The following is a 111,021-nucleotide window of genomic DNA, read 5'->3' as shown; positions in this document are numbered from 1 at the left end:
TGCTGCTCCAGACGCTATCCTTCAACACGGAATGGAGATTAAACCCGGGAAAGACGGAAGCAAATCTCGCAAAAAACCGGACATTTCTATTGAGCCGGAGACCGGACATCTGTATCTGGCCATGACATTTATGGGGAGCGACGCTATAATAAAAACAGGCCGCCCGTGCGGATCCACGTCCGCCGCCAGGAGCCCACAGGCGTACAGGAACCGCGGAACCTGGGAGGCATCGGCACGCCAGCGAGTGCATAACAGACTGCGTCCAAGTCTTTCTTTATCGTCTCGCAGCAGGTCAAGCCATGGAAAATCCGCGTCAGCTACGAACACAGTCTCGCCTCTGCACCAGAAGAATTTATCGTGCTCGTGCCATCGCAGGTCATCGCCGATGTGCCGGCCAACCTCCCGCGCGCGCTGCTGCCGGAATACCTGGTCAATCTGATCGTTGAGCGCTCGCCGTCGATCGGAAAAATCCGGAATCTGAAAATCCTTTGAAACCAGGGACGACCGTCCAGTCCGACGCCTTTGCGGCACCCGGATGCGGGCGCCGGGACAAGCAGCCTCACCAGATCCGCGCGTCGTAGGTCCAGCGGCGAATTTTCATCGCTTTCACGCGCGCGCAGTCTTTGTGCGACGGATTGATCAGAACATTGAACTCCTCCGGCACAACTGCGGAAGGAACGAGCAGCAGCGCGCCCGAATTCGCCGTGAGCCACGCGTCACCGTAGTCGAGGCTTGTCTTGCCCCTAGGAATGGCGTCCCACCCGACTGGCGCCGCCGTATGGTCGAGCCTCCGCGCCCGCCGCCAGACCGCATCCGGAACGTCGATGCGCACCAGATAACGGTTCAGCGGCAGCATGCCACCCAGGTGCACGAGCGTCTCGAGACAGGCGAGCGACCGGCTCTCCGCGGTGTAGAGAACTGGCTTGCCGGGCCGGTTCCACCGGCCTCCGGTGCGTTTCGCGCCCTCTCCAGTCATATCGTCCGCGGTGTAATCGGGCGTGTCCGTCGCGATCCGCCAAACGTGGACCGTCATGCGTACGCCCCGCTCTGCATCTGGGCGATTAGCGTGCCCAACAGTTCCTGTCCCTCAATCGTGTCGAGAAAGTCCGCGGGCAGCGCGCCGCCCAGAGCGGGGTTGGGGTGTGACAGCCAGTGTTCCAGCCACTCGGCCGCGTCAAAGCCCTTCGGCTCGCCGGACTGCTCAACGATCGTCTGCACCTGGCCGATCAGCTTGGACAGACCGACCATGCGCTCGCTCTGTTCAGAAGAGAGTTTGCTGGCCGACTGCGACTTTCGCGCGACCGTTGTGCGCTTCAGGCCCAGCCGCCGGATCAGCTCGTCCTGAGACGTCTTCATCCGTGCGGCCATTTCGCCCACATCGCGCGCGGACACGCCATGCCGGATGACGGATATGCGCTCCATGCCTGACGCCTGGTAGACGCGCGGAAAATCGAAGAGATGAATCGTCGAAGCCGCCGGAGCGGGCGCTGCCCGCCGGGCCGGCTTCGCGGCGGCCCGGGAGCCAGCGCGGGCTCTGAGTGCCTGCGGCGCCTTGCGTGCGGTGGCTGAGTGCTTTTCCATGGCCGGCATGACTTCCCTCCTGTTCCATTTGAAACTTTATTTTATCCCAAATGGACAAAAGATCGATAACCTCGCAGTCTTGCGGCTGACTGTTGGAAGTAGTTCCAGTTGCCCTGCCCGCGGTCAATGAACCCATCCGGCATGCGGTCGTTGTGGTGCCACTCGATTCGTCCACGGACCGTCGTCCCGGCAACTCGCCGGAAACGTCTTGCGCTGCGTAAGCGTGGGGAGGAATAATGCGCCGTCGCAAGCTACTTTTTTGGGCCCAGAGGCCGGGGCCAGGCCGGTGTTCTACAGTTGCAGGCGACCTGCCGGAGCCGACGATGTCAGCCCGTACGACTATCAGGCCGACGTGCTCTGGCGAATCAACGACCAGTGGACCGACCGGATCGAGGAATTGCCCCCGCTACAACTGGAAGCCCTCCGGAGCGGCCGGATCGACATTGACCGTGCCCTCGACGTCGTCCTTGCCGGTCGGGCGCTCGGCGACCCGGCACTGAACTGCGCTCGCACATCAACGGGAACGAAGCGATGAACAAGGCAAGCACGGGCAAGACCGAACGCAAAATCTCAGAAACGATTCTGGACTTCGGTGAACCGCTTCTGTCCGAGGCCATTACCGAAGACACGCCGATCGCCGCGGTGCGTGAGATATACAAGCTCGTGGTGCTTGTCTGGAACGCGCATGTCGCAGCCAGCCCGCGCTGGGGAGATTCCGGCCATCTGCAGATGCTGCAGAAGATGGCGGTCTCGCCGCAGATGCCATCGCAAGCGCGTGCCTGGATCGGCAAGCTCTCACACCGATGGCAGGAGAAGTTCTCCGACGCCAAATACTGTGTTGGAGAGTGGCACGTCAAAATCAAGGATGACGATACCCTGAGCTTTTTCTGCGACGCCCGGGACGCGCCGCGGCGATAGGAGTCCGTCTTCGCGCCCACTGTTCTTTCAAAAGTGGCGATGTCGGCGCGTATCCGCAAAATCGGCACTGCCGCCGACCACTCTCCCCGACGGTAGCTGAGTTCCGCTAAATCGGTGCACTCTCGCTACTACGGGGACCCTCGGGCGGATACGGCGCGGCGGTGACGAAATCGGTGCTCTACACCGTCGTGATTTCGCTCGGCGGCGTGCCCGGCTTCCTGGGCGCCGCCTGACTGGTGGAGAGCATTGCCGAAAGCCAGCCTGCGGCGGCCCGCTCGTGGGCGCGGGCGAAGACTCTTCCGTGGCTTACAGCGTTCGCATTCGATCCTCACTGGTCCGACTGGATAGCAAGCGCGCCAGCCCAGGTTGCCGCCGCCGGCGGCATCGCGGCGGCGCTTGCCGACGTATGGCGCCATCTCGGCTGGCCGGCGTGCGCGGCCTCATCCTTTACCGCCGATTGGCCCCTTCGACACGGCTCATGCCCGACAGCGCCGCCGTCGGCTCGTGGGCCGCGTCTGATGCGCACGAGATAAAGTCATCGGCGTTTGCGCCTGACCGCTGCTCGGCAGCCGCTTGGTGAGCGTCATATTTCCGCCGCATTCGATATTGGGTTCGACATCCGGCGTGTAGCCGATTTCCTAAGGGTTACGGATAAATTTTCGGCCAATTCTATTTATGAAAAAATTTCCTATTCCGGGCGGCAAACCGCCAATCGTAGTACGCACATCAGCGCTTTAGACTAGGTATCACACATGATCCTCCTGCGTAACGCGACAAAGCGCTCCAGCACATTGTCGCCGAAAAGCGGGTCACCAATAGCCGGCACCGCCGCAGCAACTGCAGCCCAGTCTTCTTCAGTCAGCGCCTGCTCTGCGCGGGCCATCACATCCCGCTCCTCAGTGGAGAGGTGGTGACGGTAGTACACAAGATACGTAGCGGTGGCCGCCTCAAGAGCCGCCCGCGGTGCTAGTACATCTCCCGCTGCGTCATTCAGGCGGTTAAAGAGTTCTTCTCCTGCCGTGGCAATCACGCGATGCTCTTGCAGAAGCCGGTTTACCACCAATTGAGTTCCCGGATTCCGTTTGACAAGCCGCGCATATGCAACGTCCTCAGGGGGATGATGAAAACGATCCGAGTAATCCCGCAAGTAGTAGAGGATATCGCCCATAAGGGCGTAATCCGGACTCTCTCCCCGGTGGAAGGCAGCTACCTGTTCGTCCAGGAGATCAAGTAGTCGAGCAAAATTGACGTGATCAGTATGCCAATTGGCTAGTGGGTTGGCCATGGTGAGTCTCTTCGAAGCGAAAACATGTGCGTGACCGGCAATTGCTCGTGTTGGCGTGCTCTCAAGCGCTCACGGCGATCCGTGAGATTCGAATATGTTGGCGCCGACCCGAATAGGGGCTGATGCGGCTCAATGCGGGACTCTGCAGCCTTCGTGTTTTCAGCGGAACGAGAACCGTGTCATCAAACCACCGGCATGCGAGCTCGTTGATTCTTGCGGCCTGCACTACAGGGCATACTGCATCGCAAGATCGAACGCAATCACAACAATCGAACAACTGAGGCCAGCCAGAAGATTCGAAACACGGTGCTCGAAGTCGTGATGTCGGCCGATCGACGCTCCAATCAGGAAAATGGCTGCGACAATGGTCTGGACTCCAACGAACGCGAGCATGAGCAGGAACTCATAACCCATGAACCTGAAATTCGAGAAATGGAGTCCGTAGTCGTAGATCCATCTGCCCACTCGATGAATCTCATACAGCAACAGGAGGATCGGAAACAGGTAGCTGATGACGTAGGTCGGCACCGTCGCATGCCGCAGTTCGACATTGAAATGATGTGTGGCTTGCATGGTCACTCTCCCCTACACGTCTCGCGGTCACGAATGCCGTCCCGGCTGCTTTCGCGACCGACGCATCCACAATTCGCAACTCCATGCGAGTTGACCTTGAATACACCATGTTCCCGTTTGCGGGTCCATACATTGATTTAGATCAAAGCGGGACAAGGTCCGAGATCCATGAGTCAGCCGGCATCCGCGCAGGTCCCGGTATTCGACATTTCCCTCTCGGTCTATCTACGTCACCTTGGACGACGCGCTGCTTTCGTGCAATTTCTGGCGCTTGCGACCTCTGACGCCCCACACGACGGGGCTTTACTGGCAAGTCAGCTACGCACGACAAGAAGGAATTCAGGCACTGATTTAGAAGGATTTTTTCGACGGGACCGCCAGAAATTGCACGAAGGTACGAATACCACTCCAGCGCGGGGAGCTCAGCGAGGCGCATCTCGAAACCGCCGGGTTCACGATCTTCCTTTATCCGTGCATGCTCGGGTGCGCGGCGGCAATTGACGATCATCTGAACCGCGGACGCAATATGGACACGCGCACGGCACCTCCCAGTGTCGCTCGTGGCCTGACCGCTGAAATCCAAGGGCTAGGCCGGCAATGTTCGTCGCCCTTGGCGGCGACAGGCAGCCCGACGATCCCGCAATGGTGCGCGTAGGACCGGCGAACGGATACCGATATTTTGACCGAAACTGCGAGCGTCTGCTGTGCTTCAGGGGCGAGCAGCGCCAGACTAACGTCAAGCGTCTTCCGCAGCGTGACCTGGAAGACGACACGCATCCACGATCGACGCGTTCGATGAGATCACGACATCCGCACACGAAAGCGGAACGTCCTTGGGCGGAACCTCACCACGTACCTATGCACCGCTGCGCGCTTGCGCAGCATCAATCACACACCCTTGCTGCGCCTGGCCAACATGCTCATAAGATATTCGCGCTCGCTTCCATCAGATGCGCTACAGGCTTCATCTGTCCAGAGCTTCGTAGCGGGCACCGCCATGGTCTAACAACGAAGGAATGCGAATTAAAATTCGATCATACTATTTATGTCAAATACAATTAGGTATGCACACCTTGTGGATTGCCCTAGTTCAGTTGCACGGCACCATCCTTCGCCTGTCTGCGCATCGCTTCGTTCCTCGTAATGGACTCCGGGCTATCGTGCTCCGTCCACGAACGCCAGCGATGTTGGAATCAACGTAAGATCATCCATGAAGCAAACGACGAACTGCGGTTCGGCGGTGTCAGGCCAAGCTGAATAGGCGTCTATCGTGTCATCTGACAGTTGGTGCGGCTTACAAAGAGCTTTGACGCGTTATAGCGCGGGCGGGTAGACCACAACCAACCATTTTTGCACATTTTTTATTTGGTGGCCCAAAGGCAATCCCACGACTGGCTTGGGATGCATCTAGCCGGAAAATTGTACGGAAATCAAAGTCACCCCGGTGCAACCGTGGCCCGAAGCAGATTGAATATTGCATTTGCGTATTACCTTCTGGCACGTGACTTGCGCGTCAGGTTGCTTTCTCCCCCGGAGTCAATCATGACTACGCCTGACGCGCAGATGCCCCCGCCTGACACTGGCGCGAAAATCGTTGGCAGCACCCCCGGCATGGGGCCCGGACCGGAGGTAATGGCAGCGACGACGCTCATTGGCGACAAGGTGATGTCCTCCGACGGCGAACATGTAGGCAAAATATCCGACATCATGATGGACGTGCGCAGCGGACGGATTGCCTACGCAGTCCTTTCGACCGGCGGATTCCTCGGCATCGGCGATACGCTGCACGCAATGCCATGGAGCGCCCTGACCCTGGATGCAATCGACCGGTGTTTCGTCGTCGACATCCCGGCCCAGCGACTCAAGGATGAGCCCGGGTTCGACAAGGACCACTGGCCTTCGATGGCGGACGAAAAGTGGGGCGCCACGGTCCATCACTATTACAACCGCGAACCGTATTGGAGCGCTACCCGTGATGTCAGCGAGGGACGTACGGCCGACATTTAGTCCTGTCAGTTGGTTACCTACTGTCTGAGTCATGCCGCTTTTGAACCGGCTGGCTATGCGGTTGCCATGAATTATCCTTGCCAGGACGATTTGGGGTAACGGGGAGAAGAAAGCAAATGTCCGAAGACCCTGGCGGGAACAAGTGCGAGCGGCTCGAACTACTGCCTCAACGCTTCAGCCAGGTCATCGGGCGACGCTGGTTTCAGGAGATAACAGTCGAATCCGGCCGGCGCACCATGAGCGCCGGTCACGGGGCGGTGACCAGTCAATGCGACGAGTCGGGTCGACGCACATCGCGCCAGCTGCCTGAGCCGAGCCGCTAGTTGATAGCCATCCATTCCAGGCATGTTAACGTCAATCAACGCGATGTCAGGTGTGAAAGACTCCACGACTGCCAATGCTTCTGGACCATCGTGCGCCTGCCTAACATTGTGACCATCGAGTGTCAGCAACATCGCGAGCGCCTCGGTTGCATCCGCGTTGTCGTCAACCAGCAGGATGCGGGCGGGAGGTATCCGGTGGGTTGGAGCAAAGCGCGCGAAGGGGCTGCGATGGACGACCGGCAGCCGCAGGGTAACCTCGGTTCCTTTGCCTTCGCCGTCGCTCCACACGGATACGTCGCCCCGATGCGCGTGAACCAGAGACTTCACGACTGACAGACCGAGTCCAAGACCCCCCTCGGCCCGCATCCTGGCCGAATCGGCCTGGAAGAAGATGTCAAAGACGTGCGGCAGCAGCTCTCGCGAAATGCCAATGCCGTTGTCGCGTATCCTGATGACCAGGTCCCTTGGGGTTGCGTCATCTTCGGGAATCGTGCCAGGGTCCGGCGCGTTCGCCTCCAGGGTGACTTCGCCTCCTGGCGGCGTATATTTGACGGCGTTCATCAGGACGTTTGAGACGACCTGAGTCAGCCGCCCAGCGTCCGCAAGAACCGTCACAGGATACGGTGGCAGCATGACGCGAAGCTGGTGCCGGTGGTGCAACGCCACCTCGTTCACCTCACCGACTGCGTCTTTCACGATGTCGCCAAGCAGTGCGCTCGCGAGACGCACCGAGAGCTTCCCATGGCGGCATCTTTCGGCGTCGAGCAGGTCACTGATGATTCGCTTCAATTGCTGCATCTGTCGATTCGCGAGCGCCAGCGCGGACAGCACTGCCGGACTGCCGGACGCCAGCTTCTCTGCCGCCTGCAGTGCGCTATCGATCGGAGCCAGTGGCCCGCGCAGCTCGTGACCGAGCGCGGCGATGAACTTGTCCCTGGCACTTTCGGCTTTGGACAACGCATTCCTCGCTGTCTCCGCCTCAACGGCCCGCGCTTCGGCATCTGCCTTCGATCGTGCGATCGTCAACGCTGCGCAGGTGAAGTTCGCGAGGCTCGTCAGGATGCGGCGATGTTCGCTATCGAAACGATGACTGTCATGGGACATCACCCACAACACGCCGAGAGCCTCGGGCGTCCCAGGTACAGGCACGACCAGTTCTTCAGTCACTTCAGGAACGATTCTCGCCAGGCAGTCGAAGTACCGCTTCGGAAAAGCAAAGAGCTGCGGCGAATTCAACGCGATAGCGACACCAGCGGGGCTTTCGTCAGTCGCCACGAGGTGCCCTTTCACAGCCGCACAGCGCCCAGCCACGGCAATCCATCGGAAAGACGACTCCTGCCCGGCCCCTCGTACGCGCAACGTGATGCCAGCGCTGCCAGCCCCACATAATGTCAGGGCGGCGTCGACCAGCTTTTGTAGCATCGCCAGATGGGATGTGGTCAGTGCCTGGGCCAGCGCATGCAGGGCTTCGTTTTCCGCAGCGTAATCGGGTGACCGGCGCGCGCGGACGTCAAGCTGTGCGGTGATGAGTGCACCCGCGGTCCGGACGCGATTTACCGGAGATGACGGCCCTGACATCGCCATTTCGCTCCCGAACGTCCTTTGGCCAAAGGAACTGCTCAATACCGAACTCAACCGCAAAGCTCTTGCGTTAACCGTTCAACTCGAACTCTTTGACGGCAACCCTGACGGCTGGAACGCCTACGTCGCTCATATCCAGAAGAAGGAAAAGTGGTTCGGGACGGGGCTCCCCGAGATGAAACCGAACGTCCTGGACGAACGGGGGCACGATACCGCGGAGGACGTCATTCCGGTTGGGGCCACGCCGTCCGCCGGGCGGAACGCGCCCGGGGCGCGAAAGGGTTGGCCTTGGCCCGACCCAAAGACGACACGCTAACTGCTGCCGTCGCGGCCTTCTGGGCCGGGTTCAAGGTCGTCAGCGCGCCCAAGCCTTGGCGACAGCATCGTCAACGGCACAGCTGTCTCGTGAAATGGACCCGCGACCAACTTCGCGGCCGCCACACGAAACCTTCGACGCTGGTCTATGCGTTCACCCAAGCCCCAAGGGCAGGCGGTTAGTGGTGACGCGTCGTGCGGTCCTTCGCCGCTTCCCTGGCATCACCGACATCTTTCCTGGCTTGCCCCGCGGCTTGCTCGACATCGCCTTTCAGTTCCCGGGACGGTCTGCCCGTGACCTTGCCCATTGCCTCGTTGACCTTGCCCTTCATCTTTTGAGCAACGCCTTTGACCTGGTCCTTGTTCATGATGCAGTCCTCCGAAGATACGGCCCTGTCGCGCTATTCAGATTGCGACACAATCAGTATAGGAAAAGCGCTCCGGTTAGCGAAGTAGAACGCCTGGAGCGACACGCGTCCTGTGGACGCGGTACGGCAGAAGCGCTGTGACGCTGACGGTGCGCCAGAACGGCGCGAGAGTCGCCAGCTCCTGACTGACGCGTGGCGCGCAGCCCGCGAGGCCCGTCGGAACACGTGGCGTCGCGCAGCGCCTGCTAGACCATCAGAACGGCTGCGCTGTGTTCTGGCAACGCTTGGCCCTTGGCACGTCCGTCGCTCATTCATTGCGGCAGCGAATCGCTAGTCGAAAGGCGGCGGTGTCGCGTCGACGTGAGCCTGTAGCGGTGTTGACGCCGCGTGCAACCCGCTGCTACTGGTACTGGCCGTCTTGCCTGGGGCCGTTCCGTGGTCCGTTGACGTCGCTGTTCGCGCCACTCCGGGTACGCGCTTTGTACTGGCATCGACAAGCTTCGATTCTCGCTGGGCCTCACGAACCCGCTCGTCCGCTTTCATGATGGAATCTCCTTTGAATCAAGCATGCGTGTCGACATGATGGCCGCGCGGGAATGGCCTTTGCGCATTCCAGAAGCACCATTTTTCAAGGAGGGGAATCATGGGCTCAATCAATCCGCGAGGTGGCACCCAAGGCGGAGCGAATATCGTGGGCGGTGGTGTTGGCGAAGGCCCGGGGCCGGAGGTCATGGCTGCAGCGACGCTCGACGGGACCAAGGTGATGTCTTCAGACGGCGAACACGTCGGGAAGATTTCAAACATCATGCTCGATGTGCGCAATGGTCGCATCGCCTACGCAGTGCTCTCCGAGGGCGGCTTCCTTGGCATGGGTTCCAACCTGCACGCCATCCCGTGGAGCGCGCTCACTCTCGATACGGACCAGAAGTGTTTTTTTGTTGATATTGCGGCGCAGCGCCTCAAGGACGACCCGGGCTTCGACAAGGACCACTGGCCGGCGATGGCAGATGCGAAGTGGGGAGAGACAACGTACAGCTACTACAACAGGAAGCCGTACTGGTCCGCAACCCGGGAGGCAGTAGAAAGCGACCCAACGTTCCGGCCGAGCGAGCATTAAAAAACTATTCGGTAAGCCGTCCGCGGGATGCCATATCTGCCGCTCAGCGCGTATGCCACCGTAACCTGCTTTGGTGGCTTACGCGCATTGCTTGAGCCACCAGACGCGCGGGAATACTCGCCACTGCAGGCTGCATTGCGCCCACCGCGAAGACGGCAAAGGCGCCATGGCGATGCGAGCAGGCTTGGAGCCCGTGAGGCGCAACAGCCTGCGCACGCGACATCCGATGTATTGAAATGAATAAAACCTACTGGGGGGTGAGTTCCGCCAGTGCGACCCGTTGTCGCTCGACACCTAAAGCCGGCGAGTCCCTCGCCCCTTTTTCTGCATCTGAGTTTTCGACTTGCTGCCAGTGACCATCGTGTTCGCGCCGGACGCGCCAGACATTGTGGCCGTCGCGCCACTCGCGTTCGGCGTGCCCGTTCCGGGCTTCGCAAGCGTCGTGATGAACACTGGATGGCGCAGCGCAGTTCTTTTTCGAGAGAAGCTGCAATACGTACGCTGCGGTGCCGCCCCGGCCGGCGCTGCCCGCACCACCCTCACCGCCACCGTCGGCCCCCTCGCATATGCAGCACCCGACACCGATTACGGCGCTACGATATTTGATGCCTATGCATCCGCGGGCGAGCGGCGTCGACCTGCCGCAGTCCCCACCCGACTTCGGCTACTATCGGTACTGCATCAGTCAGGGTTGGCCCTCCGCCTTGTTTTCCAGGCCGCCTCCATTCCGCGCGTCGACACTGAACGCCTCCTGAACGGCCAAGGGGAGCACCTTGTGCGCAACGGTTGAGGCGCAATTCAGGCAGCGACAGCAAGACGCGCAACCGTTTGTCGACACGGTCGCAAACAATGCACCGACGGGAAGCGAGGCCGCTGTGAGCGCGTCGCAATCCGCTGTGACGGCCGCCGGTGAGGCGACGAGTGTGACGATTGACGCCAGCAAAAAGGCCGCCGAACAGGCGCGGGAGATTGCCGAAACTAACGTGATTGCCGCAGCATCCGCCCCAAACAGGGCGACCAGACAAGCAGTGGAACAAGTCCAACCCGCCACGAAAAAATAACTGTTCATCGCTCGCCGTGTCGATGCCGGAAAGTGCGCGACTCTCATGCCTTCGTCGCCGTGGTCGCATCGATAAAGGCATGCGCAGCTTGCCCGGTCCTCTTCGAACTGAAGCAGGGCGTAGGGCAAGCAGGCGTCGACCGTTCACCACGACCTCCTTGACGGCAACCCTGACGGCTGGAACGCGCACATCGCCCATATGCAGAAGAAGGTGACATGGTTTGGGACCGGGCTTCGCGGCATGAGGAAGGAAGCGGTGGCCGAACCGTTGCACGATGCCGCGGAGGAAGTAACTCCAGTCGGCGGCGCGCCGTCCCCGGAGCGGGACGCGCCTGGCGAGCAAAGGGGTTGGCCGTGCCCCGGGCCCAAGACGACGACCTGAACCCTGGACGTCGTGGCACCCATCCGGGATTCAAGGTCCCCAAGCCGCTCCAGCCATTGGCGACAGCGGCGTTACCCTCCCGCTAAAGCGCAAAATGCACCGGCGATAGCGTACCGCTTCCAGCGCAACGCCGTCGATACGACGAACAACAAAGCGTCTTCGAGGACGCAAGCCGGCGATTGTGCAAAGCGGCATGCTTCATGCGCAGAATCGATGTGTCGCGGTTGCTGGGTTGCTGCGCTATGGCTCTCATTCTGCTGGTCGACGATGAAGATGAATCACTGTTGATGCTTCAGCTTGTTTTCGAGCGAAGTGGTCATCGGGTGCTGCTCGCCGATGGCGGTGAACCGGCGCTGGCGTTGGCGGGGCGTCATCTGCCTGATTTGATTGTCACCGACTGGCACATGCCGGGAATGGACGGCCTCGGGCTCTGCCAGAGGCTGAAGTCCTATCCCACACTTGCGACGATTCCGGTGGTGATGACATCTGGCGAGTTGCCGCCGAAAGATACACCAGCGCTGTGGAACGTGTTTTTCTCCAAGCCCGTCGACCTGAAGGCCCTTGAGTCTGCCGTCGACTCGCTCCTGGCCAGGCGTTTGTGCTGCTCCGAAAACCGCGTCAATGTGCCGGCTCCGGCGCCCTCGCGCTGGGCCCCGATGCCATCGAGGTATTGGATGTAACCGGCCGGTGCGCGCGCCCCGAAGAGGCCGTGGAAGTGGCGCCGACAGCACGACCACCCGATGTAGCCATGGCAGCGCCACTTTCACGCGGCTGCAGACACCTGAAGAGGCTGGCACCATGCGTGCTGGTTTTGTCGCGATAAGGAAGTCGAGTCAAAAAAATCCGAGATGATGAGGAATACTTATGCAGCCAACGAGTAGAACTGCTGGGCGGGAGTTAGCGCGATGCCGCCGTCTTTCATCTGGCCTTTGACGATCATGTGCATGAACTCGATGCCGCCGACTATGATGCGTGCACATCGAAAACTCTTGAACCCCAGCATCGGCCGGGTGCGACGCTTGATGGCACGGTGATCCTGCTCGATGACATTGTTCAGGAACTTCTTCTGGCGGATCCTGATCGGCGTCTCACGTTCAACATTGAGCGCCTGTAGCGCCGCCAGATTTGATCCGCTCTTATCAATCGTCACGGTCTCCGGCTCGCCGTTCTGCGCGATCGCCTTTTCGAAGTAGCGCCGGGCCGCAACCTTGTCACGATGGGCTCGCAGCAGGAAATCGATCGTGTTGCCAGTCTTGTCCACGGCGCGATACAGATATTTCCATTCGCCCCTGACCCGAATGTACGTTTCGTCCAAACGCCAACTCTTGCCGACTGCCCGCTTGCAGCGCCGGAACGCTTTCTCCAGCACCGGCAACAGTTTGAGCGCCCAGCGATGCACTGTCGAATGGTCAACCGAATTTCCCCGCTCGGCCATCATCTGCTCGAGGTGGCGCAGACTTAACGGATACGCAACGTACCAGCGCACGCACAGAAGGATTACATCAAGCGGATAGTGCAGGCGCTTGAGCACCTTCGCTACAGCCGGATTCAGGCTCTGCGTTACAAGTTGCGTGTGTTCGCTGGGCCACGTGTCCGCGGCCCAGCGATTTACGTCCTTTTCTTGGCGACAACTTCGTTCGCAGCCCGCGAATGAACCGTGCTGAACGGCTTTGCCGGCACTGACGGCTTCTTGGGCTGCTTGGGTTTTTTCGCTTCGCGAGTGCTGCGTAATTGACTCTTGGCCATCGTATTGCTCCTGGTGCGTTACGTGACAAGTTGGCATTCCCAGCATACGCGCTTAGCTTGGTCCCGGCGTGAAAATCAACTGATGTGGAGTGTCGCTACGCGGAAAGCTGACAGAGTTGGCCGGTTGGGAGTGGCAGCTACAGGAGAAATGTGAAATTCCCTTTCGGGTCGCGCGCTGCCGATGGCTCCCTCGTGAGGCGGGGAAAGCATACGCTCATTGCTAAGGCAGTAACCGGCCACTTGCGGAGGTTCGGCACATTCGCCTGGATCACCGACAATCGGGGCGCATTGATTGACCATATTGGTAGTTGCGGTCCTGATCGTTCCGGTAAGCAGATTTTGACGAGCGTATGGTGGCGCATGCGTGACTACCTAGCCCAATAGTTGCGTAAGCCGTCCAATGCTGACTCATGTTAGGCTCCGATGACGAAAGGGAGGCTTTCATGCACCGAACGATCGCGTACCGCGGCTTCGAGATTCAGGTCGAACTGACTCCGGCTGCTGATGAGGACACCTTTGACGTGACCTTTCAGATAAAAGGGGCCACAAACCTCGAAGTGCTCGGCGTGCGGGGAGGCCGCATCCCGTTGCGCAATGGCCCTTTTACTGAGCGATGGGCCTATCTGGTAGCCGAAATCGCCGGTCAAGCTGCAATCGACGTGTTACTCGGTCCCGTGGACTGATTCCATATTTGTTTCCCGACCCAATGCACTCAGTGATCGCATAGGGGGACGGCCCCTAGCGACTTGCTGCAGGGGACCTGTTGCATTCGGTGACGACGGGCGCAAGCGGAGCAGCCGGGCGAGTGCAGCAAGCCTTGATGCAGAGGTCGGTCAATCTACGGACCGTCTTGCAGGACGTACGGAACGAGTTCAATCAGTTGCGTCTGGCCATCAGTGAAATCGCCGCTGGCAACAGCGATCTTTCGGCGCGCACGGAATCACAGGCCGCGAGTCTGGAAGAGACCGCCACCTCGATGGAGCAGATCAACGGCACGGTGAAACAGAGCGCCGATGCTGCCGAGCGCGGCGCAAGGCTGGCGCATGAAACGTCACAGGTGACACTGCTGGGTACCAGGCGCGCGAAACGCGAGCCGCGCGGCGAACAAAGACAACAGACGCGGTGCCTGTTGCCGGGGACGTCTTGCCCGGCGACGAACGCAGGCCGGATTGGTGGAACGGAACGCGTTTTGGCACCCTGCAATCAGTGGCTGGCGAGTTGGAGGTAACGGTCAAAACAGGAACGTCCGCCTCGGGCGGCACGCAGCATTACGTAGGACGTTGAACCGTCGCAATACGCAATCTGGGAGCGGAGTCTGGGACCTTGGCGAAAGCGTGGGCAACGATGGTCCGCCTGCCAGTGCTGCCCCAGCTTTGGCACCACATTCAAGTGCTGCCTGAATGCAATCTGAAACGCGATTAGATTGCGGACGTGTTGGCCTGAGGGAGGCGGCGGAGTTTGCCGTCCCAATCAATTCCGGAATTTGCCTGCAACTTCAACGATGGTAGCGCGTTCGCTTGCTGCCGGGCAGGATTGAGCACATCATGTGCTTGGGAGGGGGCTTTCGACTGCGCGCCGGCCTTCCCGACTGCCTGCGGGAGGCCTTATGGAAACGCGCCTTGATACCTTCCACGGGTCGCAAATGAAGGCAATCGTCGAAATCCGCCCCACAATTATGGCTGGTCCGAAATACTACATTGTCCAGCCCACTACATACAAAGAATTCTCGGCGGCTGAGCCCCTACGCCCCGCCATGAAGGGGCAGGTGGACTTCCCTTTTGACACCGCAGACGCGGCTTTTTATTCAGCATTCTCGGATTGCAGGCGTGCCATCAGGAATGCGATCAGATTTCGTGGTCTGCAAGAAATCAGCTAGTGCCAGTGTTCCGTGGTCGACATCGGAGGGGGGCCGGACATGAACAAGCGCATCTCAATCTGGTTTTCGTGCTCGCGAGGACATACACAATGACCGCCGGTGAGGATTTGGTGGCGATCGCGAGCGTTGGCGCGTTGCTACGGTCCGCAGAGTTGAAGCGAATCGATATTGGGGGCGGCCTTAAGAATTGCACGCAGGCTGCCGAACCTCTCATGGAGAGAACGACGATGACCCCAGATGATGTGATCTCTGTCTTCGAGCAACTGAATCGCGAAGGTCGCGCCGCGGTCGATCTGGATCATGCCTGCGCGAGCTTTGCAAGATGGCTGGCCAGTGCATGGGATGATCTGGACGCAGCTGACGCTGCGTTGCTGACGTCCGTGGGTGCTGCCCTGTGGCGCGAAGGGTATGCAAGGAAGTACTGAGATGGGCTTGCTTGTGATACAGCCATGACGGCACGCCGCTGACGGCTATGTGACAGGTCGATGGAAATTGGCCACCGCATTCGCCGACAGAGTGAAGGTAGTGGCCGCTCCTGGTCAGAAACGTTATCTGTTATCTGGTGGAGATCTTCTGCAGACTGGCTGGGTTAGACGTGAATCCCGAACTCGCGATACCCGATCGTCCGAGACATCGGGCGCTCCATTGGGTTGATGGTTCTTCATGCTGAAAGATCATCAGCAAATGTGCGCACGAATGGATGTGCTTGCCGTCCACAACGAATGCGCACGTTGGTGCAATCAGAGCGCGGCCAGCAACCGGAGTTGATGTTCGCTTTCGGTCCCGCGAACCAGTGCGTAGGCCCGCATCTGCGCACGCTCAATGAGCAAAATGGCTTCCGAGCCGGAAAAGGCGTTCCACGCGTCGTCCTCGATTGAGGTCGGCAGACCCTGCGCTCTTGCGAACGCCCGCAGAAGAAGGCTTGCCTCCCGGCGCACGACGTGGCGGTCAGCGTTCAGAACGTATGGCAGACAGCCGGCGCGTAAAACGAGGTAGTACGGAATTTCGATGCGATCACTTTGCATGAAGGTGACACCGGTCTGGAACGGGTGTGTACGGTCAGGTTCCCGGTTCGCCACGGGCATCCGCCGCGTTTGCACGAACGAAGGAAATGCGCCTAAGGATGCACAGCGCCAGTGGCCGCATTGTAGAAGCAGCTACGGTCAAGGCGGCATCCAGGAAACGCAATTCGCCGCCAGGCCAAATCGGCTGATGTCACACGCCAGCTGCGCTTTCACATATCGACGACCGAAGAACCGCTCACCTTTCCGTCGATGATGTCCTTTCCGTGCTGCCGGGCGGCACGCCTCGCCATACCGAAGTCGGAGAATGCATTCGCCTGGTTCGGCCTGAAAACACGGCTTGCCCCAGAGGTCGCTATCGCGCCCGGGCGACATATCCGTACTGCAATATCATACCCTTCGGCGTAGCGGGAATGTCCGTCAAAGCGACTGAATGTGCGAGCGAAGACGAGGGGATGAAGTTCGTACCCCCTGTAGAGAAGAAGCGGTTGTGTCGGCATGTTGGTCACTCCAGGGGGAAGGCCCACTATACCTTGATAAGGGAACCGCAGGGCGGCGCCGATACGGTTACCAGAATTGAATTGACCGACGGTGCCGGCGCGCGTATGGTGGTTCACGAGGTCTGCAAAGCAGATCACTGCCTGCATGGTCGTTAATCCTGTTTCGGATGACCTGGCGACGGCTATCAGCATCATTCCTCCTCCACTGCATGTGGCCCCCTTTCGATAACGCTCACCGACGACTGCACGGTCGGGTTGCTTCGCCTCGCTGGTACGGCTCGTCAGGCGCTCCGGATATCGCCTTCGGCCAGGCCGCACAACGATCAAAGAACCGGCTGCGTGCTGCGGCCAAAATGGAGTTACCTGATGACAACCATTCGCCGTTATCGAGGTCTCGATATTTCCCTGCTCGTATATCCCCATCGCGCGACCCAGGCAGGATTTGGCCACAATTACGAGGACGGATTCGATGCGTCGATCCGTATCAGCGAACCCGATTCCGGGATTGACAACTCCCGTAGTCGCCTCTTCCGTGTGCCCGGCAAGCATCCTTTCGCAAATACCGGCGACGCGAGGCGCGCGTGCGTGGCCTATGCCGAAATGTTGATTGACGGTCACGGGTTTGATCGCACGATAGGTGTGCCCGCCTGAGTGGCCCAGCCAAGCAGGCCATGCGCCGGAACGCGCTCGCGGACTTCCGAACAGGACGTCCTTGCGCAATTCGGTCTCAGTCGTGATTCGCGACGCCACCACGCCTTGAGATCACGATCGAGTCAGGAGTGACCATGGATTCTCGCTTCACCGGGATGAAAGACAGCGCTGGAAAGAGTGACGATGCGCTCGAATTCCATCGTAGTTCTAACGGTGATAGATGGCTTTTGTGCCGCCGCGAGCCGAAGGCTCCCATCGTGCGCCATGTGTCGAACGCGGCTTCGGGGGGCACCGTATCGGAGTTGGCGGTTGGCGCGTTTCTGTCGTCGGAGAGCTACGGCCCCGAGCACGAAGCGCTGCTTGAACTCGTCGCCGGGTCGATTCTGCCCGCGAGTGGGCCGGCTCAACCAGACAGCGGGCCTGTTGCCTTGGTGCCAGACCCTGGCGATCGTCCGGAATCGCACACGCAGGTCGGCGCGGATGCGCTGCTGCTCGCCGTGACGCGTGTATGTACGTTTGCGCAGGAACGTCGGTTGACCAATGCCAGTGGCTTCTTTTTCCAGCAGGGAACACGTCTCTTTCTCGTCACCAGTCGGCACGTCATGATCGACGTGTCCGGTGAACATTTCCCCGACCGGCTCGAGATCGAGTTTCATGTCGACGCGCAGAACCTGGCCGCCGCGACGTGGATGTCCATTCCGTTGTACACCGCGGGACATCCTCTCTGGCGTCAGGGAACGGATGACGGCGGCGAGATCGACGTAGCGGTAATCGAACTCGACAGGGGCGCGTTGCCTGCCGGCGCAAAGTTCCAGGCCTTCGGCCCCGGTCATCTGCCGCGCCCAGGTGATGCAATGCCGATTGGGGCATCGCTGCTGATCGTCGGCTTCCCGCTCGGGTTCCACGATTCGCTGCACCACCTGCCTGTCGTTCGGCAAGGCGTTCTGGCTTCGGCGTTCGGCCTGCGCTTTCAGGGCAAGGGCTGCTTCGTCACCGATGCAAGAACTCACCGCGGCACCAGTGGCGCACCGGTCGTCCTGAAAGCGCCATCGGAAGGCAGAAGAACGCCTGACGAACTGCCGTGGCTGCTTTTAGGCGTTCATTCTTCGAGCATTGACATGGGCGGCCGGGATGAGCAGATGGACGAAACGCTCGGACTGAACAGCGCATGGTATGCAGATATTTTGATGGTGTTGACGGCTCACTAGCACGCCATCTTGCCCGTCTGCCGCCGTAAGGCCCGCCGCCCGTTCACTTTTTCCAGCAGGCGCAACGGCCGCATCGAATTCCGCGCCTTATGCATCGTTGCGGCGATTGCCACCACAGATTCCTTTGCCCACTTCGAACGCGGAGCAGGCTGCCCCACTGAAACGCCAGAGGCTATATGTCCCCACTCCTGGAATTCCTTGCAACGCTGCCACAATTTCATGCCGACCGCCTGGCTTGCAGAGTTATCCATATTGGTACGGGATGTGTGCTTTCCATCGTCGATGACAACCTGTCGCCTCCTGCCTCGATGTTGAGCGCCAGTTGGCCTGGGCAACCGGAGAACCAAGCCCACAGGCTCGAAGGCCTCGATGCAATAAATTTCTACATGCGGGAAGCAAGAGTGTACGGGGCAGAATCTGCGTCGATAAATCGTGCTGTTGCCACCCTTGATCACGCAATGGGCGGATCGACCGCGTTTTCTGCGGCAGTCAAGTCACGGGATAGTTTTATGGGTGTCCCGCGCAACAAATAGATGGAGATTCGCTTCTCATGTCGCAACGGTGACAGATCCATCGCGGTCTACATCGACCGGCTCTCAATTCGATGACCTTTGTGACCATACGGGCGCTCACCGGGAGGCCGACGCTGCGACTGGTTGAGAAGGGATCGTCTGCTGCCGGCTGCCGCTTGCAAGCGGTGCCGACCCGCGGGTAGTAGAAGCCGGGGCCGCCATGGGTGCGGTGCGAGTGCGCGAATCCCAATGGAACTGATAACTTTTCTTATCGGTCCATCGGCAAAACTCGACTAAACTGGCGTGCATGAAAACACGCGAGACCAAACCCGCCAGTTTCCCCGACGACGCCGAACTGGCCGCGCTGCGCGCGTGTTTCCAACTTTACTTCGCAAAACGGAACATCTTCCGCACACGTGGCCGGCGTTGGTGAAGATGGGCATTCGATCATCCACGCTCCGCCCGAGAATGTTGCCCTGTACCTGAAAAACATCGACATGCTGTGGCAACTCGGCGTGGGACCCAGATCGCAAACAAGCTAGATCGGGCGCAACACGACGGTCGTCGTAGATCGCTCTTGGTGAGCACCGTGTTGCGTCGTCTGGTAATGCTCGACGCAACAAACTTCCGGTTGGGGATGCGCAACGGGGAACTCGTTAAAAAGGCCATATCCTGTGGATAACTCGGCCGCCTTCCCCGTTGAAATATAACAAAACCTGAAAAACCAAACCCACGCAACACCCTGCCGTAGGTACCAAGATTCGTTTTTTTTGTGTTGTAGTGGCTAAGTTGAAATGTCCGCTTTTAGCCAAGTTCAAATGTCCGCTTTCGAGTTGCCCGTAGGCTGAGCGGCCGCTGGAGGTCCAGCGCCGGAGCTGCGATGGCTGCAACGTTGCGACAATAAATGTGTCACTCCACGACCTCCTGACTCGTTGAGGGCCGCAAAGCCCTGCAGGGCGAGGGTTCAGCCATCGCGAAATAATTCTGCCACCGAAAAGCGGCAGTACGCCCTGTGCCACCACATCTTTTGCCCCACTTTCTGGCTCGCCTGCCGTTGGACACATTTTCAATGTCAAACCGGCATAAAGTCGAAGTCTGGGGCAACGCTCACGAGCTTGCAGCGCTTCAGCCAGAGCTTCAGATTCTTGAGATCTTCCAATGCGAGGAGATCTTGCTCAAGGGTTTGGATGTTCAGTTGAAGCGCCTTGAGATCGCCCGCGAGGTTGCGCAGGACCGTATCCGGAGAAACAGGTTCGAACGGATCGATTCCGTTGGCGTGACGAAAGGCCGACTCGACATGAAGGATCTCCTGGTCGAGTTCACGGATCTGTTCCTTCAGGACCACGTTGTAATGTTTCAGCCGCTCCTCGCTCATGCTGTTCAGGGCGTGCTGATCGATATGCTCGAGCTCCAGTTGCAATTCCAGCAACTGCAGCAGGTTGTTCTTCTGGTAGGCCTCGTTGACGCGCTGCATCAGCTGGGTTTTCCGCTCCCGCTCCTGCGGATCGGTTTCGCGATCCGGATGCAGCTCGCTGGCGAGTTTGCGGTAGACCTCGCGAATGGACAGGTTGATCTTCGACTGCTGCTCCTGTACCCGCGCTTCGGCGGCCTGTTGCCGGGATGATTTCTTCCGCTTTGCGCGCCGGGCATCCCGTTCTGCATTCTGGGCATCCCACTCCGTCTGCGCTTGCTGGAAATGAGCTCCAGCACGTTCCAGCAGGTCTTCCGGCGAACTCAGGTCGAGATCGTCCCCCAGATCGACACCGAAGACCGTCTCGAACATGAATTTCATTTCACCGACCTCAGTGGCCACCTCGCTGTCGTAGCTGGTGGGGCTGTATTTGTCGTAGATGGCTTTGAGACCTTCTCCTTCGTCATCGCCTTCGCCGATCAGGTCTCCTGCCAGATCAACGATCACAAGTGCAACCTTTCGGCGTTCGGCTTTGGTCAATCGATCGTAGGCACGGTCCAGGCAATGCACCATCCGGATCTGCAGCGCAGACGATTTCTGTTCAAGCGGGAGAAGTTCGTTGACGTACTGCTGCTGGAAGACGGGCGTAACCGATTCCCAGGCGCGAAGCCGCTTGCGTCGTTTCTCGATCTGCCTGATTGCCGAGTTGAACGCTTTTTGCCCTTTCGACAGGGCTGCCTTGTTGTGATCGTGAGCAACGGCGACGGACCGTGATGTCCTGATCATGGGAAATTTCCACAGAAGGCGAGTGAAGGCAATGAGTGCACGCATTTTACCCCGACGGCCCGACGTGCGAATCGATCCGTCGATCGGCACGGACACGAACTTACATGCGGCCCTCTCGCTACCCCCTATTAGCGAGATAGCCGCGTTTCCTGTCCAAACATGCCGCCGGAGAAACAAGTCACTCCGACCGACACGTCGTTGCCTATACTGAAGAGATGCCCGAATGCTTCCAGGCCATCGTTGTTTCCCGGCCACCTTCCTCTGAAGTTTTCTCCAGAAATGCGACGCACAACACGACCATAAAGATAAGTTTTCTTATCCTAATGCATTCATTGATGCGCTAAACTCTTCGGGCGACGAGTCTGGCGACATAGTCACTATCGTCCGGCGCCAGTGCCCCCGCGCCAGAGAGACCGTTGAGAAAGATTCGCGCGATCTCCTGCTTCTGCTCGACCCTCGCGCACGCCGCTCCGGCATCCTGATCATCTGCCAGACTGGCTCCAGCCGGCGGACGCAGCATTCCGTCAATCAGATACGCTATCGGCCACGTCCGGTAAGCAGCAAGCCCATCCCCACGCGAGAGCGTGCCAATGCCCGGCGCTGTCGGCACGCCCGTGGCTGCATCGGCATTCTCCCGGTCCTTGCGTCGCGTCGTGAAGCCCGTTCGCCAGTGCGCGATCACCTCTCAACAAGGGTTTCTCCGGGGGCGTCAGAGCAGTTTCATTCAAGGCATTGCGCACGTCCTGCCACACAATCGATAACAAACTTTCCTCTGGCGCCCACGCAGGCCTCTGCTGTGCTCTGCGCTGCCTGTCGCGCCCGGGCGGGACGGCATGGTGGCGATGAATGTGACTCCTGTCATCCGGGAGCAGCAACAATATTTTGATACGTAGCTCACTCGCACGGAGATGTAGGATGACTAATCGAATTGCAATTGTAACTGGCGGATTGGGTGGCCTCGGAGAGGCGATCAGCGTCAGGCTCCATGCCGCGGGATACCGGGTGGTGGTTACGCACTCACCAAACAACTCCGGAGTCGATGACTGGCTGACTCGAATGAAGGCCGATGGTCGTGTGTTCCAGGTCTATCCGGTCGACGTTGCCGATTACGATTCCTGCCAGCATTGCGTCGCGAGAATCCAGCACGAGGTCGGTCCGATCGATATTCTCGTGAACAATGCCGGGATCACGCGTGACATGACACTCAGGAAACTCGACAAGGTGAACTGGGACGCGGTCATCAGCACCAACCTCAATTCCGTCTTCAACATGGTAAAGCCAGTATGCGACGGCATGGTCGAGCGGGGGTGGGGACGAATCATCAATATTTCATCGGTGAATGGCTCGAAGGGCTCCGTGGGGCAGACCAACTATGCAGCGGCCAAGGCAGGCATGCACGGCTTCACCAAGTCACTCGCGCTTGAAGTTGCCCGTAAGGGCGTGACTGTCAACACGATTTCACCCGGATACCTGGCGACGAAAATGGTGACTGCAATCCCGCAAGAGATCCTCGATACGAAGATCCTGCCGCAGATACCGGCGGGCCGCCTCGGCAAACCCGAGGAAGTGGCGGGCCTTGTTGCCTATCTGTGCTCCGAAGAGGCCGGTTTCGTGACCGGCGCGAACATCGCCATCAATGGCGGTCAACATATGCAATAACAACGGGCGCTGGCCTCGATGTCACGCCAGACATCCAGGTCGCCTTTCCAATGTCGCGCACGCCCGTACGGCGTCGCGCCATTCCAGTACGCCCAGCGTACGGGCACAGTCACGTTTGTTCATTTTGGGGTTGAGATCGATGAAACATGGATGGGTCTTGCGATCGGGGTATCGATACTCGCCGTTGCTTTGCCCATGGCGCTTGGCCGCCTACTGGCGCGAAAAGGATCGTGCGAAGACACTTTGCAATCTCGGGCAGGAGCATATGGTTGATCCGGGCGACGGCCAGAACGTCGTCTCCCGCACCGGTCAGCACGCAACGGCACGCTCCTGACGATGTGTGGAACGTGCCCGCGGCCTTGCGCACGGAGGCTCTGGCTGGCAAACGCGCCAGAGGGGCGGGGAATGCGCAGTTCAAACGACTCAAAAATCACGCAGGCCCGCAGGCCCCTATACCGGGTGGTGCATTTCGGCAACTGTCTCGGGGCGGTAGGTTGCCCGGGGTACCCATGGGACAACGCGCGCCCATTCTGGGCAATCTCGCATAAGAAATAGCATGACAGCTCACTTTCAGGAAACGCTGGCAGTCGGCCAGCGGGAACTCAGCGTCCGCGCCGAGATTAACAACATGCGCGTTGCGGCGCTCTGGCAGGTGCTCCTGCCGATCGCTGGGGAGATCAGGAGCGTGAAGATATCGACTGCACAGACTCAGGATTTGGTCGACTTCGCCATTTCGATTGACTGTATGCCGTTTTCGGCACTGTGCACGATAGTGGACAGGCTCGGAAGCATGACGTGGGTGACGAGCGCCAAGGTGACGCCGGACTGATAAGGCGATTGGCCAAATGGACGAAGTGACGCAACAGACCGCCGCGCTCGTGGAACAGGCCGCTGCGGCAGCGGGCAGCATGCAGGACCAGGCGCGCCGGCTGGTCGACGAACACTTCGAGACGACGCTGCAATCGATTAACAGTTCCAATCCTTTGCGCGCCGGCTGCCGGTCGGCGCAACGAAGGCACCCCCTCTCGCTATCTGGACCGGTCTCGAATACATGCTCAACGTGAAAGCCATTGAACGCATCGGGGACCAGGTGCGACCGACGTCGCTGGCACGCTTCGCGCCGCACGCGTGAGCGTGCGGCGAGCTAGCCGAAGGGCTCAGACCGCTGAGCGCGTGAGTTGCTCCAGCGTAGCGAGATCGGTCTTCATGCCCGACGTCTCGCGAATGCGTGCCAGTATCTCACGTTTGAGCGCGGTGAATTCGGGCGCGAGCTTCATCTCCGGATTGCGCACGGCGGGCAACGGCACGTCGTAGATCGTGTCGATGCGCCCCGGCCGCGGCGCCATCAGCACGACTCGATGGCCTAGATAGATGGCCTCTTCCACGTCGTGCGTGACGAACACGATGGTGGTCTTCTCAAGTGCGTGAACATGCAGGATCAGGTCGTGCATCACTTCGCGGGTCTGGGCGTCGAGCGCGCCGAACGGCTCGTCCATCAGCAGGATCGACGGTTTTCCCTGCAATGCACGGGCAATTGCCACTCGCTGCTGCATGCCACCCGACAACTGGTTCGGATACGCGTCGGCGACATGCGTGAGCCCCATCAAGCTCAGCAGCGCGTCCGCGCGCCCGCTCGCCACTTCCACCGCACTCGAAGTGAGATCGCGCCGGTTGGTCTTGAGCCGCCGCGAGAACTGGATGTTCTGGCGAACCGTCAGCCATGGGTACAGGCTGTAGTGCTGGAACACCATTGCGCGGTCCACGCCGGGGCCGTCGATCGCCTGACCACCGACGCGTATCGTGCCATCGTCGATCGTTTCGAGCCCGCTGAGGATGCGCAGCAAGGTGGATTTGCCGCAGCCCGACGCGCCCACCAGCGTGACGAACTCGTTCTCCCTCACGTTCAGTTCGATGTTGGCAAGCGCGCGCACCTGGTCGCTGCCGCCGCCAAAGTACTTCGATACCCGCTCGATGGAGATTTTCGGGGAAGCGTTCATCATCGTTTGGCCATCCATTTTCCAAAGCAAAGACGGTGTACGAGCCGGAATGCCTGATCGATCAGAAGGCCGATAAGGCCGATCAGCAGGATCCCACCGAAAATGCGGTCCGTCTGCAAATAGCGTTGTGCCTTGAGAATCGCGTAGCCGAGGCCCGAGTTGGCCGCCACGAGTTCCGCGACCACGAGGTAGGTCCAGGCCCATCCCATGGTGATGCGCAGCGTGTCCAGGATGGCCGGACGTGACGACGGGAAGATCACGAGACGGATCATTTCCTCGCGCGTCGCACCCATCGTCAGTGCGGCTTCGATCTGCGCGATGGGCACCGCGCGCACGTTCTCGGCGATCATCAGCACCATCTGGAAGAACGTGCCGATGAAGATGATCGCGATCTTCGAGCCTTCGTCGATGCCGATCCACAACATCACGAGCGGAATGAACGCAACCGCGGGCATGTAGCGGATGAAGTCGGTGAGCGGTTCGAGCAGCGCCTGCACTGGGCGAAACGTGCCGATCAGCAGGCCGAGCGGCAGCGCGAACACTACCGAAAGCGCCCAGCCGCCCACCACGCGGTAGACGCTGATGCAGATGTCGTCGGCGAGCCCGTCGTCGGTCCACCAGCTCGCGAGCCGGTGCAAGACGGCGCCCGGGCCCGGCATGAAGGTCGGATCGACGAGCCCGGAGAGCGACAGCGCCCACCAGGCGAGGAGCGGCACGATCAGCCCAGTCGAGGCGAAGCCGATATAGGCGCGGCTACTGATTTCGCCGCGCACGGCCCATAGCGGCGCACACCGGGTTTTGGTCTCGGCTCGTGGGGCCAGCATGTTGCCAGCGCTCGCGCGTTCAGTCGTCGACATGGTTGCTCCTTGAGTTACTGACCCGATAGGGTTCGGCAATTTCGATATCGGCGTCGAGCCGGAAGGGCAAGGTGCCCCCCTCGCGCCACGGGTGCGTCGACAAGGCAATGACGGGAAGCGCGCCAGCGGATGCCGCAACGTGCGCGAGCGATATTTCAAAATCGAGAAGCGCGCGGGCTTGTTCGAGCGAAACGGACGGATCGCCGACAACCTGCGCCAGCGTACGTCCGCGATGCGGTGCAAGCCACGCCGTCGCGCGGGAAGTCCGGCCGCGCGCAAACATGAAGAAGCGCCCGGCGCGGGCCAGAAAGCTCATGGGCCTGTCATCGGGCCCGTACTCCGCTGCCGCTCCGTGCACTGCGCCCGCAGCGAGCACTGCCTCGTGCGGGAGGCGCGCCGCCCACGTCGGGCCAACGGAAGCCGGCTCGCGTTCCCAGCGCTCGTGATAAGGCGCGTCCGCACCGCTTTCGAGCAGTATGTCGGGCGACTCGAATTGCATCGTGCCGATATCGCGCGTGCCCGCCGGCGGGCTGAAGTCGATCTGCCGATGCCATGTGCAAACCTCGGGCGTACCTGCCTGAACCTCGGTGAAACCGGCGAAGCCTTGCTGTCGCGCCAGTTCGACCAGCCCGTCTCGCGGCATGGCATCGAGGCTGCTCACGTCATCGAAAGCGGTTCGGTCCGCACTCACGCGCAGGTCCACATGCACACGCGCCGTCTGCAGCCAGAAGACGCGCGTCGTACGGTCCTCGTGCCCCGCTGCGTTGCGCAACAGCGTGCGCCGCCATACGCCATGATAGGGCTGTGGCACGCGCTCGGCTTCGGCGGGCCGGTCGAGCCACGCACCGGCGTCGACGCCCTCCAGTTCCGCCTGATTCGTCAGCAATGCCATGCGCTTGCTCCAGCTACGCTGTGCCAAAAAGCAATATCGTGATTGGGCCACACCGCCGCGCCAGTCTCGCGCGCCAGCGTCTTGAGCTTGCGGATGCTTTCGAGCGCAAGGTCTTCGCGTTCCATCCAGCACAAACCGGGTGCAATCTCTTCGTCGAGGTTCTCGGTCAGGTCAGCGGCATCACCGGCCAGAATCACCGGCCGCCCCTGTGGCAGCTCGATCCAGAGCGACATGTGCCCGGCCGTGTGCCCGGGCGTGTTGATCGCGCGCACGCCGGGGGCGAGGTCATACTCTTCGCGCTGGATACGCCAGCGATAATCGCCGGCAAAATCGGCCTGAAAGTAGCCGTGGTCAGCCTGCTCGCGCGCTGCCGCCAGTTCATCCGCATGCACGTGGATATCGCACCCGCAAACATCGCAGAGCCCGCCCGCATGGTCGAAATGCAGATGGCCGACCACCACGACATCCACGTCGGCAGGCTGCAAGCCCAGCCGCGCGAGATGGCCAGGAATGCGCTGCTCCTCCGACATTTGCGGCACCGGCAGCGGCGCGTCGTCAGTCTCGTAATAGCGCGCGCGCAACTCGGGATTCGCGATCTTGTTGTAATCGCACCCGACGTCATAGAGGATGCGCCCATTGCGCGTCTCGATGAGGTACGCAAGGATAGGTGCCTCGATCTCGACGCCCACGCCACGATTGCGCGTCGATACCGACTTGTCGTAACGGTGCATCGCGGTCAGCAAGGGCCACATTCGCAGTACCTGCGTCATGTTCGGTTGGCTCCGTTTCAGTTCAGGAAAGATCGGAAAATTCCGCTCGCAGCGCGCGGGCCACCCGCGCGGCCACTTCTTGCGCGAGCAGCGCGCCCTTCCCGGCGCTCGCGCCACGCGCCGACGAAAGCACACCGGAGAGCGGCACCCAGCCAGAGCGTGTCGGGTAGGTGTCGTAGGCCGGGAAGTCCGCAGGGCCGTCGTCGGGAATCTTGTCGGTCGACACGAGGTCCGGGTGGTAGTGGAGCATCATCGACGTCTCCATTACGGCCGCATGTTCGAGCGCGAAGCCCGGGAAACCTTCGGGGAACACTTTGGCGAGTGTGGGTTCGGTCAAAAAATCCCAGTACTCCAGCCGCACGACACGCAGCGGCGGCGTGCGCGTGCCCTGGAGAGAGAGGTCGCGCATCGCCAGCTCGATGCCTTCGGTGAGGAACCACTGGTTTTCATAGTGTCCATCGATCAACGCGAGCCGGCGTACGCCGTGACGCGCGAATTCGCGGATTACATCGCGCGTCATCTGGCTCAGGTTGTTGCCGTCGAGGCTCGTCGTGCCGCAAAAGTGCTGGCCGCCACCGCACCTGGGCTGCGAGCGGTATCCGTAGTTGAACGCCGGGGCAACGATCCCGCCAACCTCGCGCGCGACGTCGAGCGCCACCGCGCTTGCCAGGAGCGCATCGGTGCCGAGCGGTAGATGCGGGCCGTGCTGCTCCAGCGCGCCGCAGGGCAGCAGCACGATGGCCTTGTCGTCGAGTACGCGTTGGCGGTAGTCAACCCAACTCAAATGCTGCATCAGGTGAGAATGCATTGAGCAATCCTGTAGCGGGGTAACGCGTTCGTCGTCATCGAATGGGGCACCGGTTCAACGAAACGCGCCCTGGCCGGGTATTCAGACAGCAGTAAGAAACGACACGCCCACTGCGCCGTAGAAGTCATCCACCTGCTTGCGCGTGACATCCATCGACCCATAGTCGGCCGACAGCAGCCGCTTCACGCGATGCCGGTGAAATCCGCATAGCAGCCGCGACATGGGAATCACCTGGCTGTCGTCGTCGCCGTACAACTGACGATGCGCGCGCGGCAAGCGGTACCACGGCTCGATGGGCCGGTCGTGGTGCGCGTTGTGATACGAGAAGTTCAGCAGCAGCAGGTTCAGCGCCGGAAACTTCACCGAAACGAGATTCGAGTAAGTGTTGCGTTGCTCGTAGGCGCGGTCGCGCACCTTGCCGTCGGGAATCGCGACGTTGCCTTCCAGCACGGCGAACGCGTCGTACGTATGCTGATACGCGTCCGCGAAACGCAGGACAGTGAGGCAGATGAACCACGCCACCATGTACAGGAGCAACGCCTTCGGCGACGCCCAGCCGAGTGCGCCGAACAGTGCGATGCGAATGAGCGCGACAAGCACGACGCGCCGCCGTTGGGCGCGATGCTCAGGGTGCAGAAACGGCATGATCATCACATAGCCGTGCATCACGAGTTCGATAGCCGGCACATAGAGCCATTCGAGCAACACAATCACGCGGCGCAGGCTGACGGGCACCTTCAGCAGGAACGCCTTGGCATCGAACGTCACGATGTCCGCGCGGTCCACGTGATGACGCATATGCTTGTGGCGCAGAGCGCTGAACGGCGCGTAGCAGGCACCGGTCAGCCACGCCATGACCGTGCCCAGACGCGCGTTGGCTTCGGGGGTGCGAAAGATGGCGAGGTGAGCGGCGTCGTGCAGCAGATAGGCGCCGATGATCATTGCGTGCGCCAATACCGCGACGCCAGCGGCCGCGATCCATCCAGTGTGGGAGCACAGCAGGACGACGCCGAGTGCATAACCGCCAACCGCATAGGCAATGGCAGCGCTATTGGGCAGCAGCGCGTCCCGATATCGGTAGATCGCGGCCATGGCTCTTACCTCGCGATCTGGTTGACGAACTGCGCGTCGATCGTCTTCTCGGTGGGCGGCAAGGTGCTGATCTGCCCTTTCTTGAGCAGAAGATTGCCGATCACCGCGCCACTCGTGTAATAGGACCGCGTGGTCGGCCCCTTCACGAAGCTCTGGGGCATCTCCGCGACAGGGATGTTGTACACGCCGGCCATTTGCGCCTTGACTTCCGCGGGCGCGACGCCGAGCACCTTGGCGATGATCTTGTTGGCGTCGTCGGGATGGCTCTTCATATAGGCGAGGCCGTCCGCGTAGGCTTGCAAAATCCCTTTCACTTCGCCCGGATGAGCGTCGATGAACGACTGGTCGAACACGAGCACGTCCGCAATCAGGCCCGGCGCATTGCGCGACGAGTAGACGACATGGAACTTGCCCTTGCCCGAATTGACGATCTGCGAGACGTTCGGCTCGTAGGTCACGCCGACCGGCAGGCTACCAGAGAGCATCGCGCCCGGAATGCCTTCGGGCGTCATGTTCACGGCGTGAATTTCCTTGTCGCTCAGGCCGTTCGTTTGCAGTGCGTAGCTGAGCAGGAAATCAGATGGAGAGAGCGGATTGAAGGCGACCTTCTTGCCCTTGAAATCCGCCACCGACTTGATGTCTCCGGAGGCGACGATTGCGTCGGCGCCCGCGGAAAAGTCGATGGGCATCACGACCTTCTCTGATAGACCCTTCGCGACCGAGCCGACGACCTGGTCATAAGTGAGCATCACGCCGTTGACCGAATGACTGGTCAGCGCCGCGGGCAGCAGTCCAGGATCGGTGAAGTACTGGAGCTTGACCGAGAGGCCATACTTCTTGTAGAGATCGAGGGCTTCGGCAACATAGAACGGACCATAGCCTATCCACACGACGGTGCCGATCTTGAGCGCTTCGGCTGCGTGGGCTGCCGGCGAACCGAACAGTGCGGAAGCGACCAGAGTGCTGGCGACGGAGAGCGTGCGCAACGCTTTCTTCAAAACGAACGGCATACGTGAGGCTCCTGATCATGAAGGGAATGGGCACGGGAGGCGCATTGTCTAGCGCATCTCCCGGGCTTTTATCCCTCCGTGGAGCCCCTTGAAGCCGGAGCCGGAAAACTCTCGGACCAGTCATCCGCGCCGTGCATCCGCGGACCGGAACCCTAGTTCTCCTGTCAATAGCTGAACTCTATGCTCATCCCGTGACGCCTGTTACCAAGCAGGAAGCTTGCCAGTCCATCGAAAATCCTTTGCCCACGGGTTCTTTCGCCCGAAAACGCTGCATGCAGCCATGCGCGCAGCTTAACCAGGATTAAGCACGGCCGCCCTACGTCGGTGCAGCATTGCCCTTTCGATGGGATTGCACATGCGTGCGCCGCTGGCTGCGGTGCATGGCTCGCGCAACACCGCGCCAAAGCTGGCCGATAAAAATAATCGGAATTAGAATCGCCGGCATCGCAATATTTCTTTATCCGTTGATGACGCAACGAACTGATTTCGGCGCGACGCGGGAACAGACCACGACCTGTCTCGTAACGGGCGCTGGCAGCGGCATTGGACGAGCCATCGCCCTTGCGTTCGCTCGGGAGCGCGCTCATGTGATTGTCAACGACCTGCCCTTCAGCCCTTCGCTCGCCGCCCTCTGCGAGGAGATTGAAGCGCTTGGCGCGCGCTGCACGGTGGCCGCTGGCGACGTTTCCGATCCTGCACGCGTACGGGGCATATTTTCGAACATCGAGCAGCTCGACGTGCTGGTCAACAACGCGGGGATACTGCAGGAATCGCCGGTAACGGAACTCACCGACGCCGCGTGGGACAGCATGATCAAGGTGCATCTTTACGGCGCGTTCCACTTCTCGCGTGAAGCCGCGCGTTTGATGAAACAGCAGCACAGCGGATCGATCGTCAATATCGCATCCGACCTGGGCCAGATCGGCTGCGAGAATCTCAGTCACTACAGCGCCGCGAAAGGCGGCATCATTGCGTTCACCAAGAGCCTCGCACGCGAACTCGCACCGTATGGCGTGCGCGTGAATGCGGTCGCGCCCGGCGGCGTAATTACACCGATGGTTGAAGCGCTCGGCGAGCGTTATATCGACGAGGAAGCCGCACGCTACCCGCTCAAGCGTCTCGGCACGCCTGATGAGATCGCGCAGGTCGTGCGGTTCCTGAACTCAGGCGCAGCGAGCTTCATGACCGGCCAGATCGTCGGCGTGAACGGCGGTGGCGTGATGAACGGTTGATCGCATGGCAACGCAAGGCGCGCTGGAATTCATCCGTAGACCAGGAAAAGGGCATGGCAATACTCGTTACAGGCGGCTGCGGTTTCCTCGGCAGCACGCTGATTCAAATGATCGCGGACAACCAGCAGATCGCGGTCAGCTATGATCGTCGAGCGGCTGAGAGCGACGCGACGCGCGGTGTCCATTATGTGCAAGGCGATCTGAACGACCTGCCGCATCTTCTGGAGACGATCGACCGCTTCGCAATTGACGCAGTCATTCATGCGGCGGCGGTTTCGCATCCGTTTTTTTCTCGCGAGATTCCTTATCAGACTGTCGTGACCAACGCACTTGGTACGACGAACGTTTTCGAGGCCGCACGATTGAAATCGGTAAGGCGCGTCGTGAACTTCAGCTCTGAATGTGTATACGGCGACAACGAAGACCTTGAGGCGACGCATGAAGACGCGCCTTTGAATCCGACCACGCCATACGGCGCGACCAAGGTCTTTACCGAGAAGCTGGCGTCGGTCTACAGCCGCCTGTACGGCATGCATATCGTGTCGCTGCGCCCAGGCTGGATTTATGGTCCCGGGCAATACATGCAGTGCTATCTGCACACCCTGCTGCGCAACGCAATCGACGGCCGGCCGACGAACGAGCCGGCCGGCGCGGACTACCGTTTCCAGTACGTCCACGTGACAGACGTAGCCAGAGCGAGCCTGCTGGCACTCGGTGCGCCACATGCCGCCGGCCGGGCTTTCAATATTACGGGCGGGGATCAGCGCACTTACGGCGAGGTGGCCGCACTGGTGCGCAGTCGCTTTCCCGGGGCTGACATTGAAATCGGACCGGGCACGCTGGAGGTACTCGATCGCAATGCGCCGTTCGATCTCTCGCTCGCGAAACGCGAGCCAGGTTATGTGCCGCAGATCAGCTTCGAGGAAGGTCTCGATTCGTACGCGAAGTGGTTGTACACGCATGCATACTGATCAAGCGCACGGAGTGGTGTAACGGCTGCTGGCAAGCCCGGACATGACGCCCGGTGCGGGCGTGGTGGCAACGTTGATTGGCTGTCGTTCTTGAGACGGATAGTCGCATCAGGAAGCGGTGCGCCATGCGCCCTCGTCGCAGGGACTCAGTTAGTTCGGCCGCTTTGCGTTATCAAGGCCCGGGCAGGAACTCGACGTCTCCGTACCAGGCGCGCGTAGTGGTACCGGTATTATCGGTATCGGTCAGCAGCCCGTAGCCGGTGATTCGTCCAGGCGGTTCGTGAAAGACCCGCTCGTAGTCTTGCACGATATTGCGGCGCAGGCTTTGCCAGTGACCCGCATCGCCGGACAGACCAGAGACCACGATCATCTGTACGCGGTTCGTGTGAGGATTGGCAATGACGGTGCCTGGCGCAGCGGTGGTTGACCAGATATACATCAGCGTGGCATAGGGCAGCTCTTCGCCACCCAGGCGCTTTGCCAGGTCCATCTTGGCCCTGTCAAAGAACGATAGCTTGCTTTTGTCGCCGTCAAACAAGAACACCAGTCGCGCTGGCGCGTCTTCCTTTGATCCGACGCGGTTGTCGGCGCCCTCGATCGGTCCTTTTGCTTTCCATCGCCACGCCACGACGGGTGTGCGGACGAGGTCGATATTACCCTCGTGCATGAGCGCCGAAGCAGAGCGGTCCCCGTCCGCCTGCAGGACGGTGGTGTTGCCGTCGTGAACAAGCGTGTATTGCGTCAAGGGCTTGCCGTGCGCAACCGGCAGGTTCTTCCAGCCTGCGGGCAGTGGTCCGCCGGGCTCGATCGTGGAAAAGGCAATACCCGGTTTCTCGTTCTGGGCAACGAGGGCCGCCGGCAACAGTAGGAGCGCGACGCACACGGCGGGCCAGACTGGCCGGGCTGTTCGTTTCCGCGCTGGATAGATCGAGTTAAGTGGCATGGCTGGTCGTATTCGTTTTTTTTGACCAGGATCCATTGTAGACGTTTCAGCCGACGGCATTTCGGCGGAGCCTTTACGCCGGCGCTTAATCGAGCAACCAGGAGACGAAGATGCGACATTCACCGTCGTGTGTGGAGCGGCCGCTCACCAATGCGCAGCCGCCGCTCGGATGGGCACATGCGGGCGATTTCGGAACGGCTGCGGCCCCGTTTGCGCGTTTCGACGTCTTCCATCGGTTACCCACGTTGTGACGCCCTCAATCCGGTAGCCTGCGCGGTCACAACCCGGGTCGTAGCCGACGATGAGGTTGAATGCAATTCCGACCTGCCGCAGGGCGCCGGGTAGACTCATCGGCTCGCGCAATCAAAGTCGGGCTAGCTGACCTGCCTTCGGATGATGGGCGCACAGACCGCGCGGATGTGTGGGTCCTTCAGTGCTTCGCGCTCTCAATGGAGGCGAGTGAGGTGACGAAGGAGCGAATCGCCGTCCTCCGTCACACGCGCCCGCACAGCACCGCCGGCAAGCCTCTCCATGGTGACGAGCTGACGTTCAAGCAACGTATCCAGTTCTTGCCGTTCGGCAATGTGGTCGGCTGAATCCCTCACCAGCATCAAAGTCGCAAATTCATGAGCGCTGAGCATGCTTGCCTCCTGATAGCTCGAGTAGTGCTGTATGGACTGCGTCGGCTAAGGCGTTCGCTTTAAGCGTCGCTTGCCGGTGGCGCACTCGCTGCAATGGCGAGGGAGTTGATAGTAGGGACAACGCAGCGACGCGGCAATCCAGGGGCGTCCCGCATAGTGGGCCGATCGGTGCGTGCCGCGCTGCAACAGATGCGGTGGCGATCACGCTGGACGTACCGTATCACTGGCGGGACCAAAAATCAGACCATTTCGCGGGTGCTGCGGAACGGGCGCCCTCATCCACCGAATACGGCACGCCGGAGATTCGGCAGATCGTTGTTCGAGTCAGGGAAGCGTTCGGGTCGTAACCCATTTACGCAAGCCGAGCGAGCGCGGTCGCCACTGACTAGAATTCATGCATGGTCGCATTCTCCGAGGAGGCTGCCATGGCTCAGTCAATGATCAGTGTTTGGGTTGGTCTTGTGGTTCTCGTTGTCGTTGCATGGGCCCTGTCGAGGCGCTACAGGCACGAACACCCTGGAGAGGGTCTGAACCAGTGGCTCGACACGCACCACATGAGCTGGTTGCATCGCAAGCACTAGCTCGCAGCGCTGGCTGACGCCGAGGAGCACATCATGGCCTTCACTCTCACCTCGCAAGCTTTCCATGAAGGGGGCGAAATTCCTCGGCGCTACACCTGCAAGGGTGCGGACGTCTCGCCGCCGCTCGCATGGTCCGGGGTGCCCGCCGATGCGAAAAGCCTCGTGCTGATCGTCGACGACCCCGACGCGCCTGACCCGGCCGCACCACGCATGACATGGGTCCACTGGGTGCTTTACAACATTCCGGCGACGGCGCCTGGTGTTCAGGAAGGCGTCACTGCGGACGCGCTTCCGGCAGGCACGCTTGAAGGCACCAACGATTTTCAACGCACCACGTATGGCGGCCCATGCCCGCCCGCTGGCCGTCACCGGTATTTCCACAAGCTCTACGCGCTCGACACCGTGCTGCCCGATCTTCACGAGCCCACAAAGGCCGTGCTGGAAAAGGCGATGGAAGGCCATGTAATGGCACGCACCCAACTGCTCGGCACATTCCAGAAGTAACACACGGGACACCTCATCTCGACAGAAGCGATCGTCCCGATACCTCACTGCACGCTCCGTATCGGGTTCGATCGTAATCAGGCAAGCGGAACCGTCAGTTGGTCGATGACAGCGCTGGTTGCCGGGCGCACGCCACGCCACCACAAGAATGCCTCTGCTGCCTGCTCGACCAGCATGCCAACGCCGTCTGCGACGCCGCGTACCCCGGCGTTTCGTGCAAGGCGGAGAAACGGAGTCAACCCTTTACCGTACGCAAGCTCGTACGCTGTGCCTTGCCCACTGAAAACGCTCGGGGGAACGGGAGGCAAATCGCCGGTAAGGCTCGCCGAAGTTGCGTTGACTACGAGATCGAATCGACCGAGCCTCTGCAGATCAGCGTATCCGCACGCGACGAGAGGGCCACGCCCCGACACCTGTGCCGCCAGTGCAAGGCCTTTAGTCACATCGCGGTTCACCATGACCATCTCTGCCGGCCTGGCTGCGAGAAAAGGCAGCAACGCGCCGCGCACCGCACCGCCCGCACCGAGCAGCAATACTCGCCTGCCCTCCATCCGCAAGCCAAGATTCACTTCGATGTCGCGAACGAGGCCGATTCCATCGAAGTTCTCGGCGAGAACACGCCCGTTCTCGAACTTGAGCGCATTGGCCGCACCAGCCAGTTCGGCACGCTCGCTACGCTCGTCCGACATCGCGAATGCCTTGAGCTTGAAAGGCGCCGTGATGTTGATGCCCTTACCACCCGAGGCGGCGAAGGCGCGCACGACATCGGCGAATGCACCCGCCGGCTCGAGGGGACCCTCGATGGCCGTGTAGCTCATGTCCTGCGCTGTCTCCCTGGCGAAAATTCCATGGATCAGCGGGGACTTCGTGTGGCCTATCGGGTTGCCAATAACCGCGTACTGGTCTGTCATCATTGGCTCGCTTTTGAAAAGAGAACCCCATCGGTCTGCATCGCGACAATTTCGGCGGGTTCAAAACCCAGCGAGCGCGCAACTTCGGCGTTGTGCTGCCCCAGATCGGGCGCGACCTCGCGAATCGTCGTGTCGCAATCGGAGAAGCGGAACGGCAGGTTGGGCAAGCGCAAGGTCCCATAGCGCGGATGTTGCTGCTCGACGACCATGCCTCTGGCCTGAATCTGCGGATCAGCCAGCACTTCATCGATGCGCTGCACTTTCGCGCACGGAACGTCGATGCCGTCCAGCAGATCGAGAACAGACGCCGCCGAGCGCGCGGCTACCCACGGTTCGACCACCGAGAGAATCTCGGCGCGCAGTGTGTTGCGACCTGTGACGCTATGAAAGCGGGCATCGGCACCGAAGCCCACGGGGCCGCCGTTTGCCTCGATCATCGAGGCAAGGCGCTTCCAGGCGTCATCGACTTGCGCTGCGATTACGAGGTCGCCATCTGCCGCACGGAATACGCCATACAGCGTCGACGTAGGCATATCGTGGCCGGTTTGCTCGGGAAGTACGCCCTGTAGCGTGAAGCACTGAACGGCGTATTCGTGCATCGAGACGAGCGTGTCGTACAGCGCCATATCGATGTGTTGCCCGCGCCCGCTTCTGACTCTTCCCAGCAACGCGGCATTGATGGCAGCGACGGCATGGATGCCCGTGTACATGTCGCCCAGAGAGATGCGCAACAGCGGCGGGCGTTCACCCGGTGTGCCGACCATTTGCATGATTCCGCTCCTGGCCTCCGCAATCAGCCCGAAACCGGCGCGGTGCGCGTCGGGACCCGTGTGGCCATATGCAGATATCGAGCAGTAAACGAGACCCGGGTTGCGTGCCGAGAGTTCGGCGTAGCCAAGCCCGAGCTTGTCGAGCGCGCCCGGCCGGTAGTTCTCGATGAACACGTCTGCCGAATCGCACAGGCGCTGCATGAAGGCCTTGCCGCGCGGGTCTTTCATGTTGACGCTCACGCCACGCTTGCCCATGTTGAGCTGGAGAAAGTAGCCGCTCTGTTGATCGTCGAGCACCGTTGCATGCTGGCGTCCAGCATCGCCCGAGCCGGGGCGCTCGACCTTGATGACTTCGGCACCGAGCGCCGCAAGGCAGCGACCAACATAAGGACCGGCAAGGAAATGGCTGTAGTCGACGACGCGAATGCCTTCGAGAGGACGTGCCTGCATCAGAACGCTCCCGGGCGGCGGGGGATCATCAGACGATGCTCGCCGCGTTGAACGACCTCGCCACTCTGGTTGATCAGTTCCGAGGGCAGCACAACAATGCCCCAGCCCGGACGGCTCTTGCTTGCCCGCATTTCGCCAACGCGAAACTTCACGTGCAGCACGTCGTTGACCCGGATTGGCCGAAGGAAGTCCCAGGTCCAGCCGAGCGACATCCCGGGAAGGAATCGGTAGTCGCTTTTCGTCTTCAGGCCATCTGCCACAGACAGACCGAACAAGCCGTGAGCGACGATGCAGCCGAAGTGGCTCGCGTTCGCATATTCCTCATCGACATGGACAGGCGTGTGGTCACCGGTAAGATCGGCGTAGGCGAGAATGCGCTCCTTCGTCACCGTGTAGGTGGGGCTCACGCACTCGTCGCCTTCGCGGGCGTCGTCCCAGTATTTCTCGACAATCGTCATGTTCATGCCTCCGCGCGCGGATTGATCGCCAGTGCCTGCGAAACGCAGGAGGCGGGTTTTGCCTGAATCAGTTCGAGCGCAAGACCATCCGGCAAGCGAAGCCAGTTACGACCTTGCGGCATTTCGGTGGCGCCGGATCGCTGGGCTGCGCGCAGCGCCGCCTCGAGGTCTTCGCACATGACGCCCAGGTGAGCGAGGCGGCCTTCGGGACCGTCATGCTCCGGGGCATGGATGAACTGCATGCCGCCAAGCGTCCAAAACTGCCGTGGCGCGTCCTGCGTTCCGTCCACCTCGCGCATCGTCATGCCGAGCACTTCTTCGAAAAAGCGAATGTGCCAATGGATGTCCTTCACCCAGATGGCAACGTGCTCCAGGTAGGCTTTTGGCGTGCTCATGCCGCTGCTCCCTCGCGTTGGCGGTCCGTCATGGCTCGCTCGATCCCCTTGATACAGGCGACGAGCGTCGCATTGACCGGGGTCGGCACGCCGTGCTGCTGTCCCCAGCGCACCACGGAGCCGTTGATGAAATCGACTTCCGTCACAGAACCCTTCTCGAGGCTCTGGAGCATGGAGGTCTTGAACGCGGTGGGGAGTCCCTCGGCGGCCAGCGTCCATGCCTGCTCAGGATCCGTCATCGAAAGCCTGACCCCGGCCGCCCGTGCAGCGGCGATCGCTTCGGCCACGGCTGCGAGAGCAGTCGCCTTGAGTAGCGGCTGGTCGTAAAGCTGTCCGTAGGTCAGGCCGGTAATGCCGGTGAGCGCACCCGTTGCGACATTGACCAGCAGCTTGTCCCACATCGTTCCGACGATGTTGTCGCTGACGGTCGTTGCCAGCCCGGCTGCATTCAATGCCTCGGCGATGGCTTGGACACGGGCCGTGATTCGCCCGTCGAGTTCGCCGATATAGGTGTATTTGCCAACGACGCCGGACTCGATGTGCCCTGCACCGCGAAGGACGCCGCCGACATAGGTTTTCCCCGCGAGCACGCGCTCGCGGCCGACAGCATCGGCGAGAATGTCTTCATGCCCGAGGCCGTTCTGCAACGACAGCACAAGCGTCTCTGGCCCCACCAGATCGCCCGCACCGCGGATTGCCGAATCCGTGTGGAAGGATTTGACCAGAACGATGACGACATCCGCAGCGCCCGCTTCACTTGCCTGCGTTGTCGCTAGAACGCGAACCTGACGCGATCCGCTAGCGTCGTCGACGCGCAGCCCATCGCGGCGCATGGCGTCAACGTGCGCCGCCGACCGGTCGACCAGCCAGGTCTCGTGCCCGCCTTCAGTGAGCGTGGCGCCAATAGCGCAACCCAGCGCGCCGGCACCCAAAATTGCAATCTTCAATGACGTCTCCTTGAGTCCTGCCATACGATAGAAGTCGCCATTCATTCCGGCAATACAATGGCTACAATGACGTCATTGCGAAACACAATATTGCTATGTTCCCCGTCGAGCTACCCGACCTGAAGCTGCTTCAGCTCTTCGACCTCCTTTATGATGTGCGCAGTGTCACGCGGGTCGCCGAACAGCTCGGCCAGAGCCAGCCCACCATCAGCATCTGGCTCGGGCGGCTGAGGGAATACCTTCATGACCCGCTGTTCATCCGGACACCGGGTGGGATGGCACCCACGCCCCAGGCCGATGCCCTTATCGGGCCCTGCCGCGAGATACTCGAATCACTGCGCCGCTTTGGCGCGTGGGAGATAGCGTTCGACCCGGCGACCGCGCAAAGGCGGTTTCGAATCTGCATGACTGACGCGAGCCACGTCACACTGCTGCCCCGGATGCTCGCGCATATCCGGGCGCTGGCGCCCGGTGTCCGTCTCGAAGCCGCGCGTATCGACGGCAATACGGAACGTGCGCTCGAGTCGGGCGAAGCCGACCTTGCGATTGGTTATGTGCCCTGGCTCGGAGGCGGCATCTATCAGCAGAAGCTGTACGATCAGGACTGGGTGTGTCTCGCCAATCGTCATCACGCAAGGATTCGGTCCCGCCTGGGAGTCAAACAGTTTCGCAATGAGGGGCACGTTGCCATAACGGCGGGGACTGGCGCTCAACTGCTGGAACAGGCGCTCTCTCGGGAACGCGTTGAACGTCAGGTCATTCTTGAGTTGCCGGGTTTTCTGGGTCTCGGAGCGATCATTCAAAGCACGGACCTGATCACCACACTGCCCCGACATATTGGAGAGACACTGGCGCAGGCGAACGATCTGGCCGTTCATCCATGCCCCATTCCCGTCGAGAGCTTCGCAGTCCGGCAGCACTGGCACGCACGCTATCACCACGAAGCAGGGAACCGATGGCTACGCAGTCTCGTTAATCAGTTGTTTGGAGGCTTACATTGACCGGCAAACAATCAGAGACTTGAAGGGGTTTTCCTCTTCGAGCTGCCGTCCGCTGGAGTGCCTGTTGCTGTCATTGGATCGATGGGCTATGGAATGGCCGAGTCGGGTCGGTTTGGCGCGTTCCCCGGTAACGCGGGCGGCCGATAGCCAGTGCTCGCCAGCAAGCAGGAGCCGGCCGAGGCAGTGTGGAAACCGTTTTTCCTTGTCCCGGAGTCGAGCTCGCCAGCTCGACCAATCAAACTTGTGAACGCTATGCGTATTCCACCTCTCAAGGCAATCATCGCCTTCGAATGCATCGCTCGAACCAAGAGCGTAAACCGTGCGGCAGAAGAACTGGGCCTCACCGCCTCGGCAGTGAGCCATCAGCTGAGCAACCTCGAATCGATAATCGGGCAACCCTTGTTCCAGAGGACAGGGCGCGGTCTTGTGCTCACGCCCACCGGCGAGCGCTATCTGTCTGACGTAACGGGTTCGCTGGCCGACTTGAGCCGTGCAACCGAGCGGGCGTCCAGTCGCAAGGAGGTCGATATTCTGCGCGTGCATTCCAGCCCCAGCTTTGGCTTGATGTGGCTCCTCCCACGCCTGGCCTCCTTTCAGGAGGCGAACGGCGACATCCAGCTGAATCTTGCCTGTTCCTATGAGAACGTCTCGTTCTCCAATGGCTACTACGACATTGATATTCGCCACGGATACGGGGAATGGAACAATGTGGAGGTCAAGACTGTCCGGGGCGAGTTCATCGCCCCGTTGGCGTCGCCGAAGTATCTGGAGCAACACCCGGTAAAGACGCCCGAAGATCTGCTCGGACACAGGCTGATTTATTCCGAAACGCCACTCGTGCAGTGGCGGCAATGGTTTGGCCGGGCTGGTGTGCCCGGCGCCCAAAAGACCTTCGACTTCTCCTTCGATCGCTCGTACATGTCGCTCGAGACGGCGGCGCTTGGCCTCGGAATCGCGCTCGAAAGCCTCATGCTCGCGTCAGTGAAGATACGCGAGGGAGCGCTGGTGCCGGTCTTTGATGAGACTCAGTCTGTCGAGGTCGGTGCTCACCATCTGGTGTACCCCAGCCAGAATACGGATTTGCCGCGGGTCGCCCGGTTCCTTGCGTGGATTGAGCAGGAGATCGAGCGGAGCACACCCCGGTCACCAGGGAAATCCCGAGGGACCTGAAATTTTCTCAGCACCGGTTGAGGGAAACTGCGTTGATGGTCAGGTCGTAGCCGGAGAAACTTCGCCTACAGCTAGTTCATCAACGGAGACATCAACATGTTGCTCGAGAATCAAGTGGTCGTCATCACCGGTGCAGCGTCGGCGCGCGGAATCGGGAAAGCAACGGCCAGGGCGATGGCGGCGCAGGGTGCTCACGTCGCGATCCTTGACCTGGTCCAGGCCGACGCCGAGAGCGCTGCGCGCGACCTCGGCGAAGGCCATCTTGGTCTGGCGTGCGACGTCACCAACAAGGAAGCATGCGTGGCCGCCGCCAATGCCGTCGTACAGAAATACGGCCGCATTGATGCATTGGTCAACAACGCCGGCATCACACAGCCCATCAAAACGCTGGAAATCGCGAAGCAGAATTTCGACGCCGTGATCGGCGTGAGCCTGCTCGGCACCCTGTACATGTCGCAAGCGGTGATTCCTCAGATGAAGCAGCAGCAAAGTGGCAGTATCGTCTGCATGTCTTCGGTCTCCGCGCAGCGCGGCGGCGGCATCTTTGGCGGTCCGCACTACAGCGCCGCCAAGGCGGGCGTCCTCGGCCTTGCCAAGGCGATGGCGCGTGAATTCGGTGCCGACCACATCCGTGTGAATTCGATCACCCCCGGCCTTATCCAGACAGACATCACGGGGGACAAGCTTACGTCCGAAATGCGTGCGGAAATCATCAAGGGAATTCCGCTCGGACGCCTTGGCGAAGCCAACGATATCGCCAACGCCTGCCTCTTTCTGGCGAGCAACCTCTCCACCTATCTGACGGGCATCACGCTCGATGTCAACGGCGGGATGCTGATTCACTGACATCACTTCTGGCGTGCGCTTTGCAACGATGCGCATGTTCATGACGCACCCGGAATAACCGGGGCGTCGCGCCGCTCGAACGGCTACCCAGTTTGCGACCAGACGAATCACCCACGCGATGAATCTGGCCCATAGGAGACGATCATGAAACAAAGAATGGCCGCGCCGGCTATCGGTGCCGAGCTGACGGCTTCCCAGGAAACGGTCAGCTTCGAAGCAAGGACCTACGCCAGGGTCGCCCGGCGTCTTATTCCTTTTCTGATGCTCTGCTATCTCGGCGCATATCTTGACCGCGTCAACGTCGGCTTCGCAAAGCTGCAGATGCTCAGCGATCTGAATTTTTCCGAAACGGTATATGGCATCGGCGCAGGCATTTTCTTCCTCGGCTATTTTTTGTTCGAAGTGCCGAGCAACATGATTCTCCACCGGGTTGGAGCCCGCAACTGGCTTGCTCGCATCATGCTGACCTGGGCAGTGATTTCGGCGAGCTTCGTATTCGTCAAGTCGCCGACAGTGTTCTACGTCCTGCGCTTCCTGCTCGGTGTCGCTGAGGCCGGCTTTGCGCCTGGCGTGATTCTCTATCTGACATACTGGTTTCCTGCGGCACGACGCGCCAAAGCTTTATCGATGTTCTTTATGGCGATTCCTCTCGCGGGAATCCTCGGCGGTCCGTTGTCGGGCTGGATCATGCATTCATTCCAGGGCGTGCAGGGACTGACAGGATGGAAGTGGCTTTTCATGCTCGAGGCACTCCCGTCGCTCGTCCTCGGCATTGCCATCATCCTCTACCTCGACAACGGTATTGCTGGCGCGAAGTGGCTCAATGACGACGAAAAGGCGCTGCTCAAGCGCAACGTCGAGAATGACCGTACCAGGACGACCGAGCACCACTCGATCCGTTCGTTCATCGGCGATCGGCGTCTGTGGCTCATGGCCGCTATTTACTTCTGCGTCGTGTTGGGTCAGTACGGTCTCACGTTCTGGCTCCCAACCATCGTTCGACGCACCGGAGTCGCTGACCCGCTTTGGGTGGGTATCCTGACCGCGATTCCCTATGTCTGCGCAATCATCGCACTGCCACTGCTCGGAAGCAGCGCCGACAAGCGCCGCGAGCGTCGCCTGCATCTCGCCATTCCGATGCTTGTCTCCGCGGCTGGCTTCGCCACCCTGCCGATGCTTGGCAGCGTGGGGCCCTCGATCATTTGCGTGAGCGTCGCCGCGGCCGGCATTCTCGCCTCCTCATCGTTGTTCTGGGCGTTGCCGACCGCAGTACTTGGCGGCATGTCCGCAGCGGCCGGCATCGCAGCAGTCAACTGCTTTGCAAATCTCGCAGGTTTCTTCTCGCCTGCCATTGTCGGCTGGTTGAACGATCTCACGGGCAAGCCAACCGCGGGCCTCATCTTCATCTCGTCGGCAGTGGTAGTGGGTGCGGTCCTGGTGTTCCTCGTCCCCGCCCGCACCGTCAACCGCTGAATCTACTTTTTCATGGAGACACGCAAATGAGTACTCCCGTAATCGAGGATGCGACGCTCGCCGAGCGCGCCTGGCGCATCCGGCGCAACGCCCTCTTGATGGGCGAGGTGCAAGGCCAGGGCTACATCGGACAGGCGCTCGATATTGCCGACGTACTGGCCGTCTCGTACTTCGGCGCGATGAACTACCGCCCCGCCGAACCCGAATGGGAAGAACGCGATCGCTTCCTGCTCTCAAACGGCCACTACGCTATCGCGCTTTACGCTGCATTGTTCGAAGCGGGCATCCTTCCGGAGGAAGAGCTCGAAACGTACGGCAGCGACGACAGTCGCCTTCCGATGTCGGGTATGGCGAGCTACACACCCGGGATGGAAATGTCAGGCGGCTCACTGGGCCAGGGACTGACGATCGCGGTGGGTCGTTGTCTGGGCTTGAAGCGCAAGGCCTCGAAGTCCTTTGTCTACACCCTGTTTTCCGATGGCGAACTCGATGAAGGCGCGATCTGGGAAGGCCTCATGTCGGCGGCCCACTGGAAGCTCGACAACCTGATTGCAATGATCGACGTGAACAACCAGCAGGCCGATGGTCCATCGACGCAAATTATGGCCTTCGAGCCGCTGGTACCGAAGCTCGAGGCATTCGGCTGGTACGTACAGCGCGTCGACGGCAATGATATCGATGCCGTGAAACGGGCATTCGACAATGCGCGCAATCTGAGAGAGGCAAAGCCGCGCATCATCGTTTGCGACACGAAGATGGGACGCGGCGTCCCGTTTCTCGAACAGCGTGAGAAGAATCACTTCATCCGCGTGGACGAGCATGAATGGAAGCTGGCACTCGAAGCACTTGATGAAACTTACGCAGGGAGAAAAGCATGACCTCGGTCGTCGATACAAAACCTCGCCTGAAGACCTCGGCGATGATTGCGTCCATCGCTGGCGAAGGACAGGTTACCCGTTCCGCGCCGTTTGGCCATGCCCTCGTTGAGCTCGCTCGCGAGAAGACCAACGTCATTGGCATGACTGCGGACCTCGGCAAGTACACCGATCTTCACATCTTCGCGAAGGCATTTCCCGAGCGCTATTACCAGATGGGAATGGCCGAGCAATTGCTGATGGGCGCAGCGGCAGGTTTCGCTCACGAAGGCGCGCAACCGTTCGTGACCACCTATGCCGTGTTTGCAACGCGCCGTGCCTATGACTTCATTCACCAGACCATCGCGGAAGACAACCTCGATGTCAAAATCGTTTGTGCGCTGCCAGGGTTGACGACCGGCTACGGCCCTAGCCACCAGGCCGCCGAAGACCTCGCACTGATGCGCGCGATGCCGAACATGACGGTGATTGACCCGTGCGATGCCCTCGACATCGAGCAGATGGTACCGGCCATCGCAGCGCACAAGGGGCCGGTTTATGCGCGACTCTTGCGCGGCAATGTGCCCGCGGTACTCGACGAGTACGACTACCAGTTCGAACTCGGCAAGGCCAAGCTAGTGAGGGATGGCGCCGACGTGCTTATCATTTCGTCCGGCATGATGACCATGCGCGCGCTGGAGACCGCCAAGGCTCTCGAAGCGGACAAGGTGGACGTTGCGGTGTTGCACGCACCCACCATCAAGCCACTCGACACCGAGACCATCGTTCGCGAAGCGAAGCGTACCGGGCGAATGGTCGTGGTTGCCGAGAATCACACCGTCATTGGTGGACTAGGCGAAGCCGTTGCCACGGCCTTGTTGAGCGCAGGTGTCGCCTGTTGCTTCAAGCAAATTGCGCTTCCCGATGCCTTCCTCGACGCGGGTGCACTGCCAACGTTGCATGACCGCTACGGTATCTCCACGAAACTGATGGCCAGCAACATCAAGAAGTGGCTGGCTTAGCCAGGCAACCTGGGCGTCTTCGCCAAATCTCATATCCGGGGCCGTTTGAACCGCGCCGGCTTTGTCGGAGACACCGAGTTCGGCGCTGCAGTGCGCGAGCGGATAGCATCGGATTCCGATTGTGAGCTTCCTCTGCCTCCGCCGGCGACACGTTCCCGAGCGGGCCTGAGAAACCGATGGTGGTTGTACCGGCGCCACCCACGTCGCTATTTAGATAGCCTAAAGCATACGCCATGAACGCCGGTGCACAACCTCGACCTTGTACAGTCCGTTGATCGTCTCGGACAGCGCATTCGCCAGCCGCGCCCGGCCCCGGGCTCTCCGCCGAAGTCGTGCACGGCGCGCGCGCGTTCGAGGCGGTGGGTCGCCGCCTCGCCACGCGTCTTCACAGACAAAAGCCATAAAAGCACTGACTGAGTCCCGAAGCGGTAGTAGTTCATGGATTGGCAGGTCGAGCGTTTCCTGCTCCCGCGCTGCGCGCACGCGAACTGCCCAACGGACGCCTGCCGTTGGCCGCGATCTCTGCGGAGGACGCATTCGCAATCACCGAATGAAGCCTGATCGGGCCGTCCGTGGCTGCGGCATATCCGTCGTTATATTCCATCAGAGCATATGCATAGCGAATGTGTCTGTTTTGCGGCTCGACTCGCCGACAGTAGAATCCGTCGACGCACCCCTTTGATGCTATTGACGAAACTCTCTCATCGCGATTATTTCAATCATGAAAGCCATCCGCTCCGCTCTTTTCGCCGCCCTCCTGTCGGTCGTTGCCGCGGCGCCTGCCCTCGCTGCTGACAGTCTCGCGCAGATCAAGTCGTCCGGCCTGTTCCGTGTCGGGACCGAAGGCACCTACGCGCCGTTCACTTACCACGACGAAACAGGCAAGCTGACCGGCTTCGACGTCGATATCGCAACCGCAATCGCACAGCGGCTCGGCGTCAAGCCGCAGTTCATCGAAGGCAAGTGGGATGGCCTGATCGCGGGCCTCGACGTCAACCGCTACGACGCCGTGATCAACGAAGTTTCGATCACCGACGCACGCAAGGCCAAATACGATTTTTCGACCCCGTATATTTCGACGCACGCCGTGCTGATCGTGCGCTCGGACAACACGAACATCCATTCCTTCGACGACCTGAAGGGCAAGAAGTCGGCCAACACGCTCACCAGCAACTTTGGCAAGCTCGCCGCGTCGCACGGTGCGGACGTCGTGCCGGTTCAGGGCTTCAACGAATCGATCGATCTGCTGATTTCGGGCCGCGTGGACGCAACCGTCAACGACTCGCTTTCGTTCCTCGACTTTCAGAAGCACAAGCCCGACGCGAAGCTCAAGATCGCTTCCATCGACACGTCTTCCGCGGACGATCAGTCGGGCGTGCTGCTGCGTAAGGGCAACCCCGAACTGGTCGCGGCGGTCAACAAGGCGCTTGCCGACATCAAGGCAGACGGCACCTACGCGAAGATCTCGCAGAAATATTTCGGCAAAGACGTTTCGCAATAAGGCGGACTGAGCGATGCCGGCATGGCTGCATTTGATGGCGCAATCGTTGTGGCCACTGCTTTATGCGGGACTGGTCTTCACCGTCCCGCTCACGCTGGCTTCGTTTGCGATCGGCATGGCGCTCGCGTTCTTCGCGGCGCTCATTCGCCTCTTCGGGCAACGCTGGGCCGTCGCGGCCGTGCGTTTCTATATCTGGCTCTTTCGCGGCTCGCCGCTGCTCGTGCAACTGTTCGTCATCTTCTATGGATTGCCGAACGTGGGCATCGTGCTCGATCCTTTGACCGCAGCCATCATCGGCTTTTCGCTCAATGTGGGCGCCTATAACGCGGAAGTCATTCGCGGCGTGATCGAATCGATCCCGCGCGGTCAGTGGGAAGCCGCCTACTCGATGAACATGACGCGCGCGCAGGCACTGCGCCGCGCCATCCTTCCGCAAGCGATTCGCGTCGCGCTGCCCGCGCTCTCGAATTCGTTCATCTCACTCGTGAAGGACACGTCCCTCGCGGCCGTGCTGACCGTGCCGGAAATCTTCCAGGCTGCACAACGGATCGCCGCCGTGACCTACGAACCCCTGATTCTCTACACCGAGGCCGCTCTGATCTATCTCGTGTTCAGCTCCGTGCTTTCGCAGGCACAAGGCCGGCTCGAAGCGCGCTATGGCCGCCATGCCCTGTTCCAGGCGGGGCGCTGATGATCCGCATCGAGCAACTCCACAAGTCGTTCGGCAACCACGAGGTGCTTGCGGCCATCGACCTTACGCTCAAAGCGGGCAGCGTCACGGCTCTGATCGGACCGTCTGGCAGCGGCAAGAGCACGCTGCTACGCTGCATCAATCTGCTCGAAGTGCCAGACTCCGGGAGCCTGAGCGTGGGCGATGCCCGCCTCGAATTCAGCCGCGGCCGGCCGCTCTCCCACGCTGAAATTGCCTCGGTGCGCCGCCATACCGGCATGGTGTTCCAGAACTTCCAGTTATTCCCGCACCTCAGCGTCATCGAGAACGTGATGGAAGGCCTCGTCACGGTCCTCAAATGGGACAAGGAGCGCGCCCGCGACCGCGCCACCGCGCTGCTCACGAAAGTGGGCATTGCCCAGAAGTCGGACGCGTGGCCCTCTACATTGTCGGGCGGCCAGCAGCAGCGCGTGGCGATAGCCCGCGCGCTTGCGCCCTCGCCCCAGGTGCTGCTCTGCGACGAGCCGACCTCGGCGCTCGACCCGGAGCTTTCCGCCGAAGTGGTCGAAGTGCTGAGGCAACTCGCGCTGGAGGGCACGACCATGCTGATGGCAACGCATGACTTGCGGCTCGCGGCTTCCGTGGCGCACGACGCTGTTTTCCTCAAGGATGGCGTAGTCGTCGAAGCGGGTCCGTCGCATGAACTCTTCGCGCGCCCACAGGATGCACGCACGGCACGCTTCGTCTCCACGCTCACCCAGGCGCTGCCCTCGTTCTGAGCGTACGCGGAAGGCGCCACAGCCGCGGCGCGATTGATCCGGCTCAATGCACCTTGGGAAAGCTGTGACGCTCGGTAAGTTGCGCGAGAATCCGGTTCCTGTCGGTCACGAAGTGACGACCATTCAGCGTCTGCACGCCGTCAGGAACCGCATAGAGAAGCGAAAGAATCGCGAGCCAATAAAGGGAGAGAGTAAGCGGAGCGGCGTCAGGCAACGCCGCTCCGGGTCGTTCTACTGCCGTGGCGCCAGCGCGCGAACCACCGACACGAGCGCATCGACCTCTTCGCAGGTGTTGTAGAACGCGAGCGAGGGCCGCACGGTGGCCTCCAGACCGAAACGCCGCAGAATGGGCTGGGCGCAGTGATGCCCCGCACGCACGGCGATACCTTCACGGCTCAGCGCCTGCCCCACCTCTTCGGTGCTGTAGCCCTTCAGCACGAAAGACAGGACGCTGGCCTTGTCGCGCGCCGTGCCCACGAGGCGCACGCCCGGTACCGGCGCGAGCACACTCGTTGCGTACGCAAGCAGATCATGCTCGTAACGCGCGATGTTCTCGATGCCGATCCGGCTCACATAGTCCAGCGCCGCGCCCAGTCCCACCGCATCGGCGATATTGCCGGTGCCCGCCTCGAAGCGCGACGGCGGCGGCTGGAACACCGTCCGCTCGAACGTCACGTCCTGGATCATGTTGCCGCCGCCCTGCCACGGCGGCATGCTTTCCAGCACCTCGCGCTTGCCGTACACCACGCCGATGCCGGTCGGCCCATAGATCTTGTGGCCCGAGAACACGAAAAAGTCCGCATCGAGCGCCTGCACATCCACGCGCATGTGCGAAATCGACTGGGCGCCATCGACCAGCGCCTTCGCGCCCGCGCGATGCGCAAGCTCGACGATCTCATCGACCGGCACCACCGTACCCAGCGCGTTCGATACCTGCGTGACCGAAACGATCTTCGTGCGGTCGTTGAGCAGCTTGCGGTACTCGTCGAGCAGCACCTGCCCCGAATCGTCGACCGGAATGACGCGCAACTTCGCGCCCTTGAGCGCCGCAAGCTGCTGCCACGGCACGATGTTCGCGTGGTGCTCGAGATGCGACACGATGATCTCGTCGCCGTCGCCCACGTTATGCACGCCCCAGGTCTTCGCGATCAGGTTGATCGCCTCGGTCGTGCCGCGCACGAACACGATCTCTTCGGGCGACGATGCATTGATGAAGCGCTGCACCGTCTTGCGTGCATGCTCGTATGCGTCGGTCGCCCGCGCCGCGAGCGTGTGCGCCGCGCGGTGAATGTTCGAGTTCTCGTGTGCATAGAAGTACGCGAGGCGATCGATCACGGCCTGGGGCTTGTGCGTCGTCGCGGCGTTGTCGAACCACACCAGCGGCTTGCCGTTCACGCGTTCCTGCAGGATCGGAAAGTCGCGGCGCACCGCGTGAACATCGAAAGGCGGATGCGCGCCCGCAGGCAGCGTGCTCTCTGCGCCGCCGGGCGCGGCCGCGCGTTCGTCGAGAAAGTATCGCGCGGGGCCGCCGTTTGCATCGTAGTCCCGATGATTGAGCGTCAGCAGGCCACGCAGCGCGTCGTCGCCGGGCAAGCCGAACGCCTCGGGTGACGCGAGACCCTGTGCGGGCACCTCGATATCGCGCGCCGCACCGCGCCAACCGTTCTCCGCGGCTTCAGTAAAGTAGAACGGCGAACGCTCGCTCGTCGTGGGCCGGACCGGTTCAGGCCGCTCCGAAACCGCATACGACTGCGGCACGCCAAGCAGCGCGCCGCCCGCGCGCGGCTCCAGCGCCGGCGTCACGCTCACCGCGTTGTCCGGCAGCCCGTTCGCCGCCGCCGCATGTGGGGCCAGCGCGGGTACGCGATTGCCGAGCGAGAGCACATGGGTTGGCGCGGAGGGCGCGAGATTCGCGCCCGGCACCTTGCCCTGCGGCGGCGCGAAGCCCGGCACGCCCGTGCCGGTGCCACCGGGTCCCGCGAGCGGCGAGCCCGCCGGCGCCGGATTGCTTAGGGAGGCGAGTATCGGCGCGGCCGCCGGCAACGCGGACGGCACGCCGCCAACCGCGCCGCTTCCAGCCGTCACGCCAGGCGCGCCAGCGCCGCCCGGCAACGTGCTGAAGAACTCGTTGGCGAGACGCGCGAGCGTGGCGGGGTCCGGCAGGCCGCCAGGCAACGGCGGATGCGCGATCTCCGTTGGGTTAGCGGTAGGTGTCAGGGTAGTCATGGTACTTGCCGATTTCCACGTCATCGAGGACCGCCAGCGCATCCGGCGAATGAACCGCCAGCGAGCAATACAGCGAGATCAGGTACGACGCGATCGCCTGGTTGTTGATGCCCATGAAGCGCACCGAAAGCCCCGGCCCCTGCTCGCCCGCCACGCCCGGCTGATAAAGGCCCACCACGCCCTGGCGCTTGTCGCCCACGCGCAGCAGCAGGATCTTGGTCTTGCCGTCGGCAACCGGCACCTTGTCCGAAGGAATCAGCGGAATGCCGCGCCAGGTGAGGAACTGCGAACCGAACAGGCTCACGGTGGGCGGCGGCACGCCGCGCCGCGTGCATTCGCGGCCAAACGCCGCGATCGCGAGCGGGTGCGTGAGGAAGAACGCCGGCTCCTTCCATACCTTCGTGAGCAGTTCGTCGAGATCGTCGGGCGTGGGCGCGCCGGTCAGCGGGAAAATGCGTTGCTCTTCCTCGACGTTCGCCAACAGGCCGTAGTCGGGATTGTTGATGAGCTGGCTTTCCTGCAGTTCCTTGATCGTCTCGATCGTGAGACGAAGCTGCTCCTTGATCTGGTCGTGCGGGCTGCTGTACAGGTCGGAAATCCGCGTGTGCACGTCGAGCACGGTGCTCACCGCGTTGAGGAAGTATTCGCGCGGCTGTTCTTCGTAAGGCACGAACGTCGTGGGCAGCGTGCCCTCATCCTCGCGCGCCGTGCACGTGGCACGAACTGCTTCGGGATCCTTAACACGATTCAGGCGATAAATGCCGGCTTCGACCGGTACCCACTGCAGCAGGTGCGTCAGCCAGCGCGGCGTGATCGTGGAAAGCTGCGGGACGGTTTTGGTGGCATTCGCCAGTTGCCGCGCGGCGTTATCGCCAAGCGCGTTCTGACCGCTCAAGGTCGTGGACATAAAGAAGGGCTCCGGTTACTTATAACGAAAACTGCTTTACTTATGACGACGGCAGATTATCAGGAGCCAATGGAGCAAGATCAACCGGCTATAGGCGGCAGCGCCCGGGAGGACAACTGAGTGCTGGGAAGCGCGATGCCGTTCGCTGCGCCTGCGGCGCCACCCGCAAGCAACTCCGCGATGCCAACGCCGAAGGCCAGCGCGAGTTTTTCGACCGTGACGATCGAGGCGATGGCCTTGCCGCGCTCGATTTCACCGACATAGGTGCGGTTCAGCCCCGCGTGCTCGGCGAGCCGTTCCTGCGACCAGGCGTGCGCCTCGCGCAGGCGGCGTACGGTTGCGCCAAAGTCGTGGACGATGGCGCTCATCGTGCCGCGCCCGCTGCGATGGCATCCGGCGCGGCGGTGGCGGCCGCGCCGCGTGCGCCGGCCGGCGCGCGCACTTCGTGCCGCGAAATCGCCTGGGTGATATGCGCCCCCGCAGGCACGTCTTCAGTCAGCCAGACATTGCCGCCAATCACCGCGCCGCGGCCGAGCGTGACGCGCCCGAGAATGGTCGCGCCCGCGTAAATGACGACATCGTCCTCGACGATGGGATGTCGCGGCAGCCCCTTCTCGACATTGCCGGCCGCATCGCGCGGAAAGCGTTTCGCACCGAGCGTCACGGCCTGGTAGACGCGTACGCGCTCGCCGATGATCGCCGTTTCGCCGATCACGACGCCCGTGCCGTGATCGATGAAGAACGCGCTGCCGATCTGGGCGCCCGGATGAATGTCGATGCCGGTGGCCGCATGCGCCAGTTCGGAGATGATGCGCGCGAGCAGCGGCAAGCCGAGCCTGTAGAGTTCGTGCGCGAGGCGGTGGTGGATCATCGCCAGCACGCCCGGATAGCAGAGCAGCACTTCGTCGACGCTGCCTGCGGCGGGATCGCCGTTGAATGCTGCCAGCACATCGCTATCGAGCAAGCTGCGGATTGCCGGCAGGCGCGCCGAAAACGCTCGCACGGCGGCCAATGCGTGCGCATCGATTTTGCCGTGATCGGTCTCGGCGTGACGCGCCTTGTAGCGCAGTTCGAGCCGCGCCTGGGCAAGCAGCGCGTGAAGCGCGGCATCGAGCGCGTGACCGACGTAGAAGTTTTCGCTTTCCTGACGCAGGTCCGGCGGCCCGAGCCGCATGGGGAACAGCACGCCCTTGAGCGTTTCGACGACCTCGGCCAGCGCCTCGCGCGCCGGCAAGTCGCGGCCGCCCGGCTCCAGCGCGCGACGCTGGCGTTCCCGCCATTGTTGACGCACTTCCTGCAGTGCATCGACGACTTCCGCGACATGAAATACGCTCACACCCGTTCCCTCTTCGTTGTTCGTTATGAATGGTCCAGCGTGCGTTGAGACGCTAGTCCTGCACCCACGGCAAGCCATGAAAACGCCAGCCATTGCGCAGGCCGCGCTTCCCTGCTTCGTCCAGGTCGCCTTCAAAGCCCTCGGTGACGTTGAACACATGGGCGAAGCCCGCTTTGGCCGCCGCCTCGGCGGCCTGCGCCGAGCGGTTGCCGCTGCGGCACAGCAGGACGATGGCCGCGCTCTTGCCCGCTTTCGCTTCCAGTTCGCGAACGAAACGCGGATTGCGCGTGAAGCTCGTGCCGGTCGCCCACGCCACGTGCAAGGTGCCCGGCACGTGGCCAACGAACTTGCGTTCTTCTGCGGTGCGCACGTCTACGATCACCGCTTCGCCTGCCTGCTGGAGCGCCCAGGCCTGCTGCGGCGTCACGCCGCCGGCATACGGCACGCCGGCCGCCTGCGCGACGGCGCGCGCCGCTTCCAGATCCGCATGCAGCGGTTTTTCATGCAATTCCACTGTCATCAGTGCCTCCTTAAGGTGTGCGGCAGCGTTCCGACGCTCGGACCGCCGCCGTCTATAGCCATCAGGATTCCACTATGCGAGTGCGCCGCCCGGGTTCCAACCAATAAAAACTGCTATGCAAATGGGCGCAGGCGTGAGATGCAATTGCGCCATATCGAACGCCGCGCTTTGGCGCTTGCTTCTTTGCGTCGCAGCAGCGCGATTGCGAGCCACTGCAGCACACCACACAAGACCAGATAGACGAACCCGACAAACAGGAAGATCTGCGCGGGATACACCATCAACCGGTTATTGAGTTGATTCGCGAGGAAGGTGAACTCCGGCACGCCTACGATGTAAGCCAGCGACGTGTCCTTGATCAGTGAGACCCATTGATTGACGAACGACGGCATCATCACCCGCACGGCTTGCGGCAGGACCACTTCCCTCAGCGCCTGCCATCTCGTGAGACCGAGCGACAGCGCGGCATCAAGCTGCCCCTTGCCGATCGATACGATGCCCGCGTGCACCGAATGCGAGAGGTACGCGCCGCCAATCAGCGCGAGCGCGCACACGACCGTCGCGAGACCGGGTACGTCGACGTGCAGCAGAATCGGCATGAGGAAGAAAGTCCAGAAGATCAGCATCAACACGGGGATGGCGCGGAAGAAAGCCACCACTGCCGTGAGCGCCAGATGGGCGATGCCGCGCGTCATGGCGAGCGCAATGCCGCCCGCCAGACCGACCAACGCCGCGAGCATGGCCGATGTCAGCGACAGCACGATGGTCAGCGCGACGCCGCCCAGCGGCCCCGCGGGAAAGGCACCCAGCAGCAGGTAGCGCAGCGTCGAAAACCAGTCGATTGCATTCATGCACGGCCTCGCTGCAAGGCGCGGTTTCCGGTGCGCTGCCAGACGACGAGCGCCACCTCGATGGCCGCGATGGTCAGCACGTAAAACACGGTCGCGATACCGAAGGCCTGAAACGTCTTGAACGTTTCCGTATCCACCTGGCGCGACATGTATGAGAGTTCCGCAACGCCGATCGCCATGGTAAGCGACGAGTTCTTCACCAGATTCATGTACTGGCCCGCGAGCGGCGGCGTCGCGATGCGCAGCGCCTGCGGCAGGATCACGTAACGCAGCGCGGTGTAGCGCCCCATGCCGAGCGCGGCGGCGGCCTGTTCCTGCGCCTGGCTGACGCCGCGCAGGCCGGCGCGAAATTCCTCGCCGATAAAAGCCGTCGTATAGCACGTGAGGCCGATCCAGCCCGCCAACAATTCGAAGCTGGGCCAGCGCAAGGAGATAGGCCCCCACGTCAGGGCATGGCGCGTATTCAACCACGTCATCCATTCCGCTGGCAGCAACGCCGCCGCGCCGAAGTACCAGAACAGCAGTTGCACCAGCAACGGCGAATTGCGGAACACGAACACATAGAGTGAAGCGGCGCTCGCAATCGCAGCCTTGTGCGTCGTGCGCGCGATGGCCAGAACGAAGCCGAGCAGCGTCGCGCAGAGTCCCGCGCAAACGGAAAGCAGCAAGGTGACGACGAGGCCCTGTTCAAGCCACGACAAGTACTTGGGTTCAAGCCAGGTATGCATGAATCAGCACGCGGGAAGCAGAAAGCACAAAGCCCGAGCCTCGATGGAGCGAGGCCCGGGCCCGAATCACGAAGAGAGCGATCAGCTGCTCTTCTGTGGATCGCCGATCTTGAAGAGGCGCGGCAGCGGCGCTGCGCTCTTCGGGCCGAACCACCGGTCGTAGATTTGCGCGGCCTCGCCGTCGGCTTCGAGATGCGTGAGCGTGTCGTTCACGGCGTCGACCAGACGCGTTTCGCCCTTCGGCACGCCAACGCCCTCGTAATCGTTGGAGATGGTGAAGGCCGGAATCTCGTAGTTCTGCTTGTCCGGCACACGCGCCAATAGCGCGACGAGCTTCGGGCCATCTTGCGTGATGGCCTGCACGTTGCCCGTGCGCAGCGCCGCGAACGCAAACGGCGTGTCGTCATAGGCGACGATGGTTGCGTTCGGATATTTCGCGCGCACCTGCTGTTCGTTGGTCGTGCCTTTGTCTGCGCCAATGCGCAGGCTGTTGAGCTGATCGGGCGATTTGAGCGTGCCCTTCTTCGCGATGAACTGCGTGCCCGAAGCGAAATACGGCGTGCTGAAATCGACTTCTTTCTTGCGCTCGTCCGTGATCGTGAAGTTGGCGAACACGAGGTCGACCTTGCCCGACTTGAGGAACGCAATGCGGTTTGCCGGATTGGTCGGCTGCACTTCGAGCTTCACGCCCAGGCGCTTCGCAACGGCGCGCGCGTAGTCCACGTCGAGGCCGACGATCTGATTGTCCTTCGAATCGACGAAACCGAACGGCGGATTGCTGTCGAACGCGGCCACGCGCAGCACACCCGCCTTCTTGATGTCATCGAGCCGATCGGCGTGCGCCGCGTTCGATGCAACGGCAAGCAGCCCCGTCAGCAGTGCGGGAAACACTGCACCCCAGATTTTGTTCTTCATTGTCGAATTCCTTCATGTTCGTTATGCCATCGCCTGAATGCCGCGAGAGCCGGCGGTGGCGATGCCCGGACTGTAGAGGTGCGCCGCCCTTCAGGGAACGAAGTATTTTTCACGTCGAAAGTCCCGGGGACGATATGGAACACCGGCCAACGAGGCGTGAAAACACGGCCTGCGCGTCAACACGCTGTCGGTTTGCCACGCTGGTCGCTCCATAGCCGGGCCCACCGCGATGCGTAGGCGATGGCGTGATCCGCCTCGCCTGGCTGCGCGCCGCCGGTGCGATGGCGCCTGGAGCGCCGGTTCTGGCGCTCGGCCGGAGTGCATGGTTGGCGCCCGCGATCTCGATTGACGCTATGCGAGCCCCACCGGTGCCGCATCCAGCACGTTCACGCGCTTCGGAATGAGCTTGAGGTCGAAGAACGTATTCGCGATCTGCTGCTGCTCGGCGAGGATCGCCTTCGTGATCGGACCTGTCCCGAAGTGCACGCGCCCGATCGCCTCGTTTGCCACGTCATCGGGCAGCCCCCAGAGCTGCGCGAGCTCCGCTGCGAGCGCCGCCCGGTTGCCCTGCCCCCACTGGTCGATCTGGCTCAATTCGTCGATGAGGATCTTGATCACGTCGGGGTTCTGTTTCGCGTAGCTCAGGGACGAAAAATAATAGGCGCGGTTGCCGACCACGCCGCTCGCATCGACGAGAATGCGGGCGTTGAGTGTCTTTTGCGCGGCGGCGAGAAACGGATCCCAGATCACCCACGCGTCGACGGAGCCGCGCTCGAAAGCCGCACGGGCGTCGGCTGGCGCGAGGAATACCAAGTTGACGTCGGCATATTGCAGGTTGTGCGCTTCCAGCAGCTTCACAAGGAAGTAGTGGACGTTGCTGCCGCGATTGAGCGCAATCGTCTTGCCTTTGAGATCGGGCACGCTGCGAATAACCGATGTGTGAGGCACGAGCACCGCTTCCGATTGCGGCCGCGGCACCGTGGCCGCCACATAGGCGAGAGGCGCGCCGGCGGCCTGGGCGAAGATGGGAGGCGCCTCGCCTACGTCGCCGAAGTCGATCGACCCCACGTTTAGCGCTTCGAGTTGCACGGGCCCCGCAGCGAACTCGGTCCACGTGAGCGTGACACCCAGCGGCGCGAGGCGCTTCTCCAGCGTCCCGCGCCCTTTGAGCAGAGTCAGATAGCCCTTCTGGTTGCCGATGCGGAGCGTGCGCGAAGCGCTAGCTGCTCTCGCCGGCGACGTGCCGAGCACAGGCAATGCAGCGAGCGCTGCGGCTCCGGCAGAAATTTTGATGAAGTGGCGGCGTGCGTTCATGCGTGGCGGGTTCGACTGTAATCGAAGAGGAATGGCGATGCGGCCGATGTTATAAGCCGCCAGACGCCGTTGAAACGATCAAATCCTGCGCTCCTAATTCCTGCCACAGATAACTGCGTTGGCTCGGCGGCGCTGCGTTCAAACCGCGGCGCATTTGCGAAACGCATATTTCCTTAGAAGAACAATGCGTTTGCCTTATGCGAGAGCGCTCCGTATCGTGCTCTTTCGTCATCCGGATTACCCCGGCGGATCCTTCATGCGCCGCGCTTATGTCCGCGTTCTTGTCGCGATTGCTGCAACGTTGCCGGTGGCCGTATCCGCCGTCACGATCAGGCCGGCGACCAGCGGTTACAGATGCACGGCACGCTCGAGGCATCGGGCCTGGTGAAGGGCGTGCCTTCGGCCGCGCCCTGAACGGGCACCCGTCCGCACAAAAGGCTTTTCACTACCGCTTGTATCTGTATACGGCAACTACGGAACCGACATGGCTGATGTCACCTCGTCTTCGAACCGCTATGTCCCGCCTTTGCGGGCCGCCTCGCGGCTTTCGACGGACCGCTTCTACGCCTGGCTCTCGTGGGCCATCCCCGCGCTGATCGTCGTGGTCTGGGAGCTCGCGGCGCGCGTGGGCTGGGTCACGCCGCAAGTGCTGCCTGCGCCGAGCCGCGTAGCCGCGACGGCGTGGGAGCTTGCCCGCAACGGCGAACTGTTCGTTCACCTGGGCGTCTCGCTGCTGCGCGCGGTGACCGGCTTCCTGATCGGCGGCACGATCGGTCTCGTGCTTGGTGTACTGGTGGGTTTTTCCCGGCTCGCGCAGGCGCTCGTCGACCGCTCGATCCAGATGGTCCGCGCAATCCCCTTTCTCGCCATGCTGCCGCTCGTCATCGTGTGGTTCGGCGTGGGTGAAGTCGCGAAGATTTTTCTTGTCGCGCTGGCCGTGCTCTTTCCCATCTACATCAACACGATGCTCGGCATTCGTCAGATCGATCCGAAGCTGATGGAGCTCGCCGATGTGATCGGGCTGAGCTGGCGAGCGGTGGTGCGCCGGATCATTCTGCCGGGCGCCATGCCTTCGATTCTCACCGGCGTGCGTTACGCGCTGGCTCACGCATGGCTCGCCCTCGTGATCGCCGAAACACTCGCGACAACCAAAGGCATCGGCTTTCTCGCCATGGACGCCCGTGAATTCCTGCAAACCAACGTCATCCTGTTGACCATGATTATTTACGCGATCATCGGCGTCGCCGCGGACGCCCTGGTTCGCTCGCTCGAAGCCCGCTTCCTCTCGTGGCACGCGAATTACGCGAAGGGAGCGAATAGGTGACCTCTACTGTTGCGTTGTCCTTTCCTGCGAGTGGCGCGCATCGCGCCGGAAACGAAGCCCCCGCGTCGCCGTCGGCCGTATCGGTGCGCGGCCTGCAGCGCTGCTATGGCGAGCGCGTCGTCATCGACGCACTCGACCTCGATATCCGCCAAGGCGAATTCGTCGCGCTGCTCGGCGAAAGCGGCTGCGGCAAGACCACGCTGCTGCGCGCACTCGCCGGCCTCGACGAGCCGGATGCCGGGCAGATCCGCGCGCCCGAGCGGCCTTCCGTGGTGTTCCAGGAACATCGTCTGCTGCCCTGGGCCTCCTTGTGGGAGAACGTCGCGCTCGGCCACGAGTCCAGCATCGGGCGAGCTGGCGCCACTCGGGCGCTCGCCGAAGTCGGTTTGGCTGGCCGCGAGGACGACTGGCCGCGCAATCTTTCCGGCGGCCAGGCGCAGCGCGTAGCGCTCGCGCGTGCGCTAGTGCGCGATCCCGCTCTGCTGCTGCTCGACGAACCGTTCGCCGCGCTCGATGCGCTCACGCGCATCAAGATGCATGGGCTCGTGAAGGAACTGGTCGCGCGCCACGCGCCAGGCGTGCTGCTCGTGACCCATGACGTCGACGAGGCGCTCGCGCTCGCGGACCGGATTCTCGTCATGCGCGCCGGGCGCATCGCGGCTTCGTTCCACACCCAGAACCACACGCCGCAGGCCTTGCGGCTCACGCTGCTAGAGCAACTGGGCGTTCAGTCCCACTAAACGTTCCCTCACTACACAAGGAACTGCCCGAAAATGAATGATGCTTCGTTGACCCGCCGCCAGCTTCTGCGCGCGGCGGGGGGCCTGCTGGCCGGCGCCGCCGCCGCGAGTCTCCTTCCCGCGCGGGCGGCCGAGCCGCCCCGCAAGCTCACGCGCAACACCGACACGGTCCGCATTGGCTGGGGTTACGGCGCGTTGCCCGACATCGCCAGGCAACGTGGCGTGTTCGAGAAAACCCTCGCCGCGAAAAACATCAAGGTCGAATGGATCGGCCCGTTTCCGAACCACGCGCCGTCGATCCAGGCCGTGGTCGGCGGCAGCGCGGACTTCGGCTTCTGGGGGTCGACCACGCCCGCGCTCGCCGCCATGCTGGCGGGCTCGCCCATCGTCTTCACGGCCTTCGACGTGTATTCGCCCCGCTCCACCGCCATCATCGTGAAGAAGTCGAGCGGCATCAACTCGGTTGCCGATCTCGCCGGCCGCAAGGTCGCGGTGAACCGCTCGGGCCTGGGCGAATTTCTCGTGATCGCAGCGCTGGAGAAGCATCACGTCGACCGTGACAAGGTCGAGTTCGTCTATCTGAATCCGCCCGATGCGGCGCCGGCGTTCGCGCAGGGCAAGGTCGACGCGTGGTCGATGTGGTCGCCCGGCGTGGATATCGCTCGCTACTCGAATGACGCGAAGGACATCTTTATCGAAGGGCGCGATCTCGACTTCCTCATCGACTACAGCTCGCTCGTGACGCGACGCAAGTTCACCGAAGAAAACTCGGGGCTGGTGCGCGCCGTGGTCGATGCGTATTACGTGGAAGGCGCGTGGCAGTCGGCGCATGCCGCCGATTCGGAACTGCTCGTGCAAAGAGAAGCGAAGTATCCGGACCAGGTGCGCGACTACTTGACGAGCCTGAAGCGCGTGAACCAGTTCCATGAACCGGACGACGCGGCCTTCATGTCGCAGTTTCAGCGCGCGGCGGATTGGCTCGCGCAACGCAAGATCATCAACGCGCCCATCAAGGTTGCCGATTACAGCGTCAAGGTATGACGCCCCATGAACCGGATGAGGCATGCCTGAAAACTCCACCTTCCAGCCCGGCGCGATTGCACTCGTCTCGCCCTTGTCCGCCACGCTCGGGTTCTCCGAAGCGATAGCCGCGATCGCGGCAACGGCGGCGCAGCGCGAGCGGGAGCAGCGCCTGCCGCACGAAGAGATCGCCACGCTGAAGGCGCTCGGCTTCGGCGCGTTGCGCCTGAGCGCCGATGACGGCGGCCGCGGCCTGTCATTGAGCGAGCTCTTCGCCGTGGCGCGCGACGTCGCCGCGGCGGATTCGAACATCGCCCATGCTTTGCGCAATCACTTCTGGCAGGTCGAGGCGGCGCTCAAGCACCGCGCCCTGCCGTTCCATGCACACGTGCTCGATCTCGTGCGCCAGCGCAAGACAATCGGGCTCAGCTTCGTCGATAGCGACGCAACGGCGGCCGGCGCGCGGCCGAGCCGCGTGTTGAGCCGGCTGCAATGGGACGAGCGCAAAGGGGTGTATCTGGGCTCGGGCGACAAGGTCTACGCGACCGGTAATCTGTACAACGATGCATTCGTCGGCGTCGCAGTCGAAAGCCGTGCGAACACGACCGTGCAGTACGTGTTCGAGCGTGGCGAAGGCGTGAGCGAAGAGGACGACTGGCAGGGTTTCGGCCAGCGCCTGACCGGCTCCGGCACTGCGCGATTCCGCGACGTCGCGGTGAAGCCCGCGCATGTCTATGCGCCCGACCCGCCGAAAGGACCGGAAGCTGCACCATGGGGCTTCACGTTTCACCAGGTCTACCTGACCAACTGCATTGCCGGCATCGTCCGGCGCGTGGTGCTCGATGCGGTGGAAGTGTTGCGTGCGCGCAAGCGAAACTTCTACCATGGCGAGGCAGCGCATCCCGCAGACGAACCGGCGCTACAGGCGTTGCTCGGGCGTATTCGCGCGTACGCCGCGAGCATCGAGGCAAGCGCGGATCGCGCCGTGCTGGCTCTGCAACGCGCGTCGGAACGCGAAGGCACGAGCGACGAATACGCCGCCACGCTCGCCGCGACGCTCGCGGCTTCGGAAGCCAAGGTCGTGATTGACGATCTCGCGCCGCAAGTCGCGAGTTGGCTCATCGATCTCGGCTCGGGCTCGGTGGTATCGACCGGGGGCGCACTGGACCGGCATTGGCGCAACATCAAGGTGATCGCCTCGCACAACCCGCGGCTCTACAAGGAGCGCCTGCTCGGCCAGAATCTGCTGACCGGCCAGCTGCCGCCAACGGGCGCGTTCTTCTGATCGCGCCCGTCACGGACAATCCAATATCTGCTGCTATCGAAACCGTGAAAACGGATCAAGTCATGTCCCGTCGTTGGAATGACTGGCTAGCCTGGCTAAAACGCCCCCGCGCGAATCCTTAGCAGAATCGCTTTGTTGTCTTGTGCGCAAACCTCATTCAGCATTTTTGCTTCACCAACTGAATCGTCTGTATCCGCCATGTTCTCTCCTTCGCGCCGACGCCTGCTCATTCGTGGATCGATCCTCGGCGTCGCGGCGACCACGGGCCTCGCGTTCGCCGCCCCCGCTTCCACGCTGCGTATCGGCTATCAGAAGTCGTCGACGCTCATCACCGTGCTCAAGGCGCAAGGCAAGCTGGAAGCCGCGCTCGCGGCGCTCGGCGTGAGCGTGAGCTGGAGCGAGTTCGCGAGCGGCCTGCCGCTCACCGAAGCGCTCAACGCGGAAGCCGTGGACTTCAGCGCCGATGTTGCCGACACCGTGCCGATCTTCGCGCAGGCCGCCCGTGCGCGCTTTGTATACGTCGCTCAGGAGGCGCCCTCGCCCGGTGCACAGGCCATCATCGTCAAGCGTGCGGGCGCACTGCGCACGCTCGCGGACCTGCGCGACAAGGACATTGCCGTGACGAAGGCGGCCGGCAGCCACTATCTGCTGCTGGCGGCGCTCGCGCAGGCGAACGTGCCCGCCGAAGCGGTGCGCATCCACTACCTCACGCCCGCGGACGGGCGCGCCGCATTCGAGAACGGCAGCGTCGACGCGTGGGTGACGTGGGATCCCTACGTGGCCTCCGTCGACCAGCAGCCGGACGTGCGCGTTCTCGCCGACGGCAAGGGGCTTGCCACCTACCAGCGCTACTATCTCGCCTCCACGCGTTTCGCCGAGGCGCGGCCCGAAGTGATCGCCGTGGTCTATGCCCAGTTGCGCGACGCCGGCCAGTGGGTGCGAAGCGCGCCGCAGGACGCCGCGCGGCTGCTCGCGCCGATCTGGGGTCTCGATGCGGCCACCATCGAGCGCGCCAACGCGCGCCGAAGCTATCTCGTGCGCGAGGTCAGCGCCGCGAATTTCGGCGAGCAGCAGAAAATCGCCGATACGTTCTTCAAGGCGCATCTGCTGCCCGCCCCGGTGGAGCCGGCGCGCGCGGAGCGCTGGGACTTCGCGCAAAAGCGCGCGGCTGCGATCGGCGTGTGAGCCGTTCCGTTACCGCGACGGCGCCAGCTCGACGCGGTCTTCGCGGTACACATTGTCCGCGTACAGGGACGGTTCGAAATCGGCGGCGACCGGGGCGCTCATACGCGCCTCATGCGCTTCCAGATCCTCGACAAACCGGTCTTCGCCGATGCGGCGGATCAACCTCAAGCCGGTGTCATGGAAGCGCCGGTTTCATTGCGCCAACGGCCGCCACGAACGCCGCGCAATGGTCGGCGGGCATGGTCAGGCGATCATGCCGCAGACACAGCCGGCTCGCACCCACGCTAGCGCCGTAAGCAGAGCCTAACGAAGCCAGTCCGGCGAAGCGCGCTTCCAGGAGCGCGCGGTCATTGGCCCAATGTGCGCAGCGCGCGCAATGCCCGGGAGTGGCATCGCGCGTGCTTGTCGGCTCCGTGGTGGCATCGTGCGCGTTCATCGTCCGAGCGCGAGCCAATACGGCGCGAAAACGTGTACCGAGAGCACGTAGCCGATCACCACGTTCACCGCCACGCCGGCCGTGAACGCCGCGAGTGGCTTCAGGCCGGTTGAAGACAGTGCCGCGAAGCGCGTCGTCAACCCGATGCTGAGGAAGCAGAACGTGAAGACCCACGTGCGCAATGCGACGATCGGCGCGACGAATACCGGCGTGACGACGCTTCGATATTCAGCCAGTGTGTAGTGGGAGGCGACCCAGGTGACAAACGCCGATGCGATCACGAAACCGATCACGAACTTGGGAAACCGTGTCCAGATTTCCTTTGCGCTCGTCCGTGTCTGCACTTCGGCGCCCGTCTCGCGATCCCAGCGCACGGTGGCCACAATCGCGAGCGCGAAAGCCCAGATGCCGATCCAGATGTCGCGCCCCACCACCTTCATCAGCACGAACGCCTGCAGCGATGCATCGGGCGCACCGGCCACCGCTCCCGTGGCGTGGCGCGCGAAGTCGCCGTAGGCCTGCGCAGCCGCAATGCCCGCCGCATCCGCGAACTCCGAGGTTCCGATCCATGCACCGGCGATGCCTGTCGGCAGTCCGAGCGAGCGCGACAGCGCTGGCAGCGCGAACACCATCACGATAGCCCAGACCACCACGAGCGTAATCGCCACCGAGGTCTGTTCGCGGCGAGCGCGCACTGCGCCCGCGATCGCAATGGCCGCCGAGACACCGCACACCGCGCCGCCCACGCCGAGCACCGCAGCGAAGCGTTGATCGATTTTCAATGCCCGCGCCACGCCGTAAATCACAAAGAACGTCGTGAGCGAAACGATGCTGGCTTGAGCAATGGCCACGGGCCCCGCCCAGACGATCAGCGTGAGCGGCAGCGCCGCGCCGAGTAGCACGATGCCAACCTTGATGTAGAACTCCACGCGCAACGCGGCCGCGAACCTGGCAGGGACCTTGAACACGTTGGAGACGACCAGTCCCAGCGCAAGCGCGATCAACGGTGGCTCGAGGTTGTAATGGCTCGCCTGGGTCCACGCGCCGAGCGAGAAGATCAGCGCCGATACCACGAACACGACCGCGAATCCGGACACGAATTGCAAGACCGGCAAACCGAGCGCCGCGATCGCAACCGAAAATACGATGGCAAACGCGGCGAAGAGCGCGAGATAGCTTCCCGCGTGCGCCGCCAGGTCGTGAGCGAGCGCACCGAATTCCGACCATCGAGCCGGCGCAACGGCAAGCGCCTTGATGCTGCCACCCGAAGCGAACAGCGCGTACGCGACGGCTATGGCGAAGAGGCCTACGGCAACGGCCCACCAATCCTCGGTTCCGAACGGCCTGCGGCGCTCCTGCACGGACGCCGCGTTCGCGGCCGTACCATTGGCTGAGTTGCTGGCAAGCGACGTATGACTCATGATCTGCCCCTGTCTGGTCTTAATCGTTATCTTCAGACGTTGATGTAGCTACCCGCGCGCGCAGCCCTCGTTTGCCGGGCACACGCTTAAATTAGTATGGAGAGCGTCGCATTGAATTTGAAATGACTTATTTGTCTTTGCATATACGGCGGCAGCGTTCGTGTACACAAAATGGCAAGACGCAGATTCGCAAACGTCCACGCTTTGTGGGTCCCGGCGCAAGCGGTTGCACGCACCCTGCCGGCCCGTAATTCCGATCGTGCGCCTGGGATCTGGATTGTTCCTGTGTGGCTGTGCTGCCTCGGCATTGCCGCGCTCTCAAGACCAGCTGTCGCAGGCAGCGATATGAAAGCGGCGCACCGCCTTCAGCCCGCCATCCCAAGATACCGGTTCAGCCGCCGCTCGGCGACAGCGCTTGCGGACGTCACGCCGGCTATGAGCACCACATAGACGATTGCAGCGCCCGCGAGCGGCTCATAAACGCGAAACGTGGCAAAACGCAGCGCGTTCGCAGTGCCCAGCACGTCGAATACCGTGATCGTCGATGCGAGTACCGTCGACTTCAACAGCAAGACGGCTTCGCCGACCAACGCTGGAAACGCGAGACGGAAGGCTCGCGGCACGACGATTCGCGCAAGCACCTTCGTGCGGGACATGCCAAAGGCTTCGCCCGCCTCGATCTCACCATGCGGCACACCGCCGATCGCACCGCGTAACACCGTCGCCACATAAGCACTCTCGTTGACGCTCAACGCCACGACGGCGTACCAGAATGCATCGCGCAAGAGCGGTGATGCCCAGCTGTCGCGCATCCATTCACGCGGCACGATTTGTCCGAAGCCGTAGTAGAGCAGATAGATCTGCACCAGAAGCGGCGTACCCCGAATAACGATTACCCAAACCCGCGCGGGCCAGCGCAGCAGCGTGCGCCGCGAGCACAAGCAAAGGGCGAGCGGCAACCCTATGACCGCGCTCGCTGCCGCCGCGATGAACGCAAGTTCGAGCGTGACCGGCAGCGCCGCCAGAAGCTTCGGCATCACTTCATCGCGTAAGAACGAAAACGAAAACAGCCCCGCTTGCATCGGCTCGTCAACTCGCTTCAATGGGCACGCATGACGCCCCGATTCGCGCGCCGTTCGAGCTGCGCGAAGAACGCCATGGAAATCAGGCTCAGCAGCAGGAAAAAGGCTGCCGTCACCAGATAGAAGAAGAGGTAATGGCGCGTTGCGCCAGCGGCCATCGCGCTCGTCTTCAGCAAATCGGAGAACGAGCCCAGGACGCTGATGAACGATGCATCCTTCGTCGCGTTGAGCCAAATGTTGCCGACGCCGGGCAGCGCGAGCCGTGCGGCGAGCGGTAGGCGCACGCGCGCAAATACCTGTATGCGGCTCATGCCGAAAGCGTGAGCCGCCTCGATCTGCCCGGCCGGCACCGCGATCATCGCACCTCGAAAGATGTCGGTCAGATAAGCGCCCTGGATGAAGCCAAGCGACGCCACGGCCACGACAAACGGATCGAACTCGAACGTGGGCGACACCAGGTGCGCGTGGCGGGCGAGCGCCTCGAGCGCCGGAGCGCCCGCGTAAAACGCGACAAGCAGCAACAGCAGCTCGGGCAATGCGCGTACGACGGTCGTATAGCTGCGCGACGCCACGCGCAGCCATGGTGACTTCGACAGCTTCGCAAGCGCACCCCCAATGCCGAGGCCCGAGCCGACGGTGAACGAACCGGCCGAGACGGCAAAAGTCAGCGCGAACGCCGAGGCGAACGCGCTACCGTATCCTCCATCGCTGAACGACATCAGATGGAGCAGCGATTGGCCTTGCTGCATCCGCTCACTGGCCTTTTGTGATCGTGCCCTGCAGGCCCGGATACTTCGCCGTGATGGCGTCCCAAGTGCCGTCGTTTTGCAACTGCACGATCGCCGTTGAGATCTGCTGGGCCAGCTTGTCACCATGCCGCGTACCCGCGCCAATGCCGAGGCCGAGCACCGGGTCGTCCTGGCAGGTGGTCTTGATCTCGAAGTCTTTGCCGTCCGGTGAGGAAAGGAATGCCGTAAAGAGGCCCTTCGCTTCCTGCACGTAATCGACGCGGCCTGCGCTCAGATCTGCCAGCGCGTTGTCGAACTTGTCGAACGTCTTGATCTGCGCGACGCCTTTGAACTTCGCATCGAGGAATGCGGAAAAGTTCGTGCCGGCCTCGACACCGATCGTACGGCCCTTGAACGTGTCGGGGACCCTGCAATTGACGGGCTTGTGATCGCTCTTCGCGCCCACGAGAACCGTCGGCGACTCGTAATATGCGCGCGTAAAATCGATGACCTTCTTGCGCTCGCCGGTAATCGTCATCGACGACCAGATCACGTCGATCTTCTGATTCTGCAGCGAGGGTATCAGGCCGTCCCACGCAATGTCGCTGATCTTGCAGGTCACGTTGAGCTTGCGGCATGTGGCGTTGAGCAGATCGATCTCCCAGCCCGACCAGGTACCCGAGGCGTCTTTGGAAAAGAACGGGGGATAGGATTCGGCATCGATGCCGACGTGCAACGTCGGCTGGGCGGCAAATGCAGCCCCGGAAACCAGCAGTGCGGCTGCGGAAAGACCTCGGATCAGCGCACCCACGCGCGACTTCATTGTCGTTCGATTCATATTCGGTTCAGTATTCGTTTTCAGGAGGCATCGCCCTGCTATCCAGTTCTGCCGGACCCGCAAATGGCGAGCCGGCACGAGGAAAGCGACGATAGCGCAATGTCTTTGTGCGCGAAACGAATTAATGAGTTGGACCTTATGTTCAGGCGGAATATATGGAATGAGGCGGCGCACCCGAAATACCCGGTTATTCCGCGTGCAGATTTGTATCGTCCCATTCGTCATAGCGCGCACGAAGTGACTCCACCTATAATCGGCGCCTTTGTCGCTATGCCGGTGTTCGGCATGCCTTTCGGATATCGATACGATGACCCAACATGTGTTGCTCGACGGCGGCATGGGCCGCGAACTCAAGCGAAGCGGCGCGCCGTTTCGCCAGCCCGAATGGTCCGCGCTTGCGCTCATCGAAGCGCCGCTCCACGTGCGGCGCGTCCATGATGCCTTCATTGCGGCGGGCGCGGACGTCATTACCACGAACAACTACGCAGTCGTGCCGTTCCATCTCGGGGCGGATCGCTTTGCGAGCGACGGGAGGCGGCTCGCGGCGTTAGCTGGCACGCTTGCGCGTGATGCTGCGGACGCAGCGAATGCTGGGAATCGTGCGGGCTCCGCAAATGCAGGCGGCCGCACCGTGCGCGTTGCCGGATCGCTGCCGCCGACTTGCGGCTCGTACCGGCCCGATCTCTTCGATGCCGGCGAAGCGGCACGCGTGCTTGACGTGCTCGTCGAAGCGCTCGAACCCTCCGTCGACCTCTGGCTCGCCGAAACGCAAAGTGCAGCGGAAGAAGTAGCGGCGGTTCGCGGCGCGCTCGAGCGCGCCGCAAGCGGGAAGCCGCTATGGGTGTCCTACACGCTGACGGATGAGATCGCGCCCGGAGACAGTCCGACGCTGCGCTCGGGTGAGTCGATTACAACGGCTGTCGAGGCTGCACTCGATGCAAACGCCGTCTCTCTTCTATTCAACTGCAGCCAGCCTGAGGTGATGGGGCCCGCCCTCGCCGCCGCGGCCCTGCATCTGGAACGCCGGGGCGCAACGCTCGATCTCGGTGTCTACGCCAATGCATTCCCCCCTCAGCGCAAGGACGCGAAAGCGAACGCGACACTGGACGAACTGCGCGACGATCTCCATCCGCATGGTTACGCCCATTGGACACGCGGATGGCTGTCGCGGCCCGGTACGAAGATTATCGGCGGATGCTGCGGCATCGGTCCTGAGCACATCTCGGTGCTGCGCTCACTCCTCGACGTTTGAGTGAGTTATACGGGGACCATATCGGTCGCTCGTTTGATTTCACGTCGAGCGCCAATCATATGAAGGCGCACATTCCAGCCGCGTGGTGCCGTTCGGTCTCACCCCGGGAATACGAGAGAGCGCATGCGTGGCATACGCGAGCAGATCGTGCTCATAGCGCGCCACACTCTCGATGCGAGGACCGCCAGCGAGCAATACAGCCAGATCGGGTATGACGCGATCGCCTTTGTTGATGCCCATAAAGCGCACCGGGAGCCCCGCCCCTGCTCCCGCCGAGGAAACGGCTCGCCGGGAAAATCTAGCAGCTTCTGAAGGGCGTTCCCTGTTCTGCGACTCTTCCGGCGAAGATAGACGAGGCGAGGCTATCCAGATTAAAAGTCAGCGTTGCGCTCAGAAGGTGGCCCGCTTTTTCGCTGGTGTGATTTCGATATAACAAAAACTGAGAATAAAAATACAAAAATAAATCTCAGTCTGAATTATGCCGCCAATTGGAAAAATCTTTTATCGCGAGCCGCGTTAATCCGCCCAACGTCTTTCGAGGAAAATGAACCGGGCAGCCTCCCCTCTGATGCCTGCGATAGCCTGATGGATGCCATTCGCTTTAATGAGCGGCCGTTCGCTTGCGCACCGCTCTTCCAGACAGCGAGCAACCACCCGCATTCCCATCGCCACACTTTTTATTCCATTTTTCGATAATCATTTTACTGCCAGAATAATGAAAAAGACCATCTTTATCGCGGGTCTTGGCCTTCTCGCCATTACTGAAAGTCACGCGCAAAGCAGCATCGCACTTTACGGCCTTATCGATACGTCGCTTACCTACATAAACAATCAGCGGACCGGTGGCGCTACTTCACCCGGACACAGCAACTGGCAGATGGCAAACGGCGACTTGAGCTCATCGCGCTGGGGCCTGCGCGGCACGGAGGACCTTGGCGGCGGGCTGTCGAGCGTGTTCACGCTCGAAAACGGTTTCTCCTCCGTGAACGGAAAGCTTGGCAATGGCGGCAATCTTTTCGGCCGCCAGGCCTTCGTCGGACTGCATTCCAATACGACAGGAACGATCACGCTCGGGCGTCAGTACGATTTAATCCTCGCGTTCGTGACACCACTCGGTGCGTCCGGTTCGGGCTGGGGCGGCAATCTGGCGATGCACCCGTACGACAACGATGACTCGATCCAGAACATCCGCATCAACAACTCGGTCAAGTACATCAGTGAAACGTATCGCGGCTTTACCGCGGGCGCGATGTACGGGTTCTCGAATACGGCAGGCCAGTTCGCGAACAATGCCGCGTACAGTGCCGGATTCTCATATGCGAACGGGCCGTTCAAATTTGGCGCCGGATACCTGAAAATCAATCGCGACTCGAACGTTGCAAATCCCAACGGCGCTGTCAGCACAACGGACGGGTCTGCCACTATCACCGGCGGCGACCAGCAGATCTGGGGCGTAGCCACCCGTTATGCGTTCGGCCGGAACTCTGTCGGCCTGGCCTGGACCCATTCGGCCACGGATGCGGTCACGGGCGTGTTCCAGGGTGGTTCGATCACACCACTCAAGGGCAAAACACTGATATTCGACAACTATTCGATTGACGGCCGCTATGCCGTCACGCCCGCCCTTACCGTGTCGGCAGCCTACACGTACACCCAGGCGCGCTTCGATTCAAAGACAGGCCAAACGCGTCCAAAATGGAATCAGGTCGTCGCACAGGTGGACGAAGCGCTTTCCCCACGCACAGACCTGTACCTTGAAGGTACGTACCAGCGTGTGAGCGGCGGCAAGGGAAATCCTGCCTTCAATGCATCGGTCTATACGTTCACGCCGTCGTCCAACACGAATCAGCTTGTTGTCGGCGCCGGCTTACGGCATCGCTTCTAAAGCGTATATCGCGAAAAATGGCTTACCGGATGCTGCCAAAAGCAGGATCCGGATTACGAACTCCCAGCCGGGCTTTTCCGGAACCCTGCGGTGACTTGCACCCGATCTGTCGATGGGGCGGCGATCATTGCTGCACGCCCCAACGCCTCACAGTCAGCCGTTCGAGGGTATCGAAGACAAGATGTTCGATGAGCAGCCCGATGATGATGACGGCCGCGAGCCCTGCGAAGACGCGGTCGGTATAGAGCTCGTTGCGGTTCTGGAAGATGTACCACCCCAGGCCGCCTTGCCCTGCGCTGGCCCCGAAGACGAGTTCTGCGGCGATTAGCGTTCGCCATGCGAAGGCCCAGCCCACGCGCAGCCCCGCGATGATCGATGGCAGCGCGGCGGGCACGAGAACGAGCGCAACGAGACGCAACCCGGTCAGCCCGTAGTTCCGTCCAGCCATTCTGAGGGTGGCGGGCACGCCGAGAAATCCCGTGTACATGTTGAGCGCCAGCGGCCACAGCACCGCATGGACGAGGACGAAGAGGAGGCTTCCCGTGCCGAGCCCGAACCAGAGCAACGCGATTGGCAGCAACGCGATCGACGGCAACGGATTGAACATCGCGGTCAGCATCGACAGCAGGTCACGGCCTGCGCGCGTCGACACTGCGAGCGCCGTGAGCGCGAATGCGAGAACCACGCCGATCGCGTAGCCTCGCAGCAGCACAGACAGCGAAATCGCCGTCTTCTCGAGCAATTCGCCGCTCACGATTCCCTGTGCGAAAGCCGCGAGCGTCGTGCCGAAGGTGGGTACGAGAAGGTCGTTGTTCACGATGCGCGCGGTGATCTCCCACGCTGCGATCAGCAGGAGCGCGATGATCGTCCGCCGGAGCCAGCTCGCGTCGGCCAGACGCCGCCCGAGCGGCAGCGTGACGGAGTCGCCACCGGGCGGCACGGGCGGTAGCGCGTGCTCGTACTCGGTGCGCACGGGCGGCAGCGGGGGCAATGCGCGATTCGGCGCGCTCATGCGTACGCTTCCATAGTAGCCTCCGCGAACCCTGGCCTTTCTTCCTTCGTCTCGAACAGCAGACGATGAATGCGTGCCACGCTCGCGCGAAATGCGTCGTCTCCGGTGTTCGCGTGTGTATAGGCATGACTGTTGAGTTCCGCTCGCACGCGCCCCGGATGCGGCGAGAGCAGAAGAATACGGTTGCCCACCACGAGCGCCTCTTCGATGGAGTGCGTGACAAAGAGCAGCGTGAAGCGTTCGTCCTCCCACAGGTGCAGCAACTCCTCCTGCATCTTGCGCCGTGTCAGTGCATCCAATGCAGCGAACGGTTCATCCATGAGCAGCACGCGCGGCTGCATGGCGAGCGCGCGAGCGATCGCCGCGCGCTGCTTCATGCCACCGGAAAGCGTGTGTGGATACGCATTGGCGAAGTCGGCGAGCCCCACTTTTTCGAGGTAGTGCAAGGCACGTGAGCGCGCCTCATCGCGCGACAGTTTCCGCGCGATGCGCAAGGGAAATGCAATGTTTTCGACCACCGTCTTCCACGGCGGCAACTGATCGAACTCCTGAAACACGACCACGCGATCGGGACCGGGGCCGCGCACGGTCTGTCCGTCCAACGCGATCGTCCCGGCCACAGGTTCGATGAAGCCCGCAATCGCCTTGAGCAGTGTGGACTTTCCGCAGCCCGAGGGGCCCAGCAGCACGAAGCGGTCGCTTCCAAACACGTCGAAGCTCACTTCGTGCGTCGCACGCACGATGCGCTCGCCGTTGCGATACGAGAGGCTCACGCCCTCGATGGCAAGCAGCCGTTCGCTGGCCGCTGCCTCGCCGTGCGTCGCGGCAGCCGCGACACGGCGGCCGCCCACTTCGGCGTCGACCGGTGCCGACGCGGCGTTCAAGGCGCGACGCGCAAATGGCGCCCGCCCCCAGAATCCCGAAGCGTTGAGGTTCACGATTGAAAATCCAGCAGAGAAAACATCAACATAAAGGCAACCGCCATCCATCCAAACAATGAATCGTCATATTCAATACACGGCGACGCATAAGCACGGATTGCGCCGCTTCGGCGTGCTCGCCTAGCTGCCGCCAGCCGTTGCCGGATCGTCGAAGAAATAGTCGCGCCAGGACTTCGGCTCGTTGCGGATGGCGCCGGTGCGATACATGAACTGCGCGAGGCCCAGTGTGTTCTGCGGCGCCGTCTTGAACTGCACAAGCGGATCACGCAGGATCTTGAGCAACAGGCTGCGATCGATCTTCGACTCGTTCACGCGGATGTAGATGTCCGCCGCCTTCTCCGGATCCGTGGCGATAAGATGGGCCGCGTCGGTGAGCGCCGCTACGAAGGCGTGGTACGTTTTCGGATTCTCGTTACGGAACTTCTCCGTGGTGTACAGCACTGTCGCCGAACTCGGGCCGCCCAGAACATCGTATGAGTCGAGGACGATGTGGGCTTTGGGGTTGGCCGTCAGTTCCTGCTGCTGGAAAGGGGGATTGCTGAAATGCGCCGTGATCACGCTGCTATTGGCTATGAGCGCGGCGGCTGCGTCCGGATGCGGAATGGCTTGCGTGAGTTTGTCGAGGCGATCGAACTGCTTGTCGCCCCACTGTTTCGCCGCTGCATACTGCAGCACGCGCGACTGCACGGAGACGCCCACCGCCGGAACCGCGATACGGTCCTTGCCCGTGAAGTCCGCAATGGTCTTGACGGCCGGATCGGTGCTCACGAGATAGTACGGCAGGTTACCGAGCGAGGCGACACCCCTCACGTTCTGGTGCCCGTGCGTACGGTCCCAAACGGTGAGGAGCGGGCCGACGCCCGCGCCTGCAATGTCCACTGCGCCGGAGAGCAGCGCATCGTTGACGGCCGCGCCGCCCGACAGCCGTACCCAGTCCGCCTTGATATCGAGCCCGGCCTTGCGGCCCTCCTGCTCGATGAAGTGCTGATCGCGTACGACGTTGAGCATCAGGTACACCACGCCGAACTGCTCGGCGATACGGATGCCGCCCTCGGCGCGCGCGGGCTGCGCCACAGCCAGCATGGTCCCGGCCAGTGCGGTGAAAGCAGTTAGCCCGGCGACCCGGCGCAAGGCATGAGTGCCGCGTGCGAAGACGGCGCGAACAGAAAACGGCATAGGAATACCCGTGAATATCGTGCTGGAATCGCGCGGCGTGCAAGCCGCGCGTGCGGCGCCACTCAGAACGGCGAGTCGCCTTCGATTGTCGTGCGATGGAGCTTGCGACGCAGATGGTCGGGCGTTCCCGCAGCGAGATGCATGAGCGAGCGGTTGTCCCAGAACAGGAGATCGCGCTCGCGCCAGACATGGCGGTACAGGTGCTCAGGGCGCACGCTGTGTGCAAACAGTTCGTCGAGCAGCGCGCGGCTTTCGTCCTCGGGCAAGCCGACGATGCGGGTCGTGAAGTGCTCGCTCACGAAGAGCGCCTTGCGGCCCGTCTCGGGGTGCGTGCGCACCACCGGATGCAGAACCGGCTTCACCTGCTCGATCTGCTCGGCGGAAAGGTCCGGCCGCCACGGGCTGCGCGCCTGCAATTCGGCGTAGCGCGCCAAATAGGTATGCTCGGCGTGCCGCCCTTCGACTGCGCGGCGCAGATGGCCGGGTAGCGTGTCCCAGGCAAGGTGCATGTTGGCAAAAAGCGTGTCGCCACCCTCAGCAGGCAGCTCTTGTGCATACAGCATCGAACCGAGGCTCGGCTTCTCCTTGTACGAGAGATCCGAGTGCCAGAAGTGGCCCGCGTCGCCAAGGCCCACGGGTTTGCCGTTTTCGACGATGTTCGAGACGATCAGGATGTCGGGATAGCCGGGCAATGCGAACTGGTGCAGCACGTGGGCCTGCAGCGGCCCAAAGCGCCGGGAGAACGCAATCTGCTGCTCGGGGGTGATGCGCTGATCGCGAAAGACCAGCACGTGGTGATCGAGATGGGCCCGGTGCACGCGTGCGAAATCCTGCGCGCCAAGCGGCTTCCCGAGATCGAGCCCCACCACCTCGGCGCCCAGCGGCGCATCGAAGGCGCGGATCTCGAAATGCTGTTGCCCACCTTGAGCGGTATGCTCGTCAAGAGTAGCGGTCGTAGTCACGCGGCTTGCCTTCCAGAATGCCAAAGCGCCTAATCTACGTGCGCGCACGAATCCTGACAACGAAGCAAATCCGATACGTTTATCCGCTCAGTTCATAAAGGCGCTGCTAATGCATACAGGGCGAGCGTACGCCACAGCTCGCTTGAACCAGGAGCCGACCGTCGCGCCCGTCGCTCACAAAGGCAAGTTGGGTCTACGTATCGCGACGATCTCGCTACCCTGCTCTCGCATCCTGTCTGGCGCGAATTCAAATCGCACTCACGGGATGCTGTTGTCGGTTCCTTTCAATCCAGTCGCTGAAACGCTTCACTTTTGGCTGGTGTGCGACGCAGTCCGGGTAAACAAAGTAGTAGCGGAACCCTGTCTCCACGATCGTATCGAACGGCATGACCAGTCGCCGCGCCGCGAGGTCGTCATCGACTAGCGTCCGGTCGCCAATGGCGACACCGAAGCCTTGCATCGCGGCGTTTGTCGCCAGATCGAGTGTTTCGAAACTCGGACCCATGTTCGCGTCCACCTGAGTCGCACCGACCTGATCGAGCCACTGTCTCCAGTCACGATGGTCCCGCGTAGGGTGGAGCAGCGTGAAATTCGCCAGATCGTCAAACTGCGCGAGCGGCTTGCAGTTCACCAACTCGGGAGCGCATACCGGCGTGATCTGCTCGTCGAAGAGCGGCACCGCGTGAACATCCGCGCCGGGGGACGAGCCGTAAATAATCGCGGCATCGAAGGGCTCGACCTGGAAGTCGACGTCATGCTGCCAGGTCGTCGTGATCTGCACGAGCAAGTCGGGATGTTCTCCCTGAAACCGCATGATTCTCGGCAGCATCCAGCGCATGATGCACGTTGGCACCTTCATTGCCAGATCCGTGCGCTGCCGCGTCAAGCGCAGCGAGATGTCCTCGATGCGCGCGAGCCCCTCCCTCACCACGGGCAGCAGCATCTCGCCTTCGGCCGTCAAGGTCAGACCTTTTGTACCTCTTATGAACAAGGGAAACTTGTAGTAATCCTCCAGGGTGAGAATCTGCCTGCTCACCGCTCCCTGCGTAAGACACAGATGTTCGGCAGCACGCGTGAAACTGCGGTGGCGGGCAACCACTTCAAATACCTGCAGTGCGTTGAGTGGGGGAAGGCGTCGCATAGGATTGAGGCGTCCAGATTGACTGGACCTTGCTAGTGCAGGATTTTTGAAAGGAAATCCTTCGCGCGGCTGGACTTGGGCTGTGCAAAAAACGCCTCCTTGAGGTCGTCTTCGACAATGCACCCCTGATCCATGAAGATCACGCGATTCGCCACCTTCTTTGCGAAGCCCATCTCATGCGTGACGCACATCATCGTCATGCCTTCCTGAGCGAGTTCGACCATGACGTCCAGCACCTCGTTGATCATCTCCGGATCGAGTGCCGAGGTCGGCTCGTCGAACAGCATCGCTATCGGGTCCATCGACAACGCACGGGCGATGGCCACACGCTGCTGCTGGCCGCCGGAGAGCTGGCCGGGAAACTTGTCCGCGTGAGCGTGCAAGCCCACGCGATGCAGCAGGCCCAAGGCCTTTTGGGCGGCCTCGTCCTTGTGCCGGCCAAGCACCTTCACTTGCGCGAGCGTAAGGTTTTCGGTAATCGACATATGCGGAAATAATTCGAAGTGTTGAAAGACCATGCCCACTTTCGAGCGCAGCTTCGACAGATTCGTCTTCCTGTCGCCAACCGACTCGCCATTGATCCTGATCTCGCCGTTCTGAAAAGGCTCGAGGCCATTGACCGTCTTGATGAGCGTCGATTTTCCCGAGCCCGACGGGCCGCACACCACGACGACTTCGCCTTTCTTCACTTCCGTCGTGCAGTCAGTGAGCACCTGGAACTGACCGTACCACTTCGATACGTTGCTTATGGTAATCATGTCGAACCCTGCTCCTGAAGAGCGTTGAAGTATTCAGCGGTGACGGCCGCGCTGATAGTGGCCTTCGAGCACTCGCGCATACCAGGTGAGCGGAAAACACATCGCGAAGTACAGCAGTGCGACCATTGCGTAGATCGGGAACGGCCGAAACACGGCATTCGTGATCATGGTGCCGGTCTTGGTCAGCTCGGTGAGGCCGATGATCGACGTGAGCGCGGTACTCTTCACCACCTGCACGAGAAAGCCCACCGTGGGCGGCACGGCGATTTTCCATGCCTGCGGCCAGACGACGTAGCGCAGCTGCTGAGGCCACGTCATGCCGAGGCTGGCCGCGGCGCTCCACTGCCCTCGTGGCACGGCTTCGACGCACCCGCGCCAGATATCCGCCAGGTAGCCGCTCGTGTACAGCGTGAGTGTCACGGTTGCGGCGAGCCAAGGCGAGACTTCGACGCCCACGAGGGGCAGCCCGAAGAACGCGAGAAAGAGCTGCATCAGCAGTGGCGTGCCTTGAAACACCTCGACATACAGCACGGCGATGCGACGCAGCCAGGCCACTGGCGAAACCCGCATCGCCAGCAGCACGAGGCCCGCGATGCCGCCTCCAACGAAGGCACAAAGCGAGAGCAGGACGGTCCAGCGCGCAGCCAGCAACAGATTGCGCGCAATATCCCAGAGAGTGAACTCGACCATTACGAGCGCTCCTTCGAAAGGCTGGATGCAGCCATGCGGGCGCGAGCGGAAAACCACGAGCGCAGGGGTGCGCGCGAGGCGCCGGCGCCGCGCGCCGTGCGTCCCGCGAAAAGGCCCTTGCCAAACCGGTTGATGAGTAGCCGCAGCAAGATCGACAGCACCAGATAGATCACCGTGACGATCACGTAGCTTTCGAACGAGCGGAAGTTGCGCGACTGGATGAAATTGGCTGCGTACGTCAGGTCGGGCACCGAAATCTGCGACACGACGGCCGAGCCGAGCATCACGATCAACACCTGGCCCAGCAGCGCCGGGAAGACGTTGGCGAGCGCCTGGGGCAGCACGACATGGCGGAAGACCTGCCGCCCCTGCAAGCCGAGCGCCATTGCCGCCTGGCGCTGGCCGCGAGGGATCGAGTCGATACCGGCGCGCACGATCTCGGTTGCGTAGGCCCCCAGGTTGACGGTCATTGCCAATACCGCCGCCTGCATCTCGTTGATCTGCACGCCCAGACCCGGCAGCCCAAAGAACACGAAGAAGAGCTGCACGAGAAAAGGCGTATTGCGGATCAGCTCGACGTAAGACGCAACCAGCGCGCGCACCCACCTCGGGCCTGCGACGGCGAGGCTCGCGCCGGCAATGCCGAGCAGACCGCCCAGCACGGTCGAGGCCGCCGTCAGGCCGAGCGTCACTTCGACGCCGTGCACGAGCATGCCCGCGTACAGACCGAAGTCACTGAAGTCGAATGTGTAAGTCATCGCTGCGCCGTCTGTCGTTCAGGTAAGCAGGAGCCGAAGGGCATCAAAGACTGGCCGGCAGCGGAGCACGCAGCCACTTGAGCGAGATGGCGTTCATCGAGCCATCCTTCTTTGCGGCCGCGATAGCGTCGTCGACCTTCTGCTTCAGGCGCGCCTCGTTCTTGTTCAGACCCACGTGATCGGGAGAGCTGAACAACGAGAACTTCTGCTCCGGATCGTTGGCGGGATGACGCGCCATGATGGTCGCGCCGACATCGTTGCCGACCACGAGAAGTTGGGCCTGACCGGACAGGAATGCGGAAATCGCGCCGTTCGGATCGTCGAAGCGCTTGATGACCGCGGAGGACGGCGCCACCTTGGACACACTGAGATCTTCGAGCGTGCCGCGCGCGACGGCGACCGTCTTGCCAGCCAGATCGCCCGCATTCTTCACTGGCAGCGATTTCGGACCGAAGACCGCGAGATAGTACGGCGCATACGGCTGCGAAAAGTCGATGACCTTCGCGCGCTCGGGTGTCTGGCCGACCGAGAGCAGGATGTCCGCCTTGTGATCCGCCAGGTAGGCCATGCGGTTGTCGCCCGTCACCTGCACGAGTTCGACCTTCGCGTTCAGGGCCTTACCGATCAGATTGGCCACGTCGATGTCGTAGCCCTGCGGCTTCATGTCGGGCCCGATCGATCCAAACGGCGGATAGTCCTCGAATACGCCGACACGCACGACGCCCGATTTCGCAATCGTGTCGAGCGCGTCGGCATGCGCGAGCGGTGCAAACGCGCTGAGGCCAGCCATGCCGGCAAGCGCGAAGGCTGCGAGGGTGCGAGCCGCCAGGCGCTGCATGGGGTTCGTGGTGACGTGAGGGGTGTTCATGACGAATGGCTCCTTCCAGCTGTTTCGTGGGGTAAAAGATTCAACGCGGCGTTTCAGTGCGCGGTGTGCGCCGGAATCAGCCTGCACGCGTGGGCCGGCATCTCGGCGAGCACTGGCCGCCCCACTTCGAGGTCCGGCGTGTCCCGGGGCGTGGTGGCGGCGGTGAGCGTGAAGCCGTTGCAATCGATCGTCGCTTCGATCTGCGCGCCCACGTCGCGAACGAAGGTCACCTTGCCGGCGACGACGTTCGGACCGGGATTCGCAGTCACGGGCCGCACACAGACGTCTTCCGGGCGGATGAGCAGGCGAATGTCGCCCGAGCGCTCCGGTGCGCGCATCGTGCCATTGACGGCGATGCGCTGGCCGCCCGGCAGCGCGATGCCGGCGTCGGCTTCGAGTGTCACTGGCAGGATGTTGCCGAGGCCGATGAAGTCCGCGACGAATTCATTCACGGGATCGCGGTAAATGTCGAGCGGCCTGCCGACCTGGGCGATGCGCCCTTTGTGCATCACGACGATCTCGTCGGCCATCGTCATCGCCTCGCGCTGGTCATGCGTGACCATGATCGTCGTGATGCCAAGCCGCTGTTGCAGCAGGCGAATCTCCACCTGCATCGCTTCGCGCAGTTTCGCGTCGAGCGCCGAGAGCGGCTCGTCGAGCAGCAGCAGTTTCGGCGACGAGGCAATCGCACGCGCGATCGCCACGCGCTGGCGCTGCCCGCCGGAAAGCTGCGTAACGGGCCGGTTCGCCATGTGCGGAAGCTGGATCAGTTCGAGCAGCTCGGCCACGCGCTTCGCTTGCGCGCCCTTGTCGACGCCGCGCAAGCGCAGTGGATAGGCGACATTGGCGGCAACGGTCATATGCGGGAACAGCGCGAGCGACTGAAACACCATGCCGAAGTCGCGCCGGTTGGCCGGCACATGCGTGAGGTCGCGCCCCGCGAACATCACCGATCCGGAAGTCGGCGTCTCCAGGCCCGCGATGATGCGCAGCAGGGTTGTCTTGCCGCAGCCGGAAGGCCCGAGAAAACACACCAGCTTGCCGTCTGGAACGTCGAGGTCGACGTGGTCGACGGCGAATGCGTTGTGAAAGCGTTTGGTGATGCCCAGCAAAGACAGATGCGTCATGAGAGTTCCTTTGTGCCCGGGGACCGTGTGAGAGGCGGCGATCAGAGCGCCACGCCTTCGTCGCCGACGAGCTTTTCGAGCACCCAGATCAAGGCGAAGTCGATCAGCACGATGAAGACCGCGAACGAAAACACGGTTGGATCGAGCGACGAAACGGTGCGGCTGTAGAGCCAGACGGGCAGCGTCATCGTGTTGATGCCATAGAGGAAGAACGTCACCGTGAATTCGTTAAACGAAATGATGAACGCGAACAGCATGCCGGCGAGAATGCCGGGGCGCATGAGCGGCAGCACGACGTCGACGAGCGCACGCCGCGGACTCGCGCCCATCACGCAGGCTGCTTCCTCGAACTCCGGCCCGATCGCGGCAACCGATGCCGCGCAGTTCTTGACCGTGAACGGCAGCGCCAGGATGACGTGCGCAATGACGAGCCGCGCCACGCCCAGATCCACCGGCAGCACATTGAAGACGAGCAGCAGCGAAAGGCCCAGCATCACGAGCGGATACACGAGCGGCAGCGCGACCAGTTGCTCGATCACGGCCTTGCCGCGAAAGCGGTAGCGCGAGAGTGCATAGGCAGCGGGCACGGAAACGGCGGTGGCGATGAACATCGTTGAAACGGCTACGACGAAGCTCGTCGTAAGCGCGGTGCCCATGGAAAGCACGTCGCTCGCATCGGGCGACACGAAGGTGTGCCACGCGGCCCGATACCAGTGCAAGCCGAAGCTCTGCGGCGGGAATTCGAGCGTGTCCGAATTGCCGAACGACATCGTGATCATCGTCAAAATCGGCAGCGCCGTGAGAATGAGCACGATCGTCGCGAACCATCCGGTCACGCGGCTGAGGCGGCCGGGCATCGTCAGGGGGATACGCAAGGCATTCATGGGCGGGACTCCGCGTGGTGCTGCAGGCTGCGCACCAACCGTTGCGAGACAGCCATGACAGCGAGCGTCGCAGCCATCAGAACGACACCCGATGCGGAGGCGGCGGGCCAGTTCAGCAGTGGCGCAACCTGGTCGTGCACCAGCACCGCGAGCATCGGCACCCGGCGTCCTCCCAGCAGCAATGGCACCGCGAACGCACTCGCGTTATAGGCGAACACAAGCAACGAGCCCGAGACGATGCCAGGCATCGCCAGCGGCAGCAGCACGTGGCGCAGCGTCTGCCAGCGGCTTGCACCGAGGGTAGCCGCCGCCTCTTCGTACGAGCGGGACACCGCGCGCATCGCGCTCGCCATGGGAAGCACAGCGAGCGGAAAGGCCGTTTGAATCAGTCCGAGCAGCACGCCGTTCTCGCGGTAGAGCCACAACACCGGACGCTCGATCAGGCCCGTGGCCATGAGCGCGTGATTGACGAGGCCCGCCGGCCCCAGCATCACGAGCCATCCATAGCCCTGCAGCAGGAGGTTCACGAGCAGCGGCAGGAGCACGCCGGCGAGCAGGAGGCGCCGCGCGGTGCGCGACAGCGTACGCGCCATCGCCAGTGCCACGGGAATCGCCATCACGACGGCAACGATCATGCTCTGGAAGGCAAGCCGCAAGGTCAACCAGAGCGAGCGCAGGAAGTAGGCATCCCCGAGGTCGACGTAATTCTGGAGCGTGAAGGCATGCCACTCGTTGCCTTGGACACCGAAGCTCATGCGCAGTACGGCGAGCGCCGCCGCGATCAGCACGGCGAGAAATGCGAGGATCGGTGCGAGCAGCAGCAATGGCGGCACGCGCGGCAGCGCCGTTGCGGTGCTGGGCCGGGCCGTCGAATCCCCGGCAGTTGCCGGCGCGCCCGCGCGGCGTGAGGAGAGTGCTGACATGGCGCTCACGCGGAAAAGATCTCGGTAAAGCGCTTGATCCATGCCGGCTGCAACGCGGCGAGCGCTTTGTCGTCATGAAGCACGGCCCTCTCGGCGATCTGCTGCGGCGATGGCACGAAGGCGCGGCTTTCTGCAGGAATGACCGCGCGCGAGTTCACCGGACCGTTGAGCACGTCGGCGGCCATGCGGCCCTGCACGCCGGCATCGAGCGAATGATTGATGAAAGCGTGGATGAGATCGATATCGCCGGGATGTGACTTCGGAATCACCGTGAACATCAGCTGGGTGGCGAAGCCCTCCTTCATCCCGTAGGTCACGGCCATCTTGTACTCGGGCTTGCGGATCTGCTCCGGGAAGAATGCCGGCGCATAGATGCCGCCAATGTCGAGCGAGCCGGTGCGGAACAGATCGGCGACCTGGTTCGGGTTTTCGCCGAGTGTCAGCACGCGGTCCTTCAACTGGGCGAGCTTTTTGAACCCCGGATCGATATTCTGCTGCGAGCCGCCCGCCATCTTCGCTGCGATGATCGCCAGATCGACCGCTTCCGCCCACTCGGGCGGCGGCAGGAAAAGGCGCCCTGTATACTTCGGATCCCAAAGGGATTCGTACGTCGAGGGTGCGGTCTTCACGGTGGACGTGTTGTAGATGAGACCGTCCGACCACAGCAGGTAGCCGACGCCGAATCCGTTGGCGCCCGTCCGGTATTGCGGCGCGACGTCTTTCAGGTTTGGCAGCTTGTTCAGGTCCGGCTTCATCAGCAGGCCGGCATCGGCGAGGCCGGAGGCGCCGACGCCCGCAAGCGTGATCACGTCGTAGGTCGGCCGGTCGCCCGCCGCCTTGAGTTTCGCGACCATGCCGGAAGTGCCATCGGCGCGGTCGGCGATGACCTGCGCGCCGGTCTTCTGGCTGAATGTGGCGGCAATGTTGCGCAAGGCCGCCGCGCCGGTATCGTCGGACCAGGTGAGCAGCCGCAGGGTCTTGCCCGCATAGCGCTTCTCCTGTGCCCTGGCAGTACTGATGAATGGCATGGGCAACGCCGATGCCGCCAGAGCCGTGCCGATTGCCTTAATGGCCTGCCTTCTCCCCAGCTTGATCCCCTGCATGGTCATCTCCTGATTGAACCGTATGGGCGCTGCCCAATGCGCGCTGCCATTACCACAGATCACGCGAACCTGCTGCGTGAATGGACTCTACGTGCCTCAAAAAACGGCAACAAACGAAATCTCTGCATGCACGCCATGACAAAAGCTCATGCGCCGCGAACGCATTCCGGAGCGCCGGCGGCCCCGGCAGGCATGAGAACCTGTTTGATTTCCTGGAAGGCGGCGAGCCCGAACGGACCGAGTTCGCGCCCAATGCTGCTGCGCTTGTAGCCGCCCCATGAGGTCTGAGGAAAGATGGTCTGCGGCGCGTTGATCCACACCACGCCCGCTTCCAGCCCGGCCGCCACTCGCCTGCCCCGCCCGGCGTCGCGCGTGACGACCGTGGCGACCAGGCCGAACTCGGTATCGTTGGCCGCGCCGATGGCCTCGTCCTCGGAATCGAAGCTGCGCAGGCACAGCACGGGGCCGAAGATTTCCTCGCGCCACAGCGGGCTTTCGGTCGGGATATCGACGAACATCGTCGGTTTCACGAAATAGCCGGGACCGGCTGGCGCCTCGCCTTCGATCACGAAACGTGCGCCGTCGGCCTTGCCGCGGGCGATGTAACGCTGCGCGCGTTCGTATTGCGCGCGGTTGGCGAGGGGCCCCATCTGCACGCCGGCCTTGAAGGGATCACCCACGACTGTGCGCGTTACCCGGTCTGCGAGACGCGCGGCGAGTGCGTCCGCTATCGGACGCTCGACCAGCACGCGCGACGTGGCCGAGCACATCTGGCCAGCGTTGAAGAATGCGCCGCCGGCAACCAGGTCGGTGGCAAGGTCGAGATCCGCATCGGCGTACACGATGATGGAAGACTTCCCGCCCAGCTCCAGGCTCACGCCCTTGATCGTGTCCGCTGCCGTTTTCATGACCTGCGCGCCAACGGCCGTGCTGCCGGTGAACGAGACCTTCGCGATGAGCGGGTGTGCCGCGAGCGGCGCCCCGACTTCGGTGCCCGTGCCCGTCACGACATTGAGCACGCCTCCCGGCACCCCGGCGTCCGCCACGATCGCGGCAAGCTCCAGTTCTGGCAGCGGCGTGACTTCGGATGGCTTGAGAACGACCGTGCAGCCCGCGGCAAGCGCAGGCGCGAGTTTCCAGGCCGTTGTGACCATCGGAAAGTTCCACGGCACGATCAGCGCGACCACACCCGCGGGCTCGCGCCGGATGGTCGCCCGATACGCGTCGCCGGGAATCGATACCGCAGATTCGCCGATTTCGTCGAGTTGTTCTGCGAGGTCCGCGTAGTAGTCGAACGTGGCGATCACGTCGCTCACGTCGATTCGCGCTTCGTCCAGCGGTTTGCCGTTGTTGAGGGACTGGAGGACCGCCAGATGGTCACGCCGGTCGCTTACGCCGCGAGCAATCGCACGCAGCAGCGTTGCGCGCTGCGCGCCGGTGGTCTTTTTCCATGTGCGAAAGGCCCGTGCGGCGGCCCGCGCCGCACAATCGACATCGGCGGCGTTGCCGGCTTCGACCTGGGCGATCGTTGCTTCGGTCGATGGGTTGACGACCGGCAGACGCTGCCCGCCCTCGCCCGCGCACCAGAAGCCGTCAATGTAGAGCTGCGTACGCAACGCGACGCCGGGCTCGAACCATTCATGCTGTTTCATGCCGGCACCCGCGCAAACCAGTCCGCTTCGTTCACTTCGATTACGGTTGGGATATCGCGCGACACTGCCTGCTGCAGTTGGGCAGCAAGCGCATCGGGCGTATCCACGCGACAGGCCATGCACCCGAAACCGCGCGCCAGCGCGAGGAAATCCGGCGTGTGGATATCGACGCCGACCGGCACGATGTCGCGCGCCGTCATGTAGCGGCGTATCTCGCCGTAGCCGAAGTTGTTCCACAGGAGAACCACAACGGGCACCCTGGCTTCCACGGCGCTGGCGAGTTCCGGCAGCGTGAACTGCAGCCCGCCGTCGCCGATCAGGCAAACCACGGGGCGATCGGGCGCGGCGAGTTTCGCGCCAACCGCCGCGGGAAGCCCATAGCCCAGCGTGCCGTAGCCAGTCGACGAGTTGAACCATGAACGCGGCTGCGGTGCGTCGTGCACGAAGTTGCCCGCATACACGGGGCTCGTCGAGTCGCCCGCGATGATGACGTGTGGCAACGCGGCGGTGATCGTGTCGACGAGGCGCTTCTGCGAGCGTGTCGCCGCGTCGTAGCTCGCCTCCACGGCATGCCTCGCGAGCGCAACCCGCTGCGCGCCCCAGTCGCGCTGGTGCGCCGACGGGATGCATTCATGCAGCCGCGTCGACAGGCTGCCAAGCGCTTGCCGCGAATCGGCGGCGATGGCCACGTCGGGATTGAAGTTGCGCATCAGTTGCTGCGCGTCGATGTCGATGCGGATCAGCCGGCCCTCGATCGAAAAGCCGCCGTCGAACACCACGTCGTAGTCGGTTTCGCCCAACTCGGTGCCGACCGCGAGCACGACGTCCGCTTCGCGGGCCAGCGCCCGCGTTGGCGGCAGCGATTGCGTCGAGCCGAGCAGCAACGGGTGTCCGGGCGGGAGCAGGCCCTTGGCGTTGATCGTCAGCGCAACCGGCGCCTGCAGGCGCTCGGCGAGCTCCTGCAGTTCGGCCGCGGCGTGCAGCGCGCCACCGCCTGCGAGAATCAGCGGACGTTGCGCCGTGGCGAGCAGGTCTGCCGCCGCGGCGAGCGCTGTTGGGCACCCCGCCGGCCTCGATGGCAGCATGGCTGGCATCAGATTCATGCCGCGAGCTGGCGCGACGATCACGTCCAGTGGAATTTCGATGTGCACGGGACGCGGCCGCGCACCGCCGAAAACGGCAAATGCCCGGGCCAGCACCTGCGACAGTTCCGCAGCATCGAGCAGCGTATGCGAGAACGCCGTAAGCCCGGCGAACACGTTGCGCTGTGACGGCAGTTCGTGGAGCCTTCCCTCTCCATTGCCGAGTTGGCGACGCGCATTGACGCTCGATATCACCAGCATCGGAATGGAGTCGGCATAGGCCTGCGCCATAGCGGTCGCAATGTTCGTCATGCCCGGCCCGGTGATGACGAAGCACACGCCCGGTTTGCCCGTCACGCGTGCATAGCCGTCGGCCATGAAGCCTGCGCCCTGTTCATGGCGCGGCGTGACATGGCGAATGGACGAAGCGGCCAGCCCCCGATAAAGCTCCACGGTATGCACGCCAGGGATCCCGAAAACGTGCTGGACGCCGTATCCCTCGAGCAAGGCGACGAGTGCCTCTGCGCAGGTCAGGCCGGTTACGTGCGGCCATTCGATCGGCCTCGCGCCGGCTTCCCCGAAGCTGGCGGTAAGTTCCGGATAGTTCATGGTTTGTCGCGTTCCTGGTTGGTTCCGCCAGATGTCGATACTGGCCCGGTGCATCCTGTGCACACGCACCTGCATCGTTGTCCAAACCATTCTCAGCGGTGCCGCCTCGCACCGACAATCGATATGTTTTCATGAGGGGCATGAGCTTCTTGCATGACCTTGCGAGAACCCAGCATTCGCGCGACTCGGTACGCGCCGCGATGCAACGAGGCACGCGCTTTATCTCGACGGCGGAGCGCAAGGGTTTACGCTAGCTCATTGACCGGCAAACACGCGTCACCCAGGTCTAAGGGCCCACCGACGAAGCATTGCATCGAGTCCTTCGGCATTCTGCACATTGGGCAATCGCATCATTGTCGCGATCCCACCGCAGCGCGGCATCTCGTTACCACCCACAGGCTGGAAATGCCATCATCACCGTGGTGAATGTCCCCGTATAAATTAAATAAACTTCGTCAATACCCTCGTCATCGCTAAGCTGCTTCTTCCTCTCTTACTTGGCAAAGCTTGCGATGGCGGAACTCTACCTGGTGCGGCACGGCCAAGCGTCGCTTGGCGCGGACAACTACGACTGTCTTTCGGATAAAGGCGAACAGCAATGCGTGTGGCTTGGTGAGCATTTCGCGCGCAACGGCCTGCGCTTCGATCGCGTCTTCACCGGCACGCTGCGGCGTCATGCCCAGTCGCTCGATGCGATACGCCGCGCGCTACCCGGCCTTCCCCTGGAACACGAAGTTCACCCATCGCTCGACGAATACGATTTCCACGCGCTCTTTCGCGCACCAGGCGACGAACACCGCCATCTCGCGGATGCGTCCAAAGGCAGTCCGCGCGAATTCTTCAAGGCGCTTCGACAAGTGCTGCTTCTATGGGCCGAAGGTACTCTCGATGCACGCGTGCCCGAAACATGGAATGCATTTCAGCAGCGCGTCGCGCACGTGCGCGAAATCATCCAGCGAAGCGGCGCGCAACGCGTGCTGGCCGTCACCTCGGGTGGCGTGATTGGCGCGTTGACCCAACAGGTGTTGCACGCGAGCGCGACGACGGCTATCGCCCTCAACCTGCAGATCCGCAACAGCAGCGTCACCCATTGCTTCTTCAATCGCGAAGCGCTCCAACTGTCGAGCTTCAACGCTATTTCGCATCTCGACGATCCGCTACGCCACGCATTCCAGACCTACGGCTGAACCCCGACAGATACGCAGCAAGAGATATGAACAGCGAATCCACCTCGACCTCTCTCGACCTCGACCGGCTTGCAGCGTATTTGCAGCAGCACGTTCCGGACTTTCGCGGGCCTCTGAAGGCAGACAAATTTGCGGGCGGCCAGTCCAACCCGACCTGGTTGCTCGACACGCCTGAGCGGCGCTACGTCCTGCGCCGCCAACCTCCGGGGCAGTTGCTCAAGTCCGCGCATGCGGTCGATCGCGAGTACCGCGTGCTGCGCGCGCTCGCCGGCACCGGCGTGCCTGTGGCGCACGCCTGGCATCTGTGTGAAGACCGCGAAGTCATCGGCAGCATGTTCTATCTGATGAGCTACGAGGACGGGCGCATCTTCTGGAGTCCTGCCCTTCCCGAGGTCGAGCGCGATGCGCGGCGCGACTATTACGCGTCGATCGTGACGACACTCGCTGCGCTCCACGACGTGAACGTCGACACCGTAGGCCTCGGCGACTACGGCCGCGCAGGCAATTATTTCGAGCGCCAGATCGAGCTTTGGACACGGCAATACCGTGCCGCCGAGACCGAACCGATCGCAGCCATGAATGCGCTGATCGACTGGCTTCCCGCGCACTGCCCCGCCGATGCGCAGCGTCTTTCGCTCGTGCACGGAGACTTCCGCATCGACAACCTCGTCTTTGCGCACGACGCGCCGCGGGTGCGCGCGATTCTCGATTGGGAACTCTCGACACTCGGCAATCCGCTCGCCGACCTCGCTTATTTTTGCATGTGCCTGCGCCTGCCCTCGAAGGGCAATATCTCGGGGCTGCGCGGTCTGGACCGCTCGGCGCTCGGTATTCCCGAGGAAGAAGAAATGGTGGCGCAGTACTGCGAGCTGCGCGGCCTGCCCCGCATCGAGAACTGGAATTTTTATCTGGCATTCAGCTTTTTCCGACTGGCCTCGATTGCTCAGGGCGTCAAGGCGCGCGCCCTGCAAGGCAACGCCTCCAATGCGAACGCGCACGAGGTGGGCGCAATGGCCGCGCCGCTCGCAACACTCGCCGTGGAACTGATCGACTGACGCGCCACGCCATTGAACCGAAAGAAAGGAAACGACATTGAGCACGAATCTCTTTGACCTGACGGGCCGGATCGCTCTCGTGACGGGCGCAAGCCGCGGCATTGGCGAGGCGATCGCCCGCTTGCTCGCCGAACAGGGCGCGCATGTGATCGTGTCGAGCCGCAAGCTCGAAGACTGCGAGTCGGTCGCGGCCGCCATCCGCGAGACCGGGGGCAGCGCCGAAGCCTTTGCCTGCCATGTCGGCCGCATGGAAGACATTGCTGCCACCTTCGCGCACATCCGCGAAAAACACGGGCGCCTCGACATCCTCGTCAACAACGCGGCGGCCAACCCGTATTTCGGCCATATCCTCGACACGGACCTCGGCGCGTACAACAAGACCGTGGACGTCAACATACGCGGCTATTTCTTCATGTCGGTCGAAGCCGGAAAGATGATGAAGGCGCAGGGGCGCGGCGCCATCGTCAACACCGCCTCGGTCAACGCGCTGCAGCCCGGCGACCTGCAGGGCATCTATTCGATCACGAAGGCCGCGGTCGTCAACATGACGCGCGCCTTCGCCAAGGAGTGCGGACCGCTTGGCATTCGCGTGAATGCGCTCTTGCCCGGTCTCACGAAAACGAAGTTTGCGGGCGCGCTGTTCGAGAACAAGGAAATCTACGAGCGCTGGATGAACGAGATTCCCCTGCGCCGTCACGGCGAACCGCATGAAATGGCGGGCACCGTGCTCTATCTCGTGTCCGACGCAGCGAGCTACACGAACGGCGAATGCATCGTCGTCGATGGCGGTCTGACGATTTGATGAATCGTACCCAAGGAACCGATCATGAATTTCGCTTATAGCCCCAAGGTCGAAGACCTGCTGCGCCGCGTGCGCGGCTTCATGGACGAACACATCGTGCCGCGCCAGCGCCAGTGGCTCGAAGAAGTGCATGCGGGCCAGTACCCCGTGTCGTTCATGGAAGACCTCAAGGCCATCGCCAAAGCTGAAGGCTTATGGAATCTCTTCCTCCCGCATTTGAAGGACGATGAACCCGGCACGCGTCTCACGAACCTCGAATACGCGCCGCTCGCGGAGGTCATGGGCCGTGTGTCGTGGGCATCGGAGGTGTTCAACTGCAACGCGCCCGACACCGGCAACATGGAGTTGCTGCATATGTTCGCCACGCCCGCGCAGCGCGAAGCCTGGCTCGTCCCGCTGCTCGAAGGCAAGATCCGCTCTGCGTTCGCCATGACGGAGCCGGACGTGCCCTCCTCCGACGCCACGAACATCACCACATCCATTCGCCGCGACGGCGACGACTACGTGATCAATGGCCGCAAGTGGTTCATCACGAACGCGGCGCATCCAAACTGCAAGCTCTTCATCGTCATGGGCAAGACCGACCCGAACGCCGAGAGCCATCGTCAGCAAAGCATGATCCTCGTGCCCGTGGAAACTCCGGGCGTGACGATCGTACGAAACATTCCCGTGATGAATCACGTTTCGCCCGAAGGCCATTGCGAGGTCACCTTCAAGAACGTACGGGTACCGGCGGCGAATCTGCTCGGTGAGGAAGGCAGCGGCTTCGCGCTTGCGCAGGCCCGGCTCGGCCCCGGACGCATTCACCATTGCATGCGTTCAATCGGCGCGGCGGAACTGGCGCTCGAACTGATGACCGAGCGCGCGCAGGAGCGCAAGACTTTCGGCAAGTATCTGCATCAGCACGGCACCGTGGGCGAGTGGATTGCAAAATCGCGAATCGAAATCGATCAGGCGCGGCTGCTCGTGCTCAAAACGGCCTGGCTGCTCGACGAAGTGGGCGCGAAAGCGGCGCGCAAGGAGATCTCCATGATCAAGGCGCTGGTGCCGCAGGTGTATTCGACAGTGTGCGACCGCGCGATGCAGGTGTTCGGCGCGATGGGCCTGAGTCCCGACACGCCCCTCGCCGATCACTGGACCTGGGCTCGCGCACTGCGTTACGCGGATGGCCCCGACGAAGTGCATCTCCAGGCCATCGCGCGCATGGAAATCGGCAGCAGCAAGGACCGGCTCGGCTCGACGGCCGCCTGCTGAACATCCCGCCGCGCGACTGACGCCTGCGTGACCCGCAAGGACGCAGCATCACACTTCGGCTCGTTTATGATGTCGGCAAACGGAGCCTGTGAAATGCGTTCACCGAAGCTGGATCTGAACCTGTTCGTCGTATTTGCGTCGATCTACGAAAAGCGCAATCTCACCCGCGCGGCCGAGGCGCTTTTCATCACGCAACCGGCGGTGAGCAACGCGCTTGCGCGCTTGCGCAAGGCGCTGAACGATCCGCTCTTCGTGAGCACGCCGTCCGGCATGGTGCCCACGCCGCTCGCCGAAAATATCGTGGGCCGCGTGCGTGAGGCGCTACAGCTCCTCGAAGCGAGCGCGACCGCGGGCGACATATTCGTCCCCGCCACATCGCAACGCACGTTCCGCTTGAGCATGCCCGATTTGACGGAAGCGATGCTGTTGCCCGCGCTAGGCGAGCTGCTTCAGCAACAGGCGCCGGGCATGAACATCGAGTGCTACTTCACGCCACGCAGCGAAGTGGCCGCCGCGCTCGAAACGGGCAAGATCGATTTTGCCATCGATGTGCCGTTTATCGACGACCCGCAATTGCGTCAGGCGCCGCTCAGCAGCGACCGCTACGCGTGCATGCTGCGCCACGATCATCCGTTCACCGGCAGCAGACTGGGCATGGACGACTACCTCGCGCTGGGTCATATCCAGGTGTCGAGCCGCCGCCAGGGAAGCGGCTTCGTCGACGCGGAACTGAAAAAGCTCGGCAAACAGCGGCAGATGAGAATGCGCGTGCAGCACTATATGGTCGCACCGCTCGTCGCCTTGCGCACCGATCTCGCGCTGACTGCGCCGGTGCAGCTCCTACAACGTTACGACGCACGCATTTTCGAACTGCCTTTTCCGCTCCCCAGGCTGGCGTGGCACTTGTACTGGCATCGCAGCAGCGAGCAGGATCAGGCGAGCATATGGCTGCGAAGCCAGATCATCGAACTGCTGAGCGGCACGGAAAGCCACGAAAGTTAACTAATCGACTATATTGGGTGGGTAGTCACTTGTCATTGCCATGAAATCGTCAGCGTTCGTTTAATTCGCGTCGTCCGGAACGACTCCTTCTCTCAATCACCGCCGTCACCGTGCCAGTCCGGCTGAACTCGCAACCAATCAAGCACCAGGCGAAACGGTCCAGTATGCAAAGACGCAGGCAGACGCGCCATCGGCGCGGCGGTCTGTCACACACGATCGCACCAGCCCGAATTCTTTCAAATTGAAAGATGTGCTATCTTTGTGGTGGACTTGTCAACTTAATACCGCCACACGGAGGTCAGCCATGGGCCCGCGTTTCCTGATTGATTTATCGCGCATTCAACAACAGCAGTCGATGGATCTGCGCGGAGGAGCGCATTGTCCGCAATCCGCTGCCAGCGATCTCCCCAGCGAAGCCGGCGCCAAAGCGCATCGCCGAGACCGCACGTTTGAGTTGATCGTCGCGTGCACCGCCGGCCTCGTCTGTACCTTCGCTGCGATTGGCCTGATTCACTTGCTTGTCGACTAGATCCCGGACTGGCGTTGGCTCAGGCGTCCTTTGCCGCGTCCGTGAGCGCCTTGAGCCGGCGATAGAGCGTGCGCTCGCTCATGCCGAGCCGTGCCGCGAGCTCACTGCGTTTGCCGCCGCATTCCGCCGCGGCACGTGCCAGTTCCGCATCCGTTATCTTGCGAGGCACGGCGAAACCCGTCGCGGACGGTTTCTCGACCGGCGACAAGACCTCTCGCCTGAGCGCCTCCGGCAGTTGCTCGGGGCGAATCACGCCGTCGTCTGCAAGGAGGCTTGCGCGTTCGAGCACGTTGCGCAATTCGCGGATGTTGCCCGGCCATGCATAGGCGCGCAGCAGCGCGAGTGCATCGGGCGAAATCGTCGCCTTGCGCGAAGATCGGTATTTCGCCGAAGCAATGCGTTCGAGGATGGAGTCCGCAAGAAGCGGAATGTCTTCGCTGCGCTCGCGCACCGCGGGCAAATGGATGGGAAAGGCACTGATGCGGAAGTAGAGGTCCGAGCGAAACTGCCCCGCCGCGACCATCTGCTCGAGCGGCTTGTGAGTCGCCGCGACGAGCCGGAAATCGGCGCGCTGGGTCTCGGTGCTGCCGACACGCCTGAAGGTGCCGGATTCGATGAGGCGCAACAGCTTGACCTGGATCGAGAGCGGCACATCGCCGATTTCATCGAGAAACAGCGTGCCGCCCTGCGCGGTTTCGACCACGCCCTGCTTGCGGCCGGTGGCGCCCGTGAACGCCCCCTTCTCGAACCCGAACAGTTCGCTTTCGAAAAGCGTTTCGGTAATGCCTGAGCAGTCGACCACGACGAACGGCCGTTGCGCCCGGTCGCTCGCTTCGTGAAGCGCATGCGCGAACAGTTCCTTGCCCGTGCCGGACTCGCCGAGCAGCAGGACCGGCAACGTCGACGGCGCGACACGCTGCAGAGCGGAGATCGCATCGTTGAACGCCGTTGCGCGGCCGACGAGGCCTTCCGCGCTGGTTCTCGGCGACGCGCCCCGAACCGTCGCCAGGCGCTCGACATACGCGATGATCTCCGAGCGCGCATCGAAGATCGGGCGCAGTTCGACGTCCACGTGTTCCGGGCCGCGCGGCGTGTGATGGATATGCAGCACGCGGTCCGCGCCGCGATTTTCCGCCGCGCGCTTCATCGGGCAGTGCTCTCCTGCCTGATCGCAGGGCACGTCGTAGTGGTGGGAAACCTGATAGCACCTGCGGCCCACGTGCGCCTGGCCCTCGACGCCGAATTGCCGCTGATACGCCCGGTTCGCGGCCAGAATCCGGTAGTGCGGATCGAGCACGATGGCGGGCAGCGGGTCGTACTCCAGGTACGAGACCAGCGCGGCGACATCCGGCGCGATGTCGGGCAAGGGCGAACCAGTCGGTGTCAGGTCAGGCGAAGTCATGATCGTCGGTCGTTGCTGTCGCATCGATAGTTCGAGACTGCCAATTATGCCACGGACTGCCATTTGGCAGTCGTCATGTCATTCGCGTCGCACCCACGCGCTCTCGCCGGGCGATACCAACCGGTCAGCATGCACGGGAAAAACGATCTGAATCAATGCGTTAAGGGTCTGCGACGTTGTGCGCAACCCGACTGGCACGATTATTGACTTGTTATTCCTCGCCAGGACCGAGCGTCCGCCATTTGCGAGGAATAAACCAGAATGCCTGCCTGCAGATTTTCCGTCGAAGGGTTCTTCGATCCGGCCACGTGGACCGTGAGCTATCTCTTGCTCGATAACGGAACGCGCCGCTGCGCGCTCATCGACACCGTGCTCGACTACGACCCGAAATCGGGTCGCACCCGCAGCTACACGGCAGACCGGCTCGCCAGCCGCGTCGAATCGCTGGGCGCCCGCGTGGAATGGCTGCTCGAAACCCATGTCCACGCCGATCACCTTTCCGCGGCGCCGTATCTGAAGGAAAGGCTCGGCGGCAAAGTGGCCATCGGCGGCGAAGTCACGCATGTCCAGGGCGTATTCGGCAAGCTCTTCAACGCGGGTCCGGACTTCCGCACCGACGGCTCGCAGTTCGATCGCCTGTTCGCCGACGGCGATACGTTCCACGTGGGCGACCTGGAGGTCCGCGTGATGCACACGCCGGGGCATACGCCCGCGTGCGTGACCTATGTGGTCAGCGACGGCGCCCAGCAGGCCGCTTTCGTCGGCGACACGCTGTTCATGCCCGACTACGGAACCGCCCGCTGCGACTTTCCCGGCGGCGACGCGGGGACGCTCTACCGGTCGATCCGCCGTGTGCTGAGCCTGCCGCCCGAGACGCGCCTGTACATGTGCCACGACTACCAGCCGGGCGGTCGCGCCGTGAAATTCGAAACCACCGTGGCCGAGGAACGCGAATCCAACGTCCACGTGCACGACGGCATCGACGAGGCCTCGTTCATCGCCATGCGCACGGCCCGCGACGCCACGCTCGACATGCCCGTGCTGATCCTGCCTTCAGTGCAGGTCAACATGCGTGCCGGCCACTTGCCGGAGCCGGAGAGCAATGGCGTTTCCTACATCAAGATCCCGGTCAACGTCCTTTGAGCGACGCGTCGGACATCAACGAATACACAAGAGGCAAGCATGGAACTCAAAAGGCTCACGGACACTTTTGCCGTATCCCCTCAGATCGGCGTCGCCGATCTGGCCGCGTTGCGCGAGATGGGCTTTCGCGCGATCATCTGCAACCGCTCCGATGGTGAAGGCGCGGACCAGCCCACGTTCACGGAAATCGAGCAGGCAGCACGGCAGCTTGGCATGGAGGCACATTACCTTCCGGTGGAATCGGGCAAGGTAAGCGATCAGGATGCCGAACGATTCCGCGACTACCTGAACACCCTGCCACGCCCCCTGCTCGCCTACTGCCGCAGCGGCATGCGCTCGGCGACGCTGTGGGCGCTGGCTAGCGCGTCCACCATGTCGCTCGTCGAGATCCTCGCCGCAGGCAAACGCGCCGGCGTGGACCTGAGCGGGCTCACGCGCCGCATCGGCTCGCCGCGCATCGCCACCGAGGAACAGCACGACGTCGTGATCGTCGGCGCAGGGGCCGCAGGCGTCGCCGTCTCGTCGAGTCTGCTCGCCCGAGCGCCCGATCTCGACATCGCGATCATCGACCCCGCCGATGTGCACTATTACCAGCCGGGCTGGACGATGGTGGGCGCGGGCGTATTCCGCCCGGAAACGACCGCTCGTCCGATGGGCGCCGTGCTGCCGCACAACGTACGCTGGATCAAAGCAGCGGTGGCCGCGTTCGAACCCACCGCGAATGCCGTGATCCTCGAAGGCTGCCGCGTCGTGAAATACCGGCAGCTCATTGTCTGCCCTGGCCTGAAGCTGGACTGGAACGCGATTGACGGACTACCGCAGACGCTCGGGCGCAACGGCGTGACTTCCAACTATCGCTACGACCTTGCGCCCTACACGTGGCAGCTGGTGCAGCAGCTCAAGGGCGGCCGCGCGCTCTTCACGCAGCCGCCCATGCCGATCAAATGCGCGGGCGCGCCGCAGAAGGCCATGTATCTCTCGTGCGATCACTGGCGGCGCACCGGCCGGCTCGACCAGATCGATGTCGAGTTCTTCAATGCCGGCGCGGCGCTCTTCGGTGTGGCCGACTATGTGCCCGCGCTGATGGAGTACGTCAAGACGTACGGCATCGATCTGAACTTCGGCTTCAACCTGACGGCCGTGGACGGCGAAGCGAAGCAAGCGACCTTCACGCGCGCGCTGCCCGACGGCCGCAGCGAGACGTTCGAAACGGGCTTCGACATGCTCCACGTCGTGCCCCCACAGAAGGCGCCCGATTTCATCCGCGTCAGCCCGCTGGCCGATGCGGGCGGCTGGGTCGACGTCGATCCGGGCACCTTGCGCCACAAGGTCCACGAAAACATCTTCGGGCTCGGCGACGCCACGAATACGCCGAACGCCAAAACCGCGGCCGCCGCGCGCAAGCAGGCACCGGTTGTCGCGCACAACGTGCTTGCCGCGCTGGGCGTGAAGCGCGGCGCAGCGACTTACGACGGTTACGGTTCGTGCCCGCTCACCGTCGAGCGCGGGAAGATCGTGCTCGCCGAGTTTCTCTATGGCGGCAAGGTCGCACCGACGTTCCCCACCTGGATCATCGACGGGAAGAAACCATCCGGTCTCGCCTGGCTGCTCAAGGAGCGCATCCTGCCGCCGCTGTACTGGCGAGGCATGCTCAAGGGGCGGGAGTGGTTCGTGCAACCCCAGGTGGCCGACTGATACCCGTCCGCTTGCCGTCCTTCGAGGTGATCGATGCTGGTCTCGCTTTTTCTCGGCGCCGCGGTGGGCGCCATTCTCGGACTCACGGGCGCCGGCGGCGGCATCCTCGCCGTACCCGCGCTCGTCTTCGGCATGGGATGGCCCATGCAGCAGGCGACGCCCGTCGCGCTCGTCGCCGTCGCGGGCAGCGCGGCAGTGGGCGCGCTCGAGGCATTCCGCAAACGTCTGGTCCGCTACCGCGCCGCGCTCCTGATGGCCGCGCTCGGAGTTCCCGCCACGGCCGTGGGCGCGCGCCTCGCACGCGCGCTGCCGCAAAGGCTGCTGCTGGGTCTGTTCGCCTGCGTCATGCTTTTCGTGGCCTTCCGGCTCCTTCGTCAGACGCTCGCGCGCAAGGCATCGGCACAGCAGGCGTCGCCGCTTTGCGTCGCGCATATCAACCCGGCGACGGGCCGGTTCGACTGGTCATGGCCCACCGCAGCGGCGCTGGCGGCGACCGGATCGCTGACCGGCCTGATGACGGGGCTTCTCGGCGTGGGCGGTGGATTCATCATCGTGCCGCTGATGCGCAAGCTCACCGACGTATCGATGCACGGCATCGTCGCGACGTCGCTCATGGTGATCGCGCTGGTCGGCAGCGGCGGTGTGCTGGCGACGGCGATGCACGGCACGGGCTTTCCCTTCGAGGTCGCCTTGTGGTTCAGCGTCGCCACCGCCGCGGGGATGCTGGGTGGACGTCTCGTGTCGCATCGCCTGGCCGCTCATCATGTCCAGGCCGGGTTTGCGGGCATTCTCGTTTGCGTGGCGCTCGGGATGCTCGCCAAGGCCGTTCTCGCGTGAACCGGGAGGCGCAGCGAACACCATGCCGCATGCGGGGAATATGGGGGGACTGCTGCGAAGCTTGACTGAGCATGCTGGTCTCTCACCGGTCCAGCTGCTCTTCGCGTGTGGCGCCGAGACGCCTCGGGTTCTGGGCCTTCTCCGGTGCGAGAGCGTCCGGAATCAATTCGCCTGCGCCTCGCGGCATTCATCCAGCACGAGGATCCTGTCAAACTGTCCCGCAAGCCCCTCGAGCCTGTGCGTAATGAGAACAACGCTGCGCCCCGCCATCAACTTGACGACAGCGGCCATCAAAGCCTGTTCGGTTTCGGTGTCCAGCCCCTCTGTCGGCTCGTCCAGCACCAGGATTGGCGCATCGCGCAGCAGCGCGCGGGCAATCGCGAGCCGCCGGGCCTGGCCACCCGACAGCCGCGTACCTGCCTCCCCGACCTGCGTGTCATAGCCCTGCGGCAGGCTGCAGATGAACGCGTGCAGCTGCGCGTCGCGGCATGCCGCCTCCAGGCTGGCCTGATCGGCATCCGGGCGTGCGATCAGCAGGTTCGCCCGGATCGTGTCATTGAAAAGCCAGGTGTCCTGCGAAACGACGGCAATGCGGGAGCGCACCGCTTCGGCCGCGCAATCGCGCAAATCGAGCCCGCCCAGTTCGATGCGTCCGATCGAATAGTCCCGGAAACGGAGCAGCAGTTGCACGAGAGTGCTCTTTCCTGCGCCGCTCGCGCCAACGATGGCAAGACGGTGGCCGGCCGGAAGTTCGAATGAGAGATCACGCAGAATCCACGGAAGTGCATCGCCGTACCGGAAGCTCAAATCGCGCACCACTAAATCGTTGCCCGTTGCCAGCGCAACAGGCTCCGGACGATCCTGCACCGCAGGCGTCGCGTCCGCCAGTTCGAAGATCCGGCGGGCAGCGGCAAGGCTTTCGCCTAGAAGCTGGAGCGCCTGGGAAATCGGCATGACCGCTTCGAAACTCGCGAGCACGAGAAACGCGAGCATGGCGACGTCCGCTGGCGCCAGGGAAGAGGACGTCATTCGTGGGATGGCCAGCAGCAGCGCGCACCACGTCGCGGCCGAAACGCAGACGGCGAGCGCCGCCTCCGAAAGTCCCCTGGCATGACTAATCTTCTCCTGCTGCCCGACCAATCGCGCGGAAAGCCGATCGACCTTTTGCGCGTACGTGGACGCTGCGCCATAAACCTGAAGCTCGCCGAGTCCCTGCAGGCTATCGACGATGACCTCGTGCATTTCGGCGCGCAAAGCGACGCTGGCACGGGCGGGTTCGCGTGTCGTCGTGAAGCCGATGGCCGGTAACGCAATCCCGGCCAGCAGCAAAAACAGCAACGCGACTGCCGCAACCGGCACACTGAATGCCGACAGCACCGCGACGATCACTAGCGTTCCCACGCCGCCTGTCACGATGGGAACCATTGCACGAAGGTAGAGATTGCTGAGACTGTCGATATCGGACTGAATGCGCGTCGCCAGGTCGGCGCCGCGCAGGTGCTCGAGACCCGCCGGTGCAAGCGGCTCGATGCGGGTGTAGAGCCATACGCGCAAGCGCGCGAGAAGCCTTAGCGTGGCTTCGTGCGTCACGACTCGCTCGACGTAACGCGCTCCGGTGCGGATGATCGCGCAGGCGCGGATTAGCGCAGCTGGAGTGAAGTAGTCGAATGCAAGATGCGTCGCGCCGGCCAGCGCCATCGATGCAATGAACCAGCCGGCAACTGCCATCAAGGCGACATTGGCGAGTACGGTCCCGAGCGACAACGCGGCGCCTGCGGCCATCCACCACCAATAAGGGCGAAGCAGCACGATGAGGCGCCGGAGATCGGCACGCGTGACAGCGCGATCGTGTGGCGTTGGCGCGGCAGTACGATCAGACGGTTTCATGCCTCGACCTCCGCACGCGATGGGAGACCACCCACTTCGGCCTCGATAAGCCGCCGATAGACACCCTCTTCATCCGCAAGCCGTGCATGCGTTCCCGACTGCACGGCTTTGCCCTTGTCGATGACCACGATCGAGTCGGCAAGGGCCGCCGTTGCCAGCCGGTGTGCGACGAGGATCACTGTGCGGCCGCGGGCGAGGCGGCGCAGCGCATGGTGAAGGCTCGCCTGGGTGTGGGCGTCCAGGCTCGCTGTGGGTTCGTCGAGCAGGAGCACGGGCGCATCCTTCAGGAAAGCGCGCGCCAGGGCGAGTCGCTGGATCTGTCCGCCCGACAGCCCCACTCCGCGTTCACCGAGGCGCGTGTCGTAACCGTGCGGCAGCGCTTGAATGAATGCGTCGGCGCCCGCGTTTGCCGCCGCCGCACGCAGGGCATCGAAGTCCGCTTCCGGCCGGGCAATCAGGAGATTCTCCCGTACCGTGCCCGCAAACACATGCGCACGTTGCGGCACCCACGCCACGCGCGCGCGCCAGTCATCGAGATCGGTCTCGTTCAACAACTGCCCGTTGACAGAAATGGTCCCGGCGGTTGCAGGCTCGAAACCCAGCAGCAGGTTCAGCACCGTGCTCTTGCCCGCGCCGCTGGGTCCGACCAGCGCCGTGATGCGCCCCGCTTCGGCGACCAGGTGAAGGCCGTCGAGTGCGGCGCGCCCGGGCGACCATGAGTGGGAAACATTGTCGAAGCGGATCCTGTAGCCGTTCGCGGCAGGCAGCGGCAACCGCGAACCGCCGTTGACCGGTTCGGGCAGGTCGAGTATTTCCATGATGCGCTCCGCGGCCGCGATCGCGTCGAGCCGCTCGTGATACCGGCTGCCCAGCGTGCGCAGCGGCAGGTAGAACTCGGGCGCGAGCAACAAGACGAACAAACCGCGCAAAAGCGGGATCTTTCCGTAAAGCAGATGAAAACCCACCAGCACTGCGACGACCGCGATGCCAAGGGTCGCGAGAAATTCCAGCACGACCGAAGAAAGAAACGCGACCCTGAGCACCTTCATGGTACTCGTGCGATAAGTCTCGGATAGCCGCGCGATGACGGCGGCTTCACGACGGCCTGCATTGAAGAGCCTCAGTGTCGTGATGCCTTGAAGCGAATCGAGGAATCGCGCCCCCAGTTGCGCGAGCAGTTTCCATTGGCGCTGGTTCGCATCGGCAGCGGCCTTGCCGAGCAGAATCATGAATAGCGGAATCAGCGGCGCCGTGGCCAGCAGGACGAGCCCTGAGGTCCGATCCACCGGAAACACGACCATAAGGATAGCGAACGGTAGCAGAACCGTCAGCGCGCGTGCGGGCAACCATCGCGCATAGTAGCCCTCGAGTGCTTCCACACCCTGGACGAGATGGGTCGCGAGGGCCCCGCTCGCCTCGCCGCGCAGCCACATCGGCCCCAGCGCCTGCAACTTGCGCAGCAGCTCGCCGCGCAGTGCCTGCCGCATGGAAGCAGCACCCGCGAACGCGGTGCGCTCTGCGAGCCGGATCACAACGAAACGCAGGCCCATCACCGGCAGCATCACTGCCAGAGCCGGCCATACCCGGGCGAGCGCCGCTTTCTCCATCACCACGGCGCTCAGGACAGCGGCGAGCAACGCTGCCTGCATCATCATCAGCAGTCCCGATCCCATGCCGAGCGCCACGGTTTGGCCCACGCCCGCGCGAATGGAGACCGCGCGCCGTGCCAGCCAGCGATCGACGATTTTTCTGGGTGATACGTCTGGGTAAGACATCGATGATTACCTACCTGGTCGATACCGTGGCGCCTATAATCCTTCCGGAGATCGCGCTAGTGCGGCGGCGCGCCGCCATCGCGCTTATCGATACACGACAAGACGGAGGCACGATGAAAACTGCTCTGCAATTCATGTTGTTCCTTGCGATCGCGGTTGCCGCCATAGTGGTGGGTGTCATCGTCGGCAACTACGGTCTCTGGTACTTTTCGTGGCTCGTCGGCACCGCGTTGATCGTGCTGTTTGCGACAGCGGGGGGCGTTTTGTTCGACACGCAACAAGCGCAACAGGAACGACACGAAATGCCCTGATGCCGATACGGACTCGCCGCGTGAGGCGTGGCCTCTCAATCGCACGCCGTCGCATGCACGGCCACGCCGTAGCGAAGCGGCGTACGCTGCGAATCCGTCCCGCTCGTCGACCTCCTCTCGCAACCGTTCCATCAGTGTCTGGGCCTTCATAGCTGCAAGTTTCGACGCGGCACCTCCTGCGCGAAAACGGTCGCGGCGAAAGCACCGGCAATTCAATCTCACAGTCGGCATTGCAATCGCCGGCCTGCGCAAGGGTCTGCCTCAACTCGCCCTGGCAAACCGCCGGCAGCACCCAGCGCCGCGCCCCCAACCAGGCAGCCGCTTCAGTTCGGCTCCGACTGCACAGGGCGCGCCCGCGCCGATGACCAGCGGTACCGGCGCTGGTCAGCCTCTTTCCTTTTCCTGCGTGTCGAACAGCACACCGCCGGCTACGGCGAAAAGCACAATCGTTGCCGTGCCGATCAGCCAGGAAAAGTACCAGGCACCGTAGTCGCCGACCACCACGCCGAGCACGATTGCGATCACCGCAACGGCCATGAACACCAAAAAGTGCTGGACGATTTTCATGACTCACTCCTTCAATATGCGTGCGGATTCGATTCGACATGCTCGGCCTTCACCTTTCCGCGCATGACATAGAACGCCCAACTCGTGTAAGCGATGATCGCCGGCATGAACACTGCGGTCCAACCGCTCATCCACATGAGCGTGTTGCGGCTCGAAACCGCATTCCAAACGGTGAGGCTCTGCGACGGGTCGCTGGACGACGGCATGAGGAACGGAAAGAGGCTCACGCCGGCGGTGCCGATCACCCCGATCCAGGCCAGTGCGCCGAGCCACCAGGCGAGCGACGCACGGCCGGCGCGAATGGCGAGCAGGCCGAGGACCATTCCGGCGTAGCCAAGGGCCGGCACGAGCCACAGCGCGGGGTACAGGTGGAAGTTGTCGAGCCATGCGCCCTCGGCTCTCGTCACGCCCTGCTGCAGCGGAGTCTGGGCAACGCCCGGCATTGGAGCATGTTCGATGCGGTAGCCACTGAGATGGCTCGCCCAGATCCCGCCGATCGTGAAGAGAACGATGGCAACGATTGCGCCCACCGTCGCCGCACGCCTCGCCCTGGCCCAAAGTGCGCCGCGCTCGGTACGCCCCATCAGCATCGCACCACCCATCCAGATCGACAGTGAGAGCGACAGGACTCCGCACATCACCGCGAAAGGATTGAGCAGACTCAGGAAGCTACCGGTATAGAACGATGTCAGATCCCAGCCGAAGTGAAACGGCACGCCCAGCAGCATGTTGCCCATGCCCGCGCCGTAGACGATCATCGGCACGGCGCCGCTCACGACGAGCGCCCAATCCCACGCGTTGCGCCATGCGGGTGTGGGAAGCTTGCTGCGATATTCGAACCCGAGCGGCCGCACGATCATCGTCCAGAGCAACAGCAGCATGACGATGTAGAGTCCCGAAAACGCAGTGGCGTAGAGCAGCGGAAAGGCGGCGAAGATCGCACCGCCCCCGAGAATGAACCAGACCTGGTTGCCGTCCCAATGCGGCGCTATCGTATTGAGCGCGATACGCCGCTCAGTGTCGGTCCGACCCACGTAGCGCAGCAGCGCGCCAACGCCCATGTCCATGCCCACCATGATCGCCAGCCCCATCAGCAGGACGCCGAGGAGCAGCCACCAGAGCACCTTGAAGAATAAATAGAGTTCCATTTAGTGCTCCTTGACAGTCGTGACGGGCAGCGCGGCCGGTTCGAGCACGGCTGCCTCGCCGTCGCCATGATGGCTTTCGGGCCCCTTGCGAATCGCCCGGGTCATCAAAAAGATCTCGACGGCCGCGAAAACCGTATAGATCAGCATGAATCCCGCGAGCGAGAAGATCATGTAGCCCACGCTGTGCGTCGACGCGGACATCCATGTCGGCAGGACGCCGAACACGGTCCACGGCTGGCGGCCCACCTCGGCGGTAATCCAGCCCATCTCGCAGGCGATGAAGGGAACGGGAATCATCCACGGCGCGAGCCTGAGGAACCAGCGGTGACGCGCGATGTCGCCTCGCAGCGAGAAGATCACGGAGAGCACGAAGTACGCGAGCATGAGCAAGCCGCAGGCGACCATCGCACGGAAGACCCAGAAAATCGTGAAGACGTTCGGAATGGCGTCGCGCGACGCACGGGCGATGTCCTCGTCGGTCGCGTTCGCGACGTCCTGCCCGCTCGCATAGCGCTTCACGAGAAAGCCGTAGCCCAGGTCGTCCTTGTGGGCGTTGAACTGCGCGAGCGCGGCGGCGTTGCCTGGGTCCGAACTCAGCACCTTGAGCGCCTCGACTGCGGGAATGCCGTTGCGGATGCGCCGCGCGGCATCGGCCTCGATGCGGTCGATGCCGGGCACGATCGTGTCGAGCGTATGCGTGAGGAGCGGTGTCAGGACATAGGGAATCTGGATGCTCCACGCGTTACGCTGCTCGCCCTGAACCGGCCAGGTGGCCACATTGAACGGCGCCGGCGCCTGTTCCGTCTGCCACATCGCTTCCATGGCCGCGAGCTTCGAGGGTTGCGCATGGCCGCCCACGAACCCCAGCGCATCGCCAAGCGTGATCACGCCCGCCACCGAGAGCACGCCGAACAGGCTCGCCATGCGGAACGAACGCTTCGCGATCTCCATGTGCCGGCCGCGGAGCATGTAGTACGCGCTGATGCCCGTGACGAAGATGGCCGCGGTGACGTAGCCCGCAATACTCGTGTGAACGAACTTCGTCTGCGCGTCTTCGCTGAAGATCAGCGCGCCGAGGCTAGTCAACTCCATGCGCATGGTCACGGGATTGAACGCGGCGCCCTGTGGGTTCTGCATGAAGCCGTTTGCAACGAGAATCCAGAGCGCCGAGAAGTTCGAACCGAGTGCCACGAGGTAGGTGACGATCAGGTGCTGCGTCTTCGAAAGGCGGTCCCAGCCGAATGCCATCAGGCCGATAAACGTGGACTCCATGAAGAAGGCCATCAGCCCTTCGATGGCAAGCGGCGCACCAAAGATATCGCCCACGAAGCCCGAGTAGAACGACCAGTTCGTGCCAAACTCGAACTCCATGGTCAGGCCGGTCGCCACACCGAGGGCGAAATTGATCAGGAACAGGCCGCTCCAGAACTGGGTAATCTCGCGGTAGATTTTCTTGCCGGTGATGACGTAGACAGTCTCCATCACCGCAAGAAGAAAAGTGAGCCCCAGCGTCAGTGGGACGAAGAGAAAGTGATAGAGCGCAGTGGCGGCGAACTGCAGCCGCGACAGCTCAACCACGGTGTCGTTGATCATGTAATGCTCCGCTAAAAGCTGAACGAGCCGAATCCCGGGGCCCCGAGCCGCTCGCCGACAGTCAGCGAACGAACGCTCCGGGCAATGGCACTTCGATGCCGTGGAGTGAAAAACCCCTAAGGGGCGAAAGACCGAAGCACGCTGCCTCCCGCCCTCGACACTTTCGAATTCTATTTAATTGCGTAATTTTTTACCTTACGCGAAACGCGTGACCCAGTGTCGCACGCTTGATCTGTTGCACCGGCTTCGCGCTCTAGCCGCCTTTACCGGGTAGATACTTAGTCGAATATGCAATAATCAAAATTGAAAGTATCCCTTGCAAACTTGCAGAGAATCAGGTGCCCCATGAGCGACCCTGTAGCAGCGCCACGAGCGCTCCGGATCGGAGATCCGGCGCCCGAGTTCCGTGCTCGAACCACCTGCGGAGAACGCTCGCTTGCGGACTACCGCGGCAGCTGGCTCCTTCTATTCGCCCATCCCGCTGACTTCACGCCGGTATGCACGAGCGAGTTCATCCGCCTTGCTCAGGCGCAAGGCAGCTTCGACGCGATAGGCTGCCGGCTGCTAGGCTTGTCCATTGACAGCCTGTATTCGCACCTCGCCTGGCTACGCGACATTCATGCGCATTTCGGCGTCAAGGTGACGTTTCCCATCATCGAAGATCCGTCCATGGCGATCGCAACGGCTTACGGGATGCTCGACCCGCTGGCGCCCGACGCGGCCGCCATCCGCGCGAGCTACGTGATCGATCCGCAAGGGGTGATTCGGGCCATCACCTGGTATCCGTTGAACGTCGGGCGCTCGGTGGAGGAACAGTTGCGCCTCGTGCGCGCCCTGCAGGCCGCGGACGGCAGCGGCGCTTCCACGCCTGAAGGCTGGCAGGAAGGCATGCCGCTGCTCGACCTGGCGCCGACGTCGCTCTATGACGTCATGCAACGCGAGCAAGACGGCACACCCTGGTATTTTCGGGAGCGGCAATCATGACGACTAGCTCATCAGACGGGTTAGAAGCGCTAAAGGGACGCGCGGCCGAAGCAGCGGAGATCATGCGTCTGCTCGGCAATGCGAACCGGCTTCAGTTGCTCTGCCAGATCGCTCAGGGCGAGCGCTCGGTGGGGCAACTGGAGGAAGAACTGGACATCAGGCAACCTGCGCTTTCGCAGCAACTGGCCGAGCTTCGCAAAGCCGGACTTGTCCAGACACGCAGGGAATCGAGGTCCATTCTGTATTCGCTGGGGGACGGCCCCGTGCGCCTTCTCCTGGAGATGCTGCTCGTCGCGTTCGGCATCAAGATGGAACCCGCGGCCGATCCCGGAACAGCAGCGGCCCCCCAGGCTCGCAAAGCTCGCCAGGTTGGCGACACCGCGCGATTTGCCCGATTGGGCAAATGAATCCTGCTAACTGCACCGGGTGCCTAGGAGCCCCTCGGCTGCGAGGACGTATACCCCCGTACCCTATCCAGGGTAAGATAGCCCCCTACCGTATTTTCAGGGGCTAGTCGTGAGCCATACGATTCGCGAAAAACAGAAGTTGCTCAACCGGGTTCGCCGCATCAAGGGGCAGGTCGAAGCCATCGAGCGCGCACTGGAGGAAGAGCGCGGCTGCATGGACGTGCTGCAACTCATCACCAGCAGCCGCGGGGCGATGAACGGACTGCTTGCCGTGGTTCTCGAAGACCACATCCGGACCCATCTCGTCGACGCCGAGCCGGACGACGAGCACGGCAGCGGCACCGAGCAGCTGATCGAAGTCGTCCACAGCTACTTCAAGTAAGAGGCAATCATGACCAACTTCGAAGATTCCGCTTTCGGAGCGGGGCACGACCACATCTTTCTGGGCGCAGCGCACGAAGACAACGAGCGCAGGACATGGATGGTGATCGCGCTGTGCAGCGCGATGATGGTGGCTGAAATTGTCGGCGGCAGTCTTTTCGGGTCGCTTGCGCTCGTCGCCGATGGTCTGCATATGTCGACGCACGCCGGCGCAATGCTGATCGCCGCTTTGGCATACACCTACGCGCGCCGCCACGCGGCCGACAATCGCTTCGTATTCGGTACCGGCAAGCTGGGCGACCTCGCGGGCTTTACCAGCGCCATCGTGCTCGCCATGATCGCGCTGCTGATCGCGTACGAAGCCGTTGCGCGCTTTCTCTCGCCCGTGCCCATTCACTTCGGTCAGGCGATCCCTATCGCCGTGCTTGGCCTCCTCGTCAATCTCGCGAGCGTCTGGCTGTTGAGCGGAGATCACCACGGCCACAGTCATGGGCATAGTCACGGGCATAGTCACGGTCATGGTCACGATCACGGTCACGGTCACGGCCATGAAGACAAACACGGCCACGACGACGAGGTGCATCGCATCTTCGGCAGCGCCGGCGTGTTTGCGTTGTCGGTCTTCGAAGACGGCGTACCGCCCGTCTTCCGGCTGACGCCCGAAACGGCCTCGTCGAAACTGAACGCCAGCGATGTTTCCGTTACGACGATCCGCCCCGACGGCACGCACCAGACTTTCACGTTCACCGATCGCGGCGGCTATCTGGAATCGACGGACGACATCCCCGAGCCGCACGCCTTCAGGGCCGTCGTTCATCTGCCCGATGGCGCGCATGAGGTCGAGTTCGAGGAACACGAGCACGAACACGACGATGCGCAGGCGGCCGCGCACCGTGACCACAACATCCGCTCGGCCTACATTCACGTCATTGCCGACGCGGCGGTTTCCGTGCTGGCCATCATCGGCCTGCTGCTGGCGCGTGCGTTTGGCTGGGTCTGGATGGACCCGCTTGCGGGTGTCATCGGCGCACTCGTGATCGCTAACTGGTCATGGGGCTTGATGCGCGACACGGGCGGCATTCTGCTCGACATGAATCTGGACAATCGCATGGCCGAGAAGGTCCGCCAGGTCATCGAAGACAGCGGCGACACCGTGCTCGACCTTCATGTCTGGCGCGTGGGCCCGGGGCACATGAGTGCGATCGTATCGGTTGCCACGCGCGAGGCGCAGCGCAACCCAGGCTTCTACCGCACTGCACTCCAGCGTTTCAAGGGGCTCTCGCATGTGACAGTCGAAGTGAATCCGACGCCCGCCGCCGCGTAAGCGACAGGCGCCCCCTTGGGACGATGGATGCGCGCTCATCGCCGTATCAGCGACCAAAGCAGCAGCGCGAGCAGTAGAACGCAGACGCCCTGCCAGAACAGCACCGGTTCGCGCTCGAGCAAGGGCTTGCGTCGAACCGGTTCCATCGCGCCCTGGCCGCTCGAAAGGCGTTCGAGATCGGCGCAGACCGCAAGCACGTCCTGATACCTGCGCGCGGGATCGGGCTGCATCGCTTTCTCCAGCACGAGATCGAGCCATTGCGGCGCGTCGGGCCGGTGCTCGTAGAGCGGCACGCGGCCATTGAAGCCGTACGGCAGCTTGCCCCCGCTGAAAAGCCGATACAGGGTTACGCCATACGCGAACACCTCGGAGCGCGCGTCGCCCTGCGCGCCTCTCATCAACTCGGGCGCCATGTACGCCGGCGAGCCGGGCGCGACGGCCGGGCCCGGCAACGCCATACCGGGCATGTAGCCGAAGCCGAGGTCGAGCAGGCACGTACTGTCGTTCCGCATCACCAGCACGTTCTCGGGCTTGATATCGCGATGGTAGACATGGCGGCGATTCAGCGCGTCGATCGAGCGGCCCAAGTGCCGCGCTATTGCGATCGCGCGCGGCAGCGCGAGCGGCTGCGGTGCCGAAAGCAGCGTTTCCAGCGTGACCCCATCGCCGAGCGGCATCACCACGTAGAGCCGCGTTTGCCGGTTGGCGTCGACGGGCAACGGCGCGAGCACGCCAGCTTCGCCAACCTTGCCGGCGAGCCAGCGCTCGCGCACGATGGACTGGCGTATGTTCTCGTCCTGCTCGACGCGCGGCTTGGGAAACTTGAGCGCCAGCGGCGTGTCCGGATCGGCCAGATCGCGGCCGGCGAAGATCCGCGAATAAAAGCCATCGCTGAGCACGCTCTCGAGCCGATATCCGTCGATGACGTCGCCGGCGTCGGGCACGGCGAGAATCGGCAGCATGCCGACCACGCGCTCCAGGTAGCCGCCGTCGAGCAACGGCAGGCTGCCAACGTCGATCACCGCGCTCGTCACATCGTCCTGTGAGCCGCGCGTGAGTGCCAGCGCGTCGAGCCGGCGCGCGGTTTCCATTGCCCCATTGCGCGCCGCGAGCACCGTCTGTAACTCACGCGTCGGCACATGACGATAAAGACCGTCCGAGCACAAGAGCAGGCGGTCATGCTCGCGCAGCTCGAACGTTTCGAAGCGCGTCACGAGCGCGGGATTCATGCCGACGGCGTGCGCCACGTACGAACCAAAAGCGACTGGCACGATGTCGTCTTCGCCGATTTGCGCCAGTTGCCCGTCGCGCAGCAAATAGAGCCGCACGTCTCCGGCCGCCACGAGATACGCTGTGGCGCGCCGGATGACCAGCGCCGCAAACGACGCGGCCATTTGTTTGAGCGTTGGATCAACCCGGCCCATGTGGTGCAGCCAGTCGTGCACCGCTTCCAGCGAACGCGCGGCGGCCACGCTGGGCTGGAGCGTTTCGGGCAGCCCGTAGTACGCATCGATGAAGGTGCGCACCGAAAGCTCGGCCGCGACGCGGCCACCCTGGCTCGCGCTAACGCCGTCTGCCAGCGCGATCACACTGCCACGCGCGGCGCGCGCAGCCAGATCGCCGAGCATCACGCCGACATAGTCCTCGTTGACGCGATGTTGTCCACGCACACGCGCCGGGCGCGAAACGCAGCCGATCTCGAGCGCCGCGCATTCGCCGCGCTCGGGCTGCAACTGCAACTCGACTTCCTGAGCCTGCGCTTCGCCTGGCGCTGCGGCCGCCGCGGCTGCGTGGACCGCCCTCCGGTCCTCAGCCGGGGCAGACGGGCGATCCACGGAGCGCGGTTCGGTCATTTACTTTTTGCCGTGAGTCATCACGTCGCTGGTTTCCAGATCGTGTTCGATTTTCTCGAGCACCTGCGGCGAACGCTTCTTCAGCATGAGCAACCAGACCGTGCCGACGAGCATGTACGCCACGAACAGATACGGCAGGATGTTATACGGATAGTCCGGCACCGGATAGACGCTGCCGATCACCGCCCCGACCATCGCCAGCGCGCCGAGCACGCCCCACAGCACGTTGACCGGCTTGAGCACGCCCAGCTTCTTCAGATAGAGGGGCGCCGAAACCGCGACGAGAAAATAGGTCACCAGAAAGCCGAAGGTGGCGAACGTACTCGTGTAGCCGAAGGTGTTGAGCGGACCGGTGCCCAGCATCGCGATGCACACGACGAAGGTCACGATCGAGGAAAACGCCACGGCGAGATACGGCGTCTGGTGCGTGCGGTGAACCATCCCCATCGAGCGATGCACGAACTGGTAGCGCCCCATGGAATAGAGCAGGCGGCTGGACGAGTTGATGCACGCAAGCACGCACGAGAACGCGCTGATCGAGGCGATCAGATAAAACACGGGGCCGAGCGGCGAGGCGCCGACGCTCGCAAGCAAGGTGTTGAGCACGGCCGAATCGGCGCCGAGCTTGGCCGCGTCGCCGTGGTAGGCGATCGTCATCGAATAGGCGACGAACATGAAGAACAGGCCGGACAGGATCACGCTCCAGACCACGGCGCGCGGAATGACGCGCAGCGGGTTTCTGGTCTCCTGGCCGAGCGAGGCCGCGCTTTCGAAACCCACATAGGAGAAGATACCCAGCACCATGCCTTGCGCCATACCCTTGCCGCTCACGCCCTGCAGCCGCAACTGCGTATGGTCGACGATATGGTCCGGATGCAGTGCGAGCACGTAGATCAGCACGCCGCCCACGATCACGACCGAAGCGGCCTCGATGGCCAGCGAGAGCCGCGAGGAAAGCTTCACGTCGCGTGCGGAGAAGAACCAGGCGAGCGCAACGAAAACGGTGTAGACCGCCCACGACGGGATGTTGATGCCCCAGGAAGAGAAGGCATTCTGCACGAACACCACACCTGCGGCGCCAACTCCCATCGCGGTGCCGATATATGCCGCGATCAATCCCCAGCCGGCGATGCCCCCTGCCATCGGTCCGAGCGCGCGCGAAATGTAGATGAAGAACGACCCGGCGGTGGCAATCCGGCTGGAGAGCGCGATGATGCTCATGCTGACCAGCAGCAGCCCGAGCGTCGAAAGGCCATAAATCAGCCAGGTTCCTGCGCCTGCCAGCGCCGCGATCGCGGTCACGTTGATCGACGGCGTAAAGGTCGGCGAAAGGTTGGCGATGGACTGACCAATGACTTCGGCGAAACCTAAAGTACCGGCACGCAGGCCGGTTGACGATGCCGGCGCTGCCTGTGTGGTGCTTTGCGTACTCATGTAGGGCTCCTGAAAGATTGCTGATTCAACGTCGAGTTTGCTCAACTGTTCCAGAGTCAAAAAAGTCCGGCTAATTAAAATTAATTGTTCCAGCCAGGAATCCACGAAGTGCCCGCGAGCGGCACGCGCGCCATCGCCGCGGCTTCCACGGTCAGGGCGACCAGATCCTCGGGCTCCAGGTGATGCACGTTCTGCTTCCCGCAGGCACGCGCAATCGTCGTCAGTTCCATGTTCAGCGTCTTGAGATAGTTGCGCACGCGGCGCGAACCCTCATCGGGCTGGACGCGCTGTTCGAGAACGGCGTCCTGCGTCGTCACGCCAACGGGGCATTTACCCGTGTGGCAGT

Annotated in this window: 113 protein-coding genes, 2 pseudogenes and 1 riboswitch; of the genes and pseudogenes, 49 read left to right on the top strand and 66 right to left on the bottom strand. The window is 62.4% G+C overall.

The annotated features are described in order from the left end of the window. The first annotated feature begins 306 nt into the window (after positions 1 to 306). Positions 307 to 492 carry a hypothetical protein gene (locus VSR34_RS25085; RefSeq protein ID WP_342963857.1) on the top strand — a complete coding sequence of 62 codons (186 nt, stop codon included), beginning with the start codon at positions 307 to 309 and terminating at the stop codon, positions 490 to 492. Positions 493 to 559: 67 nt separating this feature from the next. On the opposite strand, the gene VSR34_RS25080 is transcribed toward VSR34_RS25085, so the two are convergent. Together VSR34_RS25080 and VSR34_RS25075 are read right to left on the bottom strand one after the other, a co-directional pair. Continuing rightward, positions 560 to 1,033 carry an RES family NAD+ phosphorylase gene (locus tag VSR34_RS25080; RefSeq protein ID WP_342963848.1) on the bottom strand — a complete coding sequence of 158 codons (474 nt, stop codon included), beginning with the start codon at positions 1,031 to 1,033 and terminating at the stop codon, positions 560 to 562. After that, a complete protein-coding gene (locus VSR34_RS25075; protein ID WP_342963847.1) occupies positions 1,030 to 1,590 on the bottom strand; it encodes an antitoxin Xre-like helix-turn-helix domain-containing protein in 561 nt (186 codons plus the stop codon). The genes VSR34_RS25080 and VSR34_RS25075 overlap by 4 nt, the downstream gene beginning before the upstream one ends. 277 nt (positions 1,591 to 1,867) lie before the next feature. Between VSR34_RS25075 and VSR34_RS25070 the strand changes: the two genes are divergently transcribed. Next, the gene (locus VSR34_RS25070) at positions 1,868 to 2,116 is read left to right on the top strand and encodes a hypothetical protein (RefSeq protein ID WP_342963846.1); all 249 of its coding nucleotides are present in this window, start codon (positions 1,868 to 1,870) and stop codon (positions 2,114 to 2,116) included. Beyond that, positions 2,113 to 2,499, top strand: coding sequence for a hypothetical protein (locus VSR34_RS25065; protein WP_342963845.1), 387 nt, complete (start codon positions 2,113 to 2,115; stop codon positions 2,497 to 2,499). The genes VSR34_RS25070 and VSR34_RS25065 overlap by 4 nt, the downstream gene beginning before the upstream one ends. Before the next feature lie 739 nt (positions 2,500 to 3,238). Here the strand turns inward: VSR34_RS25065 and VSR34_RS25060 are convergent. Together VSR34_RS25060 and VSR34_RS25055 are read right to left on the bottom strand one after the other, a co-directional pair. Then, a complete protein-coding gene (locus VSR34_RS25060) occupies positions 3,239 to 3,784 on the bottom strand; it encodes a hemerythrin domain-containing protein (protein WP_342963844.1) in 546 nt (181 codons plus the stop codon). Positions 3,785 to 4,009: 225 nt separating this feature from the next. Next, the gene (locus VSR34_RS25055; RefSeq protein ID WP_342963843.1) at positions 4,010 to 4,357 is read right to left on the bottom strand and encodes a hypothetical protein; all 348 of its coding nucleotides are present in this window, start codon (positions 4,355 to 4,357) and stop codon (positions 4,010 to 4,012) included. 1,542 nt (positions 4,358 to 5,899) lie between these two features. Between VSR34_RS25055 and VSR34_RS25050 the strand changes: the two genes are divergently transcribed. Then, positions 5,900 to 6,364 carry a PRC-barrel domain-containing protein gene (locus VSR34_RS25050; RefSeq protein WP_342963842.1) on the top strand — a complete coding sequence of 155 codons (465 nt, stop codon included), beginning with the start codon at positions 5,900 to 5,902 and terminating at the stop codon, positions 6,362 to 6,364. A gap of 158 nt (positions 6,365 to 6,522) precedes the next feature. Here the strand turns inward: VSR34_RS25050 and VSR34_RS25045 are convergent, their stop codons facing one another. Continuing rightward, positions 6,523 to 8,271 carry an ATP-binding protein gene (locus tag VSR34_RS25045; protein ID WP_342963841.1) on the bottom strand — a complete coding sequence of 583 codons (1,749 nt, stop codon included), beginning with the start codon at positions 8,269 to 8,271 and terminating at the stop codon, positions 6,523 to 6,525. Between the two features lie 491 nt (positions 8,272 to 8,762). After that, the gene (locus VSR34_RS25040; protein ID WP_254319679.1) at positions 8,763 to 8,951 is read right to left on the bottom strand and encodes a CsbD family protein; all 189 of its coding nucleotides are present in this window, start codon (positions 8,949 to 8,951) and stop codon (positions 8,763 to 8,765) included. Positions 8,952 to 9,594: 643 nt separating this feature from the next. On the opposite strand from VSR34_RS25040, the gene VSR34_RS25035 reads away from it, so the two are divergent. The 3 genes from VSR34_RS25035 (at position 9,595) to VSR34_RS25025 (ending at position 12,190) form a co-directional block, all read left to right on the top strand. Continuing rightward, positions 9,595 to 10,068 (top strand): PRC-barrel domain-containing protein, encoded by a 474-nt coding sequence (locus VSR34_RS25035; RefSeq protein ID WP_342963840.1) that lies wholly within the window; start codon positions 9,595 to 9,597, stop codon positions 10,066 to 10,068. Between the two features lie 343 nt (positions 10,069 to 10,411). Then, the gene (locus tag VSR34_RS25030; RefSeq protein ID WP_342963839.1) at positions 10,412 to 10,858 is read left to right on the top strand and encodes a hypothetical protein; all 447 of its coding nucleotides are present in this window, start codon (positions 10,412 to 10,414) and stop codon (positions 10,856 to 10,858) included. A gap of 852 nt (positions 10,859 to 11,710) precedes the next feature. Further along, positions 11,711 to 12,190 carry a response regulator gene (locus VSR34_RS25025; RefSeq protein WP_342963838.1) on the top strand — a complete coding sequence of 160 codons (480 nt, stop codon included), beginning with the start codon at positions 11,711 to 11,713 and terminating at the stop codon, positions 12,188 to 12,190. Positions 12,191 to 12,372: 182 nt separating this feature from the next. Here the strand turns inward: VSR34_RS25025 and VSR34_RS25020 are convergent, their stop codons facing one another. Further along, positions 12,373 to 13,062: an IS6 family transposase gene (locus VSR34_RS25020; RefSeq protein WP_342963856.1), complete on the bottom strand. Its 690-nt coding sequence runs from the start codon at positions 13,060 to 13,062 to the stop codon at positions 12,373 to 12,375. Positions 13,063 to 13,699: 637 nt separating this feature from the next. On the opposite strand from VSR34_RS25020, the gene VSR34_RS25015 reads away from it, so the two are divergent. The 4 genes from VSR34_RS25015 (at position 13,700) to VSR34_RS25000 (ending at position 15,557) form a co-directional block, all read left to right on the top strand. Then, positions 13,700 to 13,939, top strand: a complete 240-nt coding sequence (locus tag VSR34_RS25015; protein ID WP_342963837.1) for a hypothetical protein — start codon at positions 13,700 to 13,702, stop codon at positions 13,937 to 13,939. Between the two features lie 122 nt (positions 13,940 to 14,061). Beyond that, the gene (locus VSR34_RS25010; protein ID WP_342963836.1) at positions 14,062 to 14,484 is read left to right on the top strand and encodes a hypothetical protein; all 423 of its coding nucleotides are present in this window, start codon (positions 14,062 to 14,064) and stop codon (positions 14,482 to 14,484) included. A 378-nt stretch (positions 14,485 to 14,862) separates the two neighbouring features. Beyond that, the gene (locus VSR34_RS25005) at positions 14,863 to 15,132 is read left to right on the top strand and encodes a hypothetical protein (protein ID WP_342963835.1); all 270 of its coding nucleotides are present in this window, start codon (positions 14,863 to 14,865) and stop codon (positions 15,130 to 15,132) included. Between the two features lie 227 nt (positions 15,133 to 15,359). Beyond that, complete coding sequence (locus VSR34_RS25000) at positions 15,360 to 15,557, top strand: hypothetical protein (RefSeq protein WP_342963855.1); 198 nt, start codon at positions 15,360 to 15,362, stop codon at positions 15,555 to 15,557. 315 nt (positions 15,558 to 15,872) lie between these two features. Here the strand turns inward: VSR34_RS25000 and VSR34_RS24995 are convergent, their stop codons facing one another. Beyond that, positions 15,873 to 16,157 carry a hypothetical protein gene (locus VSR34_RS24995; RefSeq protein ID WP_342963854.1) on the bottom strand — a complete coding sequence of 95 codons (285 nt, stop codon included), beginning with the start codon at positions 16,155 to 16,157 and terminating at the stop codon, positions 15,873 to 15,875. Positions 16,158 to 16,366: 209 nt separating this feature from the next. Continuing rightward, the gene (locus tag VSR34_RS24990; RefSeq protein ID WP_342963853.1) at positions 16,367 to 16,654 is read right to left on the bottom strand and encodes a hypothetical protein; all 288 of its coding nucleotides are present in this window, start codon (positions 16,652 to 16,654) and stop codon (positions 16,367 to 16,369) included. Between the two features lie 366 nt (positions 16,655 to 17,020). On the opposite strand from VSR34_RS24990, the gene VSR34_RS24985 reads away from it, so the two are divergent. Both VSR34_RS24985 and VSR34_RS24980 read left to right on the top strand, forming a co-directional pair. Beyond that, the gene (locus tag VSR34_RS24985; RefSeq protein WP_342963834.1) at positions 17,021 to 17,305 is read left to right on the top strand and encodes a hypothetical protein; all 285 of its coding nucleotides are present in this window, start codon (positions 17,021 to 17,023) and stop codon (positions 17,303 to 17,305) included. Positions 17,306 to 17,439: 134 nt separating this feature from the next. After that, positions 17,440 to 18,513: a trypsin-like peptidase domain-containing protein gene (locus VSR34_RS24980; RefSeq protein ID WP_342963833.1), complete on the top strand. Its 1,074-nt coding sequence runs from the start codon at positions 17,440 to 17,442 to the stop codon at positions 18,511 to 18,513. A gap of 1,584 nt (positions 18,514 to 20,097) precedes the next feature. On the opposite strand, the gene VSR34_RS24975 is transcribed toward VSR34_RS24980, so the two are convergent. Next, positions 20,098 to 21,222 (bottom strand): J domain-containing protein, encoded by a 1,125-nt coding sequence (locus VSR34_RS24975; protein WP_342963832.1) that lies wholly within the window; start codon positions 21,220 to 21,222, stop codon positions 20,098 to 20,100. 915 nt (positions 21,223 to 22,137) lie between these two features. On the opposite strand from VSR34_RS24975, the gene phbB reads away from it, so the two are divergent. The 3 genes from phbB (at position 22,138) to VSR34_RS24960 (ending at position 23,945) form a co-directional block, all read left to right on the top strand. Beyond that, positions 22,138 to 22,881, top strand: coding sequence for an acetoacetyl-CoA reductase (phbB, locus tag VSR34_RS24970; protein ID WP_342963831.1), 744 nt, complete (start codon positions 22,138 to 22,140; stop codon positions 22,879 to 22,881). Positions 22,882 to 23,437: 556 nt separating this feature from the next. Next, on the top strand, positions 23,438 to 23,710 hold the full coding sequence (locus VSR34_RS24965; RefSeq protein WP_342963830.1) for a hypothetical protein: 273 nt from the start codon (positions 23,438 to 23,440) through the stop codon (positions 23,708 to 23,710). Between the two features lie 16 nt (positions 23,711 to 23,726). Continuing rightward, entirely contained in the window at positions 23,727 to 23,945 is a 219-nt protein-coding gene (locus VSR34_RS24960; RefSeq protein WP_028233058.1) for a hypothetical protein, read from the top strand. Between the two features lie 93 nt (positions 23,946 to 24,038). Here the strand turns inward: VSR34_RS24960 and VSR34_RS24955 are convergent, their stop codons facing one another. The 7 genes from VSR34_RS24955 to VSR34_RS24925 all read right to left on the bottom strand — a co-directional run bounded on the left by VSR34_RS24955 (position 24,039) and on the right by VSR34_RS24925 (position 30,307). After that, positions 24,039 to 24,881 carry an ABC transporter ATP-binding protein gene (locus VSR34_RS24955; RefSeq protein WP_342963829.1) on the bottom strand — a complete coding sequence of 281 codons (843 nt, stop codon included), beginning with the start codon at positions 24,879 to 24,881 and terminating at the stop codon, positions 24,039 to 24,041. Beyond that, a complete protein-coding gene (locus VSR34_RS24950; RefSeq protein WP_342963828.1) occupies positions 24,878 to 25,735 on the bottom strand; it encodes an ABC transporter permease in 858 nt (285 codons plus the stop codon). Before VSR34_RS24950 ends, VSR34_RS24955 begins: the two co-directional genes overlap by 4 nt. Next, a complete protein-coding gene (locus VSR34_RS24945; RefSeq protein ID WP_051391200.1) occupies positions 25,722 to 26,627 on the bottom strand; it encodes a hypothetical protein in 906 nt (301 codons plus the stop codon). The genes VSR34_RS24950 and VSR34_RS24945 overlap by 14 nt, the downstream gene beginning before the upstream one ends. After that, entirely contained in the window at positions 26,615 to 27,397 is a 783-nt protein-coding gene (locus VSR34_RS24940) for an N-acyl homoserine lactonase family protein (protein WP_028215074.1), read from the bottom strand. Before VSR34_RS24940 ends, VSR34_RS24945 begins: the two co-directional genes overlap by 13 nt. A gap of 22 nt (positions 27,398 to 27,419) precedes the next feature. Further along, positions 27,420 to 28,205 carry a creatininase gene (locus VSR34_RS24935; protein WP_028215075.1) on the bottom strand — a complete coding sequence of 262 codons (786 nt, stop codon included), beginning with the start codon at positions 28,203 to 28,205 and terminating at the stop codon, positions 27,420 to 27,422. A gap of 81 nt (positions 28,206 to 28,286) precedes the next feature. Then, positions 28,287 to 29,297, bottom strand: coding sequence for a fatty acid desaturase (locus VSR34_RS24930; protein WP_342963827.1), 1,011 nt, complete (start codon positions 29,295 to 29,297; stop codon positions 28,287 to 28,289). A gap of 5 nt (positions 29,298 to 29,302) precedes the next feature. Then, positions 29,303 to 30,307 (bottom strand): ABC transporter substrate-binding protein, encoded by a 1,005-nt coding sequence (locus tag VSR34_RS24925; protein ID WP_342963826.1) that lies wholly within the window; start codon positions 30,305 to 30,307, stop codon positions 29,303 to 29,305. 55 nt (positions 30,308 to 30,362) lie between these two features. Continuing rightward, a riboswitch (guanidine-I (ykkC/yxkD leader) is annotated at positions 30,363 to 30,474 on the bottom strand. Positions 30,475 to 30,687: 213 nt separating this feature from the next. On the opposite strand from VSR34_RS24925, the gene VSR34_RS24920 reads away from it, so the two are divergent. Both VSR34_RS24920 and VSR34_RS24915 read left to right on the top strand, forming a co-directional pair. Next, positions 30,688 to 31,539 (top strand): SDR family NAD(P)-dependent oxidoreductase, encoded by an 852-nt coding sequence (locus tag VSR34_RS24920; protein ID WP_342963825.1) that lies wholly within the window; start codon positions 30,688 to 30,690, stop codon positions 31,537 to 31,539. A gap of 53 nt (positions 31,540 to 31,592) precedes the next feature. Continuing rightward, a complete protein-coding gene (locus VSR34_RS24915) occupies positions 31,593 to 32,510 on the top strand; it encodes an NAD(P)-dependent oxidoreductase (RefSeq protein ID WP_342963824.1) in 918 nt (305 codons plus the stop codon). Between the two features lie 172 nt (positions 32,511 to 32,682). On the opposite strand, the gene VSR34_RS24910 is transcribed toward VSR34_RS24915, so the two are convergent. Together VSR34_RS24910 and VSR34_RS24905 are read right to left on the bottom strand one after the other, a co-directional pair. Continuing rightward, positions 32,683 to 33,453, bottom strand: coding sequence for a DUF3047 domain-containing protein (locus VSR34_RS24910; RefSeq protein ID WP_342963823.1), 771 nt, complete (start codon positions 33,451 to 33,453; stop codon positions 32,683 to 32,685). A gap of 446 nt (positions 33,454 to 33,899) precedes the next feature. After that, positions 33,900 to 34,094: a hypothetical protein gene (locus tag VSR34_RS24905; protein WP_342963822.1), complete on the bottom strand. Its 195-nt coding sequence runs from the start codon at positions 34,092 to 34,094 to the stop codon at positions 33,900 to 33,902. Positions 34,095 to 34,708: 614 nt separating this feature from the next. Here VSR34_RS24905 and VSR34_RS24900 point away from each other — a divergent pair. Continuing rightward, positions 34,709 to 35,179 (top strand): YbhB/YbcL family Raf kinase inhibitor-like protein, encoded by a 471-nt coding sequence (locus VSR34_RS24900; protein WP_028215082.1) that lies wholly within the window; start codon positions 34,709 to 34,711, stop codon positions 35,177 to 35,179. A gap of 77 nt (positions 35,180 to 35,256) precedes the next feature. Here VSR34_RS24900 and aroE read toward each other — a convergent pair whose 3' ends face one another. The 5 genes from aroE to VSR34_RS24875 are packed head-to-tail and all read right to left on the bottom strand — an operon-like array spanning position 35,257 to position 39,110. Continuing rightward, positions 35,257 to 36,090, bottom strand: coding sequence for a shikimate dehydrogenase (gene aroE / locus VSR34_RS24895; RefSeq protein WP_342963852.1), 834 nt, complete (start codon positions 36,088 to 36,090; stop codon positions 35,257 to 35,259). Next, the gene (locus VSR34_RS24890) at positions 36,090 to 37,310 is read right to left on the bottom strand and encodes a CoA transferase (RefSeq protein WP_342963821.1); all 1,221 of its coding nucleotides are present in this window, start codon (positions 37,308 to 37,310) and stop codon (positions 36,090 to 36,092) included. The genes aroE and VSR34_RS24890 overlap by 1 nt, the downstream gene beginning before the upstream one ends. Continuing rightward, positions 37,310 to 37,768 (bottom strand): MaoC family dehydratase, encoded by a 459-nt coding sequence (locus tag VSR34_RS24885; RefSeq protein WP_028215085.1) that lies wholly within the window; start codon positions 37,766 to 37,768, stop codon positions 37,310 to 37,312. The genes VSR34_RS24890 and VSR34_RS24885 overlap by 1 nt, the downstream gene beginning before the upstream one ends. A 2-nt stretch (positions 37,769 to 37,770) precedes the next feature. Continuing rightward, the gene (locus VSR34_RS24880; RefSeq protein WP_028215086.1) at positions 37,771 to 38,163 is read right to left on the bottom strand and encodes a VOC family protein; all 393 of its coding nucleotides are present in this window, start codon (positions 38,161 to 38,163) and stop codon (positions 37,771 to 37,773) included. Further along, positions 38,160 to 39,110, bottom strand: coding sequence for a ketopantoate reductase family protein (locus VSR34_RS24875; RefSeq protein WP_342963820.1), 951 nt, complete (start codon positions 39,108 to 39,110; stop codon positions 38,160 to 38,162). Before VSR34_RS24875 ends, VSR34_RS24880 begins: the two co-directional genes overlap by 4 nt. 95 nt (positions 39,111 to 39,205) lie before the next feature. Here VSR34_RS24875 and VSR34_RS24870 point away from each other — a divergent pair, with 95 nt between their 5' ends. From VSR34_RS24870 to VSR34_RS24845, 6 genes are all read left to right on the top strand, one after another. After that, entirely contained in the window at positions 39,206 to 40,111 is a 906-nt protein-coding gene (locus VSR34_RS24870; protein ID WP_342963819.1) for a LysR family transcriptional regulator, read from the top strand. A gap of 252 nt (positions 40,112 to 40,363) precedes the next feature. Further along, the gene (locus tag VSR34_RS24865; protein ID WP_342963851.1) at positions 40,364 to 41,281 is read left to right on the top strand and encodes a LysR substrate-binding domain-containing protein; all 918 of its coding nucleotides are present in this window, start codon (positions 40,364 to 40,366) and stop codon (positions 41,279 to 41,281) included. A gap of 96 nt (positions 41,282 to 41,377) precedes the next feature. Further along, on the top strand, positions 41,378 to 42,127 hold the full coding sequence (locus VSR34_RS24860; RefSeq protein ID WP_342963818.1) for an SDR family oxidoreductase: 750 nt from the start codon (positions 41,378 to 41,380) through the stop codon (positions 42,125 to 42,127). A gap of 144 nt (positions 42,128 to 42,271) precedes the next feature. After that, entirely contained in the window at positions 42,272 to 43,600 is a 1,329-nt protein-coding gene (locus VSR34_RS24855; RefSeq protein WP_028231908.1) for an MFS transporter, read from the top strand. A 26-nt stretch (positions 43,601 to 43,626) separates the two neighbouring features. Continuing rightward, positions 43,627 to 44,478 (top strand): transketolase, encoded by an 852-nt coding sequence (locus VSR34_RS24850; protein ID WP_342963817.1) that lies wholly within the window; start codon positions 43,627 to 43,629, stop codon positions 44,476 to 44,478. After that, a complete protein-coding gene (locus VSR34_RS24845) occupies positions 44,475 to 45,476 on the top strand; it encodes a transketolase family protein (protein ID WP_342963816.1) in 1,002 nt (333 codons plus the stop codon). Before VSR34_RS24850 ends, VSR34_RS24845 begins: the two co-directional genes overlap by 4 nt. A 130-nt stretch (positions 45,477 to 45,606) precedes the next feature. Here the strand turns inward: VSR34_RS24845 and VSR34_RS24840 are convergent. Continuing rightward, positions 45,607 to 45,770 (bottom strand): annotated as a pseudogene (locus VSR34_RS24840) (IS3 family transposase); the annotation flags it as partial. Positions 45,771 to 46,197: 427 nt separating this feature from the next. Here VSR34_RS24840 and VSR34_RS24835 point away from each other — a divergent pair. The 3 genes from VSR34_RS24835 to VSR34_RS24825 are packed head-to-tail and all read left to right on the top strand — an operon-like array spanning position 46,198 to position 48,426. Continuing rightward, positions 46,198 to 46,977 carry an amino acid ABC transporter substrate-binding protein gene (locus tag VSR34_RS24835; RefSeq protein WP_342963815.1) on the top strand — a complete coding sequence of 260 codons (780 nt, stop codon included), beginning with the start codon at positions 46,198 to 46,200 and terminating at the stop codon, positions 46,975 to 46,977. 13 nt (positions 46,978 to 46,990) lie between these two features. Next, positions 46,991 to 47,668, top strand: a complete 678-nt coding sequence (locus VSR34_RS24830) for an amino acid ABC transporter permease (RefSeq protein WP_342963814.1) — start codon at positions 46,991 to 46,993, stop codon at positions 47,666 to 47,668. After that, a complete protein-coding gene (locus tag VSR34_RS24825) occupies positions 47,668 to 48,426 on the top strand; it encodes an amino acid ABC transporter ATP-binding protein (RefSeq protein ID WP_342963813.1) in 759 nt (252 codons plus the stop codon). Before VSR34_RS24830 ends, VSR34_RS24825 begins: the two co-directional genes overlap by 1 nt. Before the next feature lie 43 nt (positions 48,427 to 48,469). On the opposite strand, the gene VSR34_RS24820 is transcribed toward VSR34_RS24825, so the two are convergent. From VSR34_RS24820 to VSR34_RS24775, 10 genes are all read right to left on the bottom strand, one after another. Further along, entirely contained in the window at positions 48,470 to 48,640 is a 171-nt protein-coding gene (locus tag VSR34_RS24820) for a hypothetical protein (protein ID WP_155836930.1), read from the bottom strand. A gap of 17 nt (positions 48,641 to 48,657) precedes the next feature. After that, positions 48,658 to 50,652, bottom strand: coding sequence for a family 2A encapsulin nanocompartment cargo protein cysteine desulfurase (locus tag VSR34_RS24815; RefSeq protein ID WP_342963812.1), 1,995 nt, complete (start codon positions 50,650 to 50,652; stop codon positions 48,658 to 48,660). Further along, positions 50,627 to 51,559: a family 2A encapsulin nanocompartment shell protein gene (locus VSR34_RS24810; RefSeq protein ID WP_028213917.1), complete on the bottom strand. Its 933-nt coding sequence runs from the start codon at positions 51,557 to 51,559 to the stop codon at positions 50,627 to 50,629. The genes VSR34_RS24815 and VSR34_RS24810 overlap by 26 nt, the downstream gene beginning before the upstream one ends. A gap of 80 nt (positions 51,560 to 51,639) precedes the next feature. Further along, on the bottom strand, positions 51,640 to 51,927 hold the full coding sequence (locus VSR34_RS24805; RefSeq protein WP_051391075.1) for a helix-turn-helix transcriptional regulator: 288 nt from the start codon (positions 51,925 to 51,927) through the stop codon (positions 51,640 to 51,642). After that, the gene (epsC, locus tag VSR34_RS24800) at positions 51,924 to 52,895 is read right to left on the bottom strand and encodes a serine O-acetyltransferase EpsC (RefSeq protein ID WP_051391076.1); all 972 of its coding nucleotides are present in this window, start codon (positions 52,893 to 52,895) and stop codon (positions 51,924 to 51,926) included. Before epsC ends, VSR34_RS24805 begins: the two co-directional genes overlap by 4 nt. A 52-nt stretch (positions 52,896 to 52,947) precedes the next feature. Continuing rightward, on the bottom strand, positions 52,948 to 53,415 hold the full coding sequence (locus tag VSR34_RS24795; RefSeq protein WP_342963811.1) for a rhodanese-like domain-containing protein: 468 nt from the start codon (positions 53,413 to 53,415) through the stop codon (positions 52,948 to 52,950). Positions 53,416 to 53,528: 113 nt separating this feature from the next. Continuing rightward, positions 53,529 to 54,266, bottom strand: coding sequence for an amino acid ABC transporter permease (locus tag VSR34_RS24790; RefSeq protein WP_342963810.1), 738 nt, complete (start codon positions 54,264 to 54,266; stop codon positions 53,529 to 53,531). After that, on the bottom strand, positions 54,263 to 54,994 hold the full coding sequence (locus VSR34_RS24785) for an amino acid ABC transporter permease (protein WP_028213920.1): 732 nt from the start codon (positions 54,992 to 54,994) through the stop codon (positions 54,263 to 54,265). Before VSR34_RS24785 ends, VSR34_RS24790 begins: the two co-directional genes overlap by 4 nt. An 81-nt stretch (positions 54,995 to 55,075) precedes the next feature. Beyond that, the gene (locus VSR34_RS24780) at positions 55,076 to 55,909 is read right to left on the bottom strand and encodes an ABC transporter substrate-binding protein (protein ID WP_342963809.1); all 834 of its coding nucleotides are present in this window, start codon (positions 55,907 to 55,909) and stop codon (positions 55,076 to 55,078) included. Between the two features lie 351 nt (positions 55,910 to 56,260). Next, positions 56,261 to 57,223, bottom strand: coding sequence for a sulfonate ABC transporter substrate-binding protein (locus VSR34_RS24775; protein WP_028213922.1), 963 nt, complete (start codon positions 57,221 to 57,223; stop codon positions 56,261 to 56,263). A gap of 484 nt (positions 57,224 to 57,707) precedes the next feature. Between VSR34_RS24775 and VSR34_RS24770 the strand changes: the two genes are divergently transcribed. The 5 genes from VSR34_RS24770 (at position 57,708) to VSR34_RS24750 (ending at position 62,777) form a co-directional block, all read left to right on the top strand. Further along, positions 57,708 to 58,547 carry an ABC transporter permease subunit gene (locus VSR34_RS24770; RefSeq protein WP_028213923.1) on the top strand — a complete coding sequence of 280 codons (840 nt, stop codon included), beginning with the start codon at positions 57,708 to 57,710 and terminating at the stop codon, positions 58,545 to 58,547. Positions 58,548 to 58,561: 14 nt separating this feature from the next. Then, positions 58,562 to 59,287, top strand: a complete 726-nt coding sequence (locus tag VSR34_RS24765; RefSeq protein WP_238328036.1) for an ABC transporter ATP-binding protein — start codon at positions 58,562 to 58,564, stop codon at positions 59,285 to 59,287. Between the two features lie 33 nt (positions 59,288 to 59,320). Then, positions 59,321 to 60,328, top strand: a complete 1,008-nt coding sequence (locus VSR34_RS24760) for an NrtA/SsuA/CpmA family ABC transporter substrate-binding protein (protein WP_342963808.1) — start codon at positions 59,321 to 59,323, stop codon at positions 60,326 to 60,328. A gap of 22 nt (positions 60,329 to 60,350) precedes the next feature. Continuing rightward, positions 60,351 to 61,592: an acyl-CoA dehydrogenase family protein gene (locus VSR34_RS24755; RefSeq protein ID WP_342963807.1), complete on the top strand. Its 1,242-nt coding sequence runs from the start codon at positions 60,351 to 60,353 to the stop codon at positions 61,590 to 61,592. A gap of 198 nt (positions 61,593 to 61,790) precedes the next feature. Further along, positions 61,791 to 62,777: an aliphatic sulfonate ABC transporter substrate-binding protein gene (locus VSR34_RS24750; RefSeq protein ID WP_028213927.1), complete on the top strand. Its 987-nt coding sequence runs from the start codon at positions 61,791 to 61,793 to the stop codon at positions 62,775 to 62,777. Between the two features lie 9 nt (positions 62,778 to 62,786). Here VSR34_RS24750 and VSR34_RS24745 read toward each other — a convergent pair whose 3' ends face one another. From VSR34_RS24745 to VSR34_RS24725, 5 genes are all read right to left on the bottom strand, one after another. After that, the gene (locus tag VSR34_RS24745; protein WP_342963806.1) at positions 62,787 to 62,939 is read right to left on the bottom strand and encodes a hypothetical protein; all 153 of its coding nucleotides are present in this window, start codon (positions 62,937 to 62,939) and stop codon (positions 62,787 to 62,789) included. A 270-nt stretch (positions 62,940 to 63,209) separates the two neighbouring features. Next, entirely contained in the window at positions 63,210 to 64,634 is a 1,425-nt protein-coding gene (locus VSR34_RS24740) for a putative sulfate exporter family transporter (protein ID WP_342963805.1), read from the bottom strand. 365 nt (positions 64,635 to 64,999) lie between these two features. Then, positions 65,000 to 65,671, bottom strand: coding sequence for an ABC transporter permease subunit (locus tag VSR34_RS24735; RefSeq protein WP_036020322.1), 672 nt, complete (start codon positions 65,669 to 65,671; stop codon positions 65,000 to 65,002). A 62-nt stretch (positions 65,672 to 65,733) separates the two neighbouring features. Then, on the bottom strand, positions 65,734 to 66,465 hold the full coding sequence (locus tag VSR34_RS24730) for an ABC transporter permease subunit (RefSeq protein WP_342963804.1): 732 nt from the start codon (positions 66,463 to 66,465) through the stop codon (positions 65,734 to 65,736). A gap of 4 nt (positions 66,466 to 66,469) precedes the next feature. Then, positions 66,470 to 67,282 carry a transporter substrate-binding domain-containing protein gene (locus VSR34_RS24725; RefSeq protein WP_051391079.1) on the bottom strand — a complete coding sequence of 271 codons (813 nt, stop codon included), beginning with the start codon at positions 67,280 to 67,282 and terminating at the stop codon, positions 66,470 to 66,472. Positions 67,283 to 67,589: 307 nt separating this feature from the next. On the opposite strand from VSR34_RS24725, the gene VSR34_RS24720 reads away from it, so the two are divergent. Then, positions 67,590 to 68,534: a homocysteine S-methyltransferase family protein gene (locus VSR34_RS24720; RefSeq protein WP_342963803.1), complete on the top strand. Its 945-nt coding sequence runs from the start codon at positions 67,590 to 67,592 to the stop codon at positions 68,532 to 68,534. Between the two features lie 39 nt (positions 68,535 to 68,573). On the opposite strand, the gene VSR34_RS24715 is transcribed toward VSR34_RS24720, so the two are convergent. After that, on the bottom strand, positions 68,574 to 68,774 hold the full coding sequence (locus tag VSR34_RS24715; RefSeq protein WP_342963802.1) for a hypothetical protein: 201 nt from the start codon (positions 68,772 to 68,774) through the stop codon (positions 68,574 to 68,576). Positions 68,775 to 69,249: 475 nt separating this feature from the next. Between VSR34_RS24715 and VSR34_RS24710 the strand changes: the two genes are divergently transcribed. Further along, a complete protein-coding gene (locus VSR34_RS24710) occupies positions 69,250 to 70,419 on the top strand; it encodes a porin (RefSeq protein WP_342963850.1) in 1,170 nt (389 codons plus the stop codon). A gap of 124 nt (positions 70,420 to 70,543) precedes the next feature. Here VSR34_RS24710 and VSR34_RS24705 read toward each other — a convergent pair whose 3' ends face one another. The 16 genes and pseudogenes from VSR34_RS24705 to VSR34_RS24630 form a co-directional block, all read right to left on the bottom strand. Further along, complete coding sequence (locus tag VSR34_RS24705) at positions 70,544 to 71,431, bottom strand: ABC transporter permease (RefSeq protein WP_342963801.1); 888 nt, start codon at positions 71,429 to 71,431, stop codon at positions 70,544 to 70,546. Continuing rightward, complete coding sequence (locus VSR34_RS24700) at positions 71,428 to 72,282, bottom strand: ABC transporter ATP-binding protein (RefSeq protein ID WP_238328037.1); 855 nt, start codon at positions 72,280 to 72,282, stop codon at positions 71,428 to 71,430. The genes VSR34_RS24705 and VSR34_RS24700 overlap by 4 nt, the downstream gene beginning before the upstream one ends. A gap of 210 nt (positions 72,283 to 72,492) precedes the next feature. Then, positions 72,493 to 73,455, bottom strand: coding sequence for an ABC transporter substrate-binding protein (locus VSR34_RS24695; RefSeq protein WP_342963849.1), 963 nt, complete (start codon positions 73,453 to 73,455; stop codon positions 72,493 to 72,495). Positions 73,456 to 73,610: 155 nt separating this feature from the next. Continuing rightward, positions 73,611 to 74,510: a TauD/TfdA family dioxygenase gene (locus VSR34_RS24690; protein ID WP_342963800.1), complete on the bottom strand. Its 900-nt coding sequence runs from the start codon at positions 74,508 to 74,510 to the stop codon at positions 73,611 to 73,613. Positions 74,511 to 74,757: 247 nt separating this feature from the next. After that, the gene (locus VSR34_RS24685) at positions 74,758 to 75,651 is read right to left on the bottom strand and encodes a LysR substrate-binding domain-containing protein (protein ID WP_028213936.1); all 894 of its coding nucleotides are present in this window, start codon (positions 75,649 to 75,651) and stop codon (positions 74,758 to 74,760) included. A gap of 32 nt (positions 75,652 to 75,683) precedes the next feature. After that, entirely contained in the window at positions 75,684 to 76,409 is a 726-nt protein-coding gene (locus VSR34_RS24680; RefSeq protein ID WP_028213937.1) for an amino acid ABC transporter ATP-binding protein, read from the bottom strand. A gap of 33 nt (positions 76,410 to 76,442) precedes the next feature. After that, entirely contained in the window at positions 76,443 to 77,099 is a 657-nt protein-coding gene (locus tag VSR34_RS24675; protein ID WP_342963799.1) for an amino acid ABC transporter permease, read from the bottom strand. Beyond that, on the bottom strand, positions 77,099 to 77,857 hold the full coding sequence (locus VSR34_RS24670) for an amino acid ABC transporter permease (RefSeq protein WP_342963798.1): 759 nt from the start codon (positions 77,855 to 77,857) through the stop codon (positions 77,099 to 77,101). Before VSR34_RS24670 ends, VSR34_RS24675 begins: the two co-directional genes overlap by 1 nt. Positions 77,858 to 77,900: 43 nt before the next feature. After that, on the bottom strand, positions 77,901 to 78,725 hold the full coding sequence (locus tag VSR34_RS24665; RefSeq protein ID WP_342963797.1) for a transporter substrate-binding domain-containing protein: 825 nt from the start codon (positions 78,723 to 78,725) through the stop codon (positions 77,901 to 77,903). Between the two features lie 53 nt (positions 78,726 to 78,778). Beyond that, complete coding sequence (locus VSR34_RS24660) at positions 78,779 to 79,852, bottom strand: ABC transporter ATP-binding protein (protein WP_342963796.1); 1,074 nt, start codon at positions 79,850 to 79,852, stop codon at positions 78,779 to 78,781. Positions 79,853 to 79,893: 41 nt separating this feature from the next. Continuing rightward, positions 79,894 to 80,736, bottom strand: a complete 843-nt coding sequence (locus tag VSR34_RS24655; RefSeq protein WP_342963795.1) for an ABC transporter permease — start codon at positions 80,734 to 80,736, stop codon at positions 79,894 to 79,896. Beyond that, a complete protein-coding gene (locus VSR34_RS24650; protein WP_342963794.1) occupies positions 80,733 to 81,659 on the bottom strand; it encodes an ABC transporter permease in 927 nt (308 codons plus the stop codon). Before VSR34_RS24650 ends, VSR34_RS24655 begins: the two co-directional genes overlap by 4 nt. A gap of 5 nt (positions 81,660 to 81,664) precedes the next feature. After that, positions 81,665 to 82,762 (bottom strand): extracellular solute-binding protein, encoded by a 1,098-nt coding sequence (locus VSR34_RS24645; protein ID WP_028231915.1) that lies wholly within the window; start codon positions 82,760 to 82,762, stop codon positions 81,665 to 81,667. A gap of 146 nt (positions 82,763 to 82,908) precedes the next feature. After that, on the bottom strand, positions 82,909 to 84,414 hold the full coding sequence (locus VSR34_RS24640; RefSeq protein ID WP_342963793.1) for an aldehyde dehydrogenase family protein: 1,506 nt from the start codon (positions 84,412 to 84,414) through the stop codon (positions 82,909 to 82,911). Continuing rightward, positions 84,411 to 86,105, bottom strand: coding sequence for a 5-guanidino-2-oxopentanoate decarboxylase (locus tag VSR34_RS24635; protein ID WP_081716169.1), 1,695 nt, complete (start codon positions 86,103 to 86,105; stop codon positions 84,411 to 84,413). The genes VSR34_RS24640 and VSR34_RS24635 overlap by 4 nt, the downstream gene beginning before the upstream one ends. Before the next feature lie 272 nt (positions 86,106 to 86,377). Beyond that, positions 86,378 to 86,486 (bottom strand): annotated as a pseudogene (locus VSR34_RS24630) (agmatinase); the annotation flags it as partial. A gap of 131 nt (positions 86,487 to 86,617) precedes the next feature. On the opposite strand from VSR34_RS24630, the gene VSR34_RS24625 reads away from it, so the two are divergent. The 6 genes from VSR34_RS24625 (at position 86,618) to VSR34_RS24600 (ending at position 91,934) form a co-directional block, all read left to right on the top strand. Further along, positions 86,618 to 87,292 (top strand): histidine phosphatase family protein, encoded by a 675-nt coding sequence (locus VSR34_RS24625; protein WP_342963792.1) that lies wholly within the window; start codon positions 86,618 to 86,620, stop codon positions 87,290 to 87,292. Positions 87,293 to 87,318: 26 nt separating this feature from the next. After that, the gene (locus VSR34_RS24620; RefSeq protein ID WP_028231918.1) at positions 87,319 to 88,347 is read left to right on the top strand and encodes a phosphotransferase; all 1,029 of its coding nucleotides are present in this window, start codon (positions 87,319 to 87,321) and stop codon (positions 88,345 to 88,347) included. A gap of 37 nt (positions 88,348 to 88,384) precedes the next feature. Beyond that, complete coding sequence (locus VSR34_RS24615) at positions 88,385 to 89,149, top strand: SDR family oxidoreductase (RefSeq protein ID WP_342963791.1); 765 nt, start codon at positions 88,385 to 88,387, stop codon at positions 89,147 to 89,149. 24 nt (positions 89,150 to 89,173) lie between these two features. Then, the gene (locus VSR34_RS24610) at positions 89,174 to 90,403 is read left to right on the top strand and encodes an acyl-CoA dehydrogenase family protein (RefSeq protein WP_342963790.1); all 1,230 of its coding nucleotides are present in this window, start codon (positions 89,174 to 89,176) and stop codon (positions 90,401 to 90,403) included. Between the two features lie 93 nt (positions 90,404 to 90,496). Further along, positions 90,497 to 91,405 (top strand): LysR family transcriptional regulator, encoded by a 909-nt coding sequence (locus VSR34_RS24605; protein ID WP_342963789.1) that lies wholly within the window; start codon positions 90,497 to 90,499, stop codon positions 91,403 to 91,405. Between the two features lie 304 nt (positions 91,406 to 91,709). Then, a complete protein-coding gene (locus VSR34_RS24600; protein ID WP_342963788.1) occupies positions 91,710 to 91,934 on the top strand; it encodes a hypothetical protein in 225 nt (74 codons plus the stop codon). Positions 91,935 to 91,953: 19 nt separating this feature from the next. Here the strand turns inward: VSR34_RS24600 and VSR34_RS24595 are convergent, their stop codons facing one another. Continuing rightward, entirely contained in the window at positions 91,954 to 93,336 is a 1,383-nt protein-coding gene (locus tag VSR34_RS24595; protein ID WP_342963787.1) for a sigma 54-interacting transcriptional regulator, read from the bottom strand. A gap of 261 nt (positions 93,337 to 93,597) precedes the next feature. Between VSR34_RS24595 and VSR34_RS24590 the strand changes: the two genes are divergently transcribed. From VSR34_RS24590 to VSR34_RS24580, 3 genes are read left to right on the top strand one after another with little or no spacing between them, the layout of a single operon-like run. Beyond that, positions 93,598 to 94,479, top strand: a complete 882-nt coding sequence (locus VSR34_RS24590; RefSeq protein ID WP_342963786.1) for an MBL fold metallo-hydrolase — start codon at positions 93,598 to 93,600, stop codon at positions 94,477 to 94,479. Between the two features lie 39 nt (positions 94,480 to 94,518). Continuing rightward, positions 94,519 to 96,174: a TIGR01244 family sulfur transferase gene (locus VSR34_RS24585; protein ID WP_342963785.1), complete on the top strand. Its 1,656-nt coding sequence runs from the start codon at positions 94,519 to 94,521 to the stop codon at positions 96,172 to 96,174. A gap of 33 nt (positions 96,175 to 96,207) precedes the next feature. Continuing rightward, positions 96,208 to 97,011 (top strand): sulfite exporter TauE/SafE family protein, encoded by an 804-nt coding sequence (locus tag VSR34_RS24580; protein ID WP_342963784.1) that lies wholly within the window; start codon positions 96,208 to 96,210, stop codon positions 97,009 to 97,011. Positions 97,012 to 97,173: 162 nt separating this feature from the next. On the opposite strand, the gene cydC is transcribed toward VSR34_RS24580, so the two are convergent. Together cydC and cydD are read right to left on the bottom strand one after the other, a co-directional pair. After that, the gene (cydC, locus tag VSR34_RS24575) at positions 97,174 to 98,898 is read right to left on the bottom strand and encodes a thiol reductant ABC exporter subunit CydC (protein WP_342963783.1); all 1,725 of its coding nucleotides are present in this window, start codon (positions 98,896 to 98,898) and stop codon (positions 97,174 to 97,176) included. Next, on the bottom strand, positions 98,895 to 100,673 hold the full coding sequence (gene cydD, locus VSR34_RS24570) for a thiol reductant ABC exporter subunit CydD (RefSeq protein ID WP_051391083.1): 1,779 nt from the start codon (positions 100,671 to 100,673) through the stop codon (positions 98,895 to 98,897). Before cydD ends, cydC begins: the two co-directional genes overlap by 4 nt. Positions 100,674 to 100,675: 2 nt before the next feature. Between cydD and VSR34_RS24565 the strand changes: the two genes are divergently transcribed. Continuing rightward, a complete protein-coding gene (locus VSR34_RS24565) occupies positions 100,676 to 100,984 on the top strand; it encodes a hypothetical protein (RefSeq protein ID WP_238328034.1) in 309 nt (102 codons plus the stop codon). A gap of 384 nt (positions 100,985 to 101,368) precedes the next feature. Here VSR34_RS24565 and VSR34_RS24560 read toward each other — a convergent pair whose 3' ends face one another. The 3 genes from VSR34_RS24560 to VSR34_RS24550 are packed head-to-tail and all read right to left on the bottom strand — an operon-like array spanning position 101,369 to position 104,292. Then, on the bottom strand, positions 101,369 to 101,551 hold the full coding sequence (locus VSR34_RS24560; RefSeq protein ID WP_028213958.1) for a hypothetical protein: 183 nt from the start codon (positions 101,549 to 101,551) through the stop codon (positions 101,369 to 101,371). A gap of 11 nt (positions 101,552 to 101,562) precedes the next feature. After that, entirely contained in the window at positions 101,563 to 102,699 is a 1,137-nt protein-coding gene (gene cydB / locus VSR34_RS24555) for a cytochrome d ubiquinol oxidase subunit II (RefSeq protein WP_342963782.1), read from the bottom strand. Continuing rightward, entirely contained in the window at positions 102,700 to 104,292 is a 1,593-nt protein-coding gene (locus tag VSR34_RS24550; RefSeq protein WP_028213960.1) for a cytochrome ubiquinol oxidase subunit I, read from the bottom strand. Between the two features lie 345 nt (positions 104,293 to 104,637). Here VSR34_RS24550 and VSR34_RS24545 point away from each other — a divergent pair, with 345 nt between their 5' ends. The 4 genes from VSR34_RS24545 (at position 104,638) to dmeF (ending at position 107,388) form a co-directional block, all read left to right on the top strand. Then, the gene (locus VSR34_RS24545) at positions 104,638 to 105,276 is read left to right on the top strand and encodes a peroxiredoxin (protein ID WP_342963781.1); all 639 of its coding nucleotides are present in this window, start codon (positions 104,638 to 104,640) and stop codon (positions 105,274 to 105,276) included. Continuing rightward, a complete protein-coding gene (locus VSR34_RS24540; protein ID WP_342963780.1) occupies positions 105,273 to 105,683 on the top strand; it encodes a metalloregulator ArsR/SmtB family transcription factor in 411 nt (136 codons plus the stop codon). Before VSR34_RS24545 ends, VSR34_RS24540 begins: the two co-directional genes overlap by 4 nt. A 109-nt stretch (positions 105,684 to 105,792) precedes the next feature. Continuing rightward, a complete protein-coding gene (locus VSR34_RS24535; protein WP_028206235.1) occupies positions 105,793 to 106,065 on the top strand; it encodes a metal/formaldehyde-sensitive transcriptional repressor in 273 nt (90 codons plus the stop codon). Between the two features lie 9 nt (positions 106,066 to 106,074). Beyond that, positions 106,075 to 107,388: a CDF family Co(II)/Ni(II) efflux transporter DmeF gene (gene dmeF / locus VSR34_RS24530; RefSeq protein WP_342963779.1), complete on the top strand. Its 1,314-nt coding sequence runs from the start codon at positions 106,075 to 106,077 to the stop codon at positions 107,386 to 107,388. 35 nt (positions 107,389 to 107,423) lie between these two features. On the opposite strand, the gene VSR34_RS24525 is transcribed toward dmeF, so the two are convergent. From VSR34_RS24525 to VSR34_RS24515, 3 genes are all read right to left on the bottom strand, one after another. Further along, entirely contained in the window at positions 107,424 to 109,241 is a 1,818-nt protein-coding gene (locus VSR34_RS24525; RefSeq protein WP_051391084.1) for a bifunctional protein-serine/threonine kinase/phosphatase, read from the bottom strand. Next, complete coding sequence (locus VSR34_RS24520; protein WP_036045913.1) at positions 109,242 to 110,675, bottom strand: APC family permease; 1,434 nt, start codon at positions 110,673 to 110,675, stop codon at positions 109,242 to 109,244. 80 nt (positions 110,676 to 110,755) lie between these two features. Beyond that, positions 110,756 to 111,021: glutamate synthase-related protein (locus VSR34_RS24515; protein WP_342963778.1), on the bottom strand; the 266-nt coding region annotated here is incomplete at its 5' end.

Origin of the sequence: Paraburkholderia sp. JHI2823 (assembly GCF_038900695.1) — a bacterium.
Lineage (GTDB): Bacteria > Pseudomonadota > Gammaproteobacteria > Burkholderiales > Burkholderiaceae > Paraburkholderia > Paraburkholderia mimosarum.
This window is presented reverse-complemented; position numbering and strand designations above follow the sequence as displayed.

Excerpts from the sequence above, each read along its gene's own strand:
- VSR34_RS25080 (WP_342963848.1), bottom strand. The coding sequence starts at position 1,033 with ATGACGGTCCACGTTTGGCGGATCGCGACGGACACGCCCGATTACACC.
- VSR34_RS25075 (WP_342963847.1), bottom strand. The coding sequence starts at position 1,590 with ATGCCGGCCATGGAAAAGCACTCAGCCACCGCACGCAAGGCGCCGCAG.
- VSR34_RS25065 (WP_342963845.1), top strand. The coding sequence starts at position 2,113 with ATGAACAAGGCAAGCACGGGCAAGACCGAACGCAAAATCTCAGAAACG.
- VSR34_RS25060 (WP_342963844.1), bottom strand. The coding sequence starts at position 3,784 with ATGGCCAACCCACTAGCCAATTGGCATACTGATCACGTCAATTTTGCT.
- VSR34_RS25055 (WP_342963843.1), bottom strand. The coding sequence starts at position 4,357 with ATGCAAGCCACACATCATTTCAATGTCGAACTGCGGCATGCGACGGTG.
- VSR34_RS25050 (WP_342963842.1), top strand. The coding sequence starts at position 5,900 with ATGACTACGCCTGACGCGCAGATGCCCCCGCCTGACACTGGCGCGAAA.
- VSR34_RS25045 (WP_342963841.1), bottom strand. The coding sequence starts at position 8,271 with ATGGCGATGTCAGGGCCGTCATCTCCGGTAAATCGCGTCCGGACCGCG.
- VSR34_RS25040 (WP_254319679.1), bottom strand. The coding sequence starts at position 8,951 with ATGAACAAGGACCAGGTCAAAGGCGTTGCTCAAAAGATGAAGGGCAAG.
- VSR34_RS25035 (WP_342963840.1), top strand. The coding sequence starts at position 9,595 with ATGGGCTCAATCAATCCGCGAGGTGGCACCCAAGGCGGAGCGAATATC.
- VSR34_RS25025 (WP_342963838.1), top strand. The coding sequence starts at position 11,711 with ATGCGCAGAATCGATGTGTCGCGGTTGCTGGGTTGCTGCGCTATGGCT.
- VSR34_RS25015 (WP_342963837.1), top strand. The coding sequence starts at position 13,700 with ATGCACCGAACGATCGCGTACCGCGGCTTCGAGATTCAGGTCGAACTG.
- VSR34_RS25005 (WP_342963835.1), top strand. The coding sequence starts at position 14,863 with ATGGAAACGCGCCTTGATACCTTCCACGGGTCGCAAATGAAGGCAATC.
- VSR34_RS25000 (WP_342963855.1), top strand. The coding sequence starts at position 15,360 with ATGACCCCAGATGATGTGATCTCTGTCTTCGAGCAACTGAATCGCGAA.
- VSR34_RS24995 (WP_342963854.1), bottom strand. The coding sequence starts at position 16,157 with ATGCAAAGTGATCGCATCGAAATTCCGTACTACCTCGTTTTACGCGCC.
- VSR34_RS24990 (WP_342963853.1), bottom strand. The coding sequence starts at position 16,654 with ATGCCGACACAACCGCTTCTTCTCTACAGGGGGTACGAACTTCATCCC.
- VSR34_RS24985 (WP_342963834.1), top strand. The coding sequence starts at position 17,021 with ATGACAACCATTCGCCGTTATCGAGGTCTCGATATTTCCCTGCTCGTA.
- VSR34_RS24980 (WP_342963833.1), top strand. The coding sequence starts at position 17,440 with ATGGATTCTCGCTTCACCGGGATGAAAGACAGCGCTGGAAAGAGTGAC.
- VSR34_RS24975 (WP_342963832.1), bottom strand. The coding sequence starts at position 21,222 with ATGATCAGGACATCACGGTCCGTCGCCGTTGCTCACGATCACAACAAG.
- phbB (WP_342963831.1), top strand. The coding sequence starts at position 22,138 with ATGACTAATCGAATTGCAATTGTAACTGGCGGATTGGGTGGCCTCGGA.
- VSR34_RS24965 (WP_342963830.1), top strand. The coding sequence starts at position 23,438 with ATGACAGCTCACTTTCAGGAAACGCTGGCAGTCGGCCAGCGGGAACTC.
- VSR34_RS24960 (WP_028233058.1), top strand. The coding sequence starts at position 23,727 with ATGGACGAAGTGACGCAACAGACCGCCGCGCTCGTGGAACAGGCCGCT.
- VSR34_RS24955 (WP_342963829.1), bottom strand. The coding sequence starts at position 24,881 with ATGATGAACGCTTCCCCGAAAATCTCCATCGAGCGGGTATCGAAGTAC.
- VSR34_RS24950 (WP_342963828.1), bottom strand. The coding sequence starts at position 25,735 with ATGTCGACGACTGAACGCGCGAGCGCTGGCAACATGCTGGCCCCACGA.
- VSR34_RS24945 (WP_051391200.1), bottom strand. The coding sequence starts at position 26,627 with ATGGCATTGCTGACGAATCAGGCGGAACTGGAGGGCGTCGACGCCGGT.
- VSR34_RS24940 (WP_028215074.1), bottom strand. The coding sequence starts at position 27,397 with ATGACGCAGGTACTGCGAATGTGGCCCTTGCTGACCGCGATGCACCGT.
- VSR34_RS24935 (WP_028215075.1), bottom strand. The coding sequence starts at position 28,205 with ATGCATTCTCACCTGATGCAGCATTTGAGTTGGGTTGACTACCGCCAA.
- VSR34_RS24930 (WP_342963827.1), bottom strand. The coding sequence starts at position 29,297 with ATGGCCGCGATCTACCGATATCGGGACGCGCTGCTGCCCAATAGCGCT.
- VSR34_RS24925 (WP_342963826.1), bottom strand. The coding sequence starts at position 30,307 with ATGCCGTTCGTTTTGAAGAAAGCGTTGCGCACGCTCTCCGTCGCCAGC.
- VSR34_RS24920 (WP_342963825.1), top strand. The coding sequence starts at position 30,688 with ATGGCTCGCGCAACACCGCGCCAAAGCTGGCCGATAAAAATAATCGGA.
- VSR34_RS24915 (WP_342963824.1), top strand. The coding sequence starts at position 31,593 with ATGGCAATACTCGTTACAGGCGGCTGCGGTTTCCTCGGCAGCACGCTG.
- VSR34_RS24910 (WP_342963823.1), bottom strand. The coding sequence starts at position 33,453 with ATGCCACTTAACTCGATCTATCCAGCGCGGAAACGAACAGCCCGGCCA.
- VSR34_RS24905 (WP_342963822.1), bottom strand. The coding sequence starts at position 34,094 with ATGCTCAGCGCTCATGAATTTGCGACTTTGATGCTGGTGAGGGATTCA.
- VSR34_RS24900 (WP_028215082.1), top strand. The coding sequence starts at position 34,709 with ATGGCCTTCACTCTCACCTCGCAAGCTTTCCATGAAGGGGGCGAAATT.
- aroE (WP_342963852.1), bottom strand. The coding sequence starts at position 36,090 with ATGACAGACCAGTACGCGGTTATTGGCAACCCGATAGGCCACACGAAG.
- VSR34_RS24890 (WP_342963821.1), bottom strand. The coding sequence starts at position 37,310 with ATGCAGGCACGTCCTCTCGAAGGCATTCGCGTCGTCGACTACAGCCAT.
- VSR34_RS24885 (WP_028215085.1), bottom strand. The coding sequence starts at position 37,768 with ATGACGATTGTCGAGAAATACTGGGACGACGCCCGCGAAGGCGACGAG.
- VSR34_RS24880 (WP_028215086.1), bottom strand. The coding sequence starts at position 38,163 with ATGAGCACGCCAAAAGCCTACCTGGAGCACGTTGCCATCTGGGTGAAG.
- VSR34_RS24870 (WP_342963819.1), top strand. The coding sequence starts at position 39,206 with ATGTTCCCCGTCGAGCTACCCGACCTGAAGCTGCTTCAGCTCTTCGAC.
- VSR34_RS24865 (WP_342963851.1), top strand. The coding sequence starts at position 40,364 with ATGCGTATTCCACCTCTCAAGGCAATCATCGCCTTCGAATGCATCGCT.
- VSR34_RS24860 (WP_342963818.1), top strand. The coding sequence starts at position 41,378 with ATGTTGCTCGAGAATCAAGTGGTCGTCATCACCGGTGCAGCGTCGGCG.
- VSR34_RS24855 (WP_028231908.1), top strand. The coding sequence starts at position 42,272 with ATGAAACAAAGAATGGCCGCGCCGGCTATCGGTGCCGAGCTGACGGCT.
- VSR34_RS24850 (WP_342963817.1), top strand. The coding sequence starts at position 43,627 with ATGAGTACTCCCGTAATCGAGGATGCGACGCTCGCCGAGCGCGCCTGG.
- VSR34_RS24845 (WP_342963816.1), top strand. The coding sequence starts at position 44,475 with ATGACCTCGGTCGTCGATACAAAACCTCGCCTGAAGACCTCGGCGATG.
- VSR34_RS24835 (WP_342963815.1), top strand. The coding sequence starts at position 46,198 with ATGAAAGCCATCCGCTCCGCTCTTTTCGCCGCCCTCCTGTCGGTCGTT.
- VSR34_RS24830 (WP_342963814.1), top strand. The coding sequence starts at position 46,991 with ATGCCGGCATGGCTGCATTTGATGGCGCAATCGTTGTGGCCACTGCTT.
- VSR34_RS24825 (WP_342963813.1), top strand. The coding sequence starts at position 47,668 with ATGATCCGCATCGAGCAACTCCACAAGTCGTTCGGCAACCACGAGGTG.
- VSR34_RS24815 (WP_342963812.1), bottom strand. The coding sequence starts at position 50,652 with ATGACTACCCTGACACCTACCGCTAACCCAACGGAGATCGCGCATCCG.
- VSR34_RS24810 (WP_028213917.1), bottom strand. The coding sequence starts at position 51,559 with ATGTCCACGACCTTGAGCGGTCAGAACGCGCTTGGCGATAACGCCGCG.
- VSR34_RS24805 (WP_051391075.1), bottom strand. The coding sequence starts at position 51,927 with ATGAGCGCCATCGTCCACGACTTTGGCGCAACCGTACGCCGCCTGCGC.
- VSR34_RS24795 (WP_342963811.1), bottom strand. The coding sequence starts at position 53,415 with ATGACAGTGGAATTGCATGAAAAACCGCTGCATGCGGATCTGGAAGCG.
- VSR34_RS24790 (WP_342963810.1), bottom strand. The coding sequence starts at position 54,266 with ATGAATGCAATCGACTGGTTTTCGACGCTGCGCTACCTGCTGCTGGGT.
- VSR34_RS24785 (WP_028213920.1), bottom strand. The coding sequence starts at position 54,994 with ATGCATACCTGGCTTGAACCCAAGTACTTGTCGTGGCTTGAACAGGGC.
- VSR34_RS24780 (WP_342963809.1), bottom strand. The coding sequence starts at position 55,909 with ATGAAGAACAAAATCTGGGGTGCAGTGTTTCCCGCACTGCTGACGGGG.
- VSR34_RS24775 (WP_028213922.1), bottom strand. The coding sequence starts at position 57,223 with ATGAACGCACGCCGCCACTTCATCAAAATTTCTGCCGGAGCCGCAGCG.
- VSR34_RS24770 (WP_028213923.1), top strand. The coding sequence starts at position 57,708 with ATGGCTGATGTCACCTCGTCTTCGAACCGCTATGTCCCGCCTTTGCGG.
- VSR34_RS24760 (WP_342963808.1), top strand. The coding sequence starts at position 59,321 with ATGAATGATGCTTCGTTGACCCGCCGCCAGCTTCTGCGCGCGGCGGGG.
- VSR34_RS24755 (WP_342963807.1), top strand. The coding sequence starts at position 60,351 with ATGCCTGAAAACTCCACCTTCCAGCCCGGCGCGATTGCACTCGTCTCG.
- VSR34_RS24750 (WP_028213927.1), top strand. The coding sequence starts at position 61,791 with ATGTTCTCTCCTTCGCGCCGACGCCTGCTCATTCGTGGATCGATCCTC.
- VSR34_RS24740 (WP_342963805.1), bottom strand. The coding sequence starts at position 64,634 with ATGAGTCATACGTCGCTTGCCAGCAACTCAGCCAATGGTACGGCCGCG.
- VSR34_RS24735 (WP_036020322.1), bottom strand. The coding sequence starts at position 65,671 with ATGCCGAAGCTTCTGGCGGCGCTGCCGGTCACGCTCGAACTTGCGTTC.
- VSR34_RS24730 (WP_342963804.1), bottom strand. The coding sequence starts at position 66,465 with ATGCAGCAAGGCCAATCGCTGCTCCATCTGATGTCGTTCAGCGATGGA.
- VSR34_RS24725 (WP_051391079.1), bottom strand. The coding sequence starts at position 67,282 with ATGAATCGAACGACAATGAAGTCGCGCGTGGGTGCGCTGATCCGAGGT.
- VSR34_RS24720 (WP_342963803.1), top strand. The coding sequence starts at position 67,590 with ATGACCCAACATGTGTTGCTCGACGGCGGCATGGGCCGCGAACTCAAG.
- VSR34_RS24715 (WP_342963802.1), bottom strand. The coding sequence starts at position 68,774 with ATGGGCATCAACAAAGGCGATCGCGTCATACCCGATCTGGCTGTATTG.
- VSR34_RS24710 (WP_342963850.1), top strand. The coding sequence starts at position 69,250 with ATGAAAAAGACCATCTTTATCGCGGGTCTTGGCCTTCTCGCCATTACT.
- VSR34_RS24705 (WP_342963801.1), bottom strand. The coding sequence starts at position 71,431 with ATGAGCGCGCCGAATCGCGCATTGCCCCCGCTGCCGCCCGTGCGCACC.
- VSR34_RS24695 (WP_342963849.1), bottom strand. The coding sequence starts at position 73,455 with ATGCTGGCTGTGGCGCAGCCCGCGCGCGCCGAGGGCGGCATCCGTATC.
- VSR34_RS24685 (WP_028213936.1), bottom strand. The coding sequence starts at position 75,651 with ATGCGACGCCTTCCCCCACTCAACGCACTGCAGGTATTTGAAGTGGTT.
- VSR34_RS24680 (WP_028213937.1), bottom strand. The coding sequence starts at position 76,409 with ATGATTACCATAAGCAACGTATCGAAGTGGTACGGTCAGTTCCAGGTG.
- VSR34_RS24675 (WP_342963799.1), bottom strand. The coding sequence starts at position 77,099 with ATGGTCGAGTTCACTCTCTGGGATATTGCGCGCAATCTGTTGCTGGCT.
- VSR34_RS24670 (WP_342963798.1), bottom strand. The coding sequence starts at position 77,857 with ATGACTTACACATTCGACTTCAGTGACTTCGGTCTGTACGCGGGCATG.
- VSR34_RS24665 (WP_342963797.1), bottom strand. The coding sequence starts at position 78,725 with ATGAACACCCCTCACGTCACCACGAACCCCATGCAGCGCCTGGCGGCT.
- VSR34_RS24660 (WP_342963796.1), bottom strand. The coding sequence starts at position 79,852 with ATGACGCATCTGTCTTTGCTGGGCATCACCAAACGCTTTCACAACGCA.
- VSR34_RS24655 (WP_342963795.1), bottom strand. The coding sequence starts at position 80,736 with ATGAATGCCTTGCGTATCCCCCTGACGATGCCCGGCCGCCTCAGCCGC.
- VSR34_RS24650 (WP_342963794.1), bottom strand. The coding sequence starts at position 81,659 with ATGTCAGCACTCTCCTCACGCCGCGCGGGCGCGCCGGCAACTGCCGGG.
- VSR34_RS24645 (WP_028231915.1), bottom strand. The coding sequence starts at position 82,762 with ATGCAGGGGATCAAGCTGGGGAGAAGGCAGGCCATTAAGGCAATCGGC.
- VSR34_RS24640 (WP_342963793.1), bottom strand. The coding sequence starts at position 84,414 with ATGAAACAGCATGAATGGTTCGAGCCCGGCGTCGCGTTGCGTACGCAG.
- VSR34_RS24635 (WP_081716169.1), bottom strand. The coding sequence starts at position 86,105 with ATGAACTATCCGGAACTTACCGCCAGCTTCGGGGAAGCCGGCGCGAGG.
- VSR34_RS24625 (WP_342963792.1), top strand. The coding sequence starts at position 86,618 with ATGGCGGAACTCTACCTGGTGCGGCACGGCCAAGCGTCGCTTGGCGCG.
- VSR34_RS24620 (WP_028231918.1), top strand. The coding sequence starts at position 87,319 with ATGAACAGCGAATCCACCTCGACCTCTCTCGACCTCGACCGGCTTGCA.
- VSR34_RS24610 (WP_342963790.1), top strand. The coding sequence starts at position 89,174 with ATGAATTTCGCTTATAGCCCCAAGGTCGAAGACCTGCTGCGCCGCGTG.
- VSR34_RS24605 (WP_342963789.1), top strand. The coding sequence starts at position 90,497 with ATGCGTTCACCGAAGCTGGATCTGAACCTGTTCGTCGTATTTGCGTCG.
- VSR34_RS24600 (WP_342963788.1), top strand. The coding sequence starts at position 91,710 with ATGGGCCCGCGTTTCCTGATTGATTTATCGCGCATTCAACAACAGCAG.
- VSR34_RS24595 (WP_342963787.1), bottom strand. The coding sequence starts at position 93,336 with ATGACTTCGCCTGACCTGACACCGACTGGTTCGCCCTTGCCCGACATC.
- VSR34_RS24590 (WP_342963786.1), top strand. The coding sequence starts at position 93,598 with ATGCCTGCCTGCAGATTTTCCGTCGAAGGGTTCTTCGATCCGGCCACG.
- VSR34_RS24585 (WP_342963785.1), top strand. The coding sequence starts at position 94,519 with ATGGAACTCAAAAGGCTCACGGACACTTTTGCCGTATCCCCTCAGATC.
- VSR34_RS24580 (WP_342963784.1), top strand. The coding sequence starts at position 96,208 with ATGCTGGTCTCGCTTTTTCTCGGCGCCGCGGTGGGCGCCATTCTCGGA.
- cydC (WP_342963783.1), bottom strand. The coding sequence starts at position 98,898 with ATGAAACCGTCTGATCGTACTGCCGCGCCAACGCCACACGATCGCGCT.
- cydD (WP_051391083.1), bottom strand. The coding sequence starts at position 100,673 with ATGTCTTACCCAGACGTATCACCCAGAAAAATCGTCGATCGCTGGCTG.
- VSR34_RS24565 (WP_238328034.1), top strand. The coding sequence starts at position 100,676 with ATGATTACCTACCTGGTCGATACCGTGGCGCCTATAATCCTTCCGGAG.
- VSR34_RS24560 (WP_028213958.1), bottom strand. The coding sequence starts at position 101,551 with ATGAAAATCGTCCAGCACTTTTTGGTGTTCATGGCCGTTGCGGTGATC.
- cydB (WP_342963782.1), bottom strand. The coding sequence starts at position 102,699 with ATGGAACTCTATTTATTCTTCAAGGTGCTCTGGTGGCTGCTCCTCGGC.
- VSR34_RS24550 (WP_028213960.1), bottom strand. The coding sequence starts at position 104,292 with ATGATCAACGACACCGTGGTTGAGCTGTCGCGGCTGCAGTTCGCCGCC.
- VSR34_RS24545 (WP_342963781.1), top strand. The coding sequence starts at position 104,638 with ATGAGCGACCCTGTAGCAGCGCCACGAGCGCTCCGGATCGGAGATCCG.
- VSR34_RS24540 (WP_342963780.1), top strand. The coding sequence starts at position 105,273 with ATGACGACTAGCTCATCAGACGGGTTAGAAGCGCTAAAGGGACGCGCG.
- dmeF (WP_342963779.1), top strand. The coding sequence starts at position 106,075 with ATGACCAACTTCGAAGATTCCGCTTTCGGAGCGGGGCACGACCACATC.
- VSR34_RS24525 (WP_051391084.1), bottom strand. The coding sequence starts at position 109,241 with ATGACCGAACCGCGCTCCGTGGATCGCCCGTCTGCCCCGGCTGAGGAC.
- VSR34_RS24520 (WP_036045913.1), bottom strand. The coding sequence starts at position 110,675 with ATGAGTACGCAAAGCACCACACAGGCAGCGCCGGCATCGTCAACCGGC.